Origin of the sequence: Cystobacter fuscus (assembly GCF_002305875.1) — a bacterium.
Taxonomy (GTDB): Bacteria; Myxococcota; Myxococcia; order Myxococcales; family Myxococcaceae; genus Cystobacter; species Cystobacter fuscus_A.
This window is the reverse complement of record NZ_CP022098.1, coordinates 4016675-4132017: the sequence shown is the minus strand read 5'-3', so window position 1 is coordinate 4132017 and position 115343 is coordinate 4016675. Positions and strand designations below refer to the sequence as shown.

Genomic DNA, 115343 nt, shown 5'->3' with positions numbered 1-115343 from the left:
GTGACGGCTCCCTCGACAACACGCTCGTGGCCCACGAGTGGGGACACTACCTGCACCTGCGCCTGATGGTCCCGTGCACCACGGCCCAGTGCCTCGCCATGAGCGAAGGCTGGGCGGACTTCATCGCCCTGCACATGCTGCTGCGAGAAGGTGATTCGCTCGAGGGGAGCTACGCCCTCGCCCCCTACGCGAGCGTGGCGCTCGGCAGCAGCACCTATTTCGGAATCCGCCGGGCGCCCTATTCGGTCAACAAGGGCATCAATGACTTGAGCCTCCGGCACATCTCCGAAGGCGAGCCATTGCCCACCCACCCCATGGTCACCCGGAAGCCCGGGAACTCGGAGATCCACAACGCGGGGGAGATTTTCGCGAGCCTGCTGTTCGAGGGGTACATCGCCCTGCTCCGGGATACGCGGATTCCCACCCCCCGGTACGACTTCAAGACGATCAGGCGCCGCATGGCCGACTACATCGTCGCCGCGATGAAGCTCGCGCCCGCCAACGCGACGTATACCGAGCAGCTCCAAGCACTCCTGGCGGTCGCGGCGGCCCAGGATTTGACGGACCATGCGCTCCTGGCCGAGGCGTTTGCCCGCCGGGGCGCGGGGCCCAAAGCCATCTCCCCATCGCGAGACTCGGTGGACCTGACCGGTGTCGTCGAGGACTTCTCCGTGAACAGCCCTGGTTCCGACCATCCGGTGGCGAAGGCGGGTCCGGACCAGAGCGTCCAGGGCGGCCGACGCGTACGCCTGGATGCCTCCGGAAGCCAGGCTCCGAAGGGCGGCACCCTGAGGTTCCAATGGCACCAGGTGTCGGGTTCCCCCGTGGTGCTCGAGGACAGTGGGAAGAGCGCCGCCACGTTCACCGCGCCCGTGGTGTCCAAGGACACGGTGCTGGCCTTCCGCGTCACCGTGGGGCTGGGGAACCGTGCGACCGTCGATACCGTGGAGATCCGCGTGCTCGCCGGGGATTCGGTCCCCGTGGACGCGGGCACGGACGCGGGCACGGGCGATGCCGGCACTCCAGCTGACGACGCGGGCACGGATGCGGGAGTCGAGCCGTCGCCGGTCGATGGAGGGACGCAGCCAGATGCTGGCACGGGGGACCCGGACCCAGGAAACAGCGGGTGTGGCTGCGGAGCGGGTTCGAGTGCGCCGCGCTCCACGTTCCTCTTCACGCTCCTGGCCCTCCTCGGGGCCTACCAGGCGCAGCGAAGGCGTACCTCCCGGAACCCGACTCGAGCGATTCCGACGTCCCACCAGGAGGTGACATGAAGACAATCACTCTCGAGCTTCGTCTGCTCGCGGCATTCGCGTTCAGCCTGCTCATTTCATTCAACGAGGCCGCGGCTCAATCCCCGCCCACCGAGCAGCATACCCTCATCCTCATCGCGAGCGGCGGCTCCATGTCGACCGTTGGCTCCGATGGCACCACGCGCTTCGACAAAGCGATCCTCCGAGCGAAATCCCTGGTGAATCTCCCGTTGTCCCTCCCTCAGTACTTCGCCGTCTGGACATTCGAGGGCTCGTCCTACGTCAAGAGGCAAGGCTTTTCGGGCGCCGCCACCACGATCTTCACCCTGAACAGCCTTCAGGTCGGCTCCGGTGCCTATCCTCTCGCCTATGCGGTTTGTGATGCCGCGGACGAACTCCTCGCATACAAGTCGGGCACGATCACCGCGCGCAAGATGCTGTACCTGATGACTGACGGCGAGGAGAACAGCACCCCGGCGGGAACCCAGTGCCACGGCCCCAGCAGCTCGTTGAACTACCCGATCTTCACCGCTGGATCCTGGCAATGGAAGGTCAACAACAAGCTCGCGACGGGCAACGCCAACACCCCGCCCATGAGCGGCTACCCTCCCGTGATCACTTCGAATGTCTGGAGCAGCGTGTACATCCCGTGAGGGTGCGATAGCTCCGGGTCCACGGGTTGAGTGGGCCTCCGCACCTGGTGCTCACCCGCCCACTCCCGAGGAAAACCTATTCGCCGGACGAGGTGAGTCGTTACCTGACCCAATCCGCGAGTGGTTCGAGCACACGCTCCCAGAAGTCGGTGCCACTCCACGCGGGGCCGGCGCCGACGGGCGGCTCGGAGCAGTACGGTATCGCGCAGGAGACGAATGTGTGCGGGAGCTGCTCAAGGATGGCGTGCGAGCGGAGGATATCGTGATCCTCTCCCAACGAAAGCTGAGCAGTTCCGGCCTCGAAGGGTCCTCTCCAGGGGGTCTCACGATTCGCGACCTATGCTCCGACGAGGCACCTGCGCACGGCGATCGACAGATCGACTTCTGCACGATGCACGCATTCAAGGGACTGGAGCGCCGCGCGGTCATCGCCTGGAACATGGCCGAACTCGAGACGCCGGACCTTGAGCGGCTACACTACTGCGGCCTCAGCCGCGCGCGCAGCCTGCTGATGATTCTCCTGCCGGAACGCGAGCGGAACGCAGTCAAGCGGCAGTTCGAGCGAAACTCAGCAGTCGTGGTGCGCGCGCTCGCGCAGCAGCCCACGCGCGCCTGAGTTCGTGGACAGGCTTGAGGCCCCTCCCGGCGGGCCCACGAATTCGACCCTTCAGAAGCACTGGGCGGGGGGACAGTTGGGTTATGCCGCCAACTTCAGAAGCAAGGCCGCAAGCTCAAAATCCACGGGGCTGACGTAGCCGAGTATCGAGTGCCTCCGCTGCCGGTTCATGAGACGAACCACTCGCTTGTGGCCCACCTGCTGTCCGCAGGCACGCAGCTCCGCATGCACGCGAGGGCTGCCGTGCGGCGACTGTCCTGGTGCCACGACGCGTTGGCGGCACACCAACAGAAACCGGAAAACAAAAAAGCCCCCGAGTCTTTCGACTCGGAGGCTCTTTCGGAGTGCCCAGGGCGGGATTCGAACCCGCACACCTTTCGGCGCCACCCCCTCAAGATGGTGTGTCTACCAGTTCCACCACCTGGGCTTGCTGCGAACCGCGAACCGCGTTGCGACGCGGCCTCTAGTACCACGAACCGCGCCGCCGACAACAAATTTTAGCGAGCCCCTCCTGCACTTTTCCAGGGCTCGCTGGCTGCCCGCCTACTGAGCCGGGGCGGGAGCAGGAGCCGGGGCCGGCGTCTCGGCCGGGCGCGGCTGCTCCACGGTGCTCGGCGTGCCCGGAGCCTCCTGCGCGGGCGCCGTGCCCGTGGGGGCCGCCGCGTCCTGCGGAGTGGCCGCGGGAATCTGCCCCGCCGGAGGCGCACCCGTCGACGAGGGGCCCGGCTCGGGGGTCCCGGCCGGAGCCGGAGCCGCCGCGGGGGCCACCGCGCCCGCCGCCACCGAGGAGCGCATGCCCACGAAGGACAGGCCCAGCGACGTGAGGAAGAACAGCGCCGCGCACACGCCCGTCACCTTCGTGAGGAACGTCGTCGCGCCCCGGCCGCCGAAGGCACTCGTCGCGGCTCCGCCGCCCAGGGCCGAGCCCATGCCCGCGTCCTTACCGGGCTGCAGCAAGATGACGAAGATCATGAACACGCACAGCAGGACGTGCACGATCGTCACGAAGGTCAGCATGTTTGGCTCTTCTTTCCAGTCCTGAATAAAAGGTCGCGCAGCCTAACCGAACGGCGCGCTCGGTGACAATCTTCCTGACTTACGCCCCCACCGCGCCCTTGAGGATGCCCGCGAAGTCGCCCGCCTTCAGGCTCGCGCCCCCCACCAGCGCCCCGTCCACGTCCGGCTGGCCCAGCAATTCCGCCGCGTTGTCCGGCTTCACGCTCCCGCCGTACTGGATACGCACCCGCTCCGCCGTCCCCACGTCGTACAGCCGCCCGAGCTGCTCGCGCAGCGCCCGGTGCACCTCCTGCGCCTGGGCGCTCGTCGCCGTGCGGCCCGTGCCAATGGCCCACACCGGCTCGTAGGCGAGCACGAAGTTGGCCACCTCGGCCGCCTGGTAGCCCTTCAGCGCACCCAACACCTGCTGCTCCACCACGTCCTTCGTGCGGCCCGCCTCGCGCTCCGCCAGCGTCTCGCCCACGCACACGATGGGCGTCATCCCCGCCGCCAGCACCGCCCGGATGCGCTTGTTCACCGTCTCGTCCGTCTCGCCGAAGTACTGCCGGCGCTCGGAGTGGCCCAGGATGACGTAGGCGCACCCCACGTCCTTGAGCATCGGCGCGGACACCTCGCCGGTGAACGCCCCGCTCGCCTCCCAGTGGCAGTTCTGGCCGGCCAGCTTCAGCGCCGAGCCCTCCAGTTCCTTGGCCACCGCGGCGAGCGACACGAAGGGCGGCGCCACCGCCACCTCCACCCGATCCGCCGGCAGCGCGGCCGCCGGTCCCTTCAACTCCCGCACCAGCGCGAGCGCCTCGGAGAGCGTCTTGTTCATCTTCCAGTTGCCAGCGATGAGCTTGCGTCGCGTCGGTGCGGCCATGGGGACTGACTCCTCAGGAGGGAGGGTGGATGGAGCGGTGGTGAGGTGGACTACTTCGTCTCGAGCGCCTTGACGCCCGGCAGCTCACGGCCCTCGAGGAACTCGAGCGAGGCGCCGCCGCCAGTGGACACGTGGCTGAGCTTGACGCCCAGGCCCATCTCGTTGACGGCCGCGGCGCTGTCACCGCCGCCCACGATCGTCACCGCGTTCTTGTTGGCCACCATGGCCTCGGCCACCGCGCGCGTGCCCGCGGCGTAGCGCTCCACCTCGAACATGCCCATGGGGCCGTTCCACACCACCGTCTTGGCGTTGCGGATGTGCTCGGCGTACATGGCGCGCGTCTTGGGGCCGATGTCCAGGCCGATGAGGTCCGCGGGGATGGCCCGGTCGGGCACCTCGCGCAGCGGGCCCTTGTCGCCCAGCTCCGTGCTGCAGATGTGATCGATGGGCAGCACGAGCGACGTCTTGAGCCGCTGCGCCGCCTCGAGCAGACGCGTGGCCATGGACAGCTTGTCCTCCTCCACGCGGCTCTTGCCCACCTCAATCCCCTGCGACTTGAGGAAGGTGTAGGCCATGGCGCCGCCGATCAGCAGCGCGTCCACCTTGGGCAGCAGGCTCTCGATGACCTTGATCTTGTCGCTCACCTTCGAGCCACCCAGGATGGCCACGAAGGGCTTGGCCGGGTTCTTGATGGCCCCGCCCAGGTACTCCAGCTCCTTGCGCATGAGCAGGCCGGCGCCCTTCTCCTTCACGTGGGGCACCATGCCGGCGGTGGAGGCGTGCGCGCGGTGCGCGGTGCCGAAGGCGTCGTTGATGTAGACGTCGGCGAAGGAGGCCAGCTCTCGCGCGAAGGCCTCGTCGTTGGCCTCCTCCTCCTTGTGGAAGCGCAGGTTCTCGAGCATGAGCACCTGCCCTTCCTTCTGATCCTTCACCAGCTTGCGCACGCCGTCGCCCACACAGTCATCGGCGAGGATGACCTCGTGCTTGCCGCCGAGCAGCTCGGACAGGCGCGAGGCGGCCGGCTCCAGGGACAGCTTGGGCTCCACGCCCTTGGGGCGTCCCAGGTGCGAGGCGAGGATCACCTTGCCGCCCAGGTCCAGGGCCTTCTGGATGGTGGGCAGGGCCTCGCGGATGCGGGTGTCGTCGGTGATGCGGCGGCCTTCCAGGGGAACGTTGAAGTCCACCCGGATGAAGACGCGCTTGCCGGTGAGCTGCATGTCGTCGATGTAGCGGATCGTCATCGTTCCCTCTGGTTCGTCCGTGTTGACGGGCTCGGGGATTACAGGCCCTTGGAGGACAGGAACTTGGCCACGTCCACCATGCGGTTGGAGAAGCCCCACTCGTTGTCGTACCAGGCCATCACCTTGGCGAGGTTGTCGCCCATGACCATGGTGTTGGTGGAGTCGAAGATGGAGGAGTGCGGGTTGCCGTTGTAGTCGACGGACACGGTCTGCTCGTCGTTGTACTGGAGGATGCCCTTGAGCGGACCCTCGGCGGCCTTCTTGAAGGCGTCGTTGATGGCCTCGACGGTGGCGTTCTTGGAGAGCACCACGCTCAGGTCCACCAGGGACACGTTCGGGGTGGGCACGCGCACCGCCATGCCGTGCATCTTGCCCTTGAGGCTCGGCAGCACCTCACCGATGGCCTTGGCGGCACCCGTGGACGAGGGAATCATCGACAGGGCGGCGGCGCGGGCGCGGCGCAGGTCCTTGTGCGGCAGGTCCAGGATGCGCTGGTCGTTGGTGTAGCTGTGGATGGTGGTCATCACGCCCTTCTCGATGCCGAAGGAGTCGGTGAGGACCTTGGCCACGGGCGCCAGACAGTTGGTGGTGCACGAGGCGTTGGAGAGGATCTGGTGCTTGGCCGGATCGTACTGATCGTGGTTGATGCCGTAGGCGATCGTGAAGTCCGGGTTCTTCGACGGCGCGGAGACGATGACCTTCTTGGCGCCCGCGTTCACGTGCTTGATCGCACCCTCGCGCTCGGTGAAGTGGCCCGTGCACTCCAGGATGATGTCCGCGCCCAGCGACTTCCAGGGCAGCACGGAGGGATCCTTCTGGGCCGTGACGGCGATCTCCTTGCCGTCGATGACGATGGCCTTGTCGGTGGCCTTCACGGTGCCCGGGAAGATGCCGTGCACGGAGTCGTACTTGAAGAGGTGCGCCAGGGTGGCCGGCGAGTCGAGATCGTTGATGGCGACGAACTCGAGGTTCTCCTTGCGGGCGAGCGCGGCGCGCAGCACGCAGCGGCCGATACGACCGAATCCGTTGATGGCAATCTTGGTGGCCATGTTCAAGCTCCTTGAGCGGGGAATGGGGCTGGGACGAAAAGGCGGGCGACCGTAGGCATGGGCGGCACGCGAGTCAACGCTCTCCGCGAGGCAAATGACGTGTCCGCCGTCGTTGCACAAGACGCAACAGCAACAGTCCCGCCAGGGAGGCCGTTCCCCCCCCCGCCCCGCAGCCGCAGCCGCCCCGCTCCTCGCCGTAGGAGCCGGGAACCTGCTCGAGGGTGCACGGGAATGCGCCCCCCAGGGAGCTCAAGCCGCTCGAGTCCAGGTCCAGCGGCAGGGCCTCCTCCGCCCCGGGCGCCGGGGGCGGCGACGCCAACACCCCCGCCCGGGCCAGGAAGGCGCCCATCAGGTAGGCGCGGCGCTCGGGCGTGACGACGCCCTCGAAGGGCACACCCAGGAAGAGGACCTGTCCCCCCGGCGCGGAGAGGATGCCCGCCGCCGTGTCCGCCCCGGAGTAGCCCAGCACCGGCTGGCCCCCCTCCCCCGGCCGGAGCACGTCCGTCGCGCCCACCGGGAAGGAGCCCCGCCGCCCGTCATCCAGCAGCGAGCCCGCCAGACCCGGGAAGAGGCCATCCGTGAGCCCTCCCACCCGAGGCGCCGACAGACCACACACTGGCCGGGCGTGCAGGATGTCCGTCAGGAAGGCGACGTCCTCGGCGCTTCCCACCGCGAGCGCGGAGGCGATCTGACTGCCCGACAGCAACAGGTGCCCGCCCCCGAGCACGAAAGCGCGCAGCAGGGCCTGTTCCGTGGCATCGGGACCCCGGCTCCGGGCCTGTCCCCGCCCGGAGAACCAGTCCAACACCGGGTAGCCCACGGGGGTGAGCAGGCCCGCGGCGATCGCCTCGCTCGTCGCGCTGTCGAAGGCCACGGCGTTGCGCGCGAGCGCGTCCCCATGGCGGCGCAGGGCCGTCCCGTCGTTCATCGCCTCCAGGAAGGCGCGCCGGGGCGAGCCCAGGTCGTACGCCGAGAGCTCCTCGACGCGCGCCATCGTCGCGTCCAGGGCCCGGAAGGCATTGACCACGAGCACCCGCGGCGCCCCGTCCGTCGCGCCCACGCCCACCACGTCCGAGGGGAAGGACTCGCCGCCCTCATTGAGGGCCGCAACCCGGAAGTAGCGCGTCGTGCCCGCCGCGAGCGGCAGGGAGATGGACGTGGCGGTGGTGTCCATGCCCTCGTCCCAGGCCAGCCCGTCCGTGCTCTGGTAGACGCGATAGCCCGTGGCCGGATGTTGAGGAGGCACGGCCCCGTCCGGGTCCGCGGGGGGCGCCCACTTCACCTCGACCTGGCCACCTCCCGCGTTGCGGGCCGCCACCGCCGAGGGCGGTTCGGGGGGCAGGTGGATGACGGGAGCTTGACCCTCCGGGGCATCCCGGGTGGCGAAGTACTTGATGAGGCCATGGAGGAAGGCCCGCGCGGCGACGCGCCGGAAGTGCGGCTCCTTGAGCCACGCGGCGTCCTGGGCGTTGTCATGGTAGGCCACCTCCACCAGCACGGAGGGGATCTCCGGATTGTGTCTCGGGTTCACCTCGCCCAGGTTCGCCGAGCGCAGGCCGCGCACCCGCCAGTTCGGTTCGATCTCCCGCTTCAGGTCCACCGAGAGTTCATCCAGCAGGCTCTGCGCGAGCTCCGGACTGCCAACCACCGCCTCACCCGGGATGTATTTGCCATCCACGGGATTGGGCCCGTAGACGTAGGCCTCCGTGCCCCGCACGGTTCCATTCGCCGAGGCATTGGTGTGCCAGGCGACGTACACGGCGTCCTCGCCATCCTCGTGCAGCCAGGCCGCGAAGCGCGGGCGGGCGGAGACGTCGTCGTTGCGCTCGTTGGAGAGCGCGTTGGTCCCCGAGGGAGCGAACACCTCGGGCGGCGCGCCGCTGAACTGGGTGTGGTAGCGCGCGCACTCCTCGGAGCGCGAACGCGCGAGTGGGCCCAGCTTCTCATCCCCGATATCGCCCGAGCCTCCGCCCAGGCGCACGGCGTCCAGTGACACGGTGCCCGCCTCGGCCGAGTCGTTGAACGCCATCACCGACGCCGACTCCGCCGGAGCGCCCGCCCGGAAGTAGAAGCGGCCGAGCAACACCCACGTGCCCCCGTGGCGGCGCTGGTTCACGCGGAAGTGGCTCTCGCCGCCCGCGTGCCGCACCACGTAGTGCGCGTCGGTGACCCGGCTCGGGTCCGAGCCATAGGAGACATACACGTGGTAGGCGCCGTCCGCGGGCACCCGGGGCGCCCAGGTGGCATGGGCCGTGGCCGTGGCTGCGGCCGTCATGAGCCGGGTGTCTCCCAGCTTGAAGGGCTGCACCGCGTTGCCCATGGGCACCGGCGGCACGCCCCATCCAGAGGCAGCGCCCGTGCTGGAGAAGAGGTCCGCGGGACCCGCCTCCGAGTACCCCACCCCGCCGTTGTCGAGTGCCACCCCCTGGGGGTTCAGATCCGGCTCGCGCACCGGCACCACCGTGGCGCCCGCCCCCATCAGCATCGGCAGCAGGAACTGGTCCATCGTCTCGAGGGACACCAGATCCTCGACGACGTCGTTCGTGTTGCCGCGCTGGGTGGCCCACCGGCCCAGGGGCGAGCTGCGGTAGAAGCCATGCCCCGGGCTCAGGTAGATGGTCTTCCCCGACAGCGCCCCGGTGCGCAGGCGCGTCTGGGGCACCCCCGACAACGCGGAGATACCGGAGCCGCGCTGCTCGCGGCGCACCAGGGCGGGCTCGGCGGGCGACCAGCGGGTTTCGTGGGGCCGGGGGCCGGGCAAGGGCACGTACTCCGCGTCCGGGGGTTCCAGCCCACAGGCGTGAGCAGTGTCTTCTTCCTGCGCCTGGCTGGTTCCAGGCCAACAGAAGATCGTGAGCAACACCCAGACAGTGGTACGGAGGGATGCAGGAAGTGCCATGAGGCGCCGGACGTTAGGACCCGGCGCGAGGCCTGCCAATCGAACTCGTGGGTGCCCACCCACTCTCTCGCTAACCTGTCCCCGATGAGTTCCCCCGCCCCCTACTCCCCACCACCTCCCCCGGAGACGCACCGGCCTCCCGCCTACGCCTCGCGAGGCGGCACGGGCGTGCTCGCCTCCTTCCGCCATGCCTGGAACGGGCTCATCCACACCGCCGTGCACCAGCGCAACATGCGCGTGCACCTGGTCTCCGCCGTGCTCGTGGGACTCGTGGGCAGTGGCATCCCCCTGGGCGTCGCCGAGAAGGTCATCCTCATCTTCTGCGTCCTGCTCATCTTCTTCGCGGAGATCCTCAACAGCGCGCTCGAGCACCTGGTGGACCTGGCCACCCGGCACTTCGACGAGAAGGCCCGGCTCACCAAGGACGCCGCCGCGGCGGGCGTGCTCGTGCTCGCCATCGGCACGGTCGTCATCTTCGTCGCCATCCTCGTGAACAACTGGGAGACGGTCGCCGACAGCGGCCCTCAAATCGCCCGGCAGGTAGCGCTCGGCCTGCCGCTCGCCGTGTGCGTCACCCTGCTGGTGCTTCCCCACCAGCGCGCCCGCTGGGTGGATGTGTCCGCCGTCGTGGTGGGCGCCCTGCTGCTCGGTGCACTCGCCGCGTACTCGGTCAGCTCCGTCTTCACCGCCATGAACGCGGGCCTGTTCATCCTCGCCGCGTCCGCCGCGCGCCAGCGGCGCCGGGAGCAGGCCGCCGCCCGTCCGCCCGGGTGACGAGCCCCCCGGAAACGAAAAAACCGGCTCGAGGCCGGTTTCGTGTACCGCATTCGCCGTGCCGCCTGGGGGCGCTCGAGCCCCGGGACCCGCCCGGAACCCGGCTCACCCGCCAGGGACAGTCCGCATTCTAGGCGGTCAGGCCTCCTGGCGGAAGTCCGGCCGGCTCTCGGGGCTCCCCTGCGCGACGTTGGCGTGCACCCCCTTGAGGTCCTCCGACACCAGATCCAACAACTCGGTGGCCATGCCGATGATCTGCATGGGGGTGTAACCGTCCGCGCGGAGCTGATTGAAGAAGGTCTGGGCGAGGAGACGGGTCTTCTGCTTGTTCGCGTTCAAGGTCGTTTCCTCCAGAAACAGTGGGACCGCGTAGTCACGGGAGAATCATTCTTCAACCCCCGTGCCAGACGTCGACCCGTGGACGGATTTCCCATGCACTCCAAGGAGTTAGGAAGAGCCCGGGGGTGGCATACGGTCCCTCGGCTGCGAACGGGTCTTCGCACTTGCCCGGCGCGCGTGGGGATGGACCTCGGCGGAGTGCGTCATCCGGTTCGCACCTGGGGGAATCTCCACTGTTGGCTTGCTTGCATTCCAGGCACTGGGTGGCGCACATACGCGCTCGTCGTCGGCTGAGGAGAAGAGCGTCGCATGGCTTATCGGGTGAACAACATTGGGTTGTGGTTGGACGAGCCGGAGGAGCTGCTGGGCCAGCGTGCGGCCGAGAAGCTCGGGGTGACGCGAGGCGATCTCCAGTCCGTGCGCGTGGTGCGCGCGGTGCTCGATGCGCGCAAGAAAGGCAGCCCTCGCTATATCTATACGCTGGAGGTGGAACTCGCTCCGGGCCGGGTGCCACCGCGGCTGCCGCCGGACGTGGGGGAGACGCCGCCTCCGCCCGAGCAGCCCGCGCGCGTGAAGGAGCCCGAGCGCCTGCCGCTCATCATCGGCACCGGCCCCGCGGGCCTCTTCTGCGCCCTGGCGCTGCTGGAGCGCGGCGTGCGCACCATCCTCGTCGAGCGGGGCCGGGAGGTCGTGGCGCGGCGCAAGGACGTGGCGAAGCTCATGCGCGACGGCACGCTGGACCCGGAGAGCAACATGAACTTCGGCGAGGGCGGCGCGGGCGCGTACACGGACGGCAAGCTGTCCACGCGCATCAACCACCCCCACGTGCGCAAGGTCATCGAGACGTTCGCCCGCTGCGGCGCGCCGGACCACATCCTCATCGAGGGCAAGCCGCACATCGGCTCGGACCTGTTGCCCGGCGCGGTGGCGCGCATCCGCGAGGAGCTCATCGCCGGCGGCAGCCAGGTGCTCTTCGAGCACAAGGTGGAGGAGGTGCTCGACCGCGACGGGCGGGTGACGGGCGTACGGCTGGCGGACGGACGCGTGCTGGAGAGCGACCGGGTGGTGCTCGCCCCGGGCAACTCGGCGCGTGAGCTCTACGAGCGCTTCGCCGCCGACGGGCGCGTGGTCATCGAGCCCAAGCCCTTCGCGCTCGGCTTCCGGGCGGAGCACCCCCAGGGGCTCATCAACTCCATCCAGTACGGCAGCGCGGCGAAGAACCCGAAGCTGCCCCCGGCCGACTACAAGCTCGCGGAGAACCTGGACGTGAACGGAGAGGTGCGCGGCATCTACTCCTTCTGCATGTGCCCGGGCGGCATCGTGGTGCCCACGCCCACGCAGGACGGGCTGCAGTGCACCAACGGCATGAGCAACTCGCGCCGCAACGCGAAGTACGCCAACGCGGGCATCGTCGTGACGGTGTCCGTGGAGGACTTCGAGCGCGAGGGCTTCCGCGGTCCGCTCGCGGGCCTGGAGTTCCAGCGGCACTGGGAGTCCAAGGCGTACGAGCTGGGCGGAGGGAAGTTCTTCGCCCCCGCGCAGACCATCCCCGACTACCTCGCGGGCCGCGTGAAGAAGGATCCGGGCGGCACCAGCTACCGGCCGGGCCTGGCGCACACGGACCTCAACCGCCTCTTCCCCGAGCGTCTCACCCAGTCGCTCAAGCAGGCGCTCAAGGCGTTCGACCGCAAGATGCGCGGCTTCGTGAGCGACGAGGGCAAGCTCATCGGCATCGAGAGCCGCACCAGCTCGCCCGTGCGCATCACCCGCGGCGAGGACATGCAGTCCGTCTCCATGCGCGGCCTCTACCCCGCGGGCGAGGGCTGCGGCTACGCTGGAGGCATCGTTTCCTCGGCCATTGATGGACTGCGCGTGGCTGAGCAGATTGCGGCCGAACTGGCCTGACTCGACCCGGGAGGGCACGATGCGCTACCACGTACGTACGCCGGACGGAGAGCTGGACTACCTCTCTTTCAGGGAGGTGGAGTTGGCGTACATGCAGGGCCTCGTGGGCCCCGATGACGAGGTGCGCGAGGAGGGACAGACCCTCTGGCGCAAGGCCTCGACCATCCCCGTGCTCGCCCGCGCGAAACCTCCCGCCCGGGGCTGGAAGGCCCGGACCCAGGGGATGACCGTGGTGGGCTCGGTGCTGCTGGCCTTCTGGGCGCTCATGCTCATCGCCAGCGACTCCTGGCCCCGGCGCGCCCTGGGCATCGTGCTCGCCCTGGCCACGAGCGCGCTGCTCACCCGCGTCACCTACAAGGCATTCAAGCGGCCGGGCGCTCCCCGGAGCTGAGCGGCCATCCAGCCGAGCGTTCCGCCCCGCCTGCTCCCCTTCCCTCCAGCGCGGCGTTTGGCGCCCGAGACCGAAATCGTCCTCCCGTCAACGACTGTTCCTTTCAGTGCGGAACATTCGGAGCGCGTCATTCGGCCGACGCCGAGGGGAGGACGAACTTGGTCAACACCTATCTGTCCCGAGAAGCGGCACGAAGGCTGAAGCACGGAGCCCCCTGGGTTCGCCGGGAGGACATCGTCTCCATCGAGGGGACGCCCGCGCTGGGCGAAGCCGTCCAGCTGAGGGACGAGCAGGGCCAGCTGCTCGGCCTGGCGGACGTGGACCTCGAGGCCTCCTACGCGGTGCGCCGCCTGGGCTATGCCGACGAGACCGCCGAGGGCCTCATTCCCCGTCACGTGCGCCACGCCTTCGAGCGCCGCGCGCTCACCGTGGACGATCCGCGCTTCTGCCGCGTCATCAACGACGATGGGGACGCGCTGCCCGGGCTCATCGTGGACAGGTATGACCGGCACCTCGTCGTCCAGACGCTCACGCGCGCCATGGACGCCCGGCTGCAGGAAATCACCCGCGCCCTCGTCGAGGTGAGCGGCGCGGAGTCCGTGCTGCTGCGCAACGACACGCCCCGGCGCCGCCAACTGGGCCTGCCCTCGCAGCGCCCCCACGTGCTGCACGGCACCCCTCCCCGCTGGACGCGCGTGCTGGAGCTGGGCGCCCGCTTCACGGTGGACCTGCAATACGGCTCGGGCGTGGGCTACCCGTACGATCAGCGTGAGCTGCGCCGCTTCCTGGCCCGGCTCTCCCAGGGCGCGCGGGTGTTGGATCCGAGCTGCCACGTGGGTGGGCTCTTCGTCCACGCCGGACGCCATGGCGCCCGCTCCATCCTCGCCTTCGACAGCGACGCGGACACGGCGGACCTGGCGCGCGAGAACGGCGAGGCCAATGGCCTGCTGGGCCGGCTCCAGGTGGAGCGCGGCAACGCACTCGACGTGCTCCACGGCGTTCAGGACACCTTCGATCTGGTGCTGCTGGACACCCCCGATGCGACCTCCTCGGAGACCTTCGTCGAGCTGGTGCGCCTGGGCCTGCGCGCCACCCGCCACGGCGGCGTCATCCTCATCGTCGGCTACCACCCGCCCCTGCCCATGGGCGGCTTCGACAACCTGGTGGCCGAGGCGTGCGAGCAGGAGGAGCGCCGCAGCTTCCGCATCGCCCGCTTCGGCCTGCCGCCGGATCACCCCACCCTGGTGGGCTTCTCCGCCACCGACTACCTGTCGGGCATCGCGCTCGAGGCGAGCTGACGCACTGACGCGCCGTGACGTCCCCACGCACGGCGCGCGGCACGTCCGGCGAGGTAGGGTCGGCGAGGGCAACGCGATCCCCCGGGAAGAAAGGACACGGAGCGCATCCACTCCGCCCCGGTGGTGGTAGTGTGCCGCGCCGAGATCATGACGACCGACAACAATCAGGCAACTTCCTCCTCCGCCTCCGAGGCCTCCGTGGAAACGGTGCGCAAGGTGTACGCGAAGGATCTCCGCGAGAAGGACCCCGTCCACACCGTCTTCCGCGTGGCGCAGAAGAACCGCGTCACCGCGCGCAGTGGCAAGGTGTTCCTCTCGCTCGTGCTCACCGACAAGAGCGGTGAGATCGACGCGCGCGTCTTCGACAAGGTCGACGCCCTCGAGCCCACCTTCTCCACGGGCGACTACGCGCTCGTGCACGGCCACGTCATCGCCTTCCATGGCAAGACGCAGGTCGTCATCGAGGCGCTCGAGAAGCTGGATCCCGAGCCGCTCGACCCCAAGGAGTTCGAGCCCCCACCGGCACCCCCGCCCCGGCCGCCGCCGCCCCCGAGGAGTCCGCCGCGCCCAAGCGCGACGAGGCCCGCAAGGACGAGCCGGCCGCCCGGCGCGAGGAGTCCGCTCCCGCCAAGGGTGGCGAGGGCCCCGGAGGCGCTCGTGCCGTGGGGCAGATCCGCGAGCTGGTCACCGAGCGCGTGAACGATCCCAACGTGAAGGCGCTGCTGCTGGCCTTCCTGGATGACGCCCAGGTCGCCGCGGCCCTGCCGCACGCGCCCGCCGCCAAGGGCGTCCACCACTCCTACCGCGGGGGGCTGGCCGATCACCTCCTGTCGGTGCTGCGGCTCGTCCTGCGCGTGGCCGACCACTACCCCATGGCGGATCGCGACCTGCTGCTCGCCGGCGCCCTGCTCCATGACGTGATGCGGGTGGCGGAGACCTCCGCGGGCGGCGAGCCCACCGACGAGGGCCGGCTCGTGGGCCACCTGGTGCTCACGGCGCAGAAGATCCGTGAGAAGGCGCTCGGCATCCCCCACTTCCCGCCCCTGCTCGAGCAGCACCTCACCCACCTCGTCATCGCCCAGTTCGGCCAGGTGGAGAGCGGCTCGCCCCGGGTGCCCGTGACGCTCGAGGCGCAGATCATCCACTCGCTCACCTCGCTCGACGCGCGCATCGCCGCCTGGACGGACGCCATGCAGCGCGACCCCCACGATCGGTGGACCGAGAACCTCCGGTCCTACAACCGCTCGCTCTGGAAGGGTCCGGCGCCCACCTCGCGGGGCCGGGCGCCCGTGGAGGGCGGTGGCCGCCGCAAGAACAAGGACAAGGAGAAGAAGAACCGGGAGCGGCCGGAGAAGTCCGCGGGCGCGCCCTCGGGCGACGGCACCCCGGCCGAGGCCCGTCCCGAGCGCGCCGAGCGTCCGCCCAAGCCGCCGCGCGAGCCCCGTCCGCCGCGCGAGCCGCGGGAGGCCAAGGAGCCGCGTGAGCCTCGGGAGGCGCGCGAGCCTCGAGAGGCGCGCGAGCCCAAGCCGCCGCGCGAGCCGGTGAACGTGCCCAAGGAGCTGACGTTCAAGCCCTTCAGCGTGTTGACGGCGACGAAGGCGGAGCCCACCAAGCCCGAGGAGGGCTCGGACACGGAAGGTTGAGATATGCCGAAGCGGCTGGGTGAACGGCTCGTCGAAGCGGGCCTGGTCACGAGCGAGTCCATCCAGAAGGCGCTGGAGCACCAGAAGATCACCGGCCACCGGCTGGGGGATTGTCTGGTGGAGATCGGCCTGCTCCAGGAATCGGGGTTGCTGCGATTCCTGGCGGCCGAGTTCCAGACCCGCTTCGTCTCGGCGGAGAAGCTGGCCAAGGCGCGCATCGCCACCGAGGTGCTGGACAAGGTGCCCGTGCGGCTGGCGGAGGCGCAGAACGTGCTTCCGCTGGCGATCGATCCGGAGCGCAAGCTCCTGTCGGTGGTGGCGGCCGAGCCGCAGAACAAGAAGTTGATGGACGAGATCGCCCTGGTGACGGGCATGGCCGAGGTCTACGCGTACGTGGGCCTGCGCAGCTCCATCGCCGCGGCCATCCGCAAGCACTACTACGGGGACCCCACGGCCTTCGCGTCGCTGGAGCTGGGCGGCCACATGCGCGCGGACGTCAACGCGATGGCCTCCGCCTTCGAGGGCACCACCGGGACGGCGCCCAAGGCGAGCCTCCAGCTCCGGCTGGACTCGGAGACCCGCAACCGGCTGCAACGTCCGGGCACGCAGACGCGCGCGGGCACGCGGGGGGATGCGCTCCTCACCTCGCGCGGCACCGTGTCGGACGGCGACTACATCGAGACCTTGAACATCCTGGTGTCGATGATGGAGCGCGATCACAAGCACCACCGGGGACACTCGGCGCAGCTCGCGCGCCAGGCGGCGGTGGTGGCGCGGCGGCTGGGCATGGCGCCCAAGGACGTGACGGCGGTGAGCATCGCCGGCCTGCTGCACGACCTGGGCAAGCCCGCCGAGCGCCATTTCTGCCTGGCGAGCAACGCGGTGAACCCCGAGTGGATGGCCGAGGCGAAGCGCTACTGCCGCGTGCCCACCAAGCTCTTCGAGACGGTGAACCTGCCGGTGCAGGTGAACACCATGCTGGCGCAGCTCTACGAGGCCTATGACGGCTCGGGCACGCCCCAGGGAGCCAAGGGCGACGACATCACCCTGGGCGCGCGCATCCTCGCGGCGGTGGACAGCTACCTGGAGCTGACGAAGAACCCGGCCAACGCGCTCGGCAAGCTGCACAGCAAGGCCAGGGCGATCGAGCACCTGAAGGAGAACGCCGGGAAGCTGTACGATCCGCTGGTGGCGAGCATCGTCACGCAGGTGCAGAGCGGCGAGTTGCTGCGGCAACGGCTGGTCAACGACGGCCGGCAGATCTTCATCGTGGAGCCCGAGCAGGGCACGCGGACCGGGCTGCTGGAGGCCGTGCAGAAGCAGGGGCTGGTGGCGTATGCGCTGTCGCTGCTGGACGGGGCGTACGACGCGCTGGCACATCAGGAGTGCGACGTGCTGGTGGTGGGGCTGAAGTTCGGCATCGACGAGGTGGTGGCCCTGCTGCAGGCGGTGCGCGCCTCGGCGGAACACGCGGGCCTGCCCCTGGTGGTGCTCGGAGATCCGGACCCGGGCCTGCGCGAGCGGTTGATGATGTGCGGGGCGACGGCGGTGCTCCCCCCCACGGCGCTGGCCGAGGCGGCCCGGACGCTGAAGACCCTGTACGAGGATCGCATCCGGCACAACGGGCCCGCGCGGGTGGTGCGCGGAGGCATGGACGAGCTGCCCGGGCCGGAGCTGTTCAAGTGCCTGGGCGGGGGCAAGAAGTCGGGGCGGCTCCACCTCAAGTACCACGCCCATGAGGGCTTCCTGCACCTGGAGAAGGGCCGGGTCGTCTTCGCCTCCGCGGCGGGACAGAGCGGCGAGCAGGCCCTGCAGACGCTGCTGGGCTTCACCCAGGCCGACTTCCGCTACGATCCGGACTCGCTGCTGTTGGACGTGCCCCAGTTGGATCTGGAACTCGAGTCCCTGGCCCAGCGGATCGCCCCCCGCCGCTCCTCGGTGTACGTGCCCACGGTGTGAACAATAAACGCGAATCGCGAAGCACAGACAATTCGAACAGGGCCGCCGCGTGGGCTCTCGTCGTTCTCCTCCCGGCGTGTGCGATGTCACCGGGCAGGAGCGATTCCTTAAAGTAGCGCTCGATGTTCCGACGAGAAACGACATCGAGCGCACGTTGTCAGAATGCGCGGACATCGCCCGTTCGGAAGTCCTTCTCCGGCACGAGGGGGACTTCGCCGGTTTGACCCCCACTGCTGACGAATGCACAAGCAATGGGCGAAGAACGCGAGAAGCAAGGGGATGACGTGGGCCATGCAGTTGGGAACGGAGCTGCATGAAGAGGCGCTCGAGTGCGTGGAGGAGCGACTGAGCAAACTGCGTCCGGGACATGCCGCGCTTGGGAGTCATTCATGAATAGTGAGCCCTGGCCCCATATTCGCATCTATTCAGAGAAGGGACTTCTGGTCCTTCGAGATGGATTCAGCATTACAATCTATACACGGCACCCTCACGCGCAGATAGCGGAAGGGGCCCTGCGCTCGCTCGAACTTTATCTGAACGCGGTGGAGCCCGGTGCGCTTGGCTTGTACGCAGACCTGGATGGGTACTGGCAAAATCTCGATTCCACCGCCTGGAAGCTCATCCGAGATGAGCTTCGACACCCCACCCAAGCCCATATTGAGCTGGCAGATACCTCGGCCGTCCAAGCTCGCTATCGCTTCACCTACCATGGCAGCTCGTTTACTCCCCTCCCCTTCATCAGAGACACTTCGACATGGGTCTCGGCGATGTCTTGCTGGCTGCCCACGGAGTACCTGAAAGAGCGCGGTTTCGCGCAAGTGCGTGAACTCGTGATGGGAATGGCGTCGTGCTTTCCTTTCTGCTCTGGCCATGCAGGCCTCTCCCTTCATGCCCAGAACGACCTCCTGTCTCTGGAGAAGGTGTCTCGCGCGAGAGCGAACCGGTATCCAGGCATGGACATCGCGCTTTCTGCCCTTCCCACCCTGGATATTGGAACGAGGGTCAACGGTGTGCATTGGCTGAACTTCCTGGGCCCTCCCGTGCTGGACGCATTGGGGGGCATCGCGGGCCTCCGAGTCCGCTTGCACTCGCCAGACATCTCCGTTCAGGAAATGGAGGAGGGGCGGGCCGTCGTCACCCTCGGCGCCCATCCTGACGCCGGTGACATCGAGGAGGGACGCACGCTCCCCGCCTACCGGGAACTGGCGCGCGTCCTGGAGCCCTTCCTCTATCAACGACGCTATCTGCCGAACGAAGAGGTCCCCGAAGAGCTTCGCCGCTGGGAGCGCCGCTTCCTGGATTGAGCCGGGCTCACACGCGGAAGCCGAACAGCGCCGCCGCATTGGCCGTCGTCACCTCGGCCACCTGCTCGACGGAGACACCCTTGAGCTCGGCCACCTTCTTCGCCGTCTCGACCACGTACGAGGGCTCGTTCTTCTTGCCCCGGTAGGGCACCGGCGCCAGGTACGGGCTGTCCGTCTCCACCATCAGCCGCTCCAGCGGCGCGAAGCGCACGGCATCCTGGAGCGCCTCGGTCTTCTTGTAGGTGACGACACCCGATAGCGACAGCAGGAAGCCCAGCTCCAGGTAGCGCCGCGCCGCGTCCGTGTCCCCGGTGAAGCAGTGGATGACGCCCTGCCGCACGCCCTCCTCCTTGAGGATGGCCTCGCAGTCCTCGTGCGCGTCGCGCACATGCACCACGAGTGGTTTGCCCAGCTCGCGCGCCAGGGCGCACTGCCGACGGAACACCTGCGCCTGAACCTCCCGGGGCGAGTGGTCGTAGTAGTAGTCCAGCCCCGCCTCCCCCACCGCCTTGATCTCCGGCCGGGCGCAGGTGCTCGCCAGGTGCTCGAAGTCCGCCTCGGTGGCCTTCGCCGCGTCGTGCGGGTGGATGCCGAGCGTGGGCGTGAAGAAGTCCGGGTGGGCGGCGGCGATCTCCAGTGCCGCGCCCCAGTCTCCCGGCCCCTGGAACTGGCCGACGATGACGGCATGCACCAGACCCACGGCCCGGGCGCGCTCGAGCGCGACGTTCACCCGCTCGGCGTCGGAACGATCGAAGTGGCAGTGCGAATCCACGAGCTTCATGGCATCTCCTGGATGAGCTCGGTGAGCTCGGAACGGGCCTCGGCGGAGAACGCGGGCAGAGCCGCGCGCACCCGCGCCCGGCCCTCGGGAACGGCGAGCAACCACAAGCCCTCGGCGGCATCGAGCCGGAAGTCCTCGGGCACTCCGGGTTCATCGAGCAGCGCGAGCAGCCACGGCAGGGCACGCGCATCGCCCAGCCGCCCGAGGCCCCGCGCCGCCGCGCCCCGGCACTTGTCGCGGGGATCCACGACGATGGAGTGCAGCCGCTCCAGGGCGCCCGGGGCCTTCACCTCGCCACACAGCTCCACGGCGAGGGCCCGGTCCTGGGCCCAGTTCCACCGCCGCCGCTCGCTGCGCTTGAGCAGCCACGCCGCGCCCTCGGCGTCGCCCAGCCGCGCGAGCACCCCCGCCGCCTGGGTACGATCGAACGCGGGCAACAGCAGCCGGTGGAACAGCGATTTCACCGCGGACACAGCGCGCGCATCTCCCAGCTCGGCGAGCGCCCCGAGCGCGCGAAAGCGCAACAAGTCCTTGTCCAGGGCCTGGAGCAGCACCTCGAGCCCCGCGGGGTGCTGGAGCGAGGCCATGCCACGCGCGGCCTCGAAGCGGACCTCGAAGGAGGAATCCTCCAGGAAGCGGGCCAGGGAGCCGCGGCAGTCCGCCCGGACGAGGTCGGCCATCCGCCCGGCGGCCTCCAGGCGCACGAGGCTTTCCTCGTCGGAGGCCCGGGCGGCGAGAAAGCCCGGCAGCTCGTCGGCGGGAAGCACCGCGGTGGCCAGGCCCACGCCGGTGCGGCGCACCGCCACCTGCTTGTCCGCGAGCAGGCGGGGAAGGACGGGAGCCAGCTCGGGCGCGCGTGAGGCATCCTCGGCCGCGAGGTGGAAGAGCAGCTCCGCCGCCTCGGCACGCAGGCGCGGATCCCTGTCGTGCTCGAGGGAGAAGAGGGCCCGGTCCCGTTCGGCCCGCCAGTCCATCACGCTCACTTCACCTCGGAGCCCGGCGGCATGTCGCCCGGGTCCAGCAACGACAGGTTCTTGCCCCCGGAGCCCGCGGTGAGAATCATCCCGCGCGACTCGATGCCCCGCAGCATGCGCGGCTTGAGGTTGGCCACCACCACCACCTTGCGGCCCTGCACCTGCTCGGGTTGGAAGGCCTCGGCGATGCCGGAACAAATGGTGCGCGGCTGTCCTTCCCCGAGGTCCACTGTCAGCTTGAGCAGCTTGTCCGCCTTGGGCACGCGCTCGGCGGACAGGATGTGGCCCACCTTGAGCACCACCTTGGCGAAGTCGGTGATTTCAATCTCCCCGGGCTCGGCCTCGGCGGGCTTCGCCTCGGGAGCCTTGGCCTCGGCCGGCTTGGGCTCGGCGGCCTTCTTCTCGGCCTTGCCGCCCTTCTTCGTCTCCGGGGCGGGCTCGGCGGCGGGGGCCGCGCCGCCGAGGATGGCGTTGACGCGCTCCTCCTCCAGACGCGGCATGAGCGGCTCGGGGGTGCCCACGGGGCGGGCGCGGTCGAGCAGCGGGTAGCGCGCGGTGGCGAGCGCCTCGAAGGTGAGCGGCGGCGCGTTGAGCTGGGCGAAGAGCTTCTCCGTCACGCGAGGAATCACCGGCGTGAGCAGCGCACCCAACAGGTAGGCCACCTCGGCGGCGTCGCTCAGGTCGGCGCGAGCGGCCTCGGGGTCCGTCTTCACCTTGACCCAGGGGGCAGCGGTCTGGAGGAAGCCGTTGGCGGACTGGGAGATCTCGGTGATGACGCGGATGGCGTTGCGGTACTCGAGCTTCTCGTAGGCCTCGCGCACCTCGGGGACGCGGGCGAGCGCGGCCTCGACCAGGGCGCGGCCGGGGCCTTCCTTCGTCGCGGGAGCCAGCCGCTTGTCCAGCGCGGCGCCCGCGAGCATGGACAGGCTGCGGTTGGCGAGGTTGCCGATGTTGTTGACCAGCTCGCCGTTCACCCGGAGGCGGAAGTCCTTGAGGCTCAGGTCGAGGTCCTCGACGCCCGGGCCGAGGTTGGCCGCGTAGAAGTAGCGCAGGTAGCTCGGGTCCAGGTGCTCCAGGTAGGAGCGCGCGGGGATGAGCGTGCCGCGGCTCTTGGACATCTTCTCGCCGTTCACCGTGAGGTGGCCGTGGGCCTTGATGGCATCGGGCTGCTTGAGCCCGGCCACCTTGAGCACCGCGGGCCAGAAGAGCGCGTGGAAGTAGACGATGTCCTTGCCAATGAAGTGGATGATGCGCGCGTCACTGCCCTCGGACCAGAAGTCCAGGGCGCTCTTCGCCTTGCCCGTGGTCTGGGCCCACTTCTCCGTGGTGGCGATGTAGCCGATGGGCGCGTCCAGCCAGACGTAGAAGTACTTGTCCGTCTCGCCCGGGATGCTGAAGCCGAAGTAGGGCCCGTCGCGGCTGATGTCCCAGTCGGCCAGACCCTTCTCGAAGAAGCCCTGGAGCTGGGTGGCGAGGCCGGGGTTGATGAAGCCCTCGCGGCGCAGCGTCTGCTGGAGGAAGTCCGCGTGGCGCGACAGCTTGAAGAACAGGTGCGAGGAGTTGCGGCGCACGGGCGGCGTGCCACACAGCGCGCACTTCGGCTCGATGAGGTCCGTGGGCGCGTAGGCCTTGCCACACTTCTCGCAGGCGTCACCGTACTGCTCGGTGGCCTTGCAGTTGGGGCAGGTGCCCTTGATGAAGCGGTCGGGCAGGAAGCGCTTGTCGGTCTCGCAGTAGGCCTGCTCGATCTCGCGCTTCTCGATGTCACCGTGCTCCTTGAGCTTGCCGTAGATGAGCTCGGCGTAGTGCTTGTTCTCGGGCGAGTTCGTGGAGTGGAAGTAGTCGACGCTCACGCCGAAGTCGCGGAAGTCCGCCTGGTGCGCGTCGTACCACCGGCCGATGAACTCCTCGGGCTTGAGCCCCTGCTTGGCGGCGTTGATCTCGATGGGGGTGCCGTGGGTGTCGTCCGCGCAGAAGTAGACGACGTCCTTGCCGCTGGAGCGCAAGAAGCGGACATAGATGTCGGTCTGGACGTACTCGACGAGGTGGCCGATGTGGATGGGGCCATTGGCGTACGGCAGCGCGCTGGTGACGAGGATTCTCTGCGCCATGGGTTCTCCTGAAGGGCGGCGGACATTAGCCGCTCGCAGGGTCCGGGTCATCGGGAAGAAGCAGGCGGGCGTCCGGAGTGCATGGGAGCCCACGAGCTGTTATCGGATCCAGGATGTGTACCCTCCTCGCCTTCCGCCACGTCCACCCCGAGTGGCCACTCCTGCTGGCCGCCAACCGGGACGAGCGCCATGACCGCCCCGCCGAGGGGCCCCAGGTGCTCGTCCCCTCCCCCCGCATCATCGGAGGCCGGGACCTGGAGCGGCAGGGGACGTGGATGGGGGTGACGGAGCACGGCTTTTTCGTGGGTCTGACGAACCAGCGGGGCTCGGCCAACCTCATGCGCTCGCCCTACACCCGAGGGGAGGTCGTCCTGAACGCCCTGCGGGCCGGGAGCCAGGAGGGCGTCGAGGACTATCTGGCGGGGCTGGATGCCCGGCGGTTCCGTCCCTTCAACCTCCTCTATGGGGACGCGCTGCGGCTCCGGGTGGCCTATGCCCGTCCCGACGCGGAGCGGGTCCGCCTGGAAGACGTGCCCCCGGGCGTCCACGTGCTGTCCAACGACGTGCTCGATTCCCCGGCGCTCCCCAAGGTGCCGCGCGCCCGGGCCCTGGCCGAGCGCCTCGCCCACCAGTCCTGGCCGGAGCTGGCGCGGTCGCTCCAGACGCTGCTGGCGGACCACGTGCTCCCGGAGCACGGGCCGGACCCACTGCCGGAGGAGGACGGCCATCCGGAGCTGAAGGAATTCTTCCGCCAATGCCAGGCGCTGTGCATCCACACGCCGCACTATGGCACCCGCTCCTCGGCCATCGTCGCGCTGACGCCCGGCCGGGTGGCCCATTACCTCGCGTCCGACGTGGCCCCGTGCCAGGGGGCCTTCCGCGACGTCACCGCCCTGGTCTCCAGCCCCCCGGAGCACTGACGCACGGGGAAGGAAAATCGGCGGTCAGGAAGAATCGCGCCCCCGCGTCCCTGGAGAAGCTGCCCGGCCGGAGAGGCCCTACACGCTCTGGTATCGCCGAAAGGCGAGTGGTTCGACTCCACCCTGGGCCCGGATGGGTCCGCCAAAAAGCGGCTTCTCCACTCGGGCAGCGACTTTTCTATCCATCCACCATCATGAACCCGACCGTGGCGCTTTGCGCGGCGGCGGGGAATCCCCTCGCGACCGCCGAGTCGAGATAGTCCTTGATGTTGGGGAACACGTAGTCGCGCTCCGCGGTGGTCGACAAACCCATCCACTGCGCGACGGAGTGGGCGTACTGGTCCATGGACAACGTGGGAATCCAGCGGCCCTTCTCGTCGACGGTGTCGAGGTTGTTCGCCGCGTTGTTCGACAGGTCCAGGTTGGGGAAGGTGCCGTAGAGTCGGCGTCCGGCGACGCGATCCCCGAGGACGATGGCGTGGCTGCCCCAGCCATGGTCCGTTCCCCGGTTGGAGTTCTCCACGAGGGTGCGGCTGAAGTCGCTCATCGTGAAGAGCGTGGCCTGTGGCGCACTGGTGCCGAACGCCCCCTGGACCAGCACGAGCGCCTGGTAGAAGGCATCGAGCGCGAAGTCGAGCTGCCGGAACAGCGAGGCCTGGGTCGCGTCCTGCCCGATGTGGGTGTCGAAGCCGCCGAGTATCACCGAGAAGAGCTGGCGCTTGAGGCCCAGACCGCCACTGGCCACCGGGGTCGCCGCCGCCACGAGATCCCGGAGAACCTGGTAGAGCTGGGTGTGCAGCGACCAACCCCCACTGTCCTTGGGGGGGACGAACAGGGCCTCGATCGCGGCACGCGTCGCCTGGGGGAGCCGATTCCAGGCGACCTCCCGCGCGGCGGTGCGCGAGCTGGCGAAGGCCTGTGCCATGGCGAACGACCCGCCATAGGACGCCTCCAGGGTGACGCCGTTGTCGATGGCCAGCACCTGGGCGAGCGACTCCCGCTGAAGGGCATTGAAGGCGGCGTCGGTCGTCTCCTTGACACTCAGGACGCCGTTGGAGGCCACCATCAGCGGACGCCGTGTGGCGCCCTCGGTGAAGAGCACCTGGCCACTGCTGAACGAGGTCACCTCCGGATACTCTCCGGGATTCAGGCCGTGGATCTTGTCCGCGGTCCGGCCACCCCATCCGGTCGACTTTCCGATGAGCGCCAGGGGGAGGACGACGTTGGAGGGGTTCGCGATGCCGCTCGCCCAGGCCTCCTGCTGGTCCTCGTGGGAGAACAGGTTGTCCGGCCGCACCACCGTGCTCGAGGTGTAGTCCGACTTGATCATCGGCAGCACGAGCGGTCCCACGTTGCACACCACGGCGGCCCGCCCCTGCTCGAAGAGCGCCTGGAGCTTCGTGAGCGAGGGATGCAGCCCATAGGCACCGGCGGCGAGGCCCAGCGGGTTGATGGGCAACAGGTCCGTCTGCTTGAGACCAATGTTCGGCCGTGCCGCCATGTATTGGGCGTAGGGCGTCTCCAGCTTGGGCACGAGGAGGTTGTTGGAGTCGTTGCCGCCCAGAAGGCTGACACAGATGGCGGCGCGGTAACCGGAGTAGCCCGTGGCCGAGGCGGCGTTCGCCTCACCCGACCAGCGGGGAAGAGTGGCGGCGGCGGAGAGCAGGCCCGTGGCGCGAAGGAGTTGGCGGCGCGAGATCTTCATGGGATTACCTCTGGATCTGGAACTCGGGAGAGAGCGACGTGAGATAGATGGCCAATTGCTGCTTGCGGGTGTTGCCGCCGGCGCGAGGATCGTTCATGGCCTGGAGGAGCGCGGTGCTCAGCTCCGAGGACATCTCGCCATGAATCCAATACCGGCCGAGCCAGGCCACCAGGCCGTCTGGATTGACGGGCAGCGAGGTGAAATCAATCACGATCCCAGCACTCGACAAGTTGTTGTAGATGAGGTCGTACACGAAGTTGGCGCGAGCGGTGGCCGTCGCGGAGTCCAGGATGCCGAACTCGGGGCCGAGGAGCCCATTGCCGCCAGGAGCGGGCGTGTGGGGCGAGTAGTAGCTGAAGACCGAGGGCGGCCTGGGCACGTCCTGTCCGAGCGTGCGGCTATAGGTGTTGAGCCTGCCTCCCGGGTTCTTGGACGCCGTCGTATCGAGCGTGCCGTTCAACCCCCGGATCAGTGAGGTGATGAACAGCACGGGCGGACGAAGCCGACCGTAGGTGGCCTCGAGCTGCGCCGGAGCCTTGTCACCGCGGGCCTCGGGGTCCTCGAGGATCGCGCGGACCACCGCGCCCAGGTCGCCGCGCACACCACTTCCATTGTCCTTGAAGACCGCCGCCACCCGGCGGACGTACTCGGGGCTGGGATTGCTGGTGACGAGGTGCTGGATGAGCTGCTTGCTGATGAACGGAGGCAGGTTCAGGTCGGCGAAGACGTTGTCGAGCGCCTCCTGGAGATGCACCGTGGCGCTCGCTCCCGCGGTCGTCACCGCGCCCCGAAGGAGGGTCTGCGCGGAGGAGTCGTGATTCAGATCACAGGCAATCAGCGGCTGGGCGTAGCTGATGGTGTTGTTGTGACCCTTGGTCGGACAGCCCGCGGTGCTGGCATAGGTCCACCCGGAGAGGACTCGCGCGAACGCCTGGACCTGGGCCTCGCTGTACGCGGGGATGGGCACGCCATTGGCGTCGAGCACGGGGGTGCCGTCCTCGTTCAACTTGTCCAGCCCGAGCGTGAAGAGCTGGAGCATCTCCCGGGAGAAGTTCTCGTTCAGCGGCAGGGGCCGACCTGCCCAGTCGAACGCCAGGTTGTTCGCCATGTTGAGATAGGTTCCCATGGCGGGGTTGCGGGTGACCGCGTCGAGCAAGGTGCGGTAGTTACCAAAAGCGTTCGCGGAGAGCAGGTTGAGATAATCCGCCAGCGCCACCTTGGGCTCCAACTCGGGGGTGGTTGAATTATCGCGGATGGCGCTTTCCGAGACGACGAGGATCTGGCTGAGCGCGAAGGTCACGCGCTGCCGGAGCTGATCCCTGCCCATGACGGCGTTGTAGAAGAATTGAGAGCCGAGATCCACGGTCGAGGTCGTTCCGTCGAACACGGTACGGGGAGCGGCGAGCTGCTCGGTGATGGCCTGGGAGACGCCAACACTCATCACCCCCTCCACGCTGTCGATGGGCAGCGGGCTCACCCCATGGGCGAGCCGCGGGCCGAAGGTTGCCTGCTCGAGGAAACGGATGGCGTCGGGCTCGGTCGCGGTCGTGGAGAGCCCCTGCGCCTGTGCATGACCAAACACACACAGGGAAAGAGCCAGGGCAGTGTGGCGTATCATACGATGTTCTCCTGGTACGTTGAGGCCCTGAGACCAGGGAATGAGAAATCCCGGCTCAGGTATTCACGAAAGAGAGCGAATAAAGACAGCGATACTCGTGTTTGTCTTTAAAGACGGCTCAATCCAGGAAGTCAGGACTGCCCATACCTGACGCTGTAATCCCATATGACCAGGGCAGGCAAGCAGGCTCCGCCAGGCCAGGGATGGGGCGCTTCTAGAAACGGTGGATTGTAGGTCTGTAAAAAGAAGAGTCTTTTGGACACATGAACGAACGCAGCAGGAAATATGGACGGATTGTCACGGGCGCAATTGGCCTGGGGACCATCCCTGCCGTCGTTGGTCTGTTGTGGCGCACGAGACATCGGGCGACTGGAGTCCGCGTCTCACCACACGCTGAGAGTCGTTGAAGGGCCCGCGGTCCGCCGAAATATTTTCAGACGACAGGAGTCATCCCGGGAGGATGCGGACCACCTCGATGCCCTTGTCCGTCGCCACGGCGAGGCGACGACCGGCGGGGTCCAGCGCGAACGGCGGCGCGGGCGGTAGGTGGTGGATGATGCTGCTGCCCTGACGGCCCGTATGGAGTTCAGGCCATTGCTCCAGGATGCGTCCGGTCGTCAGCTCGAAAAGCCTGGGATGCTCGTAGAAGCCGACCGCGTACCCGCCCGCCACCATCAGGGTCCCCGTGGGCTTCTCCAGGGGAGCCACGGACAGGACGCGACGCTCGGTGAGCGAGTACACCACGAGTCCTCCCGAGCCCTCCGGCTGTCCATCCGGTAAGGAAACCGCTTCACCTTCCAGGCCCGAGCACTCGAAGACCAGCGTGTCCCGCTCGCCGAAAGTCGCCGAGTGGATCTCCACGAACGAGTCACCCAGCTCCAGGTCCTTGGGCTCGTCCAACGACCGGGGCTGCTCGAGCGCGAGCGCCACGTCGAAGACATACGCCGTGTCCACGGGATGCCAGATCCACCCCGCGCTGAGCAGGAAACGTCCATCGCGGCTGAACTGGAGCCGGGAGTGGAAGATGTCTGACGATTCACCCTCCCGCCGGGTGAGCCGCTCCCCGGTCTCGGCATCCTCGAGTTCCAGACGGCAATACTCGTCGGGGCAGTGGGCCAGGAGCGTGCGGCCACCCGGCGAGGTCATCAGGGCGACGGGGTACTCGTAGGTGTCCGCGTGGTAGAAGCTGCGGTTCAGCTCGCGCAGCACCCGGCCCTGGTGGAGCAGGAGCCCCTTCGTCCCGAGTTTCTCGTAGAGGACGGCGTACCGGCCATCCTGGGACATCACCGCGCTGTCGAAGCGGTAGCGATAGCTGATGTCGGACTCGGTGATGCTTCCGTCCAGGGCGTAGGAGCGGCCGCCGGAGACCCAGTCGACGAGTTCGTCACCACGCCAGCAGAGGGAGTCGGGGGCGAAGTCGGTGGGGATGAAGATGCGTTCGGTTCTCATGGGCGCCGGGACGCCTGGTTCCCGAGGAAACTGACGTCCACCCTCCCCCGCCAGCAGCCGGAGGCCGCCCCGCCTGTAGAGCGTCTCCGGAATCGACCGGACCCAGGCCTGGAAGCAAGGCATCCATCATCGCGATGGACGTCGATTTAAGTCGGTTGACTTCATCAGTCGAGTGACTTAAAACCCCACGCATGGATTCAGGGACGGGCCTTTCCCCCTCCGGAGGTCATGATGAGTGCCGACGGCAGCAAACAGGTCATGGCGCGGGTGGGCCCGGGCAAATCCGACCGGGGCAGCGAGACGCGCGAGTTGCTCCTCGTCACCGCGGAGCGGCTGTTCGCCGAGCACGGCGTGGAGGCGGTCTCCAACCGCCAGGTGAGTGAGGCGGCCGGCCAGTCGAACAACTTCGCCGTCGGCTACCACTTCGGCTCCAAGGAGGACCTCGTGGTGGCGATCATGCGCCGGCACTCCGAGTCCATCGAGCGGCGGCGTACCGAGATGCTCGCTCAGGTCACCGGCTCGCCCGACCTGCGCGACTGGGTGTCCTGCCTCGTGCGGCCAACCACCGAGCACCTCGCCTCGCTGGGCAGCCCCTCCTGGTACGCGCGGTTCGTCGCCCAGGTGATGACCCATCCCTCCTATCGAAAGCGCGTGGTCGATGAGGCGTACACCTCGCGGTCGCTGCAGCAAGGCCACGAAGGCATGTTCCGGCTGGTGCCCCGTCTCCCCGAGGAAGTGCGGCAGGAGCGCAACGACCTGGGCCGGTTGATGCTCGTGCACATGTGCGCCGAGCGGGAACGGGCGCTGCAAGAGGGCACCGCGCTGCCCCACTCGACATGGGAGTCCACCGCGGCCGGACTGGTCGACGCGATCGTCGGCTTGTGGCTGGCCCCCGTCACCGCCCGGCGGTGATCTCGCTGGCGGGAAAAGACGTCAGAAGCAACCGAAGTGAATAGTGATTGAGGAATGCTCATGCGCGTGCTCGTGGAATCGGAGACGCCGCACGAGTGCCTATCGAGTCGAAAGGATATGTGCGAATGAATACGACGAAGAAGGGTGAGGCTTCCTTTTCCCCGGAGGCCTTGAAGGAGAAGTACCGGATCGAGCGCGAGAAGCGGCTGCGCCCCGACGGCAACACCCAATATGTCGACCTCAGCGGCGTCTACAAGGACTTCGACCGGGATCCCTATGTCGAGCCCGGCTTCACCCGTCCGGCGGTGACCGAGACGATCGACGTCTTGATTGTCGGGGGTGGCTTTGGCGGCATGCTGGCGGGGGTGCGGCTGCGCCAGGCGGGGGTCGAGTCCCTCCGCATCATCGAGAAGGGAGGCGACTTCGGCGGCACCTGGTACTGGAACCGCTATCCGGGCGCCGCCTGCGACGTGGAGTCCTATATCTACCTGCCGCTGCTCGAGGAAACCGGTTACATGCCGAAGGAGAAGTACGCCAAGGCGCCGGAGATCTTCGTCCACTGCCAGCGCATTGGCCGCAAGTTCGATCTCTACAAGGCGGCGCTGTTCCAGACCTTGATCCAGACGATGGACTGGGATGAGGACACCCAGCGCTGGAACATCACGACGGATCGGGGCGACAAGCTCGCGGCGCGGTTCGTCATCACCGCCGGTGGCATCCTCCACAAGGCGAAGCTGCCCGGCATCCCGGGCATCGAGACCTTCAAGGGCCACAGCTTCCACACCAGCCGCTGGGACTATGCCTATACCGGCGGCGGCCCCTATGGCGGCCTGAGCAAGCTGGCCGACAAGCGCGTGGGCATCATCGGGACGGGTGCGACCTCGGTCCAGGCCATCCCCCACCTCGGTGCGTCGGCCAAACAGTTGTACGTCTTCCAGCGCACGCCCTCGGGCGTCGGCGTGCGAGGCAACCAGCCGACGGATCCGGAATGGGTGAAGACGCTCGAGCCCGGCTGGCAGCAGGAGCGCATCCGCAACTTCACCGCGATCGTCTCCGGTCAACAACAGGATGTCGACATGGTCCGGGACGGTTGGACCTACATCTTCCAGGACAACGAGAGCTGCCGCGCGAAGACCCCCGAGGAGGCCGCCGAAATCCGCCAGCTGGCGGACTTCCGCAAGATGGAGGAGATCCGCGCGCGGGTGGACTCCATCGTCAAGGATCCGGTGACGGCCGAGGCGCTCAAGCCCTACTACTACCAACTGTGCAAGCGGCCCTGCTTCCACGACGAGTACCTGGACACGTTCAACCGCCCCAACGTCAAACTCGTGGACACCGAGGGCAAGGGTGTGGAGCGGCTCACCCCCACCGGCGTGGTGGTCAAGGGCAAGGAATACGAGGTCGACTGCCTCATCTACGCCTCGGGCTTCGAGGTCACGGGCGATTATACCCGCCGGCTGGGCTTCGACATCCACGGACGCGGCGGCAAGTCCCTGCACGACAGCTGGGCCGAGGGCACGGCGACGCTGCACGGCATGCAAAGCCGCGGCTTTCCGAACTTCCTGATGCTCAGCGGCCCCCAGAGCGGTTGGGCGATCAACTTCGTTCACGTCCTCGACGAGCAGTCGCAACACGCCGCCTACATCATCGAGCGGTGCCTGAAGCGTGGCATCGAGACGATCGAACCCACGGAGCAGGCCCAGCAGCAGTGGTGGGAAGTGATCCTCGGCAGCCTCAGGCAGCAGGGCGTCTCCTTCGGTGGCCCCGAGTGCACGCCCGGCTACTACAACAACGAGGGAGTCCAGGCCGGCCCGAACGCTATCCGCAACGCCGGTTTCGGGGGCGGCACGCTCGCGTTCATCGACATCCTGCGCGACTGGCGCAAGGGCGATGACCTCGCGGGCCTGGAAGTCAAACGGTCACAGACGTCTCCCAATCCCTGATGCGCGGCGCGGCTCATCTCCAACCAGATGAGCCGCTTGTTGCAGAAGTAGGAACCCCTCCCCTGGACCCCATCATGCAAGCCACTCCCGCGATTGACCCCAAGACCCTGATCCTCCCCGAAAACGCCTCCCTGTTCACCCGTCTGCGTATCGCGACCAAGATCCTGAAGGTGATCAAGGGCAATGAGGGCAACCCCGTCTATGGCCAGACGATCAACGCCTGCCTGGACTACAACGTCTACGCCTCGCTCATCCAGCGGATCCAGCGCAGCGAGGATGGGCGCCGCCTGCTGTCCAAGCGCCCTTCGCTGGAGGCCAGGGATCTGGATCTGGCCGCGCTCGAGCGCCTGCCGGAGGGAACGCTCGGCCATGGGTTCGCGCGCTACTTCCGCGACAACAAGATCTCGCCCTTCGAGACGACGCTCGAGATCAAGAACGACCTCGACTTCATCGCCAAGCGCTACCGCGAGACGCATGACCTGTTGCACCTGGTGACGGGCTACGGCACGGACGTGATCGGCGAGATCGAGCTGCAGGCGTACGCCCTGGGCAACCTGGGGATCCGGACCGCGATGCTCATCGTGCTGTTCGGCTCGTTCCAACAAATCAAGGACCGGCAGTCCGGCGTCGATCACTCCGAATACGTGAAGCGGATCTGGGCCGCGTACCGTCGTGGCCGTGCCTCCCCGCTGTTCCTCGACTTCTGGTTCGAGAACCACTGGGAATCCCCCGTGTCCAAGGTGAGCGCGCGGCTGTGCGCTCCCAATGAGCGGATGAACTGACCCATGGAAGAGCGCATCGTCATCGTGGGTGCCGGCCAGGCGGGTGGCGAGCTGGCGGCCGGCTTGCGAAAGCAGGGCTACCAGGGGCGTGTCCTCCTGCTGGGAGACGAGGCGCATCCGCCCTACCAGCGGCCTCCGCTCTCGAAGGGCTTCCTTCTGGGAAAGGTGGCGCTGAAGGACCTCTACCTCAAGCCGCTGGAGACCTATGAGCGCTTCGGCATCGAGTTCAAGCCCGGCACCCGCGTCGAGGCCATCGACCGCTCCACGCGGGAGATCTCCCTGAGGGATGGGAGCCGGCTGGCCTACGACAAGCTCGTCCTGGCCACGGGAGGCCGGGCACGTCCCTTGAGTCTTCCCGGGCTGGAGGGTGCCCGGCTCGAGAACCTGTTCTCCATCCGCTCGCTCGCCGACGTCGAGGCGATGCGCGGCGGGTTCCTCCCGGGCAACCACCTGGTCATCATCGGTGGCGGCTACGTGGGGCTCGAGGTCGCGGCCGTGGCCGTGCAGTCCGGGCTGCGGGTGACGCTGCTGGAGGCGGCGCCTCGCCTGCTCTCCCGGGTGACGGGTCCGGAGGTGTCCTCGTTCATCGAGCGCATCCACCGTGAGCGGGGCGTGGAGTTCCGGCTCTCCTGCGAGGTGCGCGGCCTGGAGCTCGACGAGGCGCGGCGTCAGGTGCGCGGGGTGAGCCTCGCGTGTCACGGCGTGCCCGAGCGGCTCGAGGCCGACCTGGTGCTGGTGGGAATCGGCCTCATCCCCAACACGGAGCTGGCCTCCGCGGCGGGCCTGGCCGTCCAGAATGGCATCGTCGTGGACGAGTATGCCTGTACGGCCGATCCGGCGATCCTCGCCATCGGGGACTGCGCGAATCAGCCCAGCGCCTACACGGGCGGACGCATCCGTCTCGAATCCGTCCCCAACGCCATCGAGCATGCGCGGGTCGCGGCCGCTACCCTGATGGGCAAGCGGGAGCCCTCCGCCGCCATTCCCTGGTTCTGGTCGGACCAGTACGGCTTGAAGTTGCAGATGGTGGGTCTCTCCACCGGCTACGAGCAGTGCGTCACGCGGGGCTCCGTCGAGCACAAGGAATTCTCGGCCTTCTACCTCAAGGACAGACGGGTCATCGCCGCGGATGTCATTGGCCGCCCCGCGGAGTTCATGGCCGCGAAGCGGCTGGTCTCGAGCCGGGCGGAGGTGGACGCCACCCGCCTGGGCGACGTGGCCGTCCCACTCACCAGCATCGCCGCTTGAAGACAGTCAAAACCCAAAAGAAATCCAAGAGGAACCATGACGAAGATCAAGTTCATCGAGGCGGATGGCAAGGAGCATGAGGTCGAGGCGCAGGAGGGACAGTCCGTCATGCAGACGGCGCTGAACAACCTCGTGCCAGGAATCGTCGGCGAGTGTGGAGGCTTCGCCAGCTGCGCGACCTGCCACGGCTATGTCGATGAGGGCTGGCAGTCGAAGCTCCCCCCGCCCGATGCGGCGGAAGAGGGAATGATCGCGTGCGCCTTCCACGTGAAGCCCAACAGCCGGCTGACCTGTCAGATCAAGGTGACGCCCGCGCTGGATGGGATGGTGGTCCGTCTTCCCGTCTCGCAGACCAGCGAGTGAGGACCGGACAGGTCCCCACGTCTCTTCCTCCAACACCCAGAGAGTTCGAACATGAGCGCCTTTAGCGGAAAGAAGTTGGACAAGATTCCCGCGCACGTCCCGCCGGAGCTGGTCTACGAATACGACAACGCCAGGGATCCGCGGCTGCTCGAGGATCCGCACGCCCGGATGCGTTCCCTCATCCTCGAGGCCCCGCCCATCTTCTTCACCCCCTATAACGGGGGCAACTGGGTGGTCACCCGGAAGAAGGCCATCGTGGACATCACGATGAACCCGGAGGTCTACAGCAACGCCTTCCTCGTCTCGGGACACCAATCGGAGGAACACGCGGGGGAACACAAGGAAGCGCAGCAGGGCTTGATGCTGCTGCCCGTCGCGGCGGATCCGCCGCGGCACACCGCGTACCGGGCACCGCTCAACCAGCCGCTGTCGGCCAAATCCGTTGCCGGACTGGAGACGGCGATCCGGGACATGACGAACGAGCTCATCGACAAGGTGCTCGCCGCGGGACGCTGCGACTTCCTCTCGGACATCGCCGAGCCGCTGCCCGTCACGTTGTTCATGAAGCTGGCTGGCATGCCGACCGACCGCCTGGCGGAGTTCCGTCATCTGGCGACGCAGGCGACGTCCGCCACGGTGACTCCCGCGGACCGCGAGGTGACCTTCAAGCGCATCGCGGGGATCCTCGCGGAAACCATCAAGGCCCGGCAGGAGAAGCGCGAGGAGGATCTGATCAGCCATCTGCTCGACGCGAACATCAACGGCCGCAACCCCACGTTCCAGGAGATGTTGGGCTACAGCATCGCCTTGTTCCTCGGCGGGCTGGAGACCGTGGTGAATGCCCTGAGCTTTGGCGTCCGGCACCTGGCGCGCGATCAGGAGTTGCAGGCGAAGCTCCGGGCCGATCCCAGCCTCCTGCCCGGAGCCATCGAGGAGTTGCTCCGGCTCTATGGCATCGCGTCCACGGTCCGGCAGGTGATGCGCGACGAGGTCTGCCATGGCGTCCAATTCAAGAAGGGCGACACGGTGTCGTTGCTCCTGCCCGCGGCCAACTACGATGACGCGGCGTTCCCGGACCCCGAGCAGTTCATCCTGGGCCGGAAGGAGCAGCACCAGACGTTCAACACGGGTCCGCACCGGTGCGTCGGTCTGAATCTGGCCCGCCTGGAGATGAAGGTGTTCTACCAGGAGTGGTTGAAGCGCGTACCGCCGTTCCGGCTGGATCCCGAGAAGAAGCCGCGGTTCGTGGGTGGCTTCAACCTGGCGATCGCGAGCCTGCCGCTGGTCTGGTAATAGCCCGCCCCATGCACCCATCAGAAGAGCCACGAGCCATCCGATTCTGGCCGTTCATGTTCGCCCTCTTCGCCGGGTCGTTCATGTCCGTGCTGAGTTCCAGTACGATCACGATCGCCATTCCCGAGCTGCAGAGGTATTTCGGTGCCGACCTCTCCCTGCTGCAATGGACCCTGACGGGCTTCATGCTCGCCATGGGCACCAGCGCGCCGCTCACCGGCTACCTCGGCGGACGCTTCAGTTTCAAATGGGTGTACGTGGCCAACCTGGTGGGCTTCACCCTGGCGTCCGTGCTGTGCGGGTTGGCCTGGGATGCGGGCTCGCTCGTGGCCTTCCGGTTCCTGCAGGGCGCGTTCTGCGGCGCCATCATGCCCGTGACCATGACGCTCATCTATCAGGTCCTTCCCCGGGAACGGCAGGCGCTGGCCGCCAGTCTTTGGAGCCTGTCAGCCAGCCTCGCTCCCGCGTTCGGGCCGACCTTCGCGGGCTGGTTGATCACCCTGGGCAACTGGCGGTGGTTGTTCTTCATCAACGTTCCGCTCGGCCTCGTCGCCGTGGGCCTGGCCATGCGGACCATTCCCTTCTACCGCCTGCAAGCCCCGAAGGCGTTCGATCTCCCCGGACTGCTCACCGTCATCACCGGCACCCTGTCGCTCCTGGTCGCCCTGAGCCAGGGGAGGGGCTGGGGCTGGACGCATGCGAAGACCGTGTCCCTGTTCGTGCTCGGGACGGTGTCATTGGTCGTCTTCGTCGTGAGGGAGTTGAAGACGAGTGCTCCGCTGCTCGATCTGCGTGTGCTCGCGAACAGCCGCTATCTGGTGACGCTGCTCATCTCGAGCATCATCACGATCAGCCTGTACTCGGGCGCGTTCCTCGTGCCGGTGTTCCTGCAGAAGATCCAGGGAGTGACGCCGCTTCAGACCGGGTTGATCCTCCTTCCGGCCTCCCTGGCCATGGCGCTCCTGATGCCCTTCGTCGGGCGCATGTATGGCCCGCTCGGGCCGAGCACGCTCATGACGACTGGCGTCCTGCTGATCGCGGGAGGCACGTATGCCCTGAGCCGTTTGACGCCGGAGGTTTCACAATCCTACATGTTGGTGTGGATGGTGGTGCGGAACGTGGGTATCTCGCTCTCCATGATGCCGGCCAGCAACGCGGGCATGGAGCAGATTCCACGCGAGCTGAGCGGCCACGCCTCCTCCATCAGCAACTGGTTGCGAAACGTGTTCGGGGCGTTCTCGATCGCCATCTTCACGTCGCTCCTGTCCACCTTCACGGCCCGGGAGGCCGAGGTGCTCGTGAGACAGGGGATGACGGAACGCCGTCACATCGAGTTGTTCTCGTTCGTGGAGGGCATCAACGACGTCTACCTGGTGGCCACGCTCGTCGCGCTGGCGGCCGTGCCGCTCAGCCTGGGAATCCGCAAGCGGCCGGAAGTGATCAAGACCGTCGTGGAAGCGTGATCGCTGTCATCGGGACTGCCCGCCGTCACGTCACCCGCCGGGCGTCGGGCACCAGGAGGCGCTGGACCACGGGTAGCTCCGCCGGGCTGCCGCAGGGCGTCATCTCCCACCTCGAGAGCGCCTCGAATCCTGTCAATACCTGCTCGGGCAGGTTCTCAAGAATCACCTGATTCCCAATCGGCCTGTCGATGCGGACATCGCGTGAACCCGCCGCGCCTCCGTCCCGCGGAGCTGACCGGCTTCAGCAGCACCGGCGCATCTCTGGGAATCGGCCAGGCCTCACGTGTTTGCCGCGATGTGTCGTAACGGGCTGTCGCACTCGAATTCCCTGACACCTTCGAGCGACACCTTCGAGCCTGCGCGGAGCGATGCTTTGCCACCTCCTGGCGTGTGGCCTTCAGGATGGACATTCTGGGCAGTTCCTGCCCAAACTATTCTGGCGCCTCCACCCCAACGACAGTTCAAGCAAGTTCAAGAAGGGACGCCATGTTACGGCCCAAGTTCAGATCGCTCGCCCTGATCCTGTTGTCTCTCGCCTCCGTGCAGCTACCGCTGATTGGCTGCACGCCACCGCCCCCGGGCCCGTCGACTCCGGATGCATCGACCCCGGACGCGTCGACTCCAGACGCATCGACTCCAGATGCATCGACTCCGGATGCATCCACTCCTATCGTCGTGCACGGGCTCAAGGGCGAGTACTTCCGTGCGTCGGCGCCCAACGCCCATGACTTCGCGGAACTTGGCGCGGTCGCGCTGGACCCGAACATCAACCTCCCTGGCCTGGATGCCACCTTCCAGACGTTGACCGGCCGTACCGAGCACACCACGGCCCGGTGGACCGGCCAGCTCACCGCGCCGGAGACCGGCGACTACACGTTCTCCGCGATCGGCGACAATGGCTTCCGGCTGTTCCTCGACGGAAAGCCGGTGATCGACCACTGGGTCGGCGATTGGGACGTCGAGCAGAACAGCGCGCCGGTGCACCTCGTCGCGGGCGAGGCACACGACTTCCGGTTGGAGATGTTCCAGGACGTCGGCGGCGCGAACATGTTCCTGCGGTGGTCGAGCGCCACCATCAGCAAGCAGATCGTGCCGACCACGGCGTTCACCCCGCCGGCCGACTTCGAGGTCTACCCGGTCCTCCTCTCCGTCGGCGAGGATGGCCTCCGGCTGACGTTCGACTTCGCCGAGCCGGTCGACGCGCTCGGCGACCTGGTGCCGCACCTGGAGGTGGCGGCAGACACCGTCCCGATGCCGCTGGCCTCGGCCGCCATCGCCGCCAATGACCCGTCCCTCGTGGAGGTCACTCTCTCCGCGCCCATCCAGCGTGGTCAGCGCGTCCGCGTCTCCTACGACGGCGCCGGTGGCCTGCGCGTGGACGGTGAGGAGGTGCCGCAGCTCATCCGCGACGCCACCAACGGCTCGACGCACCGGCTGCGCACCGAGTGGGCCGACCAGGTCGACCCGGCCCAACCTCTGCCCGAGTACCCGCGGCCGCAGCAGGTCCGTGCTCAATGGCTCAACCTCAACGGTCCGTGGGAGTTCTCCGGCGCGGCAGCGGGCCAGCAGCCGGTGTTCGGCCAGGCGCTGCCGGAAAGCATCATCGTGCCGTTCCCGGTGGAGTCCCAGCTCTCCGGGCTGGAGCGCCACGAGGACCACATGTTCTACCGCAAGCTCGTCACCGTGCCCGCGTCCTGGCAGATCGGCGCCGGGCAGCGGCTCCTGCTGAACTTCGGCGCGGTGGACTACCACGCGCGGGTGTGGGTCAACGGCAAGCAGGTCGCCGAGCACAAGGGCGGCTACACGGCATTCACCGCCGACATCACCGACGCCCTGAGCGGCACGGGTGAGCAGGAGATCTTCGTCGCGGTCACGGACACCACGGGAGCCAATCAGCCGCGAGGCAAGCAGTCCTCCAGGCCGAGCGGCATCTTCTACACGCCCTCCTCGGGCATCTGGCAGACCGTCTGGCTCGAGCCGGTGCCCAACGCGGCGATCGACAGCCTCGTCACCACGCCGAACCTCCAGACGAACTCGCTCTCCGTGGAGGTGCGTTCCGCGTCGGCCTCGTCCAACGCCAGTGTCACCGCCGTGGCCCGCGACGCCGACGGAAACGAGGTTGGCACCATCACCGGTCAGGCCAACACCCCGCTCACGCTGAAGGTGTCGCAGCCGCACCTGTGGACGCCGGATGACCCGTACCTCTACAAGCTCGACGTCACCCTCACCGATGGACAGAGCACCGACACCGTCGGCAGCTACTTCGGAATGCGCTCGGTGGGGATCCAGAACGTGGGCGGCTTCCCGAAGCTGGTGCTCAACGGCAAGCCGATCTTCTCCCTCGCCATGCTGGACCAGGGCTTCTGGCCCGACGGGCTCAACACCGCGCCCACCGACGAGGCCCTGCGCTGGGACCTCCAGGTGCAGAAGGACCTCGGGTTCAACTCCGTCCGCAAGCACATCAAGGTGGAGCCGGCGCGCTGGTACTACCACGCGGACCAGATCGGCCTGCTGGTGTGGCAGGACTTCGTCTCCGGGACCATCACGAACACGCAGGGACAGGAGGCGTTCGTCTCCGAGGGCCTCCGCATGATGGAGCAGTTGCACAACTCGCCGTCCATCGCGATCTGGGTGATCTTCAACGAGGGCTGGGGCGAGTGGAACCGGCAGGAGACCGGCCGGATCGCCGATCAGGTCAAGGCCACCGACCCGTCGCGGGTGATCAACGCGCACAGCGGAGTGAACTGCTGCGACTCCAAGGGCGACTCCGGCAGGGGTGACATCATCGACCACCACGACTACGGCAACAACAGCCCGGCCTACCCGGATGCCACGCGCGCGGCCATGGACGGCGAGCACGGCGGGTTCACCCTGCGCACGCCGGGCCACATGTGGCCGGGTGCGCCGACGGTCATCTACAGCGGGGTGGTGGACAAGGCGGCACTGACCAAGAAGTACGTCGAGAACACCCAGACCTATTACCTGGCCGCCGCCGGGGCGGAGCTGTCCGGCTCGATCTACACCCAGGTCACCGACCTGGAGAACGAGCTCAACGGCTTCTACACCTACGACCGGCGGGTGCTGAAGGTCGACCCGGGGCCGGTGCGTGAGATCAACCGGCGGGTGATCGAAGCGGGTGCCAAGGCGGGCGAGGACGCGACGTTCCCCGGCCTCGGGAACTGGCCGCTCGACGAGGGCAGCGGCACGGTGGGCCATGATTCCACCAGCGGGAAAAGCGACGTGGCACTGCGCGGCAACGCCGCCTGGACGGCCGGGGTCCGCGGACAGGCGCTGCGCTTCGACGGGAACGGCGACTTCGCCGAAACCGTCGCCCCGGTGCTGGACACGCGCGGCGACTACACGATCTCCGCGTGGGTGACACTCGACAAGCTGCCGGGCAACTTCGCCACCGCGGTCAGCCAGGACGGCCGCCGCACGGAGAACCCGTTCTACCTGCAGTATGGGCAGGGCGCGTTCGCCTTCAGCACGCCTGGAGGAAAACGCGCCAGGTACGTCGTGACGCCGCAACTCAACCGCTGGTACCACATCGTCGGCGTCCGGGCCGGCAGCGAGCAGCGGCTGTACGTCGACGGAACCCTGCGGGCGACCGTCGCGGCTGGCACCGCGGACGTGAGCACCGGACCGCTGGCGATCGGGCGCGCGAAGTACGCTGGCGGCGACACCGACTTCTGGTCGGGGTCGATCGACGAGGTACAGGCCTTCGGCCGCGCGCTCAGCGACAGTGAGGTGAGCGCCCTGTACTCCGAGGTGCCGCGCTAGCAGTCCCACCGGGCGGCAGGTGCACACGCCTGCCGCCCGGCCAGTACCTCGCCTGCTCGACCCTGAAGAGGCGAGTGTCGCCTGGATCCTTCACCCGGCGGATGAGCGCCGTGCCTACAGCGCGCCGCCGCGGCGCAGCTCGCGCACCACGGCCACCACGTACAACGTGATGGACACCAGGAGCAGAAGGCTGCCCAGCATGTAGAAGCCCACGAAGCTGGCGCGGATGGAGGAGAGGATGGGCAGCAGCAACAGCAGACCCACCACGCAGAGCACGACGGCGGCGCGGGTGAGCGTGTCGGACGAGGGCATGGAGAGGCTCACTGGCTGGCGGTGACGCGGGTGGAGGCGCGGGTCGGCCGGGCCGGGTGCGGCAACCCGTGACAGGTGAAGCAGCTCATCTCGTCATTCGCGAGCTGCGTCCCCAGCGCCTTGTGACTGTCCACCCGGGTGAAGATGGGCGCGGTGGCGTGACAGGCCAGACAGTTGGCGTTGGGATAGGTGCCCTTGTACGTGATGGGCTCCTTCCACGTGTCCGTCACGTACAGCAGCCAGTGGCGGAGGCCGTCGCGCTTGGCCTCCACGGTGCCGAAGATGCCGTAGCCCGTATGGCACGCGTAGCACTGCTTGTCGGGGATGGCGCCCGAGCGGTAGTGCCGCGCCGCCAGCGTGGCGCTCCGAGGGTCGTGCATGTCCCCCACGAAGGGGTTCATCACATGGCAGGACTGACAGGCCTCCACGGTCTTCATCGACTCGAACATGTGCCCCGTGGTGCCCAGCAGCGCCACGCCCGGTAGCACGAAGAGGCCCAGCAACAGCGTCCACCGGTACGTGGAGCGCGCCATGCGCGACTTGAAGACGAACTCCACCAGCAGCAATCCCAGCACCGCCACACCAATGCACCCCAGCGCGACCACCTCCAGCGCGCCGCCCAGGGTGGCACCGTGAGGTGGCTCGGGAGTGGCCATCGCCCACACGGACCAGGCGCTCATCACGTGCCCTCCTTCACGCGCTCCACCCGCACCGCGGCCAGCTTGTACTCGGGCTGGGCGGAGGTGGGATCCAGGTAATCGCTCGTCGCCGCGTTCACCAGGTGCTCCATCGAGTGCATGAGCGCGAACACCACGCCGGGCCTCACCCGCATGCTGGGCAGCGCCTTGAGCCGCACCGTGCCGCGCGCGCTCGTCACCTGCACCAGCTCCCCCTCCTTCACGCCCATCACCGCCGCGTCGCCGGGGTGGATTTCGAGGTAGTCGATGTCGATGCCCTTCAGTTGGGCAATCCGCCCCGTGAGGGTGGCGGTGTGCCAGTGCTCCAACCGGCGCCCGGTGGTCAGCGTCATCGGGTAGTCGCTCGTGAGGCTCTCCCGGAAGGGGCCCTGCTCGGAGAGATAGACGACGGCGCGCCCGTCCGGCCGGGCATAGAAGTCGATGCGCCCCTCCTTCTTCGCCAGCGGATCCTCCCCCGGCACATAGCGGCGGCAGGTGCCCGGGTGTTGCTCGGTGGGACAGGGCCAGGTGAGGCCCGGCAGCGCCTTCAGCCGCGCGTAGGTCATGCCGCTGAAGTCGTAGGTGGTGCCGGCCGACACCCTCCGCCACTCGTCCCAGACGGCCTCGGGCGTGCGGGCCTTCAACAGCGCGCCATGGCCGAGCCGCTCGCCGAGCGCCACGAGGATGTCCAGGTCCGAGCGCGCCTCGCCCGGGGGCTCCACCAGCTTCTCCACCAGGTGGTAGCGGCGCTCGGACTGCGAGAGGACCCCCTCCTTCTCCGCCCACATGGCCGCGGGGAGGAAGACGTCGGCGTAGCGCGCGGTGTCGGTGGGGAAGATGGAGTCGCTGACGACGAGGAAGGCCTTCTCCATGCCCACGCGGTAGCGATCCGCGTTGGGCAGCGAGCGCGCCGGGTTGGTGGCCATCACCAGTGCCGCGCGCACCCTGCCCTCGCGCATGGCCTCGAAGAGCGGCACGGCGGACAGGCCCGGGTTGGGCGAGATGCGGCCCTCGGGCAGGCCCCACAGCCGTTCCATGTCCTGGCGGTCATGCGCCTTGGTGACGACCCGTCCGGCGGGCAGCGCGTGCGCCAGCGAGCCCGTGTCGCGCACGCCACCTCCCGCGTTGGTCTGGCCCGTCAGCGAGAAGGGCCCGGTCCCGGGGCGTCCGATCTGCCCGGTGAGCAGATGCAGCGCCATCATCATCCGGTTGGCCGCCACTCCGTGCGTCTGCTGATTGAGCCCCATGGTCCAGAAGCTCAACGCCGCCTGGGAGATGCCGAAGAGGCGCGCGGCCTCGCGGATCTCCGCCGAGGACAGGCCGCACAGGTTGGCCACCTTCTCCGGCGCGTAGTCCTCGAGGAACGCGCGGAAGTCCTCCAGGGTGAGCGGCGGCGAGTCCGCCGTGCCCCGGCGGAAGGTGACGAAGTCGTTGATGAAGGCCGGGTCCACGAGCCCGGTGCGCAGCAGCTCGTACGCCATGGCGTTGAGCAGGGCCACGTCCGTGCCGGGACGGATCTGCAGGTGCAGCGTGGCGTCGCGAGCGGTGGGCGTGCGCCTCGGGTCCACCACGATGACGCGCGCCTGGGGCTCGGTGCGGAGGCGGTCGCGCACGCGCTCCCAGACGACCGGGTGGCACTCGGCCATGTTGGCGCCGATGACGAAGAAGAGCGTGGCGTGCTCGATGTCGTCGTAGCAGCCCGAGGGCTCGTCCGCGCCGAACACGGACTTGTAGCCAAACGCCGCCGAGGCCATGCACAGGCGCGGGTTGCCATCGACGTTGTTCGTCCCGAGGCCTCCCTTGAAGAGCTTGTTGGCGGTGTAGCTCTCCTGGGTGAAGAGCTGCCCCGAGCCGTAGAAGGCCACCGCGTCCGGTCCACCCTGGGCCATGGCCTCGCGGAAGCCGGCGGCCGCCGCGTCGAGCGCCTCGTCCCAGGAGACGCGCTCGAGCTGCCCGTTCTTGCGCACCATGGGGTAGTGCGCCCGGTCCGAGACGTAGAGGATCTCCCGGTTGAGCAGGCCCTTGATGCACAGCCGACCCCGGTTCCACCCTTCCTGGAGTCCCTCGACCTTCACCACCTTCCCGGCGCGCAGGCCCACCCGCGTCTCGCAGCCCGAGCCGCAGAAGCGGCACACGCTCTTGTGCCAGGAATCGACCGGGATGGCCTCCTCGCGCGTCCAGCCGATGCATCCGGGACCGAGCAGTCCCGTGGCCGCCGTCGCGCCGAAATAGTGGAGGAGTTCTCGCCTCGTCAGATGCATGGTGTCCCTCGGAAGGCCCGGCATATCACCCCAGGCCCGGGGATCACCGCGCGCGCGTGTGGGGTGCTGGCGGGTGAACGGAACCGCCAGCGGCGAGGAGTTCAGTAGCCCACGCCAAGACGAGAGTCCTGGCTCCCCTCGGGGCCAGGAGCCCTCATCACGGCTCGGTCCCCCAGACGAGCTGGCCGTTCCGGTAGAGCGTCACGCCCGCCCAAGGGGTGTACGAGGTCTTGGATGGATCGAAGGAGTAGTCATTGGATTCGTCGAAGTTCGACCAATCGACCTTGTGGCTGCGGGTTTCGATGACCCCCGAGTCGCCACCCGCCGGAATACCGCCAGCAGCGGAGTCGAAGGTGATCTCCAGATAATGGTCCGCCCTCGCCTTCCCCGCGCTCATCTTCACATGCCTGCCGATGACGTTCGCCTGACCGATGCGCGCATAATCACAGTAGAAGGCAAGCGGCTTCTCTCCATCCACCGTGAACCAATAGCGGATGGTCAGCTCGCTCAGCGTCACGGACTCTCCGCCGTTGTTCTTGATCTTGAAGTGCGGCCTCAAGCCGTTATCGCCCGACTGGGTGTCCGCCGTGCGGTATTGCAGCTCGAGGTTGCCCGTGGGTGGAACGGGCGTGTTCACGATGGCCCAGTAGGCCGGTTTGGACTGCAGACGCTCATCGAACAGGAGGGGCCAATCATTGCGGGCCACCGGGAAGGTTCGCAGCCAGGTGTTGCCATCATCCTTGCCCCACACCGTGACGCTGGTGATCAGGTTCTTGTGTCTCCTGAAAACGTCGAACAGTTGCTTGTAGAGAGCAGCCTGCTTCTGCTTCAGCTCCTCCGGGAACGTGTCATACCGCTGCGAAGAGGAGGAGTACACGCTCACGTCCAGCTCGGTGATATGCGTTTCGACCCCCAGGTCGGCGAACTTGACGATGGAGCTTTCGATCTCCTGAACCGTCGGATAGTAGAGGCTGACGTGCGTCTGGTGTCCAACGCCGTCAATCGGAATGCCCTTGGCCTTCAACCGCTTGACCAGGTTGTACATGGCCTGGCTCTTGCCTGACTCGTGTGTGTTGTAGTCGTTGATGAACAACACCGCATTCGGGTCCGCCTCGCGGGCGAACAGGAACGCCTTCTCGATGAACTCCTCCCCCGCGATCTGGTACCACGGGCTGCGACGCAAGCCGTCGGGCTGCGCGGCATCGAAGACCTCGTTGACCACGTCCCAGGCGTAGATCTTGCCCTTGTAGCGGCCCATGACCGCGTTGATGTGCGTCTTCATCCGCTGGAACAAGAGCTCCTTGCTCGCCAGGTTCCCGCTCGCATCACGGAACACCCAGTCCGGCGTTTGTGAATGCCAGACCAGCGTATGCCCCCGGATCCGCAGCCCGTTGTCGACCGCGAACTGAACGGCGGCATCCGAGCCGCTGAAGTTGAACACTCCCTCCTGCGGCTCCGTGCTGTCCCACTTCAGGACGTTGCCCGGTGTCGTGCTGTTGAAGTGCTTGGCGAGGAGCTTCCTGTCCGCTTCCGTCAGGAGCTCACTGTTGGAGAACGCGGATCCGACCAGGAAGTCCTCGGCGAAGACGTCCTTGAGCGAGGGGATGCCTTCCTCGATGACCACGGGCCCGAGATCAGGCAGCTTCTCCAGGCGGAAATCGTCGATGTAGAACACCAGTGCGAGATTGTCTGGCGCTTCGAAGTAGACGGACAGATTGTCCGCCGCCTCGAGGAGCTTGTACTGGGCCTGAAACCTCACCCAGCCGCTGGACGTGGCCGTATCGAAGTACATCCTCTCGTAATAGGTGGTGCTCGGCGTCCTGCGCTGCATCGTCATGGAGACGGTGGTGTTCGGGGCCGCCTGAGGAAGCTTGATCCACCCCGTGAACACGTAGGTCTGGCCCGGCTCCATGAGCGCCGTGACATCCAACGTCGGGCCGTGCCACGATTGCTTGCGATCCCCTACCCTCAAGCCGTACGAGCCGCCACGGGCCGCTTCCGGCACCACCGCCAACGTTTCCACCCCCCCGCGCCCCGTCCAGCCTTGCGCTGTTCCATCTTCGAAATCAGTCTGGAGAAGCAGGCTGTTTTGCGCGTGAGCGGCAGGCGACGAGAAGAGCAGCAGAATCAAGCATGACGCCAGGAACGTCTGAAGCACTTTCAGCGCGGACTTGTTCCTCATGGGTCTTGGTCTCCATCCGAACGAAGCATTCCTCGGTGGCAATAGTCAGTCACAAAAACTGTTTCGCGGCAAAAGTCGAAATAACGACAATCTCCGCGTCTATTGCCTGCCAAACACTACAAGGACAGGGAAATTTTCCGTTCGTCACGTCAGCCGTGCATCACTCCCCAGCATCGAGCGCGGCGAGCACCCCATCTGGCGTGCTCGCGAACCACGAGTTCCCGATCAGGTGGGCAGCGCCTTCAGGAAGGCCAGCAGCGCCGCGTTGACCTCGGCCGCGCGCTCTTGCTGGATCCAATGACCCGCACCGGGAATGACGAGCACCTCCTCGAGGTTGGGCACCAGCGGTTTCATCCGATCAATCGGGGACACCGCGCGCACCGGGTCCTTTTCTCCGATGATGAAGAGCGCGGGTTGCTCGATCTTGACCGTCGCGAGTTCCGGCAATTCCTCCCAGTCGCGGTCCATGTTGCGATAGCGGTTGAGCCCTCCACGGAAGCCGCTGCCCGCGAACTCCTTGGCGAAATACGCCACATCCTCTTCAGTGAGCCAGGCCGGGAGCGTGCCGGGGGTGTCGAGGCCCGTGAGGAACTTGTCGCCCTTCTTCTTGGCCCGCACGACCTCGGCCTTCGAATCGAAACCGGGGATGCCGGCGAGGATCGTGCGCATCGTCCTCGGGATGTCCGCTTCGAACTCCGCCTCCGCGACGCCAGGCTCCTGGAAGTAGAGGATGTAGAACCAATTCTCTCCGAACATGCTCTTGAAGAGCTTCGTTGGAGGCATGGGTGAGCGGCCGAGGTACGGCACGCTCATGCCGACGACGGCCCGGTAGCGGTCGGGGTAGAGCGCGGCGCTGGTCCACGCCATCGCCGAGCCCCAGTCGTGGCCGACGACGACGGCGGTCTTCTCCCCGAGGGCATCGAGCAGGCCGACATGATCGGCGAGCAGGTTCTTCATGCTGTACGCCTCGAGCTCCCGCGGCTTGTCGCTGCGACCGTAGCCGCGGACATCGGGCGCGACCGCGTGGTAGCCGGCGGCCGCGAGCATCGGGAGCTGGTGGCGCCAGGAGTACCAGGACTCTGGCCAGCCGTGGAGCAGCAGCACGAGGGGGCCTTCACCCGCCTCGGCGATGTGGAGGTGGATGCCGTTCGTCTTGACCGTGCGGTGTCTGATGTCAGTCATGGAACTCACTTTCGGGGTGAAGTGGGCGGTCACCCAGCCGCGGGAAATGGCCGCTTCCTCTTAACCGACAACCTTGTAGCGCAACCAGGCGAGATCTCCCTTGCGCTGCTCGACGGACAACAGCTTGAGCTTGCGCGCGGGGCCCCGGCCTTCCCGTGCATCGAACAGCGAGGGAAGACCGACCCCTCCATCCGCGACCGGGGCGACCAGCACGCTGAGCTCGTCGATGAGTCCCGCCGCGAGGAAGGAGCCGTTGATCTTCCCTCCGCCCTCGAGAAGCAGCGTCTTGATGCCGAACTCCTTGCGGAGCTTCTGGAGGACCCGCTTGAGGTTCAGCCGCGTCTTGCCTCCGAAGAGGTACGAGACTCCTCGCTCCCGCAGGAAGGCCAGGTAATCGTCCGAAACCCCCTCGCCGAGGATGGTGACGACGTGCTCCCCATCGATGTCGCTGGTCTTCCAGGTGAGCTTGCCGGACGGGTCCAGGGCAATCGCGTACGAGTCCGCATCGCGCCGGGCAACGAAGTCCTTGCGTGGGATGGGGTCGGATTGCTTGCGAGCGGGCACCTTCGACTTGCCCGCGTAGGGCTCCATCGAGACGCGACCGATGATCCACGCGTCCGCTTCGAAGGTCTCCGCGGTGCGCTCGTACTCCGCCAGGCTTCCTGGCGGGAGCTTCCAGCCCGAGGTCACGATCCGGCCATCCACGGAAGGCACCATGTGGCAGATGACGTGGGGCCGCTTGCTCTTGTCCATGCCGTGCGTCTCCTGAATCGACTGAGTCGGGCCACCTTCCGGACGGCCCTCACGAGCACCCTACGCGCAGACGACGGCGCGAGGGTTCCCGCCCGCGCGGCCAGCCAGGCTCCAACGTCACTTCTCGAACTTCTGGCCCGAGCGGCCCCCATCCACTCAGGCGGGAACCGGCGCGTGCTCCGCGATCAGCTTCTCCTTCTTCAGCTCGGCCCAGAAATCGGCCGGAATCTTCACCTGCATGGACGCGATGTCCTCCTGGATCTGCCGCGCCGTGCGCGCCCCCACCAACACCGCCGACACGGTTTGCGGCGCCGAGGCGAACTGCAATGCGGCGGTGCGCAGATCGATGCGGTAGCGGCGGGCGATCGCGTCCAGCCGTGCGCGCCGGTTGCGCAGCTCGTCGGTGATCGTCCCCAGGTAGTCGATGCGCTCCACGCCGGCCAGGAAGCCGACATTGAGCGGAGAACCCACGACGATCGACACGCCACGCTCGGCGCAGGCCGGCTGCAAGCGGTTCAGCGAGTCCTCGTGGCGCACCAGCGTGTACTGGGTGGCCGACAGGAAGATGTCCGGGTCGCTTTCCCTCAAGGTGCGCAGCGCCGGCTCGATCGCGTTGACGCCGAGGCCCCAGGCCTTGATCAGCCCCTCCTCTCGCATGCGGATCAACTCCGGCATCGCGCCCTTGAGCGCGATGTCGAAGTACTCGGTCCAGCGCTCGCCCATGTCGCGGTTGTCCGGCGACAGATCGTGGATGAACACCATGTCGATCCGCTCCACGCCCAGCCGCTGCAGGCTGTCTTCGATCGATCGCCGCACCCCATCCGCGGTGTAGTCGTAGACCCGGTGGAACGGCGGCGGCTCGGGCCAGACCTTGCTGTCGGGAGGATTGCCCGCCTTGAGCAGGCGGCCGACCTTGGTCGAGAGGATGAATTCGTCACGCTTCTGCTCGGATAGGAACTGCCCCATGCGCCGCTCGCTACGGCCGATGCCGTACCAGGGCGAGGTATCGAAGTAGCGCACGCCGCCTGCCCACGCCGCCGCCAGTGCGCCCTGCGCATCGGTGTTCGGGGTGGGCTTGAACGCACCGGCGAGCGGCACGCCACCCAGCCCGAAGCGGTAGCGCGGGCGGTAGTGACGGCCGGTGGTCTCCGACGGATTCCGAGGCAGGGTTCCCGCCCGCGCGGCTGGTGCGGCGGCCTGCGCCGCGTGCGTGAACGCGGGGGCGGTCGCCAGAACACCAGCGCTGCTGGCGAGGGTCGAAAGAAACTGACGGCGTGTGGTCATGGCGTCTCCTGGGCGTGAGCCAAGGTACGCACCGACTCGATGCCAATCCAAACCAAAGAGGGCATGTACTCATGCCCGAAATGGATGGATGACACGTCGCATCATCCTCTGGAGACAGAAAGGATTTTGAGAGACATTGGGCCAGGTAATGGCCAACCCACAACGCCAGACCGGGCCGGCGGCTCAGGCCGCGGCGAGGGCGTTGATGTCCTGGTTCTCGAGCAGACGCTGGGGCGCCCCCTGCTTCGCCACCCGGAGCATCGCGCGTCCGACCCGCTCGGTCGTCGTGATGGCCCCGGGAAGGACTGCCTTCAAGAGGGGCGAGAGGGGTTCCACCACCCGGTAGATGGCCCGGTACAGCGGCGTCTTCGACGTCACACCGTGCATCGGCTGGATGAACCCCGGACGGAACATGTACGCGGCCTTGAAGGGCAGTTGGAACAACGCGTTCTCGGTCTCGCCCTTGACGCGCGCCCACATGGAGCGGCCCTTCGCGGAGCTGTCGGTGCCGGCGCCCGACACGTAGATGAACGTCATGCCCGGGCTCAGCCGCGCCAACGTGCGCGCCGCCGCGAGCGTGAAGTCATACGTCACGCGCCGGTAGTCCGGCTCCTTCATCCCCGCCGAGGACACACCCAGGCAGAAGAAGCACGCGTCGTAGCCCGAAAGCTCCGCCTCCACCGTGGAGAAGTCGGTGAAGTCGCGGTGCACGAGCTCGGTGAGCTTCTCGTGCCGCTGCCCCGTCTGGCCGCGCCCGACCACGAGCACCCGCTCCACCTCGGGGTCGAGCAGGCACTCGCGCAGCACGCCCTGTCCGACCATCCCCGTCGCGCCAAAGAGAAGAACCTTCATGTCATCGAACCCCTGGGTGGATGTCAGTCGAGCTTCGTGGAAACGATGGGGTGCCGCGCCGCGGTGTCCCAGGGCAGGCTCGGCCACCAGCGCTCGAGCGGCGACGGAGCGCCCGGCTCGATGCTCTGGCCCGGTCTGGGCACGACGACCGTGTCGTTGCCCTGCGAGGCCGCCGCGAGCACGCGCTCGATGGGCTCGGTCCAGCCGTGGGCGGCGAGCGTGAACAGCCCCCAGTGCACCGGCAGGAGGACCCGGCCCTGGAGCATCCGGTGGGCGAGCACCGCCTGTTCGGGTCCGATGTGCCAGTCGGGCCAGGCGCTGTGGTACTGGCCCACCTCGATCATCGTCACGTCGAAGGGCCCCAGGCGCGCGCCAATGTCCTTCATGGCCGGGAACAGCCCGGTGTCCCCCGAGTAGTACGCGCGGTGCTCGGGGCCGTGGAGCGCGAAGCCGGCCCACAGCGTCGCGTCCTTGTCGATTCCGGTCCTCCCCGAAGCGTGGCGCGCCGGGGTGGCGGTGATGTCGAGCCCGCGCACCCGCGTGTGCTCCCACCAGTCGAGCTCGACGATGCGCGTCTCGGGCACGCCCCACGCGGCCAGGTGCGCGCCCACGCCGAGCGGCACCACGAAGGTGGTGTCCCAGTCCTTCATGGCCGAGACGGTGGGCTGGTCCAGGTGATCATAGTGGTCGTGCGAGATGACGACCGCGTCGAGGGGTGGCAGCTCCGAGAGCGCGACGGGCGGGGCGTACCACCGTCTGGGGCCCACCCAGCTCAGCGGCGAGGCGCGCTCGCTCCAGATGGGATCGGTGAGGACGCGGTGGCCATCGAGCTCGATGAGCGTCGTGGAGTGCCCGAGCCACGTGACGCGCAGGCCCGTGGCCGGCGGTGTCTCGAACCGGCGGCGGTCGCCGGGCATGAAGGGCAGCGGCTCGGCGGGGCCCACGTCGGGACTCGCCTTGAACATGGCCGACAACGAGCCCCACCAGTCATTCCAGAGCGGCTGCGGGTTCTCGAAGTGCCCGTCCTTCCATTGCGGCGAGCGCTCCATCCGCGCGCGTCGCTCACCGCTGGCACGAGAACCCAGGGCGGTCCATGCATCGGCGGCGATGGCGGCCAGGACGACGGCCAGCATCCCCCCTGTCCCGAGCGCCGCGCGCGCCAGTCTGCTGCGGATCTTCATGGGCTTCACCGGCTCCTCGGAGGGACACATGCCAGGATGGCCCGCCCTCCTGATACAAATTGACGAACGACACATAATTTGTCAACTTGATCGCATGTCGGATGAAATGAGCCAGGAGCGCGACGCACAACGCCGGGCGGCAATCCTCCAGGCCGCGCTGGAATGCTTCCTCCAGTTCGGCCACGCGAAGACCTCGCTCGACGACATCGCCAAGAGGGCGAACATCTCGCGGCCGCTCATCTACCGGAAGTTCAAGAACAAGGACGACATCTTCACCGCGGTCATCGAGGATCTCTTCGAGAAGCGCTATCCCCGGGCCGAGCAGGTGCTGACCTCGCCCGGCTCTCCGCGGGACAAGCTCCTGCGTGTCTACGAGATCCTCCTGCTCGAGCCGTGGGACGAGCTGATGGGCGCGCCCATGGCGGCCGACTTGTACGAGGTCTGCTCGCGGCTCTTCCCCCAGGTGGAGGCGAAACACGTCCGGATGCAGCTCAAGCTCACGCAGGCCATCCTGGAGAACAAGGAGCTCTCCGAGGTCTTCATGCTCGCGGTGGAGGGACTCCAGTCCGACCTGCCGGCGACGCGTGTGCTGCGCCGCCGCCTGCAACTGCTCGTCGAGCGCTTCGTGGCGTGACGAGGCGGGTCAGCGCGCGGCGCGGCGGGCGGTGTTCTTCTCTCGGATCAGCTCCACCAGCGCCTTCAATCCCGCCGGCACGTACCGGTGCCTGGGGTAATACAGGCGAATACCCGGAAAGGGGGGGCACCACTCCTCCAGCACGGTCACCAGGCTGCCATTGGCCAGGTCATCGGTGAGGTGCCACTCGGACAGGAACGCCAGACCAATCCCCGCGCGGACGGCCTGGACCGCGGTGCGCGGATCGCTGAGGACCAATCGCGGCGGCAGGTCGATCTCCAGTGCCTCGCCGCGGCGCTCCAATTCCCAGCGATACAAACCTCCGTGCGACAGCCGCATGCGGATGGCGGCGTGGCCGGCCAGGTCGTCTGGTGTCCGTGGCTTGCCGTGTTGCGCGAAATAAGCGGGTGAACCGACGATGACCATGCGCAGGTCGTCGCTGAGCGGCACGGAGACCATGTCCCGAGGCACCGCCTCGGCCAGGCGGATGCCGGCGTCGAACCCGTCGGCGACGATGTCGATCATCCGGGCCTCACTGACGATGTCCAGATTCATCCGTGGATGACGGAGCAGGTACTCGAGCAACAAGGGCTCGAAGATCATCCGCACCGCATCCCCCGGCGCGTTGATTCGCAGCGTGCCGGCTGGAGCCTCGGGCTGGCTGTTGATTTCCTCACCGGCGCCGCGGATCTCCGCCATCGCCGGGGCGATGCGCTGCACGTAACGCTGGCCGGCCTCGGTCAACGCCACGCTGCGGGTGGTGCGGTGGAACAGGCGCGCCTTCAGCCGAGCCTCCAGCCCAGCGACCGCGCTGCTGACGGCCGAGGTGGACATGCCCAGTTGTCTGGCGGCGGCGCGGAAGCTGCCGTGACGGGCCACGGCGAGCACGGTCTCCAGTTCGATCAGTCCTGAGCGGTGCATGGGGATTGTCCTGATTTTCAGAACGGCCCTTGCAGGATACACCCGATTGTCGGGACGGTCCGCCACGCGCAGATTGGATTTCGACGGGGAGCACCCCGGCCTTCACCGGAGCCCCTTCTTCACCGGAGTCCCATCATGGAACGCATCGACCAGATCTACATCGACGGCGCCTTCGTCACCCCCCACGGCGACGAGTGGTTCAACCTGTTCAACCCCGCGACCGAGGAGGTGATCGGCCAGGTGCGGCTGGCCGATGCCGAGGACGCGCGTCGCGCCATCGCCGCGGCGAAACGTGCCTTCCCGGCGTTCTCACGCACGACCCGGGCCGATCGCCTCGCGATGCTCGAGCGCATGCGGGCGGCGGTGGCCGCGCGCGAGGACGAGCTGCTCGAGGCCGTCATCAAGGAGTACGGCGCTCCGTCGTCGCGCTCTCGCTGGATGGCGAGACATGCCCACCAGGTGATCGGCGAAGTGGCCGAGGTGCTGGCGCGGTACGACTTCGAGCGCCAGGCGGGCACCGCTCGGGTGGTGATGCAGCCGATGGGCGTGGCCGGCCTGATCACTCCCTGGAACAACGACGCCGGCTTCATCTGCGGCAAGCTGGCCACCGCGTTGGCCGCCGGATGCACCGCGGTGATCAAACCCAGTGAGATGAGCGCGCTCCAGACGCGCATCATCACCCAGGCGCTGCACGAGGCCGGCCTGCCGCCCGGTGTGTTCAACATCGTCACCGGACGCGGTGAGGTGGTGGGCGCGGAGCTCAGCACCTCGCCGGACGTGGCCAAGATCTCGTTCACCGGTTCGACCGTGGTAGGCAAGACCATCCTTCGCACCGGCGCGGAAACCCTGAAGCGGGTGACGCTGGAACTGGGCGGCAAGTCACCCATGGTGGTGTTGGACGATGCCGACTTCGCCACCGCGGTGCCTCTGGCGGTGAACGCCGGGTTCATGAACAGCGGTCAGGCCTGCATCGCCGGCACCCGCATCCTGGTCCCGGCATCCCGACAGGCCGAGTTCGAGTCGTTGCTCGCCCGTGAGGTGCGCGCGACGAAGTCCGGAGACCCCCGCGACGCCGACACCGCCATCGGCCCCATGGTGAGCGCGAAGCAGTGGGAGCGCGTGCAGCGCTACATCCGCCTCGGTATCAACGAAGGCGCGCGCCTGCTGGTCGGTGGTGAAGGCCGGCCCGAGGGAATGAAGCGTGGCTGGTGCGTGAAGCCCACCGTGTTCACCGACGTGCGCAACGACATGACCATCGCGCGCGAGGAGATCTTCGGGCCGGTGTTGTCGCTCATCACCTACCGCGACGAGGACGAGGCGGTCGCCATCGCCAACGACACGCTCTACGGCCTGCACGGCTACGTGGTCTCTGGCGATCCCCAGCGCGGCGCGCGTGTGGCCGCGAGGCTCGAGGCCGGCCGCGTCCTGGTCAATACCCTCGCCCACGAACCCAAGGCCCCGTTCGGCGGCTTCAAGCAGTCTGGCATCGGCCGCGAGAACGGCCCCTATGGACTGGAGGCCTACCTGGAACCGAAGGCCGTGGTGGTGGCGGCGTAGTCCCTCCGCCCATCGAGCGGTCGAACTGGCTTCGACTCGAGGGCCTCCTCATTGTCAGCCAGCCAGGTACTGGCCCCCCTGCCCAGCGGCTCGGCGAACAGGACGGATCAACTGGAGGAACTCGCCCTTTGGCGAAAAAATGGATTGTCGGCAGCCTGTCAGGAGAAGGCCTTGCAACGAAATCCATTCGAGTTGACGCTGGAACTCTCTCGCGGGGAGGACGCGGAGGATCCGTTCCGCTTCCGCTATGAGCCGCAGGAGTACCGGCGGCACGACGGTGGGAAGGTCTGGAGCGAGCAGTTCCCCTGGAACGCGCAACTGCTCGCGGACCTCGGGGCACTCGGGGCGCCCAGTCCGGATCCAGCCCGCGTGCAGCGCCTGGGGGACGCGTTGCGTACCTTCCTGGGGGGATTGGGATGGGAGGCCGAGGAGGTCCGACTCCGGGAGGCGCTGGCGGAGGGACGACCCGTGCACCTCACCTGCCGGTTCGCCGCCGCCGAGCTGTACTCCCTGCCATGGGAGTTGGTGACGCTCGAGCCGGACCGCCGGCACCTGGGGGAGCTGCCCGGCTGCCTCATCCGCTACGAGTGGCCCAAGACGCAGAGCGCTCGCTCGCAACCTTCCCCTCCACCGCCCTTGGGGCGTCTCCTCCTCGCCTGGTCCACCGCGGGCGGTGAAGCCGGGGTCAACGCACACCTGCGAGCCTTGCGCGAGGTGTGTGCACGGTACGAGTACCCCTTCAGCCCCGAGCGCGACGTGGTCGCCCACGTCTCCCTGGAGGGGCTTTCCCGGACCCTGGCCACCTCGGGGCCCATCGCCGCCCTCCACATCCTCTGCCACGGTTCGCGCGGGGACACGACGTACGGGTTGCTCTGGGGCACGTCGGACGAGCGCCAGTTCGTCGATGCAGCGGCCCTGCGGCGGGTGCTCGCCCCCCACGCGGGCAAGGTCCGGATGGTGGTGCTGTCGGCTTGTCATGGAGGCGACCCGGGGGAACCAGGCAATCACCTGGGCAGTGTGGCCCAGGCGCTCCACGCGGTGGGCATCCCCGCGGTGGTGGCGTCCCGACTGCCGTTGTCGGTGAAGGGCTCGGTCCAACTCACCGAAACGCTCTATCGAGAGCTGCTGGAGTGCGAGCCCCTGGACAAGGCCCTGGGCGCCGTGCGGATGCGGCTCGCGCTCAGCCCGCCCGGTCTGGACTGGGCCTCGCTCCAGCTCTATGCCCGGGCGGAAGAGGCCGCGAGCCTCCGGCCCATCATCTTCCAGCCCTACCGCGGCCTGCTGACGTTCGAGGCCCGGCACCGGCGCTTCTTCCACGGACGCAAGGCGCAACAGCGGGCACTGGTACGCCGGGTGCGCGAGGCACTGCGAGGCAAGCGCCCCCGCTTCCAGGTGGTGGCGGGGGCGTCGGGCTCGGGCAAGTCCTCCCTGGTGAAGGCGGGTCTCGTCGCGCTGCTGAAGCCCCCCACCTGGGAGGTGCATGTCACCCGCCCGGGGGAGTTGTCGAGCGAGGCGGTGGCACGGCTGCGGCGGCCCCGGGAGAAGCAGCGGCTGCTGCTCATGGTGGATCAGTTCGAGGAGGTGTTCACCCTCATGCCCGAGGCGAGGGAGCGCCAGGCCTTCGTCCAGGCCCTGTGGGACCTGGCGCGCTCGCCGGAGTCGAACGCGGTCGTCCTGGCCACCCTGCGCTTCGACTACTTCGAGCGCTGCCGTGAGATCGTCCTCGATGGAGGCCAGGCGCGGCTGGATGGGGTGGTGGTGGACGCGGCGCATTGCCTCTCCGTGCCGCCGCTCCAGGGCAGGCAGTTGGAGGCCGCCATCGAGGGCCCCGCGAGGCGGGTGGGCCTGCGGTTCGAGGGCGCTCTGAGCGAGGTGCTCCGCAAGGACGTGGAGCGGGAGCCCGGAGGACTGCCGCTGTTGGAGTATGCGCTGGATCAGCTCTGGGAGAAGCGGGACGGGGACACGCTGACGGAGCGCACCTACAAGGAACTGGGCGGGGTCACGGGAGCCCTGACCCGGACGGCGAGCGAGATGTATGCGCAGTTGAGCCCGTTCGAGCAGCTCCAGGCCCGCCGGCTGCTGTTGGCCTTGATCAACTTCCGGGACGATGCGTCCCCGGATACCCGGCGGCGCGTGCGGCGCGAGCAGCTTCGGGTGACGGACGGCGAGACCCAGAAAGCACTGGATGCCGTCATCGAGAAGTTCGTCGGCAAACGCCTGCTCGTCGTGGGTGGCGGGCCCGAGTCCGAGGGAGGCGGCAGTGAGGCCTGGATCGAACTCGCGCATGAGGAGTTGTTGAGGAGCTGGCTTCTGCTCTCGACCTGGGTGAAGGAGAACCAGGAGCGAGGGCGGGCACTGCAAAGACTGGAGGAGTGGGCGGAGGAGTGGCGGAGCCATCAAAAGGGCAAGGAGGGAGGTGCCTCGTACCTGCTCTCAGGGGAGCGCCTCACCTTCGCTCGCGAGGTCCAGACGAGATACCCAGGAGATCTGTCACCTGATCTCGAACGCTTCATCCAGGCGAGCTGGGAGCGGAGTGAAGCAGAGAGGCTGCGCGAGCTGAAGAGACAGCGGAACCTGCGACGTCTGAGCGTGGCGCTGGCGATAGGCTTCGCACTCGCCGTTTGCCTTGGAGGAGTTGCATTCCTCCAGAAAAAAGCAGCCAACAAGGCACAGAACATGGCCATGGCGCGAGAGTTGATGGCCAATGCGCGTCTCCAGATGAGAGACGATCCCCAGCTTGGCATGAAGCTCATGCTTCACGCACATGATATACTGGAGAATGAGGAAGAACCAGTCGACCTGGCATCAGAAAGTGATGCATTGTCGGAATGGGGGCTGCGCAGGTTGCTCATTGCGTGGCGAACTCTCTCACATCAAGAACGGTTCGGGGAAATCTTGTTCATGGACGTCGCGCTCAGCCCCGACAGCCAACACGTGGTTACCGCCAGCAATGACAACACCGCCCGGGTATGGGATGTGAAAACCGGAGTTCCTGTCGGCAAGCCCCTCCAGCACTCAGGCTCGGTGAGGACGGCCGCGTTCAGCCTCGACAACCGCTGGGTGGTCACCGCCAGCAGCGACAACACGGCCCGGGTGTGGGATGTGAAAACCGGAGAGCCTGTCGGCGAGCCCCTCCAGCACTCAGGCTCGGTGAATACGGCTGCGTTCAGCTCAGACAACCGCTGGGTGGTCACTGCCAGTAATGACACAACCGCCCGGGTGTGGGATGTGAAAACCGGAGAGGCTGTCGGCAAGCCCCTCCAGCACTCAGGCTCGGTGAGGACGGCCGCGTTCAGCCTCGACAATCGCTGGGCGGTTACCGCCAGCAGTGACAATACCGCCCGGGTGTGGGATGTGAAAACCGGAGAGGCTGTCGGCAAGCCCCTCCAGCACTCAGGCTCGGTGAATACGGCCGCGTTCAGCTCAGACAACCGCTGGGTGGTCACCGCCAGCGATGACAACACCGCCCGGATGTGGGATGTGAAAACCGGAGAGGCTGTCGGCAAGCCCCTCCAGCACTCAGGCTCGGTGAATACGGCCGCGTTCAGCTCAGACAACCGCTGGGTGGTCACCGCCAGCGATGATAACACCGCCCGGGTGTGGGATGCGCGAACTGGAAATCCTGTCGGCAAGCCCCTCCAGCACTCAGGCTCGGTAAGGACAGCCGCGTTCAGTCCAGACAACCGCTGGGTGGCTACCGCCAGCGATGACAACACCGCCCAGGTATGGGATGCACAAACCGGGGAGCCTGTCGGCAAAACCCTTCAGCACTCAATCCCCGTGATGACGGCCACGTTCAGTTCCGACGCCCAGTGGGTATTTACCTTTAGTATTGATGGAACCTTCCGGATGTGGAATGCGCAAACCAGTCAGCCTATAGGCAAGCCGTTTCAGCACTCGCAAAGAGTGTATGAGGCCGTGTTCAGCCCCGACAGGCAGCACGTGGTCGCCGCCAGCGATGACAACACCGCCCAGGTGTGGGATGCGCGAACCGGGGAGCCTGTCGGCAAGCCCCTCCAGCACACGGACCTAGTGAGCAAGGTCGCATTCAGCCCTAACGACCGATGGGTGGCTACCGCCAGCAATGACAACACCGCCCGGGTGTGGGATGCACAAACCGGGAAACCTGTCGGCAAGCCCCTCCAGCACACGGACTCGGTGAATGATGTCACGTTCAGCCCAGACAGCCGCTGGGTGGTTACCGCCAGCGCAGACAACACTGCCCGGGTGTGGGATGCACAAACCGGGGAGCCTGTCGGCAAGCCTCTCCAGCACACGGACTCGGTGAGGACGGCCGCCTTCAGCCCCGACGGTCGATGGGTAGTCACCACCACCATGGTAGGACCTGCCCAGGTATGGGATACGAAAACCGGAGAGCCTGTCAGCAAGCCTCTCCAACGCATCAATCGCGTAATTATGGTGTCCATGGCCGCGTTCAGTCCCGACGGCCGACGGATGGTCACCACCACCCTGGCAAGGTCTGCCCAGGTGTGGGATATGAAAACCGGAGAGCCTGTCGGCAAGCCTCTCCAGCACAACGACGCAGTGAGTATGGCCGTGTTCAGCCCTGACGGCCAACGGGTAATCACCGTCAGCCAGGACAAGAGCGTCCAGGTATGGGATACGGAAACTGGGAATCGTCTTGGTGATCCATTCCAACACCCGGGCGAAGTGTTGACAGCCGCGTTCAGCCCCGACGGACGACACGTGGTCACCATTGGTGATGACGGGATTGCCCGTGTCTGGGGCTGTGAGCAGTGCGCTCCCGCCGTGGAGGTGTTCAAGCAATGGGCTCGCGAACTCACCTGCCAGGAGCGCAACACCTATCTCCACGAGAAAAATGACTGCTCACCAGAAGAGCCCATCACCAACTCCGGCCGTTGACCCGGCGACCAGGAGGCACCGCTGCTCGCGTGGGCGGCGGCAACTCCTGGAAGCCAAGGCGTCATAGCTCGGGTAGCTCGCCCGCCTACCCTCTTCGAAGAACGCCTCCTCGCGGCGCACCGCGTCAACTCGGACTCACTTTGTCCTCGTTTTTTGCTTGCCGCCTTAAACACGGACCCATATAGTCCGTGTTATGGCGCACCTCACAACGAGCGTTGAGTACGGCATCCACTGCCTCCTCTGGCTGGTCAGCGCGGGCGACACGCCGCTGAGCAGCCGTGACCTGGCCGAGCTCCAAGGCGTATCGCCCACCTTCCTCGCCAAGATATTCCCCAAGCTCGAAAAGGCGGGGATCGTCGTCGCGAGCGAGGGAGTGCGCGGCGGGTATCAGCTCGCCAAGGCCCCGGAAGACATCAGCTTCCTGGAAGTCATCGATGCGCTCGAAGGGGACAAGCCGCTCTTCGACTGTCAGCAGATCCGCGGCCGTTGCGCCGTGTTCGAGGGAAACCCTCCCTCCTGGGCGATGGCGGGCGTCTGTGCGGTCCATGCCGTGATGCTGCGCGCGGAGAAGGCAATGCGCGACACCTTGGCGAAGGAATCACTCGCCGATGTCGCGAAGACTTTCGGCCGCAAAGCGCCGCCTGAGTTTTCAAACGACGTCCAGAAATGGATTGAGGATCGGCTCAAGACCCGTGCATCCACGCGGAAATCGCGCACGCACGAAGAGCCTCCCTGAAGCGCAAGCGCGGCGGTAACGCCGTGAGCCACTCGAATCACTGAACTTTTTCTCGGTTTTCGCCGGACGACCGAGAAAGCGGCCGTCGTGTATCCGCACGACGGAACCGGAGAGCTGCGTCCGGCTCCCAAAAGAAAGCAAGACAATGAACCAGAAGATCGTCATCGCAGGCTCGGGTTTCGCTGGCATGTGGGCGGCCATTTCCGCCGCACGCGCCGTGTCGCTGGCGGGCAAGCAGAACCAGGTGGAAGTCCTGGTCGTGTCGCCAACCCCCCAGCTCCACATCCGCCCGCGCCTCTATGAACCGGTGATCGAGAACATGGCACCGGACCTCGCCCCGCTGTTCGAGGCGGTCGGCGTTCGCCACCTCGCCGGCACCATCGAGGCGATCCATGCCGACCGGCATGAAGTCGAAGTGCTCGGCACCGACGGCGAACGCGTGACGCTGCCCTATGACCGCTTCGTGTTGGCGGCCGGCAGCCGTCTGTTCATGCCGAACGTGCCCGGACTCAAGGAGCACGCCTTCAACGTCGACCAACTGTCGAGCGCGAACGCTCTCGACAAGCACCTGAAGGCGCTCGCCCACAAGCCGGAGACGGCCGCCCGGAACACGGTGGTGGTCGCGGGTGGTGGCTTCACCGGCATCGAGACGGTGGCCGAGATGCCCCAGCGGCTGCGCGGCATCCTCGGCCAGGACGCGAAGATCCGGGTCGTGGTGCTGGAACAAGCGCCCGCCATCGGCCCCGACCTCGGGCCGGTTCCACGCCCGGTGATCGAGGAGGCCCTGGCCGAGTGCGGCGTGGAGGTGCGCACCTCCACCGGAGCCGTGGCGATCGACGCGGAGGGTGTCACCACGTCCACCGGCGAGCGGATCGAGACCCACACGGTGATCTGGACGGCCGGCGCGAGAGCCAACCCGCTCGCCGCGCAGATCAACGGCGAACACGACCGCTTCGGCCGTGTCCATGCCGACCAGTATCTGCGCGCCAAGGGCGCCGCGGGCATCTTCGTCACCGGGGATGTGGCGATGGTCGCGACCGACGATGAAGGCCACATCGCGGCGATGTCCTGCCAGCATGCGGTGATCCTCGGCCGTGTCGCCGGCCACAACGCCGCCGCCGAGCTGGTCGGTCTGCCAACCCACCCGTACAGTCAGCCGAAGTACGTCACCTGCCTCGATCTCGGACCCTGGGGCGCGCTCTATACCGAGGGATGGGACCGCCAGGTGAAGCTGACGCGGGACGCGGGCAAGGCGCTCAAGCGCGAGATCAACACCCAGTGGATCTACCCGCCCAAGGCGGATCGGAACACCGCCTTCGCGGTCGCCCATCCGGACTTCCAGATCGCCGCCTGAAGCCCGAGAGGGCGTCGAGGGAGCAGCTTCAGACGCCCCCCCGCGCGGTGCCTCACGCGCTCGCGCACACGGTCCACAACAGCCGCTCGATGACGAGCTTGCCGCTCGCCGAGGACTTGAGCGACAGGTCCGACTCGGCGCACGCCACCAGTGCGTCCAACAGCTCGCGCCGCTTGTAGCGGGCCGCTCCCTGCATCGCGAGGAAGGCCGCATACGGATGCGGCGCCTTGCCCTTGGCCGCCTTCGCCTCCTCCTCCACCCGGGGGAACACCCGCGCCTTGAAGTCGTTGAACGAGCGCGGCACCGAGCCCCCGGCGTACTTCTCCAACCGCTCGTGGTTCTCCAGCATGCCCCGCACGATGGAGGCCACCGCGCCCAGCAGTTGCAACCCGTGCACCCCCTGCCCCATCGCGTCCACCGTGTAGTCCAGCGCCGCCTTCAGGTTGCGATTCTGCAGGGCCTCGGACAGCTCGAAGAACTCCTCCTCGCGCGTGTGCGCCACCAGCAGCGCCACGTCCGCCGCCTCGATGGTGGAGCCCTCCGCGTACGTCGCCAGCTTCTCCAGCTCGGATTGCAGCAGCCGCACGTTGCCGCCAATGCGCTCCTTGAGCAGGTCCGCCGCGGCCTTGCTCAGCTTCTTCTTGAACGGCCAGAGGAACTCCTCGGCGAGCGGGCCAATCTCCAGGTCCTTGTGCCGCGCCGCCACCTTGCGCTCGACGAGCCGGCCCTTGTCCGCCGCGAGCTTCACCAGCGGGTTCTTCGCGTCCACGTCCGAGGCCGCCATCACCAGCGTGTGCCCCGGCGGCAGGCCCTTCTCGAAGAGGGTCAGGAGCGCGCTCGCGTCACCCTCGGGGGCGCTGATGCGCTCCTCCCGGCAGAACGTGGCCACCTCCTTGAGGAAGAGCAGATCCGCCTCCGCCAGTTCGACGTTCAGCTCCTCCTTCCACTCCTCCGCCGTGGGCGCTCCCGGGGCGTCCGGATCCAACTGCGCCACGCCCCACCCCGCCCGGGCCGCCAGCGCGAGCAGCCGCCGCGCGCCCTCCTTGCGCTTGCCCGCCGTCCACGCCTCGCGCGCCTTGCCCAGCGCGTTGCCCCGCCCCTTCTTCGGTGCGAGGAACTCCGGGTCGCGCACCAGCACCACCTTGCGTCCGGGGAACAGCGGCAGCGTGGCCAGCTCCTGCGCCACCTCGCGCGGCGAGCCCGCGTCCAGCACCGCGAAGTTCAGCCCCGCGGACGCATCCGGCAACAGCGCCTTCACCAGCTCGTCCGCCCCCTTGCGCACGAGGTACTCCTCGCCCCACAGCAGGTAGAGCGGGTGCACCACCTTGCCCGCCCGGGCCTCGTCCAGCACGTCCTCGATGTCCGCCGCGCTCATCGCCCCTCCAGCAATTCAATGAGCATCCGCTCCAGCTGCAGCCGGGGCGAGCCGTTGCGCTCCACGATGGTCGCCCGCGCCTTGTCCAGCAGCGCGTGCCGCCGGTGGAGCATCGACTCGTGCGTGCGCGCCGCCACCTCGTGCGCGAGCGCGTCCAGGTCCCGGTTGGCCAGGCGTTCCCCTCCCACCTTCGCCATCGCCACGTCGCGCGTCCACAGCGAAAGGATGGAGAGCGCCTGCTCCGCGTCCTCGCGCGACTCGCCGAACGTGGCGGCCCAGCGAAGCATCGCGCTCGGCTCTCCGGGCTTGAGCGCCTCGAACGAGGCGATGACGTCCTTACGGGCCGCGAGCGCCTTCAAGTCCAACGCCATGGCCCGGCCGAGGCTGCCCCCGGCCATCACCGCCGCGAGCATGGCCGTCGGCGCGTCCAGCTTCCGCTCCTTCTGGAGGCGCTCGGCCACGAGTTCCACGGGCAGCGGGCCGAAGGACACCTTGGAGCAGCGGCTGCGGATGGTGGGCAACATCTTGTCCGGAGCCGAGGCCAGCAGGATGAGCGTGGTCTCCGCGGGGGGCTCCTCGAGCGTCTTGAGGAAGGCGTTCTGCGCCTGGGCATTCATCTGGTGCGCGTCCACCACGATGGCCACCTTGCGCTTGGACTCGAGACCCCGCAGGCAGATGCGCTCGAGCAGGGCGCGGATCTGATCCACGCGGATGTCGCGGCTGGGCGTGGTGGCGAAGTCCGAGCGGCCCGCGAAACCACGCTCCACGCGCTCGGCGTCGGGCATGAGCCAGGAGACGTCCGGGTGGGCGCCCTTGGCGATGCGGGTGCAGCTCGAGCACGTGCCACAGCCCACGTCGGGCTGCTCGGGACAGGTGAGTGCCTGGGCGAGCCCCACGGCGGTGAGTTCCTTGCCCACACCCTCGGGCCCGGCGAAGAGGTAGGCGTGATGAACCGAGCCACCCCGAAGCGCCGACTGGAGCGCGTCGATGGCGCGTGGCTGTCCGACGACCGATGCCAACGTCATGAGGGCGTGTATCCCCGCTCGCGTCCCACCCGTCAACCACTCAGGGGGTAGCGCGCGCCCGGGGAGAGGCTCCCAACCCGAGCGTGCGCGCGGCCGACGCTGCCTCGGGCGGTAGGCTCGCCTGCTCGGCGGCCCCCGTCAGCGGCTCTCCTCGGCCCCTCCGCCAGCGGTTGCCGGCTTGTCCTGCCGGGTCAACGCCAGCAGCATGAAAAGCGGGAGGAACGCCAGGAACAACGCTTGGGGCGCAACCCAATGCTCGAGCAGGCCGCCAAGCAGCCCGCCGAACACGCCGCCACTCGGGCCAGCCAACGCATTGATCGATGCCGCCTGGCTGAAACCGATCGTCTCGCCCAGCGCGGCAAACGCCGTGAGGTTGATGATCTGCAGCAGACCCAGGCCACACCCCAGCACCGACGCGAAAGCGCAGACCTCGGTGGCCGCATGTGACGTCGCCAGTCCGATCAGGGCACCCACGACCACGAGCCCGCCGAGGCCGCGGCTTGCCCGTGGATGCCGGACCACAAGCGATCCGGCCGTCACCAGCGTGAAGACAAATGCCAGGCCCTGCGCGGCGACGGCAAAGCCGGCGGTGCGCTCGGGCAGATGCAGGTAGCGCACGACGATGATCACGATGTAGAACGCGAAGTAGGCATTCAGTGACTGGATCAAAAACTCCCAGCCCGCGACACGCCGCGCTGGCATCGACTTGAACAGTTGCGGGAGAGAGGTCCGGCCCCCGGCCTGGCCTCGCCTGGCTTCCGGTTGGCCCTTGCGGCCGATGCCCAGCAGGAACACCACGATGTTCGACGCGAAGATGACCGCGGCGCCCCAGAAGGCAAACACCGGTCCTTGCCTGGGAAACAGGGCCGTGGCCAGAACTGCCCCGAGAAAGGTCATGCCGATCACGTGAGCGGCGCGAAACCAGCCCGCCCGTTGCCTGCCGAGCTCATGCAGGCGGCTCATGAAGATCGTATTGATTGACACGAAGCGCGGCGGCATGGCCAGGCTCGCCGCCGCGGTGAACAACAGCAAGGCCGGGAAGGTCGGCACCAGCGGCGTCAGCAAGCAGATGGCCATGCCCCAGGCCGACCCCAGGACGAAGACGACTCGCACACCGTAGATGTCGACCCATCGGCCAGCCGACGTTGCCAGCACCAGCATCCCGACGCTTTGGGATACGGCCACTGCGGCAAGCATCCAGCCGCTCGCATCCAGCTTTACCGCATACAGCGTCGTGATGACCCTGGAGTAGCCGATGCTCAAGCCCATCAGCAGCGACAGGCAAACAAGCCCGTACAGGAAGCTGCTGCTGGCAGGGGTCGGCGGTGCGACCTGGACACTTCGAGCGGACACGTTGATCATTGGCGGCTGGACCTTCACTGCACGTGCGGCCGGCTCGGGGAGCCGTCGACCGACACCGGCACGTCGCCCACGATCGTCACCCGTCTCATCACCCGCGTCTGATCGCCGTAGTCATTGATCGCGTAGTGCTGTGTGGAACGGTTGTCCCACATGGCCACATCGCCGGGGGCCCAATGCCATCGAATGGTGTTTTCCAGCCGTGTGACATGGGCCTGGAAGATCTCGTAGAGCCGGTCGGAGTCGTAGGTGTTGCAGTTGACGAAGCGCTGCGCGTAGTGGCCGAGGAGCAGGCTTTTCTCGCCCGTGTCGGGATGCACACGCACAACGGGGTGCTCGCTCTTGATCACCTGCGCGGCGTACTGCCGACGGTACCTTTTGGCGGTGTCGTCATGGAGCAGCTCCACCCGGCTGGCTGCGTAGTCGAAATCGTTGCCATGGACGGCCCAAAGTTTTTCAGCCAGCGCCTTGAGGTTGTCGGGCAGGTGCTCGTAGGCTGCGACCGTGTTCGCCCAGACGGTGTCACCCCCCAGCTCGGGCAGCGTGACCGCGCGAAGAATGGAAAGCTTGGGTGGACGCAGATCGAACGTGACGTCGGTGTGCCACGAGTTGGCGCGCCCGCCATTGTGGGAGTGGAGCTCCAGAATGGCCGGATCCCCCTGGGCGGCGACGGTCGGATGGCTCACGATTTCGCCAAAATTCCGGGCGAAATCCTGATGCGATTGATCGGTAATCTGGTGTTGATTCCTGAAAAACACCACGCGATATTTCAGCAGCATCCGTTGAATGAAGGCGGCATCCTCTTCGGGTGTCTCGCCATGAATGAAGACACCGCGCAGCTCCGCACCAAGGCTGCCGGAAAGTGGCACGACCTGCACGGGCCGTTCTTTCTGAAGCGTCGTAGATTCTGTCATTCCCTCTCCCTCCCTAATTGATGAATTATTTGTAGTGAAGCATCGGGGTCAATGCTTCATCGCATTTGGATTTGCCCACGGGCGTTGGCGAGGCCGGGCTTGCCGATGCGATTCCCAAAAACTTGCAAATAAAATTGCCGTGCTTTTTTAATTCCCGCTGACCTTTTATCGACTCATTGATTTTGGCCTGCATGTATCATATTTGAGGGTGTTGGGTCGAAACAAGAACAATGTTCTTATGTCGCTCATAACGACTCGTGATCAAACGTTGCAAATCGCGGGATGCCTTGAACGCCTTCAATTTCCAGGGGGCAAGTCTGGCTGCATGAAATTACCGGGTTTGCTCTCGGGAGCATGAGCATAGGAGAAACAGGGGAGCTGTTGAGGGGAGCTGGTGCAGAGGGGCCGAGGAGAGCCGCAAACGGGGGCCGCCCGTGCTGTGTGCCGGACAACGTGTCCGCTTCCAGCCCCCCCCTCCCGCTCGCGCGGCACTCCGTGATGAGGAAGTTCGTGGTGGCGTCGTTGTAGACAGCCGAGGCGTTGTCGAGGAGCGCGAGCTTGTGGAGCCGCACGTTCAACAGGTAGGTGCCGCAGACACGGCGAAGCTTCTTCTGAAGAAGCTCCGCGTAGGTGACAGGCACCGCCGCCGGATGGCGCAAAAAAGATGGGACGAACCTGGGCGGAGTGTTGGTGGCCCTGCCCCGCTCGGCACATGCCTACCCCGTGCTGCTGTGGACGGAACTCTCCACCCAGGAAGGGACCAGCATCGTCTTCCCGTTCCTCTTCGCCTCGGGGGATGCCAGAAATTTCAGTCCGTCCCTGTAGGGTCTGGCTTACTACGACCGCGCGGGAGTATGTTCTTTCTTCACGCGGAGATTAATCCGTTAATTCCATGGAGGTTCTGGTGATCAACCGCAGGGCGCTTTCGCTGTTCGCGGCATCCATGTGCAGCGCGTTCATGATTCTAGGCTGCAATGCGCCGATAGATGAGGAGGCTCAGGCAGGAGCAGCAGAGGGGACTCTGGAGCAGGGCGAGACGCAGGCTTCTCTCGCCTGCGATCCGAGGGCAGGGTTACACAGTTCGATGTGGGTGACCGTCGACGCTTACGGGCAATTCATGTACAGTACACACTGGTGTATTGTCGGCAGGGGCCTGCCCGCAGCATGCTATAGTGGTCAATTCCACTATGAGCAGCAGCTCGCGCGCATGACCTGCATAGGGCCCGTCAACGGCTCGTGCTTCGACCCGCAAGCCTGGTGGCTCGTCACGTGTGATGCGCGCATTGACTGCACGTTTGATTGCGCGGGGACTTGTCAGCCGACGAGTTGCTGAGCGAGGCATGCGTCCACTGGCCCTGGGGCTGATCAGCGCCCCAGGGCCTCACTCCTCGGAGTTGGCCATCTGCGTCTCTCGCTCCTGTACCCCGGCGGGCTGGGGACGGCGCAGGAGGATCCATCCGAGCAGCCCCAGGCCCGCGGTGAGCACCGGCAGGGAGAAGAGCTGGCCCTGGGCGAGGCCCAGCACCATCGGATCCCCACTCAAGGGCTCGCGCCAGAAGCCCGTGCCGATGTGAAACACGGCGTGCAGCAGCAGGAACAGCGCGCACAAGAGTCCCTCGGGCGGCTGCCGGGCCCGGGTGCGCACGGTGTAGAGGATCACGAAGAGCAGCAGTCCCTCGAGCGCGGCCTCGTAGAGCTGCGAGGGGTGGCGCGGGTTGAGGATGAGCAGCAGCTCGTCCATGACCCGGGGCGCGGCATGGGCCACCTGCATGATGTCGAAGCTGCTGGCGGGCAGCCGCTCCACGGCGAGCCGGGTGGCCTGGGCGGGTTGAAAGGCCGCGAGGTGGATTTCGGCGGGAAAGCGCACGGCCCAGGGCACCCGGGTGATCCGCCCGAACAACTCCCCGTCCATGAAGCTGGCGAGACGGCCCAACATCAGGCCCAGGGGCGCCACCGTCACCAGATTGTCGCCGAGCGAGAGGAAGGACACCTGACGCTCACGCGCCTGGAACCAGGTCACCACCGCCACGCCGACGAGCCCGCCGTGGAACGACGTGCCGCCCTGGCCGAACTGGAAGAGCAGCCCCAGGTTGCCCGAGAAGCGCTCCCACTCATACAACACCAGATAACCCAGACGTCCGCCGAGCAGTACGCCCAGCAGCGCCACCATGCTGGTGAAGTCGAACACCTCCGGGCGCGCCAGTGGCAGATAGCCCCGGGCGGAGAAGCGCCGAAGCAGGAGCAGCGCGAGGGCGAAGCCCGCCAGACAGGCGAGCCCATCCCACCGGGCCGTGTAGACACTTCCCTGCCCTCCATCGTAGCGGAACAGGAAGGGAGCGAGGTCGTGAAGATAGGGCGCGGACACGGTCCGGAGCACTCCTGCTGAAGGCGGGCCGCGCGTGCACACGCGGCCCGCAGGCGGAACGGCTACTTGAAGAAGTCCTCGCCGTTGATGGTCGTGGGCTCCTTGCCCACGACCTTGCGGAACGTCAGCGAGTAGCCGTTGTCGGACTTGTCGAACTTCTGGTAGCGGAGTCCATCCAGCTTGCCCTCGCTTATCAGCTTGTTCCAGTCGTTGCCATTGACACGGATGGCCACGCTGGGGCCGCAGCAGTTGTACTTCACATCCTTGGTGATGATTCCCGAGCTGAAGCTCAGGGTCGCGCACTGCTGCTCATACAGGCCCAGGGCCACGGTGCCGGCCCCCTGGTTGATGGTCTGGATGCACTCATCGGCGCCATTCGCAGTCCCCTGGAGCATGCACAGCCCGACGAAAACCAATCCCGCGTATTTCTTCATGTGTGTGTCCTCTATTCGTTGGAGGTAAGATCAATTCACGGCACAGTGCTTCAGAACGAGTCCTTCTTCACCTCGCCCTTCGCCTTGACATCCGTCTCCTTGTTCTTCGGATCCTTCTGGTCCGGCTCCTCGACCTTCAGGTCCTTGCCGTCCGCGGGCATGGTCCCCGTGTCGGCCTTCGGCTCCGTCTTCGGCGCGGTCTTGGGGGCGGTTTTGGGAGCAGTCTTGTCCGCGGCGAGCACGGCGACCGGGGCGCAGACGAGGGCGAGCATCAGCAAACGCTTCATGAGGGCATCCTTCTTCCGTTGGGGCTCTCGGAGGGAGCGCCGGGATGAGGTCCGGCGGGCCAGAGACATCGTCCACCCTGGACTATGGATCAATGGACCTCTTCCAGACGGAGGAAGGGATGTTCTTTTGGTGAACACATTTTGAACGGAGGAAAACGGGGAGGCGCCCGCTTCACGCCTCGCCGAGGAGCGTCGCGAGGGCCCACTGCTCGGGCGACAGGGCGCGCTCGGCGGCGCTGCCGGCGGTCAAGTTCCGCGAGGATGTGAGGCTGAGACCGCGGGTGGTCAGATTGAGGAGCCGCACTCCCAGCCGCTCCTAGTGAGGCTCAGCTTCTCCGCAGCCCGCGTGAAGACCGCGATCTCGGAGAAGGCATCCATGAGGAAAACACTCGTGCGAGTCATGACGTGCCCTCAACAGCGTGATGACTTTCATGCCGTTTATTTCATTGAGCGTGTCGTGCGTCTTGCGGTAACCAGCCTGCAGCGACTCTTTGCTTGCCGCTGCCTGGGGCGCCTCGTTCGCCTCCTCCTCACCTGCTTGGGAGAGCCCCATTCCGCCTTTGCTCGACGTGCCGATTGAGGATGTGTGGGACACGGCGCTGCTGTGCCGGGCGCTGAAAGGCTGTGAGGACCTGGCGCCGACGATGTTCGCGCGTGCCGACTCCTTCCTCCTGCGTGCCCAGAACGAGGACGGGGGCTGGCCCTACCGGGGCGGAGTCGAATCGGACACCGACACCACCGCGATGGTGCTCCTGGCCCTGCCCCACACGGACGCGATGCGGGCCGCGTTGGAGGCGGGGCGAGACTACCTGGAGCGGATGCGAACCGGCGCGTGCGCGACGGGAAGGCGGCTGCCGGGCCCACTGGTTCGACATCCACGCCTATGCGGCGCACGAGGTAGCCCTGGCGCTCGAGCCCGGCCACGAAGCGGCCCGGCACCTCGCGCCCCAGCTCCTCGATGCACAGAATCCGGACGGAGGATGGTCCCCCCGCCCTGGGCCAGGAGAGCGCGGCAGCGGCCACCGGAATGGCTCTGGGGTTGCTCACGCACTACCTGCCCGTGGAGCACCCGCGTCTGAAGGGCGCCCTCCGCGCGCTCGCGGACATGCAGGAGCCCGGAGGCGCCTGGACTGGACCGCTGCGGATGTATGCGCCCCGGCCCTTCGCCATCGACTACCCCATGCAGGTCCACGCGCTCGCCGCGCAGGGAATGGCCGCCGTGCTCCAGACCACGCGGGCGCCCTGGCCTTCCCTCGCGGCGCTCTGATAGGCCCCCCGGGTCGCCCATCACGCATACACTGGAGGGCCGGACACCGTGCGGCGAATCGCCGGGGTCTTTCACACGGTGACGGCGCGGGTGCTCACCTACTTGCTCGAGGATGCGCCGAGTTCCTCCAGCATCCTCGCGGCGTTGTCGTTCTTCGGGTTCAGCTCGAGCGACTTCTTGTAGCGGGTGATGGCCTCGTCCTTCCGGCCCACCTCGAGGTAGGCCTCCCCGAGGCTGTCGTGCGTGTTGGCGTCCTCGGGGTAGAGCTCGACGTTGGCCTCGAACACCTTCACGGCGTCGGCGACCTTGCCTCCCCTGAGCAACGAGTAACCGATGTCGTTGAGGATGCCGGAGGACAGCGTCTCTTCTGGAGCCGTGCGCCGCCGCTCCTTCAACCAGGCGATGGCGGCGTCCGTACCCTCGAGGCGCGCCAGCAGGTCCGCCGTCATGGAGGGGCTGTCGGGCTCGGCGGTGAAGCCCTTCCAGCCGTACTCGGTGGCCACGCTGGCGGTGAGTCGCTCGAAGATTCGCCAGCCATCATCCGAGTTGGTCATGATGGCCACGCCGCTGCCCGAGTCGGCGAACGCCATGAGGGAGCACTTGAAGCCCTCGTTGCCTCCTCCATGACCGAACCACTCCTTGCCCGGGCGGAGCTGGAAGCCGAGCCCGAAGGACTCGGACTGCCGGGTGAGCATCTGCTTCGCCATCGACTGGGACAGCACGCGCTGGGACTCGCCGTTCCATGCCTTGGAGACCTCGAGGGCGATGCGCGCGAGGTCGGTGGGCGTCGTCCACAGGCCCGCGGCCGCCAGCTCCGGGTAGGTGTGCCAGCGGCCCTCGACGCTCGCGCCTCCCGAGCGCGTGCCGGTGGCGGCGAGGGGCTGCAGCTTCTTGGGCAGTGGCTGCTCGTAGGTGCTGTGCTTCAGGCCCAGGGGGGCGAGGACGCCCTCCCGCATGATTCGCGGAAACGGCTGGTGGAGCTGGTCCATCAGCATCTGCTGGACGATGAGCGTGCCGCCACCGCTGTAGCGCGTCAGCGTGCCGGGCACGGTGTCGACGCGCACGGGAGAGGAGTTCGCGGGCTTCTCGCCGTCGAGAACCTGCCGGAGCGTGGGCACGGGCTCGTTGGCCGCGTAGCCCTTGAAGCCCTGGACCGTCGTCCCCGCGCTGTGGGAGAGCAGCCGGCGCAGGGTGACCTTCTGTTCCTTCGTGTACTCGTTGTCGGGCACCTTCCACGAGACGAGCTGGTCGTTGATGTTCCCGTCGAGCGACCACCCGCGCTTCTCGGCGTGGTGCAGCACCGCCAGGGTCGTCACGGGCTTGCTGATGGAGGCAGCCTGGAAGAGGGTGTCGGGGGTGACGGGGTCAGTGCCGCCGGACTGCTTCACGCCATAACCCCTGGCCCAGACGAGCGATCCCTTGTCGAACACAGCGATGCTCAGTCCGGGAATCTTGTACAGCGCCATCCACTCCTGGAGGGAGAGGCGGCGGGTCTGCTCGCCGGGAAGGGCCACGGGGGAGAGTCCTGCCTCCACACGGGCGATGCGCGCGGCCTCGGAGGGGCGAGCGAGCCATTGGGTGGTGGGCTTTCGCGTGTCGGCGGCCGTGAGGAGCGAGACGGCGGCGAGGGCGCAGAGGGTCGCGGAGGCGAGACGGGTCAGGGATGTATGGCGCATGGCGAGCTTCCAAGAGGATGGCTCGCGTGGAGCCCTTGGGGCGGAGAGCCTACGTCACTTCGTGTGAGTCAGTACATGGCGCAGACGATGCCCACGCAGTCGCCCGCGGTGTTGCCGCGCGCGACGTTTCCGCCGCCGTCGGAGGCCGTGGGCGCGTAGATGCCGAAGCCCGCGTTGCCCAGGGCGAGGTTGTTGAGCACCGTGGGTGTGCTGGGCGGCTGCACCCGGAGTCCATCGCCGTCGTTGGCCAGGAACTGATTGCCGCGGACGATGCCCGTGAGCGAGGTGTAAGGGAACCCCGCGCGGTCGGACAGGGTCAGGCCGCTCGCGTTGTCATAGAAGGTGTTGCCGTCGATGTAGACCATCCCGGCCGCTGCCTCCAGCCCCGTACCGTTGCGGACGACCAGGGTGTCGAGCATCGAGAGATTGAGCGGATTCCAGACCGGATCGGTGGCCGGCGCGAACGCGGCGTTGTTCGCGATGAGCGTGTTCTCGAACCGTATCTGCCTGCAGAGGCGGAAGCCTGGGTCATTGGGGATGTTGCCCACTGCGTCGTTCCACGCGATCGTGCTCGACCTGATGCGGATGTTGCTCTCCCAGCAGAGGAAGACGCGCCCATTGGACGTGAACGTGGAGTCGAGCACGTCGATGGAGTGGAAGTCCCCGAGCATCGCGAGCTCGTTGTGGGTGAACACCGACGACCTCACGTCGAAACCACCGAAGCCCGCATCCAGCTCCCGGTTCAGCCCGACGCCGTTCCCGCTCACACGGCACTCCGTGATGAGGAAGTTCGTGGTGGCGTAGTTGTAGACAGCCGAGGTGTTGTCGAGGAGCGCGAGCTTGTGGAGCCGCACGTTCAACGTGCCCGAGCCGGGAGGGATCATGACGGCCCGGCCGAATCCCTTGACCGTGCCATTGCGCACCATCCAGCCCCTGGCGATCACGATGCCTTGTGAGTTCTTGTTCTCCGGGCCAGTGCGGCGGATGGTGTATCCGCCCAGGTCCAGGACGATGCCGTCGCCGTCGAGCTGGAGCGCGAAGGGCGCCGAGCTGGGGCAGTGGAGGTCGTGCGTCAGGCGCGTATGGGTGGTGAGGGTGTCACCGCAATGGACCGTGAGACCGGCGGTGAACGTCACCTCGCCATCCGCATCGGAAGGAGTCGTGCCACGGGCCTGGACGTCCGGCGCTCCCGTGAACAAAGTGGTCACAGCCAAGGCCACGGTAAATCCAAGCGTCTGCTTCATGCTGCCTCCTCGGGCCGGAGACGTCCAGCCACCGGCGTAGGAGGCTATACTCACGGTGCCTCTCCCTGCTCCCCGTCCGCAGGTGTCGGCGCGCAGTCCGGAGCGCGACAGCGTGGAGGCGCCCAAGGGTGAGGGGAGCGGGCCTCAATGTCAGCGTCGACGTACTCCTCAATTATCGAAGCGCGGGTCGAGCAACCCCGCGTCCCTGATGTTCTCGAGCCCCTTCAACCAGACCGACTCGTCCGTGTCGACGTCGTACACGCTGACCCCGCCTCCTCGCGCGTGCAGGAGGAGCGTCCGCCCATCTCCGCTGATGTCGTGCGCTCCCTCGAAGCCCTGGGCATTCAGCGCACGGACCTCGTCCCGGTCGAGCGAGTACTCGTACATCTGGGAGACGCCCGTGGAGTAGTAGTTGCTCTCGATGAAGTACACCGTCCTTCGTCGCGCGCTCGCCGCCGCGAGCCCAAAGCCACTGCAGTAGGTGTCATGAGTCCGCCAGACCCGCTCCTGCCCCGTGCGCAGGTCGAGGCGACGATAGGTGCCGGAATTCGACTCGTCGCAGCCCCCTTCATCGAACACTCCTTCGCGATAGAAGACCATCGTGTCCCCCAGCAACATGGGCGACAGCATTCCTTTTCGCTTCTGCTTCATGGGAGGCCCCAGCGTCCAGGGCTTCGTGCCCGTGGGGTCCAGCGTGGCGATCCGGACTCCACTCCGCTCATGCCGCATCACCGTGCGCGACTCCCCCAGGACCAGGTCGTTGCCCGCCGTGTCCGTCACATGCGCCGGCAACACACGAATGCCCTCGGGCCGAGGCTCGAAGCTCCAGCTCCACCACTCCGAGGTGGTCACCGTCCCGTTGGCCACGAGCACGCGAGCGCCGTCGGCCGTGAACAGCTCGGGACGCTGCGAGTGGTGGACGTGGTTGCTGGTCCACTGCGCCGGCGCTCCGGGGGTGACGGCCACGACCCCCTCCAGGTCCCCCATCACGAGCAGGTTGCCCTCCTTGACGCGCCCCGCCTTGTCGGTGGGCACCTCAAGCTTCCGGCCCGACAGCGTCATGCTCACCAGACGGGTCGACGAGGTATCGCCCGTGACCGAGGCGGCCATCGCCCAGCGTCCCGTGGGTGGGTGCACGGCGAGGGACCAGAGCGAGCACGGCTCCGTCTCCCGGAACAGCTTGCCCTTCTCGGGTCCGCCCAGCATCCGGCGCTCCTCCACCTGCTGGCACTCCGCGAGGGTTCGCGAGCCCCCCGAGTCGACGTAGACGACCTTGCCAGGGACGAGGGCAATCAACGGCACCGGGGACGCCGTTGCGTCTGGAGATGCGGAGGGGCCGGCCCACGCCGTCGCGGACGTGGCCAGCAGTGCGGTGAGCACCGTGCTGCGTAAAATGTCGTGCATGCACCTGATACGGACGCAGCTGCCTTGTATTCACCCCGAGTGCGATGGCTCCACGGAGCCCTGCGGCGCTCGCGTGAGCTGAACGGAGCCACGCCCGGCGTGATACTTCTCTGGTAGATGGCAATCGGAGGGAATGAGGAACGCCTATGAGCGACGAGCGTACGCCTGCCGAGCCCGAAGTCATGGAGCCCACGTTCTGGCGGAAGAACGGCTGGACGGCCAGGGTCATCAAGAACGAGGAGGACGACGGCTGGGCCGTGGAAATCCGCAAGCAGGGGCTCGCCGAGCCCGTCCTCGTCAGTCCGTGGGTGATGGGCCGCGACAAGAAGAACCCCAAGCCCTTCGATGCGACGGCGTTCGCGACCTTCGTGAAAACAGCCTCGGAGGTCCTGGACCGCTCCGCGCGACAGCGCGAACAGGCCATGACCAAGAAGCTCTCCATCGCCTGGGAGGGCCGCTGGTACGAGGTTCGGCTCGAGATCGTGGCCGATGAGTATGAGCCCCACGCGCTGCTCTCAGCCGTCGACGACGCTGGCGCGACCGTCGCGAAGCATCGCGTGCCCGTGACCTTCAAGTTCAACAGAGACGTCGCCAACGAGTGGGTGCGTGGCGGCTTCTGCGAGCCCTGAGATAAGTGATTGGCTCCACGACGAAACACCGGGCAGCGCCTCCGGAATCTCGAGATCCAGCGGGGGAACGACCTGGAGGGTGGACCGCCAGAGCAATGGTTCGCCTGAGGGACCCAGTGCGCGGCAAGTGAACGGACCACGCCTCCGCGCCGCTCACGCTTCGTCGAAGCGCTCCATCTTCACCTCCCGAAGGTCGTGAAACGACCGGCCCACGAACGCCTCCAACGCGGCCATCTGATGCTCGAACGGGTGGGTTGCTTTCGCCGGTTCGCCCGGGAGCGGCTCGACCTCGTCGTCGGACATGCATTCCCCCCAGTTGCGAAGGCGGACCCGCTCACCGTTCCGAAAGAGCGAGAACATGTAGGTGCCGCTCGGGTCGTCGAACCAGAACACGAACACCGGGCCGTGCTTGCGAGAGCACGCCTCGAAACCACCGATGTAGCTGAAGATGTACGACACCACCACCAGGAAGAACCAGAAGTCCATCTGGAATTGAGAAAGGTTGTAGGGCCGCTTCAGAGTCGGCACTCCTCGTGACGCGAAGCGGATGAGCCCCCGGTTGCGGCAGAGCCACACGAAGACCAGCAGTCCCACGAACGTCACGCCGAAGAAGATGAACAGCTTGCCTCGCGGGATGACCTCGAGACCGAAGGACGTGACGGTGGTGGGGATCGAGAACTGATCGTTCGAGCCGACGCTGATGGAGACCGGACGCACATACCCGGAGGGGCCGCCGAGGAGCATCTTCCAGACGTCATGCGACTGGGGCGTGCGCAGCAGCAGGTAGCGCACATGACCCGTCTGCATGTCGCAGGAGTGCGGCGCGAGCCCCTTGATCGCCATGCCGTCGATGAACAAGATGATCGCACTGCAGAGCTGGTTGGTGTCCTTGAGCAGGCTGCTGAAGTTCTGCACGTGCACGGAGATCATGTCGTCGAGCCCCGCCAGGTTCACGCGCGTCTCACCCTGCTCATGATATGAATGAATGTAATAGACGCGTGCAGGGCCTCCGTTGTCCACGACCGTGGCGCGTCTTTCGGCTCCCACTGCGCGAGAGCGGGCATGGATACGAGCAGGCCGACGATCAGCGACAGCAAACGCATGTTTCCCTCCACTTCGACATTCCCATGGCGCCTGGGATCTTGTTTCATCTCTTGCCATGGAGGCGGAAGGGGGAAGCGCTTCGCTCCATCCCCTCCCTAGCCTCCTCGCTCAACACCCTACGCGCTGATCACTTTTTCTGCGCGAGGAACGTCTTGCTCATCAGCACGGTGCTCGCCGCGTCCGCGCCCGGAGAGGCATCGGCCTTACGGACGTCGAAGGTGCACTGCACGCCCTTGACCCCCGTGAAGGTGCCGCTCGCGCTGAAGTGCAACTGTCCCTGCGCGTCGAGGTAATACCCGGCGGGAACCGACTGCGGGTAGGTCCGGAAGATGTAGTCGGGCGTCGGGAAGAACAGCCAGTGCGTGCCATCGCCCAGGGCCGGAATGGAGATCTGGCCATCGAACCAGACGGCCGCGCGACCGCCAATGGCGACGTCGGCTGTCCAGGAGGTGGTCACCTTCTGCTCGTTGACGGCCGCGGAGGCGGTGACGTGGGTCCGGGGTGGCACGGCGATGTTCTCCTGGATGGACCAGGTCTGATCCTCCTCGCTGGTCGTCCCCTGGGTCGACGACATGGAGAGGGTGTTGGAGACGGACACCTTGGCCGAGAAGAGGTCGGGCACCGTCACTCCGATCTCCGCGGACGTCGTGACCTGGATGCCAGAGGTCACCTGCCAGGAATACGTGTCCTTGGTGGCCTTCGAATAGGTGAAGTTGTAGTTCTGCGCCGAATCCAGCTGGTTGTTGAAGTCGGAGCTCTGAACGAAGCTGGGAGCCGTGGTCGGCTGCGCTTTCATGTCATAGGTGGCCGTTCCCCAGGTCTGGGAGATCTGCTTGTCCTGGTACTGAGCCAGTTCGCTCTTGCTGGCATCGAGGCAGATCCATTTCACGAAAGTGCCGTTCTTCGCCGCGAGGTTGTTGGCCCATACCTGCACGAAATCCGAGAAGTTGATGATCGCCATGTTGTGTCTCCGTGTGAAGTGTTCCGCGGCCCTTCCATGTCCGGTCCGGTGATTGGCTGGAAGGTGAAGGGAACACTGCCAAAGGAGGCTCCGCGAGGATGTGACGCGGCTCACACCGCGGACGTGCGGTGCGTCACACCTCGAGATCTGACGTCATGCTCCTCCTCTCCTCACCGTCAACCGAGGTGCTCGGCCATCCACTGGACACCGAAGGAGAGGACGTCGGCGCCGTCGAGCAATTCGCTCACCGCGTGGCCCACCCGTCCCGTCCGCGCCGTGCCCCGGGCGAGGTAATCGCGCAGGAGCAGCCCGAAGTAGTCCTCCCCCTGCGTGTCGACGATGCCGAACTCGTCGTCGAGGCAGTCGACGGTTCGCTCCTCGGGGCCGTGGGGGCCGAGCACCCGAACGTACCGGCGCACGCGCCGCTTGCTGGGCAGCTCCACGAGATATTCGGCCAGGTGCAGCAGGGTCACGGTGTTGAGGTCCGCGCCCAGCCGCAAGACCCGGACCCCGCTCCGCCACGCATGCTCGAGCGGCGAGCCCGGCCCGTAGTAGTCGTTCCAGGGGATCAGCGTGCCGTCCGGACCCACCGCCGCGTCGAGGCTGTCCAGCACCCCGCCGACACCTCCCTCGACGGGTCCGATCGCGCGCAGCGATGCGTGCACCATTACGAGGTCGCCTGCGTTCACGCCGAGCTGGCGCAGATCGTTCACCAGTTGTTCACGGGTCCGCATGGAGTTCCTCGGCCCAATCGTTCGGGGTGAGCGTACCCGCTTTGACGTTCCTGCTCATCCGCTGTTGTCCTGGGGGACGCAACCGCTTCCCAAGGAGGTCCATACGATGATGCTGTCACCGCAACGCAAGGGGTGGGGTAGGGGACTGGGTGTCGCGAGCCTGCTATTGTCCTCGCTGGTGGGGATGTCCGCACACGCGGCCTATGTTCCCCCCGCGGATCAGGGCGCCGGTGTTCCACCCCCCTCGCTGGCCAGCCAGGCCAGGGGCTCGACGGCCGATGGAAGCAACAACGACGTCGGCTACTGCCATGCCGGCTACTGCATCTCCTCGGTCTCGGCCGCCTACTACAATGCCAGGAAGATCAAGTTCAACGTGGACCTGATCGCCAAACGCGACGATCCCAACCTGCATCAGGTGTCGGCCCGGGCGTTTCATCCGTACTACGTCACCCGGGACGAGAACTTCAGCTCGAATGACTGTATCGGTGGCTGGAGGTTGTGCAATCCGAAGGCCGTCTACGACATGGAGGTGCGGAAGATCAGCTCCTGCTCGGGAATGCCCGCCGACTGCATCCAATGCCTGGACCTTCCAGATGTTGCACTCGTATCTGTGGGGCAACCAGGTCGCCGGCTCGTCCGCTCACTGCGGGGACGCGGAGGGAAACATCGTCGTGATCCGGGTGGATCCGGCCGAGTCGACCGTGGCCTATGTCTGGTATGTGAAGGGCCGGGATGACGGCTACACCGTGCAGTCCGGCAGTCTGGACTTCACCGGTGCCCATCCGCAGTTCGCGAACAACCGGGACGGCTGTGGAATCGGTGGCTGCATGGGCTCGCACCACAAGCAATATGCCCGGCGGACCAATGACAATGACGCGCACAGCTGGACGGTGGACAACACCGGCGTCTTCTTCCACCCGGGCTTCGAATACGACTACAAGCGTGACGTGAACCCGTCGCTCACCTGTGAGATGCCCTACCATGGTTATCGCTGCAACGTGACCGTGGACGAGAAACACGACAACGACGACGCGCGCTGCAACCGGAGCGTATACACCCAGACCCTCTCCCAGAGCACGAGCACGGCGGGCGGCAGCGGCCCCTGGGGCGCGAACAAGTCGGGCGCGGGGGCGTTCTACGGCGGCTACCTGAACAAGTGCCCGCTCACCAGCGACAGCGCCTCCGGGTGGGGAATCGGGCTGAACGCCAGCTGGACCTACGGGGATGCGGACGTCAAGGCCGGCCACCCCAAGGGCGCGAGCCAGTAACCCCGGCCTCGAGACAGACGCACCGTGTCATCGCCCCTCATGACACGGTCGTCCATGTTTCTTATGATATTCTCGACTTTCAACGATTAATGCCTTTCCGTGTTGTATGGCAAACACGCGGCCGGTCACCCGGACAGACGCATGTCTTGCTCGAGGAGTTGCGCGATGGAAGTCAACGAGAGTTCGTATCAGGGAGTGGAGGGGACGTCCGGCCGGAGCGCGTTCGCGGGAGCGGCGCTCGGGCTGGCGGTGCTCTGTGGCTTCTCGCCGACGTCGGCGCACGCGCTGAACATGCTGAAGACGAGCGGGCGCAACATCATGGACTCCACGACGGGCGCCACCGTGCGCCTGCGCGGCGTCAACCTGGGCGGCTGGCTGGTGCACAACGGCAGCGCGGCGCAGGTGCAGCAGGGCGCGACCAACCAGGGTCGGTACGTGGTTCCGATCCTCAAACACGGTCGTTGCGCCTTCGAATTCTACGCGGCGGACGCATCGACTCCCGCGAGCATTGCCCTGGGCCGCCATTCCGACGCCGAGGAGCTCTCGTGGTACGCGGAGCTCGAGCGAGTGCGCGGGCGGTGGAAGGTGCTCCGGCTCGTGTTCGACGATCTCGAAAGGCCGTAGGCCCGCCCGCGGGAGTTCACCCAGAGAGAATATCCGTTCGCCTTGAGGGTCGGTTTTCGTCGTCACATCGCCCTCATCGCCTCAAGGGCAGACTGACTCAGAAGATGCCCTGACCTGGCGTGAGGATACGGACCGGGTCGAAGCGACGCTTCGCGTACTCGAAGCGCTCCCAGTAGGGGTGCAGGTGGCGGCGCCAGTCGGCACGGCTCAGAGGAACGGCGTCCACGGGGTACAGCTTTCCGCCCATGGCGGTGAGCCGCTCGAAGATGGCGCGGTTCTTCTGCACGAGGGCCGCCACGTTCTCCGGCGTCGGCGGAATGGCGGTACGCAGCAGCGAGAAGAGAAAGACGTGCGGGTCCGTGGGGACTCGGAGGAAGGGGGCGGTGAGCGCTGCTGAGCGGAAGGGGTAGAGCAGAATGGGCCCCTGCCCCATGTCTGCCTCGGTGGTCTGCGATAGCACCTCCTCCACGAACGCGGCCGTGGACCGGGCGGGAACGAACATGTCCATCCACGGGTGCGGAAACTCCCAGATACCGAGCTGTTGGAGCATCGCCACCAACGGCGCGAGTCGGTTGGCGAAGTCGAAGTAGCTGCTGTCCGTCACCTGGAGCGTCCCGGGTTGGAAGCCGAGGCCCGCGAGCAGCCTGTCGTCCCGCGGCTCGGCGCCAGGGGTGAAGTACTTCACCGCCTCGAGCTGGAAGGCCCATCCGCCAGCGGAGGAGACAACGGCACCCTCGACATAGTCGAAACGGCCGTCCTCGATAAGCCACCGCTGGTCGTCCAGGAAGCGGTGGAGGTCGCCGTACAGCGCGGTGTAGGTCCGCGCACGGGGTGGCACCTCGACGAGCCGTACCCGGGCACGCACGATGATGCCGAACTGGCCCAGCCCCGATCGCACGGCGTCGAACAGGTGCCGCTCGCATGAGGGCGAGCACCGCACGAGCTCGCCCTCCCCCGTGACGACATCCAGCTCCAGGACGTTGTCCACCTGGAGACCCCAGCGAAACGCCTGCCCGCCAATGCCGCCCACCGACAGCGTCCCACCGATGCTCAACTCGATGTAGTCGGTGAGTGTCGGAGGGCTCCTGCCGGAAGGAAGCGTGGCCTCCAACAACTGGCGCCACCGGACACCCGCATCCACCCAAGCGCTCGACTCGCCAATCTCGTGGATGGTCGAAAGCGCGGACATGTCGATGACGATGCCCGCCGGCACCTGGGACTGGCCGTAAGTGCTGTGGCTCTCGCCGAGCCCTCGCGCGGCGGCGATGTGCAGGCCCTGGCGACGCGCGAAACGGACCATGGCCACGATGTCCCCCACCGAGCCTGGGACGAGCACGGCCCAGGGCGTGCGGTGGACGATGTGGCCAAAGTCCTCCGCAGCCGCGGTGAGCGACGCCGCGTCCATCAGCAGCGCCCCTTCCAGCGGAGGAAGGGGGACGGAGCCGGGCTCCAGCGTGGCGGCCCAGCTCCGGCTAGCGGGGTTGAATGCCATGGCCACCAACGCTCCCTGGAGCAACGTCCTCCGGGAGAGAGTTCGACCCGTCATGAATCTCTCACTCCTTCGCGGCGCGCCGCACCCGCTCGCCGCACGTCAGAAAGGCACTCATTCTGTTGTCAGGAGGGCGTGTATCCCCGCTCGCGTCCCACCCGTCAACCACTCAGGGGGTAGCGCGCGCCCGCCCCGCCCTCACCGTCTCCTGGCCGATGGAACAGGCGGGCCGCAGCAGACACCGGGCACAGTTCTCCCGCACGGGCTTCGTGGGACACACCCCGCTCATGCCGTAGTGACACAGGGCGAAGTCGAAACGCACCGGGTCCTCGGCGTCGAGCACGCGCAGCGAGGCCGTCACCTCCTCGGCGGTGCGCCAGCTCAGGTCGTTGCGGCGGGTGAGCCCCAGGTGCTTGGAGATGCGGCCGATGTGCGTATCCAGGGGAATGAGCAACGCCGAGGGCCGCACCCGCTTCCAGATGCCCAGGTCCACCCCATCCGGCCCGCGCACCATCCAGCGCAGGTAGAGGTTGAGGCGCTTGGCCGCGCCCGCCCCGAGCGGCGAGGGCAACAGGTGCTGCAAGCCGCGCTCGGGACCCATCGCTCGGCGCAGGGGCGCCATGGGCACGTCCCGCAGGGCCGTGGTGAACGCGTCCAGCGCGCCGTGCCAGGAGCCGCGGGTCTCCAGACCCCGGACGAACAGGGCCTCCAGGCTCCCATGCTCCCGCAGGGCCCGGCCCATCCCCAGCAGCAGCACCGCCACGTCCGTGCCCACGTTGAAGCGGTAGACGAAGCCGCCGAGCAGCTCGCGCGCGCCCGCCACGTCCAGTTCGCGCACGAACGCCGCCGGAGAGGGCCCCATCCGCTGGAGCAGCGCATCCACCTTGGGCCGGAACAGGTCCGCGCGCCCATAGGCCAGAGCCGCCGCCAGCAGCCCGGCCACCTCGATGTCACGCGGATCCTGGTAGCGGCGCGGAAACTCCAGCGGATCGAACGCGATGCGCGCCCGGCTGTCCGTGGAGGCCATGAAGGCCGTCAGGCACGGCAGCAGACGCCGCGCGTCACTGGGGCTCAGGCCGGTGGAAGGGGAGGAGCGCGGGGACATGGACGACCCGATCAGCGAGTCAGCTCGCGCACCGCGTGACCCAGCTCGGGGAGGATGAGCTTGTGCATCCCCAGCCGCACCGCCTGGGGCGAGCCCGGCAGCGCGAAGAGGATCATCCCCTGCCAGGTGCCCGCCGTGGCGCGCGACATCATCGCCGGGCTGCCGATCTCCTGGTACGACAGCATCCGGAACAGCTCGCCGAAGCCCGGCAACGTCTTCTCGAACAGCGCCTGCAGCGTCTCCACCGTGCTGTCGCGGCGTCCAATCCCCGTGCCTCCCGTGAAGAGCACGGCCCGAGCACCCGCCTCGCGCGCCTCGGCCAACGTGGCGCGGATCGCCTCGGGCTCGTCCAGGATGACCTTGTAGCCACTCACCGCGTGGCCCTCGGCCTCCAGCGCCTCGCGCAGCACCCGGCCACTCTCGTCCCGCGCCGCGTTCCGGCTGTCCGAGCACGTCACCACGAACGCGCTCACGTGCACCGGCGCGTGCGCCTTGTGCTCCTTCGCCGCCTTCGAGCCGTGCCCGGAGTCATGGGCGTGCTCGTGCCCGTGCTCATGGCCGGAGTGGTCATGATGATGGTCATGGTGGTGATCATGGCCATGGTGGTGATGCTTGGGGTCGTGCTCGTGTCCCTCGTGTGCCATCTGTTCTCCTAGAGATCCTTCTCGGACAGCTCGACGAGCAGCTCACCGTTCTCGACCGCGATCGACATGGTGGGCTGGTCGTCACACACGCCCGGCGAGGTCTCGTTCTTGCCCGTGTCCATGTCGAAGCCCACCTCGTGGCAGGGACAGATGACCCTGTTGCCCTCGATGCGTCCGCCGGACAACAGGCAGCCGGCATGGTTGCACCAGTCGTCCAGCCCCTTGTAGCGCCCGTCGATGCGGGCCACGCACAGGTTGCGCTTGCCCACCTCGTAGCCCCGCATCTCCTGCTCGGCGAAATCCGCCGGTCCGAGCTTGATCTTCATCGGCTCCATTCCTCGTGACTTCCTGGAAACAGCATCGAAGGTTCTTTACCCTGGTTCGGCGCGGACGCGGGAGGGTCTTGCGCGAGTCCTCGAGGAGCAGGGAGCGGAGCGAGCTCCGAGTAGGACCCGGAGTCCTGGACCCCTCCTCGAGTTTCCGCTCGCCTGCACCCTCATTCCATGGGCATTACCTTTTCCCCCGTGAAGCCGCCCGATAAAGCCACCGTCATCCAGGTCCTCCGGGACATCTCGCTGCTCCTCCAGATGAAGGGGGAGAATCCCTTTCGCAGCCGCGCCTATGACATCGCCGCCGATCGCCTCGCGGGCCTCTCCGAGGACCTGGGTGCCCTGCTGCGCGACGGCCGGCTCCAGGAGCTGCCGGGAATCGGTCAGGCCATCGCCGACAAGGTGTCCGAGCTGCTGACCACGGGCCGGCTCGCCTACCACGAGGCGCTGCGCGCCGAGCTGCCCGCGGGAGTGCTGGAGCTCGTGCGGGTGCCGGAGCTGGGACCGAAGAAGGCGGTGCTCCTCGCCCGGCAGCTCGGGGTGGACGGCGTGGACGCGCTGGAGAAGGCCTGCCGCGAGGGCCGTGTGCGTCAGGTGGCCGGCTTCGGGGAGAAGAGCGAGGCCAACCTGCTCGCGGGCATCGAGCTGTACCGGCGCTCGAACTCCCCCCGGCGCCTGCTGGGCGAGGTGCTGCCCGTGGCCGAGCGCCTGCTCGCCTCCGTGCAGACCCTGCCGGGTGTCATCCGCGCGAGCGTCGGAGGCAGTCTGCGTCGGCGGGCGGAGACCGTGGGGGACGTGGACCTCATCGCCTCGGCGGCCGGGGCCAGCGCCGTGTTCGACGCCTTCTGCGCCGCGCCCGAGGTGGCCCACGTCATCGGCCGGGGCGAGAGCAAGTGCTCGGTGCGGCTGCACGAGAAGGATCTCCAGGTGGACCTGCGCGTCCTGCCCGACGAGGACTTCGCCACCGCCCTGCACCACTTCACCGGCTCGCGCGCCCACCACGTGCGCCTGCGGGGGCTCGCCCAGGAGCGGGGGTTGAAGATCTCCGAGTGGGGGGTGCACCGCGCCGATGGCACCAAGCTGCACGTGCCCGACGAGGCCGCGCTCTACCGGTTGCTCGGCATGCAGTACATCCCTCCCGAGCTGCGCGAGGACACGGGAGAGATCGAGGCGGCGCTCGCGGGGAAGCTGCCCGAGGACCTGGTCACCTGGGAGGATCTCCAGGGCGCGGTGCATGCCCACAGCACCTGGTCGGACGGGAAGAACACCCTGGAGGAGATGGCGCGCGCGGCCGGGGCCCTGGGGCTCAAGTTCCTCACGGTGACCGAGCACAGCCAGGCGTCCATCTACGCCGGCGGGCTCAAGGAGGACGACCTGCGCCGGCAGTGGGAGGAGATCGACCGCGTCAACGACGCCGTGAAGGGTGTGCGGCTGCTCAAGGGCATCGAGGTGGACATCCTGGAGAGCGGCGCGCTCGACTACACCGACGCCGTGCTCGAGCAGTTGGAGGTGGTCATCGGCTCCATCCACGTGCGCCACGGCATGGACGAGGATCAGATGACGCGCCGGGTGCTCAAGGCGTTCGACAACCCGCACCTGCACATCCTCGGACACCCCACCGGGCGGATGCTCCCGAACCGCGATCCCTACCCCCTGCGCATGGAAGAGGTGCTCGACAAGGCGGCCGAGCGGGGCGTGGTGGTGGAGGTCAACGGCAAGCCGGAGCGGTTGGATCTGAAGACCGAGCACGTGCGGATGGCGCTCGAGCGCGGGGTGAAGCTGGTGGTGAGCTGTGACGCGCACCGGGCGGAGGACCTGGGCAACCTGGCCTTCTCCCTGGGCACCGCGCGCCGGGGGTGGGCCCGCCGGGGGGATGTCCTCAACACCCTCTCCGCCGAGAAGTTCATCGCCACCCTGCGCCAGCAGCGCACCGCGTGATGGGGTGCTAGGCTCCGAGCGTCGTGACGCGCCTCCTGCCCCTCGTCCTCGCCCTCGTCTCCACCAGCGTCCTCGCCGCGGACAAACCGACCCGTGCCGATCTCCAGAAGACCCTGGCGCTGTATGAGCGCTCGGTGGTGAAGGTGCGGGGCGGGCGCGGCGCGGGATTGGGCATCATCGTGGGCTCCGAGGGCCAGGTGCTCACCTCCGTGCGCCACGTCGACCTGGAGGCCGCGCGGGTGGAGTTCGCGGGCCAGAGCCTGCCGGCCACGGTGCTGCTCGCCAACGCGATGCTCAAGGTGGCCGTCGTCGCCGCGCCCACGGGCAACTACCCCGCCGTGCCCGTGCAGGTGTCCGCCGCGAGCCCCGCGGGCCAGTGGCTCATCGGCGTGGTGCCGGGCCGGGGCCAGAAGCGCGACACCCCCACCGCGGGACTGGCGCGCGAGGCCCCCGAGCCCTTCATCGACGTGGACGTCGCGCTGCCTCCGGGCAGCCCCCTCTTCGACACCCGGGGCCGGCTGGTGGCGGTGTCCGTGCAGCGCAAGGGGCGCGGCTGCCGGGCCCTGCCCCTGGACGCCGTCAAGCAGCAGCTCGTCACCCGGGTCGCCACGCCGTGAGTGCCTCCATGACGGCTCGCTGGCGCCCCACCGCCGTCCAGGAGGTGCTCGGCCTGTGGATCCTGGGCTTCCTGGGCATCATCGTCTCCTTCCTGCTGTTCGGCGGCACGGGCGTGCCCAAGCTGGTGGCCACGGTGGGCTTTCTCTACCTGCCGCTCATCCCCATGCGCTGGCGCGGCGAGGACTACCGCGACTACGGGCTGTCCACGCGCACCTGGCGCCAGGACGTGCGCCTCTTCCTGGGAATGAGCCTGGTGGTGTTCCCGCTCTTCTCCGGGCTCTTCTGGCTGTGGACGGAGGTGCTCCCGCTGCTGCCCACGGAGCTCGCGCGGCTGCTCGCGCCCTTCCGGGGCCCGGCGCACTTCACTCCCCGGCTGCCCCCGCGCTTCGGGGAGTGGGTGGTGGATCAGCTCTTCGTCGTGGCCCTACCCGAGGAGTTCTTCTACCGGGGCTACATGCAGGCGCGCCTGCGCGATGCCTGGCCCCAGGGGCGGCGCGTGTTCGGCGTCCGGCTGGGGCCCGCCTTCTGGCTCACCGCGCTGCTCTTCGCGCTCGGGCACCTGGCCATCTTCCAGGTGTGGCGCCTGTCCGTCTTCTTCCCCGCCCTGCTCTTCGGGTGGATGCGCGAGCGCACCGGCAGTGTCGTGGGCGCGGCCCTCTTCCACGCCTCCGCCAACCTCTTCGTGCGCTGCCTCGAGGTGTCCTTCTTCGGCGGCTAGCAGACCCTCCAACCCCTTGAAACCACTGGGTTTTAACCAGAATGAACGTTTGACACGCCCGCTTCAAGGTGTCTAACATCCGGGCGTTTTTCCGAGCGTGGGGGCACCAACGGCCCGCCAGGCGACAGCGGAGACGGAATGTCGGAAGAGATCGCGATCGGCATCGACCTGGGCACCTCGACCTCGTGTGTGTCCGTGGTCCGGGACGGTCAGCCGTTCGTCATTCCCAACGAGTGGGGCGAGACGACACACGCCTCCTGCGTGTCCTTTCTCGAGGACGGCTCGGTGCTGGTGGGCAACGCGGCCAAGCGCAACATCATCACCAACGCCGAGTCGACGGTGTACTCGGCCAAGCGCCTCATCGGGCGCTACTTCTTCTCCGACGAGGTGAAGAAGGCGCAGGCGGTGATGCCGTACCAGATCGTCGAGGGAGAGAACAACACGGTGCGCATCGCCGTGAGGGGCGAGACGTACTCGCTGCCGGAGATCTCCGCGCTGGTGCTCAAGGAGATGAAGGCCATCGCCGAGGGCTACCTGGGCACGCCGGTGACCAAGGCGGTGGTGACCGTGCCGGCCTACTTCAACGACAACCAGCGGCAGGCGACCAAGGACGCGGGGCGCATCGCCGGGCTGGAGGTGCTGCGCATCCTCAACGAGCCCACCTCGGCGGCGCTCGCCTACGGCTTCGGCCGGGACGTGAGCCAGCGCGTGGTGGTGTACGACCTGGGCGGTGGCACCTTCGACGTCTCCATCCTGGAGATCGGCAAGGACGTCTTCGAGGTGCTGTCCACCGCGGGTGACACGTACCTGGGCGGCGACGACTTCGACGACCGCATCATGACGTGGCTGGCGGACGACTTCCTCAAGCGCACGCGGTTGGACTTGAGGCAGAACAAGTACTGCCTGCAGATGCTCAAGGACGCGGCCGAGCGGGCGAAGATCGACGTGGGCGGCCAGGGCGTGGCGGACGTGCGGTGCGAGGGCATCTGCCAGGACTCCCAGGGCAAGGTGTTGGATCTGACGGCCCGGCTCACCCAGGATCAGTTCAACCGGATGGTGATGGACCTGGTGCAGCGCACCTTCAAGGTGTGTGACGAGGCGCTGCAATCCGCGCGCATGACGGCGGCGGACATCGACGCGGTCATCCTCGTGGGTGGCCCCACGCGCCTGCCCATCATCCGCAACTCGGTGCGCCACTACTTCCAGAAGGAGCCCAAGGAAGGCATCAACCCGGACCAGGTGGTGGCCATGGGCGCGGCGCTCCAGGCCAACGCGCTGCTGGACACCGCCACCGAGACCTTCCTCGTGGACGTGACGCCGCTGTCGCTGCGCATCGGCACGGTGGGTGGATACACCGAGAAGATCATCGAGAAGAACACGCCGGTGCCCATCGACCGCTCGAAGACCTTCACCACCAGCCGTGACGGCCAGGAGAAGGTGAAGATCCGCGTCTACCAGGGCGAGAGCAACCGCGCCGACGAGTGCGAGATGCTCGGCGAGTTCGAGTTCTCGGGCTTTCGCGTGGGCTACCGGGGCGAGGTGAAGATCGACGTGACGTTCGAGATCAACACCGACGGCATGGTGAACGTCTCCGCGGCGGATCAGGAGACGGGACAGAAGACGTCCACCACGCTCACCATGTCCTCGGGCCTGTCGGAGGCGGACATCCAGCGCTCCATCCAGGCCAACCAGCAACTCCAACTCGCGGGCCATGGAGGGGCGGACCTGCCCGCCGTGGCCGCTCCCCGCCGAGGCAGATAGAGCCGCGCGATGTCACAGCCTCCACACAACGGCGCGGGCAAGCCTCCCCCGCCTCCACCGCCCGACATCCCCTCGGAGCCCGGCCAGCGCCCCACGGTCAAGGTGTCGACCGTGTCGCTCGGGTCGCGTCCGGAATCTCCCCCATCAGGGGTACGACCCTCCTCGACCGGGCTCCCCACGGCCCCCTCCACCGGGGCACCCTTGGGCACGCGGCCCGCTGTCGGCGTGCCTCCGAACGATCCCTCCTTTCGGCCCACCGCCCGGGTGCCGACCCTCTCCGCCGCCCCGGCGAGTCCTCCTCCCGCGCCCGCCGGGAGCGTGCCCGCCGCCCCGCGTCCTGGCGCCACCCCGCTGTCCAGCGCCGCCATCCCGGCCGTGCCCATCACCCGGCGTCCCGGCGGAACCCCGCTGTCCAGCGCCGCCGTCCCGGTCGTGCCCCCGCCCGCCCCCGGCTCCGGGCGGCCCGTCTCGAGCGCGGGGGGAGGCCGGCCCCCGCCCCCTCCTCCCGCCGCGCTCCAGCCGCCGCCTCCTCCCGCGATGCCCTCCATCGCGCCGCTCGTGCCCTCCATCGCGCCCGTGGTGCCCGCCGTCGCGCCCCCGCCTCCCGCCGCCGCGCCGCCCCCGCCGCCGCGTCCGACCCCATGGCCGAGCTCGCGGAGCGCTGCGCCCGGCTCGACCAGATGGACTACTTCGAGATCCTCCAGGTGGAGCGCACCGCGTCCCCCTCGGACATCAAGAAGGCCTTCTACCGCGAGAGCCGCGCCTACCACCCGGACCGCTTCTTCCAGCTCCAGGACAAGGAAGTGAAGGAGCGCGTCAACGAGCTCTACAAGCGCGTCACCGAGGCCTACTACGTGCTGCGCGACGACGCGAAGCGCCGGCAGTACACGGCGGACGTGTCGGGGCCCGAGCGCGCCCACAAGCTGCGCTTCACCGAGTCCTCCGAGTCCGAGACGCGCGCCGCCTCCAAGCGGCAGGTGGAGGAGCAGATCGGCTCCAATCCCAAGGGCCGCCAGTTCTACCAGACGGGCGCGGCCGACGCCGACGCGGGGCGCTGGGCCTCGGCCGAGCGCAACCTGAAGATGGCCCTCACCTATGAACCCGCGAACACTCGCTACAAGGAGAAGCTCGCCGAGGTGCAGAAGGTGCTACTAGAGGAGTCGCGCAAGCAGGGGGGCGACAGCTTCAAGATCCGTTGACGAGCCCCCCGTCAGGCCGAGGAACGTCCCCGTGACCATCGATCTCATCCTCCTGGGGCTCGTGCTGCTGTTCGCCGTGGCGGGCGCCATCACCGGCGGGGCCCGGCAGATCGCCGGCCTGGTGGCGGTCGCGGTGGCGTGGTTCGTCTCGCGCAAGCTCGGCCCGTACGTGGGCCCGCGGATGGCCGAGGCGCTCGGCGGCGCCCCGCTGCTCTTCGGGACACTCGCGGGCTCCCTGCTGCTCTTCATCGTCGTGCTGGTGGCGGTGCGCTACGCCCTGACCACCCTGCTGCGGCGGATGATGGGCGCGAAGAATCCGGAGCAGCGCAGCGCGGACAACGTCGTGGGCTTCGTGCTCGGCGGCCTCAAGGTGGTGATCATCGCCTACGTGATGATCAGCGCGCTCGTCTTCGTGGACAAGTACGTGGTGGTGGCCGGGCGCAACCTCGGCGTGTCCCCCAAGGACTCGGTGTCCTTCGAGCTGGCGCGGCGCTACAACCTCTTCGAGATGACGCAGTTCGCCGCCGTGCGGGACATGGTCGTGGTGGCCCAGGTGTCCACCGATCCCGAGCGGGCCCGCCGCCTGGCGGACGATCCCGCCTACAAGGCCCTGAAGAAGGACCCGCGCTTCCAGAAGGCCATGGCGAACAAGAACCTGCGCGCCGCCCTCGAGCGGGGAGACACCCAGGAAGTCCTGCGCAACAACCTCGCCCTCCAGTTGTTGCAGGACCCGCAGTTCGTGGCCCGGCTGGGCGCCGCGGCGAGGGCCAGTCAGCGCGACTGACCCTCCGCGCGTCAGGCCCCGAGCCCCGCCCCGGCCTCCAGTCCCTCCAGGCGGGCGCGCACGAAGGCCCTGTCCACGGTGACCCGGCGGTGGCGGCGCTCGGGCGCCTCGAACATCACGTCCGCCATCACGTGCTCGAGGATGGAGCGCAGGCCGCGCGCGCCCAGCCCCTTGTCCACGGAGAAGCGCACCACCTCGCGCAGCGCCTCCTCGTTCAAGTCCAGCTCGATGCCGTCCAGGCCCAGCAGCTCGCCATACTCGCGCACGATGGAGTCCGGCGGCTCGGTGAGCACGCGCAACAGCTCCGGCTCGCCCAGCAGCTCCAACTGCACCACCACCGGCAGCCGCCCGAGGAACTCCGACAGCATCCCGAACTCCACGAGCTGCCGGGTGGTGATGCGCCGGCGCAGCGTCTTCACGTCCGGAGCGCCGAAGCCCAGGGGCCGCGACTCGCCCTGGCTGCCGTACTCCTGCAGGTCGGAGAACGTCCCCGCGCAGATGAACAGGATGTCCCGGGTGTCGATGGGCACCATGTCACCCCGGTTGAACGATTGGGTGACATTCATGGGAACGAAGACCTCGCGCCCCTCCAGCAGCTTGAGCAGCGCCTGCTGCACGCCCTCGCCACCGATGTCCCGGCTACCCGCCCCGTTGCGCGCGCCCTGCGAGCGCCGGGCGATCTTGTCCACCTCGTCGATGAAGATGATGCCCCGCTGGGTGTCCTCCACCGAGTGGTTGCTCTTGAAGAGCAGGTCCGCCACCATCACCTCCACGTCCTTGCCGTAGTAGCCGGCCTCCGTGTACTCGGTGGCGTCCACGGTGGTGAAGGGCACCGAGAGGATGTCCGCCAGGTTGCGGGCGATGTGCGTCTTGCCGCTGCCCGTGGGCCCGATGAGCAGGATGTTGGACTTCTTGATGAGCGAGCCACGCCTCATCCGCCGCGCCTGGATGCGCTTGAGGTGGTTGTGGGCGGCGATGGCCACGGCGCGCTTGGCTGCTTCCTGGCCGATGACGTAGCGGTCCAACCGCTCGTAGATCTCTCTCGGCGTCAGTATCGGTGAGTCCCTGCGTGCGGACGACTCCATGTCTCCTCCCCTCGGCGCCAGACCGGCTGACGGACTTGGTCCCAACAGGAGAGTAGGAATCCACCAGTCAACGGCCCATCCGCACCAGGGCAGGCGGGCGTGGGGGGGTGCCTGGCCGGCTGCCCCGCAGGCGGGGGTTGAACCCCGAGGGGATTCTCGATACTTCCCGCGCCATCCACTGTTGGTGGAACTCAACCCCAGACCGGGAGATCAGGAACGCCGATGCCTCCAATCACTCCTCAGCACCGTTGGACCCTCGCCGATGCCCAGGACACCTACGGCATCCGCAACTGGGGCTCGCCCTATTTCGGCGTCAACGACAAGGGTCATGTGTGCGTCCATCCCGACGGGCCCGCCGCCCCGAACATGGACCTGAAGGAGCTGGTGGACGAGGTGCGGCGCCGGGGTATCGGCCTGCCCTTGCTCCTGCGCTTCACGGACGTGCTGCGCCACCGCGTGGTGCACCTCAACCAGGCGTTCCGCAAGGCCATCGCCGAGCACAACTACAAGGGCGTGTACCAGGGGGTGTACCCCATCAAGGTGAACCAGCACCGCTACGTCGCCGAGACGATCGTCGAGACGGGCAAGCAGTTCGGCTACGGCCTGGAGGCCGGCAGCAAGCCGGAGCTGCTCGCGGTGATGGCGCTCCTGGATCGCGAGGACGCGCTCGTCATCTGCAACGGCTACAAGGACGAGGAGTACGTGGAGACGGCGCTGCGCTTCTCGCGCCTGGGCCGCAAGGTCATCCTGGTGGTGGAGAAGCCCTCGGAGCTGCCGCTCATCGCCGAGGTGGCGCGCAAGACGGGCATCGCCCCGCGCATCGGCATGCGCGTGAAGCTGTCCAGCCGGGGCGCGGGCCGCTGGGAGGCCTCGGGCGGAGACCGCTCCAAGTTCGGCCTGTCCTCCTCGGAGCTGATGAGCGCCCTGGGCTTCCTCAAGGAGTCCGGGCTGCTGCCCTGTTTCGAGCTGTTGCACTTCCACCTGGGCAGTCAGATTTCCAACATCCGCAACGTGAAGAACGCGCTGCGCGAGGTGGGCCGCTTCTTCGTGGAGGTGGCCCGGCTGGGCGCGCCGCTCAAGTACCTGGACGTGGGCGGCGGCCTGGGCGTGGACTACGACGGCTCGCAGACGAACTTCACCTCCTCCATGAACTACACGACGGAGGAGTACGCCAACGACGTGGTGTTCTCGGTGATGGAGGCCTGTGACGCCGCGGGGGTGCAGCACCCCACGCTGGTGTCCGAGTCGGGCCGCGCCGTGGTGGCGCACCACGCGGTGCTCATCGTGGACGTGCTGGGAACGAGCGAGTTCGATCCCGTGCAGGTGCCGGACAAGGTGGACGACAAGGCGCCCAGCGTCGTGCGCAACCTCCTGTCCACCTTCCGCGAGGTGACGAACAAGAACCTGCTCGAGGCCTACCACGACGCCCAGGAGTACAAGGAGGAGAGCCTCACCCTCTTCTCGCTCGGCCACCTGTCGCTGGAGCAGCGGGTGATGGCGGAGAACATCTTCTGGGCGCTGTGCCACAAGATCATGCGCATCGCGCGCGAGTCGGGGGACATCCCCGAGGAGCTCGAGGCGCTGGAGAAGCAGCTGTCGGACACCTACTTCTGCAACTTCTCGGTGTTCCAGTCGCTGCCGGACTCGTGGGCCATCGATCAGCTCTTCCCCATCATGCCCATCCACCGGCTCAACGAGCGGCCCACGCGCCAGGCGGTGCTGGCGGACATCACCTGCGACTCGGACGGGAAGATCGACCACTTCATCGACAAGCGCGAGGTGAAGGACGCGCTGGAGCTGCACTCGCTCAACAACGATGACTACTACCTGGGCATCTTCCTGGTGGGGGCCTACCAGGAGATTCTGGGCGACCTGCACAACCTCTTCGGTGACACGCACGCGGTGCAGGTGTCGCTGGCGCCCAACGGCGGCTACCTGATCGATCACGTGGTGGAGGGCGACACGGTGACCGAGGTGCTCAACTACGTGAGCTACAACAAGGACGACCTCGTGGCGAAGCTGCGCAAGTCCACCGAGGTGGCGCTGCGCAACGGCCGGCTGTCCCTGGACGAGTCGCGCCAGCTCTTGCGCATGTACGAGGAGGGCCTGTCCGGCTACACGTACCTGGAGCGCGAGGTGGACGCCTCGTTCGTGGCGAACCCCGGGCAGCTGCGCCTGGTGGTGCAGGACGGCAAGTCGCCCGTTCCGCCCACCGGCACGGGCACCTGAGCCGACGGCGGTTCCTCCACCCCGCTCTTCCCACCGCGCCCTCGCACTCCGGGGGCGCGGTTTTTCTTTTCCCGGCCTCCGGACTAGACAGGCGTGTATGGCCCGCACGACCCACGAGTCCACGACCCGACCCGCGAAGAAGAGCGCCGCGAAGAAGGCCGCTCCCCGCCGCGCCACGAGCACCCCGCGACAGGCGGTGAAGCGCCCGGCCACCCCGTTGAAGAGCCCCGCGCGGCCCGCGCCGAGCACCAAACCCCTGGGGCAGAAGATGCTCCTGAAGCCCGGCATGGAGGCCGTGGTGCTGGGCGCTCCGGGGGACGTGGCCACGCTGTTGGGCGAGTTGCCCGCAGGCGCCAGCGTGCGGACGAAGCTCGGCAAGGGAGCGCCCTTCCTCCTCGTCTTCGTGCGAGACCAGGCCGAGCTCGCGCAGCGCATGTCTCAACTGGCCCCGGTGCTCACGCCCACGACGCTGTTGTGGGTGGCCTACCCGAAGCAGTCCTCGAAGGTGGAGACGGACCTCAACCGGGACCGGGGCTGGGAGTCGGCCGAGCGGCTCGGTCTGCGGGGCATCGCCCAGGTGGCCGTGGACGCCACGTGGGCGGCGACGCGTCTGCGCCCTTCCGAGTGAGCGGCCCGCCCCCAGGCTCCAGCCCACCTCGCCCAGGGGACCGATCCTGACGGGCCCTCGCCTCCTCGAAGGGCACCCCCTCCTGCCTTCGCTCCGGGGTTGGCAATGTTCCTCCAAGCACCCACGGAGGCATCCATGGAGAGCCTCGCGGACATGATGGAGACCGGGCAGGAGCAGCTCTTCCACGAATGGCGGGAGCGGGTCCAACGTCGCCATGCGCCCGGCCCCCTCTCCGAGCCCGAGCTGGCCAACCAGATCCCGGACTTCCTGCGGCAGGTGATCGCCGCCCTCCGCCGGGAGGAGGAGGGGATGGAGCCGAAGACGCACCGGGTGGGCCCCCTGGGATGGGAGCACGGGGAGCAGCGCTTCCTCATCGGCTTCACCCTGTCCAACATCGTGCGCGAGTACGGGGTGCTGCACGACTGCATCTTCGAGCTGGTGGAGAACCGGGGGCACGGCCTCGTCCGGCTGGAGGAGGCGAGGATCCTCGCGCAGTGCTTCACCCGGGCGATCGCCGAGGCCGTCGCGCACTACCTGCGGATGCGCGAGCGGGAACTCCAGGGCGGCGAGACGGCGCCTGCCGTGAGCTAGCGGAAACTCCAGCACCGCACCGTTCGAGAATCATGAGCGGTCATCTAGAGTCCCGCGCTCCATCCTTCACCGAGGAGTGCCCGTCCCATGTCTCAGCCTGACCCCCGAATCTCGCTCTCGCTGCGCGGCCACGTCGCGCTCATCGGCATCCACCGAGCCGCCAAGCGCAACGCGTTCGACATGGCGATGCTGCACGGCCTCGCCCATGCGCTGACGGAGGCAGACCAGAACGAGCAGGTGCGCTGCACCGTGGTGTACGCGGAGGGAGCGCACTTCACGGCGGGCCTGGACCTGGCGGACGTGGGGCCGAGAGTGGGCACTGGCGAGACCATGGTTCCCCAGGGGGCGGTGGACCCCTTCCACCTGTTCGGAGAGCGGCGCAAGAAGCCCCTGCTGATCGCGGTGCAGGGCATCTGCTTCACGCTCGGCGTGGAGCTGATACTGGCCGCGGACATGGCGGTGGCGGCCAGTGACACGCGGTTCGCCCAGCTGGAGGTCAAGCGCGGCATCTTCCCCTTCGGGGGCGCCACGCTGCGCTTCCCACAGGTGGCGGGCTGGGGCAACGCCATGCGCTGGCTGCTCACCGGGGACGAGTTCGGCGCGGCCGAGGCGTACCGCATGGGCATCGTCCAGGAGGTGGTGGAGCCCGGCCAGCAGCTCGATCGCGCGCTCGCGCTCGCCGAGGCGGTGGCGCGCCAGGCGCCGCTCGCGGTGCAGGCCACCCTCGCCTCGGCGCGGCTGGCGCGCGAGCAGGGGCCGGACGCGGCCGCCCAGGACTTGATGCCGCGGTTGCGGCAGCTCTACGCGAGCGAGGACGTGCAGGAGGGACTGCGCTCCTTCATCGAGCGGCGCGAGGCGCGCTTCCAGGGGAAGTGAGCGCGGGCATGGTCGTTGGCACCTTTTTTTCGGTTATACTGGAACGGCCTGAGTCTTGCTGGTCCAAGCCCATGAACTGAGTTCGCCAAGCTGGCGGTCACACCCTTCTGGAGACCCACATGCCCATCAGCCCGATCAACAACAGGCCCGCGCAAGCGACGCACACCGCGACGCGAACGAGCCAGGCGGCCAACCCCAGCTCGACGAATGGGACCGCGAAGAGCGGCGCCACGAATGAGGCCGCGGCGACAGGGAGCACGGGCGCGCCCGCGGGGCCACAGGTCCAGCAGCAGAAACCAGCCTCGGCTCCCCCCGGCTGGCACCAGGACCAGCTCGGCAAGCAGAAGGCACCGACCCAGGATCCCTCCGCCGGCAATGCCGTGTTCAAGTCGAAGCAGGATGTCGCCGTGATGAACGCGCGGCGCGGCTCCGTCTTCACGACCCGCCCTGCCGGAACTTCGAACAACGCCGCGACGACGGCACAGATCAGCCACCTCGCGGCCCCCTCGCCTCAGCTCGGCAAGAGCGCGTCGGGTTCGAGCGTCCAGGCCGACTGCCAGGCGCTGAGCCAGAAGTACGGTGCGAACATGCTGGCGAATTCCTTCCAGTCCGACAGGTTGGAAGGACAAACCTTCAAGGAGTTCTCCAAGGCCAACGAAGGCGTATGTGCCGCGATGGCGACGGAGTGGATCCGCCTCAACCTCACCGATCAGCAAAGGGGCGGTGACGTCAACAAGCAAGTCTTCCGGCAAATGGTGGGACATGGCCAGAACATGAGCGCGCACTTCGCCGCGATCCAGCATCAGAATCAGGAGACGATCGCGGACCTCAACAAGATGGGCGCCGCGGCGGACAAGCTGCACGACGAGGCGTTGGATGCCCAGAAGCGCCACACCAACCCCGGTATTATGGACAAAATGAGAGGTACGATTCCGACCGTGGCGGACGTCAACGGGAAGATCCGGGCCGCCAACAACGCACTCAACGCACACAGTGCCGCCCAGCAAGCCCATCTGAATGGCCTCGTGGACGGCCTGAGCGCGGCACAACGCCATCCCCAGCGAAGACCCATCAACGATCTGGCGAACAACTTCGCGGCTCAGCTCCCGAACGGCGGCTTCAGTGTGATTCACCTCCACCACCCGAGCGAGCCAACCGGGCACGACATCGCCGTGCACAACACGAACCCTCCGCGCTTGCTCGACGCGAACACCGGTGAATGGCAATTCCAGTCGACAAACGACATGAATGCCTTCATGAATGAGTACGTCCAGAAATTCTATTCGCAGCAGGACTTCGCGGGAGGGTCGTTCTCGCTCACGCACTATCCATAGTGGAGGAAGGTTTGTGAGGACACCGCCTGATCCTCGCGCACCGATGACTCCTGGGGAGGAAGAGGCCTTCGACAGACGGGACACCGATGTGGGGTGTATCGTCAATCTCTATTGTGCGAAGGCCTGGGCGGAGCGCCGAGATTACAACGACCTTTCCGCTGAACTCATCCGCCTTGGCTCTCCATCCCCTGACTCTGGCCACGAATTCTGGCGAGTCAAATGGTCGTCGGGCGGTGACCCAGAAGGACAGGCTGCCGAGGAACTCTTCAACTCGCCGCTCTTCATCCACAGCGTGTACCTGTCCGTCATGCTGTACTTCTCCGCATGGCTCATGCCCGAGCCCTTCTTCTCAAAGGCATTCGCGGCGACGTTGACGGTAAGGTTGGCGATGGTGGTGGGGCTGGTGGAATTGACGCGAGTAGCACAAGCGTGTCTGCGGCTTTACCTGGAGGCGCAGGCGGCGAGGACGCCAGCGCGGCCTCGGCGCGCTTCGGAGCGGCAATGGGGGTCGTGGGCTTCCGGGTGGTAGTGTTGGTGGCCACCCTGGGATTGGGGCGGCTACTGCCGGAGCGAGCAACTACAGTGGCAGCAGCCCGGCCCTCTCAACCCGCCATGGGCCTCCGCACTCTCGGAGCAACCCGCCCCACAATGGGGCCCTTGAGGACGAACTCGCTGCCAGGGAGGGAGCCGGACATACCAGACTCGACAAGAACAAGGCCCAGAGGGATTCCGCAGGTGATTCTCCAATGCGAAGGATCTGCAGCGTGAGCTGGATGCGTTTGAAGCCATGCGCCGGGCGGACCCGGATGCCATCCACGAACTCTACATGCTCAATGGAGCGCTCGTCCGGCGGTACGTGCCTCCCGGAGTTCAGTATCCATAGCCTGGATTCTGGAGCGACGCATGTCATGGGAAATCGATTTGGAGCAGTGGCGGTCAGAGCTGGTTGATGCCTTCCACTGGGGAGGTCAGGAGAGGGCACGCACCCTGGTGGCGGCATTGCGCGAGGCGCAGCCCAGAAGAGTCCAGAGTGTTCTGGAACAAATGCTCCAGTCTCCTGACGGGAAGGTGCGCCAGGCAGCCGCCTTTGGCCTGGGTGAGCTGGGTGGTCCTGCGAACGCCAGACGCTTGGAGCAGCAACTCCTCCTGGAGGGGTCTCGAGGGGGCTACGACGCCTCGTCTGTCGTGCAGGTCATCACCCAGGCACTTGGTCAGCTCAAGAGCGCCAGCTCGAGGGCAACCCTCGTACGCAGGCTGAATCGATTGGCCGCTGGCGCGCCAGAGGGGTCCGATGTGGATGACCTGACCTATGCACTTTGGCGCAAGCGTCATCCAGAGTTGCTCCCCGCTGTTCGCGGGGCCCTGGAGCGGATCGCTCCACCTGCTTCCGAGGGCCTGCTGGCCCTCCTTCGCTTGCTGGAGAACTCTTCGGAAGAACTGCGAGTGTGGATTGAGGACGAGTCGGTGCCTGTCGAGCAGAAGACCAAGGTCCTGACCGTGCTGGATGAGGAGGTACCAGATGAACTGGTCCCTTTGCTCCCCTCATTCATCTTCCTGGCCCGTTCCATCATTGGAGTGGCATCCACACGCAAGGGGCAGGAAAGACGTTTCTGTGATCGCCTGTTCACCCTGCTGCTCCTACACCGCGAGCGTCTTCTTCCCGCGCTCCCACCCAAGGCCCGCGCCGGATTGCGCGAGGTGGCCCGGAGAATGGTTGCGGCCCCGGAGACTGTACGCATCATCAAAGCCGCGACCATCCTTGAGTACGTGGGACATCGGGAGGACGCCGACCTGCTGGCGGAATACAAGTCCCAAGACGACGTGCTTGGCAGGGTGTACGAGGAGGCTATCGAGGTACTGCGCAAGCTCCCCCATACTTGAAGTCAGGAGCCGGTGTTCCTTCGCCACCGCATCCGGCCGGAGCACCGACGCGGCGGAGGCCCTTCTGGCCCCCAGCAGCGACACTCCACTGCTATCCCCCCAGCCGCCACACGCAAGTGGCTACGTATTCGTCCATGCGTCGCTCTGTAGCCGCGGCCGAGGGATTTGTTTTGGAGGAGGCGGCGGGAATCGAACCCGCGCCGGGCGGTGCGAAACCTCTAGCGGATTCGCGCCCTTACCTCGTAACCGCCCGGAATGCCTGGGAGTCGTCATCCCGCCGCGTCCCACCCTGTCCCGCCCCATTCCAGGCCATTCCGCAGGCTCGTGCGACATATGCGCGACATGACGGGGAGCTGTCTGCGCACTCGTTCGTCGCTGTCGGGGAGCGTTGTCATACTCCGACCGGACCCACCAGAACCCGCCAGGTCCTAGCTCCAAGGGAGGACCGGCCATGCGTCTCCGAGCGTGCATCGCACTTCTGCTCTACGTCTCCGCCTGCGCGACGTCAGCGCCAAGCCCGGAAGAGCCCGTGGACTGGGACCCGAGGTATGCCAACCTCCAGCGAGCGGCGGCGCTGCCCTGGACGGATGGGGGGCGGTGCGCCGTCCGCGAAGCTTCCGAGCCCTGGCCCGTGCTGGCGGAGCGGTGCTATCAGGCCCTCGACCATGACCGGATCGAGTTCCACGACATCACCGGACGATGCGCGGTGGCCTCAGCGGGCGCTGCGGCAATGGGGCTCGGGGTCTGCGTCCTCGCGGCGCCGGAGCTTGTGGTGGGCGCGGTAGTCGTGGCGGGCGTGGTGGTGGTGGGATTCGCCATCAAAGAGGCCCTGGAGGCTTACGAGAAGAGGGGCCGTCCCCAGGTTCGGCCGCCTACGCAGCCGGTGCCGGAGACGCAGCCGGTGCCGGAGACGCAGCCGGTGCCGGAAGCGCGGCCCGTGCCTGAAGTGAAGCCCGTGCCTGTAACGAAGCCCGTGCCTGTAACGAAGCCCGCCCCGCAGAAACCCTCGCCGACAAAAAGACCCAAGCCGGAGCCAAAGGGGCCAGATTTTCCCCCTGGGGAGCCACCCGAAACCTCGGAGCGAGATCGCAACAGGTGCGAGCCCATACCGAAAAATTATCACCGTGGCGGCAATAAATTGCACAACAAGTGCGCCGACAGAATTCCGAATAACATTAACCCAGGTGGGGATGTGTTCGTGAATGGGAAGGACTTCGACGCGCTGCAACTGGCCACGCGCACGCTCTGGGAAGTCAAGACCGACAACTTCGACACGTACCCGCCCGAACTTCGGAGAATTGTGATTGAGGAACAACTGCCGAAGTTGCAGTACGAGCGCGCCCTTGCTCTGGCCTGCGGATTTGACTTCAAGGTCGGCGTGCGCAGCGCCGCGCACAAAGCTGCACTGGAGTTAGCAGATGAGACCCTCGAAATTGTCGTGATGAACTGGTGCTGAAATGCCCGCAACGCAAGAAACTGACATTGGCATTATCGTATACGCGCCTGCGCTCGTGGGCGCCGACAGCCGCCCCTTGGCTGTTGTTCATGGAATGGAACGCGCATTCCCTGGCTTGCACCTGGGGTGGACGATTTCTGACGAGGGCAAGCTGATCCGGCTACCGCAGCGCGAGGCATGGCTCGCCCAAGGAAGGCCGACCGGAAGGGGGTTTCGGCTCATTTGCAATGGCGACGAGAGCTTCCGGGTAACGGTGTCTGGATGGAACAGCCCGGCAGGGATCTCCCCAGGAGGGCAGGCACAGTTTGAAATTCATGCAGCCCTGCCGCTCGACGCAACCGGCATCGCGGCGGCAGTAGAAGTGCTGGAGGCCATAGCGGAGGGTGCTCGCGCATTCTGGGGGCACGCGACGCCATTTAACGCGGGCGTGGAGATTTCGCGGCAGACACGCCATCCAGTGCGCAAGCCGGGAGTACCCCCACGGGGGCTGCCAGCGCTCAAACTCCGGGAGGACATCCGCGCGCCTGTGATTCCGGCTCGCCTCGGGTGGCTGAACTACTGGTCGCCCGCTGCCGCAGAAGCCATAGGGTTTCCGGACCCGGTCCGCGACGCGGAGCTGCTGTCACGCTCACGGCGTACCGCGACGGGTGGGTGGGTCGTGCAGCTCACTGATGCGCCGCTCGACCTGGACAACCCCGCCCACCTGGACGCGCTCAAACGGGCCTACGAGCGCTTCCCGGAGATTGGCGGGCGCGCAGCCCCTTGAGACTCGGCACGGCTCGCGCTGGCCGTGCTCAGGGCCCCTTCGCTTTCCCCTCGGGGAAGGTGACGTTCTCAAGGGTGAAGGTGCGCGGCCCCTGTGCTTCCCATAGCTTGAGGGTGCAGGGGCAGCCGAGCTGCGCGCGCGCCCCCTCGATGCCCACCACGACGGCACCGGCCCCATTCGCGGGGATGGACGCCAGTGGCCAACGGGCAAGCCCCACCTGTTCCCCCGCCGAGTCCACCAACGCCGCCCCCGCCAGCGTCCAGGGCTCGGTGCCGGGGTTATTGAAGAGCAGCCGCACAGCCACGCTTGCCGGGTGGGTCTCGCCCGTGGGCTCCCACGATTGCCCTTTCGGGGCCTGCTCGGGCTTCACTCACGTTGCGGCCTGCAAGCTCGCTCGACCTCCTTTCGAGGCCTTCTGTCTCTGGGCTTCGAGTCCGAGGGTCACCCCTCGTCCCCGCCAGATAGCTACCGAGGGGGTCGACCTCCTCCTCGGGCGGGACTTCCACCCGCTGGTCAAGTGCACCTTCACGGCGCACGCACACTGAGGGCACATGCGGAAACGAGGGCAAAGAAAAAGCCCAGCAACCCCTCGGGATTGCTGAGCTTCTGAGTGTGGACGCGGCGGGAATCGAACCCGCCGCCCGACCCGCGCCGAGCGGGCCCCACCCGACTTACGGCGCGAAGCTCGGCGGACGATCCCCCTCGCCGCTGCCCCACGACTCGTTGGCCGTGGCGCCCATGACGTACTTCAGCGTGGCACCCGGGGCGATGTCGGCGAAGCGGACGAAGGTCTTCGTGCTCGCCTTGCCGTCGATGGCCAGGCCCTGGATGTACTTCGAGGCCGGGCCAGCACCCTCTCCCTCGATGGTCACGACGTGGCCGTTGGCGAGGTGCACCTTGGCGCTGGGGAACAGCGGGCCGTTGATCACGAGCACGTCGGTGCCAGGAATGGCCGGGTACATGCCGAGGTAGCTCCAGACGAGCCAGGCCGAGGTCGAGCCCAGGTCATCGTTGCCGGGCAGGCCGCCCGGGCCGCCATAGAACGTCTCGTCGATGATGCGACGCACGATCGCCTGCGTCTTCCAGGGCTTCTGGGCGAAGTTGTAGATCCAGGGCGTGCCGTGCTCGGGCTCGTTGCCGATGTAGAAGTGGGGCCGTTTGGTGCCCGCGTTGAGCTCGGTGAAGAGGTCGTCGAGGCGCTTGTCGGCCTCGGCGTGGCCGCCCATGTGCGTGAACAGGCCCTCCAGGTCGTGCGGGATCATCCAGACGTACTGCACCGCGTTCCCCTCGATGTAGCCGCAATCCTTCGTCACATCGACAGGCTGGCAGGCCCACGCACCGAGAGGATCGGCCTTGATGGCCGTCTGGATGGAGAGCTTCACGTAGCGGGCCTCGCGCGCGGTGAAGTTGTGCGTGGTGACGTTCGCGGTGTTTCCGGTGACCGTGGCGACGGTCTCGAAGGTCACGTTGTCGGTGCTCACGCTGAGCGTGAAGTCCTGGGTGTTCCAGTCGGTCGACTCACCGCCCGCGCCCGAGTGGGAGATGATGATCTTGTCGATCGACTGCACACTGCCCAGGTCGACCTGCCACCACTTGTCCTGGCTGGTGTTGTCGCACCACTTGTCGCTGTAGCCTCCGTTGGTCGTGCCGTTCACCGCCTTGGACGGGTTCTCGTCATCGCCACAGGAAGCGCTCGCGGTGGCGGTACGGTTGAGCGCCAGGTTGGTGGCCGGCACGGCGGTGCCATGGACCTGCACCTCGTAGATGCGCGCGGCGGCCGCACCCGGCTGCAGCTCGCCCGCGCGCGGCTCGATCAGCTTGCTGGCGGGGTTCCAGCTCTCGGTCCAATAGTGCGAGCGCGTGAGGTACTCGTCACGCACCGCGGTGTTGCCGAGCGCACCGGCGTACCGCGAGATGGCGAAGTCGGCCATGGCGTACTCGAGCGAGATGGCCGCGTTGCCTCCCACGTAGTGGTGCGTGAGCCAGTCGGAGAGACCCAAGCGCTGCGTGTCTTCCGGGTTGCTCGCCGACTTGAGCATGAGCTGCAGCGCCGAGTCGGTGTCGAAGCCGCGCACGCCCATGGCGTAGGCGTTGGCGACGTTCACCGAGCCAGGGTCGCCGACCATGACGTTGACCTCGACGTTCTGGTGCGACCAGAAGGGCAGCAGACCCCCCTTCTCTCCGTCGTCGACCATCGAGCGGATGATGTCCGGCGCCTCCGGCGCGATGGCGCTGATGAGGTGCGTCCACGAGCGGATGATGTCCCAGCCGGAGTAGTTCTGGTACACGGTCCAGCCGTCGGCCATGTGCACCGAGCCGTCGAAGCCCATGTACTGGCCGTTCACGTCGCTGGCGACATTGGGGTTCTGGAAGACGTGGTAGAGCGCGGTGTAGAACTGCTCGAGGTCCGCGTCGCCGCCGCCAGTGATCTCGACGCGGTTGAGCACCTGGTTCCACCGGTCACGCGCGGCCGTGCGCACGGCGTCGAAGTCCCAGCCGGCGTTCTCGGCGGCCAGGTTGGCCTCGGCGTTGGCCATGCTGACGAAGGAGACGCCGATCTTCATCTGCACGACCGGCTCCTGGGTCGTGTCGAAGGTCACGAAGGCGCCCGATCTGGTGCCACTCGCGGTGAGCTTGCCCGGCGACAGCGCATTGCCCAGCCAGGTGCCCGAGGCCGTGAACGGGCGGTCGAACTGCGCCGCGAAGTAGATCTGATAGGTCTTGCTCGAGCCACAGAAGCCGCCCGCGGTGGCACTGCCGCGGATCTTGTCCTTGCCGACGATCTGCACGTTGCCGCTGCGCGTATTGCCGTTGGTCGCGTTGCGGCCCGTGTGGAGGAGCAACTGGGCGACCGTGGAGGCCGGGTAGTGCAGGCGCACCATGCCGGTGCGCGTGGTCGTGGTCAGCTCCACCTTGAGGTCGCCGTCGAGCGTGACCTGGTAGTAGCCGGGCGAGGCCGCCTCGGTCTCCTTCTTGTAGCCGGTGCGGAAGAGTTTCCAGTCAGTCGCGGGCGACGTGGTGAGCGCGCCAACGTGCGGCAGGAACGGCAGATCCTCGTTGTTGGGGCAGCCCGCGCCGTTGAAGTGGGTCAGGCTGAAGTGCTCGATGAGCGAGTCGCTGTAGCGGTAGCCCGAGGGCGAGGCGGTCGGCGTATCGGGACTGAGTTGCAACATGCCAAAGGGCACGGTCGCGCCCGGGAAGGTGCTGCCGCCAGCGCCGCCCGGCACCGGGAAGGGCGAGTTGCTGTCGTCGGTGCCGATGAACGGGTCGACGTGCTTCGCGAGATCCGCTGCGGGAGGCGGCGAACCGGCGTCGGGCTCGCCCACGCCTCCGTCCGTCTCGACGCCGGAATCGGGGGTGTCGCCTCCGGCGTCAGGAGCCGCCAGGCCGTCGTCGCGGCAGCCGGCCGCCGAGAGCGCCAGCAGAAGACATGATCCATAGGTGAGTACAGCGCGCTGCAAGAACTTCGTCATGAATCTCTCCACCGGCGCGAGCCTCATGACGAGATGATCACGATGCGGTCGCGCCTGACTGAATTTCGTGGAATCCATGTTTGGGGCAGGCATTGTCAAGACTTGACGCCAGGTGACGATCCGTCAGCATGAGCGCGACCATCCATGGAAGAATTTTCTTCAGGCCGGAATCGTGAACGCAACCGCTGACACCTCCTGGGCCTGGCCCGGACAGTTCCATTCGCTCGGGCCGTTCGATGTCCCGGGATTCCCCTCCCGTCGAGCGCACGTGTACGTACCGAGCGGAGACGACGTGCCGCTCCACGAGCGGCCCGTGCTCTACCTTTTCGACGGCCAGAACTGCTGGACGGACTGGGGGAGCTACTCGGGCGGCTGGTACGCACACGAGGCCGTCGAGCAACTCGTGGGCAGCCCCACCTTCCGCGCGCCCGTCGTCGTGGGGCTCGAGCACGGTGGAGACCGGCGCATCGACGAGCTGTCCCCGTGGGAGATGACGCCGGGCCGCGGCGGACACGCGGAGCACTTCTTCGACTGGGTGGTGCACCACTTCATGCCGCACGTGCAGCACACCTTCGGACTGACGGGCGGGGCCCTGCACACGGTGGTGGGTGGCTCGTCCATGGGGGGCCTGGCGGCACTCTGGGCCCACTACCGCTACCCGCACGCCATCGGCGGGGCCATTTCCATGTCGCCCGCCTTCTCCGTGGGGGACAAGGCGCTCTTCCCCTTCGTGGACAGCCGTCCCAAGCCGCTCATCAGCCGCGTGTACATCGACTGCGGCGGGCGCGAGGGCGGCGGCCGCATGCTCGCGGTCGCCGAGGAGATGCACCACGTCCTCGAGCGCAAGGGCTACCCGGAAGGTGGGCTCATGTGGCGCCCGGATCAGAACGCCGGACACAACGAAAAGGCATGGAGGCGCCGGCTGCCCAAGGCACTGCGCTTCATGTTCCGGCGCTGAAGGCGCCCCCTCGGGCTACCAGGCAACCAGGTGCTGCCTCCCCTGGGAGCTCCAGTCCTTTCAGAGGGTTGGCGGTTCCGCGAAAAAAATCGTTCGCCGTGTCGATCTCGCGCCCCCACGTTCGACGTGAGAGTAGAGCCCGGGCCAGACCCGGCTTCCACTCCGGAGGAGACACGACGATGCGATTCATGATCCTGATCAAGGCCACCAAGGACTCGGAGACGGGCGTCCTGCCGAGCACGGAGCTGCTCACCGAGATGGGGAAGTACAACGAGGAGCTGGTGAAGGCGGGAATCCTGCTCGCGGGCGAGGGGCTCCACCCGAGCGCGAAGGGAGCACGCGTCAAATTCTCCGGAGGCAAGCGCACCGTGATCGACGGGCCCTTCGCCGAGACGAAGGAGCTGATCGCCGGCTTCTGGTTGTGGCAGGTGAAGTCGAAGGAAGAGGCGATCGAGTGGGTCAAGCGTTGCCCCGATCCCATGCCCGGCACGGAGTCCGAGATCGAGATCCGCCAGGTATTCGAGTCGGAGGACTTCGCTCCCAGCGACCCCACGGGCGAACTCATGGAGAAGGAGCGGCAGCTCCGTGAGCGCACCGAGTCGAAGGGCCGTTAGTCCTGGCGCGGGCCCGGCCTTGCGCTGGCGGATGAAGCTGCTCTAGTCGGTGGCCGTGACGGCTTCCGCTACGCAGCGCGCCATCGACGCGATCTGGAGGATCGAGTCCGCCAGACTCATCGCCGGTCTCGCGCGACTCGTGCGCGACGTGGGTCTCGCCGAGGAGCTCGCGCAGGACGCGCTCGTCGCCGCGCTCGAGCGGTGGCCGGAGTCGGGCATCCCAGACAACCCGGGCGCCTGGCTCATGGCCACCGCGAAGCATCGCGCGGTCGACCTCTTTCGCCGGAACAAGAGGCTCGAGCGCAAGCACGAGGAGCTCGGTCTCGAACTCGAGGCACAGCAAGCGCGCACGGTGCCGGAACTCGACGCCGCGCTCGACGATGACGTCGGCGATGACCTCCTGCGCCTCATGTTCACGGCCTGTCATCCGGTTCTCTCGACCGAGGCCCGTGTCGCGCTCACGCTGCGCTTGCTCGGAGGTCTGACGACCGGGGAGATCGCGCGCGCGTTCCTCGTCCCGGAGCCGACCGTCGCCCAAAGAATCGTCCGAGCCAAGCGGACCCTCTCCGAGGCGCATGTCCCCTTCGAGGTTCCCCGCGGGGCCGAGCTCGAGGCCCGTCTCTCGTCGGTGCTCCAGGTCATCTACCTCGTCTTCAACGAGGGCTACTCGGCCACCGCCGGCGACGACTGGGTGCGACCCGCGCTCTGCGAGGATGCGCTCCGGCTCGGACGGATCCTGGCCGGGCTCGTTCCAAAAGAGCCGGAAGTCCACGGCCTCGTCGCGCTCATGGAACTCCAGGCATCGCGGCTGAGGGCACGGGTCGGCCCGTCGGGAGAGCCCGTCCTGTTGCTCGATCAAAACCGGGGACGGTGGGATCAACTCCTCATCCGCCGGGGTCTCGCGGCACTCGAACGGGCCGAGGCACTCGGCGGCGCACGGGGTCCGTACACCTCGCAGGCCGCGATCGCCGCCTGTCACGCACGAGCCCGTACGCCGGCCGAGACGGACTGGATGCGCATCGCGGCGCTCTACGAGGCGCTCGTCCAGTTGGTGCCATCACCCGTCGTGGAGCTGAACCGTGCGGTCGCCGTCTCGATGGCGTTCGGCCCAGCAGCGGGGCTCGAGATCGTCGATGCGCTGCTCTCGGAGCGCTCGCTCGAGGACTACCACCTCCTGCCGAGCGTGCGCGGAGACCTCCTGGTGAAGCTCGGCCGCCTCGACGAGGCCCGTGCGGAGTTCGAGCGCGCGGCATCGCTCACGCACAACGAACGCGAGCGCAAGTTGCTCCTCGATCGCGCCCGTGCCTCTTCTCGGACGTCGACCTGAAATGAGCGTGGGCGAGTGCCGGACTACTCGCGGACCGGACCGGGTTCCGGACGTTCGATGAGGCCCGCCCGGTCGAGCAGTTCGCGAATGCGGTCGGTGAAGGCCACGTGCTCGGGGTTGCTCGCCGTCATGGGCTCGGGAGAGAGGATGAGCAGCCATCCCAGGGTGCCCACCGGCTCGATGCGCACGGGGGCGGGCAGCGGAGGAACCGTGCCCAGACGGCGTGACAGGTAGGTCAGCCAGCCCACCCTCACCTCCCGCTTGCGCTTCTTGATGAGTTCCAGCATGGCCGATGAGGTGGCCATCGCGAAGTCGGGGTCCCATGTGGTGGCAATGCTGGTGAGCACTCCGCTCAGCACGGAGGCGCTCAGTATCCGCTCCCGAGACGGGCCCTCGTGAGGTGGATAGAACAGGCAGGTGTTTCCCGGCCCAAAGGGCGAGTACTCACCGCAGTGCAGCTCGATGCGGGTCCGTTCGCTGGTCTTCGCATTCCACACATCTGCGCTAAACCCCAGGTCCTCGATGACTCTCCTGGTGGCATCCGTGCGGTTCATGCCACGAAGGAACAACTGCTCCCACTCTTCCACGTCCTGGCGGACGGGGTGGCCCGGCAATTCGCGAGGGGCTCCGCGTCCCCTTCGGTACCATTGGACGAACGTTGGGTCGTACCGTGCCAACATGTGGAAGAAGAGTTCCGCGCGCCGGGCGCACTCCAGCGCCGTCTCCTTGCGCGGTCCCCAGTAGGCTCCGACGTAGAACTTCCCCTGCATGCATGCTCCTCATCGCGTCGGCGGCGTATAGCGAACGGTGATATTGGTCCATTCATTTTCTTCGAAGAAAGCACGAAGGAAATTCGCGAATTCCAACTCGGCCACGTGCCAGACCACCGGCACATTCAACGTCCTGGCAAGCTCTGATTGTCGTCTCGCCTGCTCCCTCAAAGCCCAGAATCCCTTTCCATTTTCAAACCAGGGTTGAATTGCACCGTCTTTCTTGAGAAATTTTTTGTAGCTAGCGCCCTTGGCTTCGAGCAATTCCTTGCCATTGAAGCCGTCGAACTCCACCTCATCCACCATGTACACATACCAGGCGGGCCGCTGTGTTACCTGCTCCTGATAGTCCAAGGCTTGCGTGGACTCGGTCGTGGGCGTCTTGTGTGTCCACTTGCCGGGCCCCTTCGCCGCGGCCGTCTGGGTGGACTTCCCCGCCTTGGCGCCCGCACCGCTGGTACGTCCCGGGCTCCTTGCCGCCATGTGCAGGACGGAGAACGCTCCCAGGTCCATCCCCACCGTGGTGCTCATCGTGCCTCCCACCACGACTCCACCCACCACCATCTCCCCCCTCGCCGTGAGTGACAGCTCCGGCAGTGCGGCCCCCAGTCCACTCACACGTCCCACCGTGGCCTCCGCGCCCCCGAGCATCATGAGCACGTGCGTGGACAGGCGCGCCGCCTCCCGTATCTGGTCCTCCCGGGACATGGCCCCATAACGCGCGAAGTACTCCGGCGAGGAGGCAATGAGCAACGCCACCGTCGTGGGCAATTGGGCCAGGTCCTCCACGGTCCGGATGGGATGGAGGAGGGACGAGGCCAGCGCCACCGCCATCTCCCCCAGGGCGTCCTGCGCTCCATCGAGCGCCGCGTTGAGTGGATCCCTACCCAGGCCCAGTTCGGTCAGGGGCAGACTGTCCGCGCGCCGCAAGGCGGCGTTCACCGGATAGAAGACTCCCCCACTCGAGAAGTAGAAGTCGCCCACCACGAGGCGCCCCACCCTCCACTCGCCCTCCACGAGTTGGAGTGGGCCCATGCGCTGAAGGGGCGTGCCGGTGAGCACGGCCACCAGATAGCCGTCCGGGCGCACCAGCACCAGGGGCCAGAAGCGCTCGACACGCCACTTCAAGTCGGCGTACTCCACGCGCTCGCCGCCCTCGAGCACCTCGCGCAGCAGCCAGCACAGCACCCGGCGCGGGGCGATGCTCTTGTAGGTCACGGGCCGCTTCGCCAACTCGCTCAGCAACTGGCGCGCCTGTCCCAGGTAGAGCGCGGCGCCCGCCGGGTGCCAGTCCTCTTCTTCCAGGCCACTGGCCGCCTGTACCAGTTGGAATGGGTCCACCACCTCCTGCTCGAAGAAGCCGCCGGAGCCGCCTACCGCCGCCTCGTTCGCGGGAGTGGCAACGGGCTGTCGCGGCCCGGCGTCGTGGCGGACCGTGGCGCATCCTTGGATGAGCAAGGCCACGGATGCAGCCAGGAGGACCGCGCGGAAGTGGAGGCTCGGGAGGCAAGACGTCGCCGTGGTGAGCGGCTGCGAATCCAGGTGCATGGTGTCCCTCGTGTCACTCGCGAGTCTACCCGGGTTCCGGACGTTCGATGAGGCCCGCCCGGTCGAGCAACTCGCGATGCTGTTTTCGGCTCTGACCGGACCGAATTGGCATAGCTTCCTCCAGAGCCCTTGCCCGGAGAGGCAAAGTCGATGCTTGAGTCGATGCACCTGAAAAATGTCGGACCCGCGCCCGAGATGGAGCTGAGGCTCGCGCAACGGCTCAACCTCATCACGGGCGACAACGGGCTGGGCAAGAGCTTCCTGCTGGACATCGCCTGGTGGGCCCTGACCAGGACCTGGGCACGCTATCTGGTCCTTCCCTCTCCCTCGCAGGGCAAGCCCAGGATCGCGTACAGCTACACGAAGTCCACGCCTCGTAGCTACTCGTACGAGAGCAGGTATGACCGCAAGGCCGAGCGCTGGTCCGTCAACAATGGTCGGCCCGCGATTCCGGGGCTCGTGCTTTACGCGCAGGTCGACGGTGGCTTCTCCGTGTGGGATCCGGCGCGCAACTACTGGAAGACCGATACGCCGGACCGTCCCAGCTCCTATCTCTTCGCGCCTCACGAAGTGTGGGAGGGGAACGCGCACTGTGAAGGGCTCATTCGCGACTGGGCGTCGTGGCAGCGCGAGAACGGTGAGGCCTTCAACATGCTGACCAAGGTTCTCCAGGTGCTGTCCCCGCCCGGGGGAAAGCCGCTGGTCCCAGGGGAGCTGCGGAAGCTCACCGTGGAAGATCCGAAGCGCTACCCGACACTGCGGATGCCCTACGGCCAGGATGTCGCCGTGACCCACTCGTCGGCGGGCATGCGGCGCATCATCGCCCTGACCTACCTGCTGATCTGGGCCTGGCAGGAACACCTCGCGGCGGCCGAGGTTCGTGGCGACGATCCCGCCCGGGAGATCATCTTCCTCATCGATGAGATCGAAGCGCACCTCCATCCCCAGTGGCAGCGCCGCATCGTACCGGCCGTGCTCAACGTGATGGACGCGCTCACCGGGAGCCACCGCTCCCGCGTCCAGCTCATCACGGCGACGCACTCCCCCCTGGTGCTGGCCTCCGTGGAGCCACTCTTCGACGTCAAGAAGGACGCATGGTTCGACCTGGACCTCGAAGAGGCCCGGGTCGTCCTGCGCAAGCGCGAGTTCGTGCGCCGGGGAGAGGTCTCCAACTGGCTCACCAGCGAGGCCTTCGATTTGAGGAAGGCCCGGTCGCTCGAAGCCGAGTCCGCCATCGAGACCGCGCTGGCGCTGCTCCGTCAGAAGGACCCGAAATGGCAGGACGTGGAGTCCGCGGACCAGAAACTGCGCGCCGCGGGGCTTCCGGACATTGATCCGTTCTGGGTCCGGTGGGGACAGTTCGTCGAGGAGCGCAAGCCAGCGAAGCGAGGCAAGCGGTGATACCGGTCACGCCCGCGAAGGAGCCGCCCCACTTCGACAAGAAGGTTCGCAAGAAGGGGCTGTCCGCCATTGATGAGCTGGTCGGCCGAAAGCCGCGTCTCGAGCGCCGGGGCCCTCGCCGCAAGAAGCTCGCGGCCCGCGAGGCCGACATTCCCGCCGACGCCTTCCCCCCGTTCTGGCGTGACGCCCTCCCGGACATGCTGGAGGCCTATGAGCGCCGCTGTGCCTACCTGGCGCTCTATTTCGAGCATGCAACGGGCAACCCGACCATCGACCACGTCCTTCCGAAGTCACGCGCGTGGGACCAGGTCTATGAGTGGTCGAACTACCGGCTCTGCGCCGCGCTCATCAACGCGAAGAAGAACGACCTGACCTCTCTGGTGGACCCCTTCGAGGTGGCCAAGGGTTGGTTCGCCTTGGAACTCGTGGCATTCCAGGTCATTCGCGGCCCCAAGGCTCCCACGCGCAAGGCGAAGGAGATCGAGGAAACCCTCCTCGTGCTCAACATGCCCGAGTGCCTCAAGGCGCGTGAAGAGTACGTCACCTGCTACGAGCGGGGAGACATCGAGCTCTCCTATCTCGAGCGGCGGGCTCCGTTCGTGGCATCCGAACTCCGGCGCCAAGGTCGCCTGCGCCAAGAGGACCTCTGAGGGACATGCACACGAGAGGCGCCGCGGCTGCCCCCTGTCTTTGATTCGTCGAACCCAACAAGACCCGTCATTCCACTTGACTTGAAAAGTCGAATCCGTTTCCGTGAGGAGTGGCTTCCACGAAGGGAAGGCTCATGGCGAACGAGAAGAGCGACAAAGACGGCGGGCTGGGACCGTTCCAGCTCGGCAGGCGGTGCGAGGAGGTGGAGCCCAACCTGGGACGCCTCTATGAATCGAGGGACACGGGCACGGGGCAGCCGGCCCTGACGCTGATGCCCGGCGAGCACGTGGAGTGGCAACCCTCGGGCTCCTGGGAGGTCCGGATCCTCTGCCGGCCCACGCCGCCATCCGTCACCATTCGACCGGAGCAGGCCCCCGCGGGCGTCCCCCTGACGGAGCTGGCGGACATCCTCGCGCTGACGAGCGCCTCGGTCCAAGCCGTCGAGGACAGTCCCCAGGTCCAGAGCCACCTCTCGGCACCACCGGGACCCCCCGCCCCCGTCTCCCCCTCACCTTCCAGGGGAATGCTCGCCGCCGCGGGTCTCGCCCTGCTCGCACTGGGCATGGGCGCCGGGCTGTTGCTGGCTGGCTGGCCCGGACACCCGCCGTCCCCCTCTCCAGTCGAGCTGTCCGACATCCGCTCCAAGGTGGATGCGCCGCTCTTGACCGGCTCGGCCCCACCGGCCCCCACCTCCCTCGCTTATCCACTGCCCAAGAAGCCCTTCCGGAATCAAGCCATCACCCCCTGCAAACCCGAACTGTGGGAGGAGGAGATCAACAAGGGGTGTTGGATGGCCCTGGACCAGCGTCCCCCCTGCCTGGACGTCCAGGCCGAGTACCAGGGCAAGTGCTACCTGCCCGTCGCCAAGGACCGGGGCCGCCCGCCGCAATCCGCCCAGCCCTAGAGCCACGGACCGTCGGAAAAGATCGCCCGGGAGCCTCCCACCGCCTTCGTGCTACGACGCACCCCCATGCCTCCTCCCTCTGCCCTGTTCACCGCCGTTCCCGCGGAGCTGGACTTCCCCGCGGACGAACGCCGCGTCCTCTCCTTCTGGAAGGAGCGCCGCATCTTCGAGCGGACGCTCCAGGGACGGGACAACGCTCCCGGCTTCGTCTTCTACGAGGGCCCGCCCACCGCCAACGGCCTGCCCCACAACGGCCACGTCCTCACGCGCGTCATCAAGGACCTGTTCCCCCGATACAAGACCATGCGCGGCTACCGCGTCCCCCGCAAGGCGGGCTGGGACACGCACGGCCTGCCCGTCGAGGTGGAGGTCGAGAAGGAGCTGCGTATCCACGGCAAGGCGGAGATCGAGCGCTACGGCGTGGAGCCCTTCACCGAGCGCTGCATCGAGTCCGTCTTCCGCTACACCTCCGAGTGGGAGCGGCTCACCGAGCGCATCGGCTTCTGGGTGGACCTGAAGGACGCCTACGTCACCTACCACCGGGGCTACGTGGAGAGCGTCTGGTGGGCGCTCGCCGAGCTGTACCGCAAGGGCCTGCTCTACCGCGGCCATAAAATCGTCTGGTGGTGGCCCCAGGGCGGCACGGCGCTCAGCTCGGGCGAGGTCGGCATGGGCTACCGCACCGTGGACGATCCCAGCGCCTACGTGGCCTTCCCGCTGCGCGACACGCCCGACACCGCGCTGCTCATCTGGACCACCACGCCCTGGACGCTGCCCTCCAACATGTACGCCGCGGTCAACCCCACCGTGGACTACGTCACCGTGGACGCGGGCGAGCGCAAGCTCATCGTCGCCGCGGCCCTGCGCGAGGAGCTGGCCAAGAAGCTCAAGAAGGACCTGCCCGTGCTCGCCACCCTCAAGGGCAGCGAGCTGGTGGGCCGGCGCTACCTGCCGCCCTACGACGTCTACGTCCAGCGCGTGGGCGACACCCAACTGCCGCTCGCCCAGGGTGGCACCGAGGCGCCCGCCTGGCGCGTCATCGGCGCGGACTTCGTCACCCTCACCAGCGGCACGGGCATCGTGCACGTCGCGCCGGCCTTCGGCGAGGACGACTACGAGGCCTTCCGCCGCGAGCGCACCCGCTTCACCCAGCCCCTGGAGATGTTCTGCGCCATCCGTCCGGACGGCACCTTCGGCGAGGACTTCCCCTCGCTCACCGGGCGCTTCGTCAAGGACGCGGACAAGGAGATCCAGCGCGAGCTCAAGGAGCGCGGCCGGCTCGTGCTCATGGAGCAGTACCGCCACGAGTACCCCTTCTGCTGGCGCGCGGATGACGACCCGCTCATCCAGTTCGCCCGGCCCGCCTGGTACATCCGCACCACGTCCGTGAAGGACAAGGCCATCGCCAACAACCGCCAGGTCAACTGGGTCCCCGACCACATCAAGGAGGGCCGCTTCGGCGACTTCCTCGCCAACAACGTGGACTGGGCCCTCTCGCGCGAGCGCTACTGGGGCACACCCCTGCCCCTCTGGGTCCACTCGGAGACGGGCGAAGTGGAGGCCCACGCGTCGCTCGAGTCCCTGCGCGGCAAGCCCGGCAGCACGCTTGGCGCCGTGGAGGCCGAGCTCAAGGCCTTCCTCGCGAGCAAGCCCGAGTCCGCCGGCGCCGAGCACCTCATCGTCCACAAGCCGTGGATCGACAAGGTCACCTACGAGAAGCCCGGCACCCCCGGTCGCTTCGTGCGCGTGCCCGAGGTGGTGGACGTGTGGTTCGACTCCGGGTGCATGCCCTTCGCCCAGTGGGGCTACCCCCACGCGCCCGGCTCGCACGAGAAGTTCACCCGCGCCTTCCCCGCGGACTTCATCTCCGAGGCGATCGATCAGACGCGCGGCTGGTTCTACTCGCTGCTGATGATCAGCACGCTCGTCTTCGACGAGGAGACGCAGGCACGCCAGGGGATTGCGCCCGCGCGCGACTACCCCCTGCCCTACAAGAACTGCATCGTGCTCGGCCACGTCTCCGACAAGGAGGGCAAGAAGGAGTCCAAGTCCAAGGGCAACTACACCCCGCCGGAGATCATCCTCGATGAAGTGCGCATGGACTTCGCCGTGCTCGACGACGCGCGCGCGGGCGTGCCCGGCGTGCCCGGCGAGGCGCTCATCGCCCGCGAGGACCTCGAGGGGTTGGATCTCCAGGAGGGCGCCAAGCTCCAGGTGTTCCGTCCGGACGCGCCCGACAAGGCGCTGACGCTCACCGTCAAGGTGCACAAGAAGCTCAAGCGCC

The 115343-nt window shown here is 67.2% G+C and carries 97 protein-coding genes, 1 tRNA gene and 1 pseudogene (2 of these 99 running past the window's edge); 51 read left to right on the top strand and 48 right to left on the bottom strand.

Annotated elements, in window-relative coordinates:
* The 3 genes from CYFUS_RS17045 to CYFUS_RS17035 all read left to right on the top strand — a co-directional run.
* A protein-coding gene (locus CYFUS_RS17045; RefSeq protein WP_198316602.1) for a M36 family metallopeptidase crosses the window boundary here: on the top strand, positions 1-1274 show its 3' end. It extends 1651 nt beyond the left edge of the window; the window shows 1274 of its 2925 coding nt (coding positions 1652-2925); the start codon falls outside the window, past its left edge; its stop codon occupies positions 1272-1274.
* Positions 1271-1906: a hypothetical protein gene (locus tag CYFUS_RS17040; protein WP_095986185.1), complete on the top strand. Its 636-nt coding sequence runs from the start codon at positions 1271-1273 to the stop codon at positions 1904-1906. Before CYFUS_RS17045 ends, CYFUS_RS17040 begins: the two co-directional genes overlap by 4 nt.
* A 220-nt stretch (positions 1907-2126) precedes the next feature.
* Entirely contained in the window at positions 2127-2522 is a 396-nt protein-coding gene (locus tag CYFUS_RS17035; RefSeq protein WP_095986184.1) for an ATP-binding domain-containing protein, read from the top strand.
* A 171-nt stretch (positions 2523-2693) separates the two neighbouring features.
* Here the strand turns inward: CYFUS_RS17035 and CYFUS_RS54540 are convergent.
* From CYFUS_RS54540 to CYFUS_RS17005, 7 genes and pseudogenes are all read right to left on the bottom strand, one after another.
* Positions 2694-2753, bottom strand: a pseudogene (locus CYFUS_RS54540) (hypothetical protein); the annotation flags it as partial.
* A 114-nt stretch (positions 2754-2867) separates the two neighbouring features.
* Positions 2868-2949: transfer RNA gene (locus CYFUS_RS17030), tRNA-Leu, on the bottom strand.
* A 116-nt stretch (positions 2950-3065) separates the two neighbouring features.
* Positions 3066-3539, bottom strand: coding sequence for a preprotein translocase subunit SecG (gene secG / locus CYFUS_RS17025; RefSeq protein ID WP_095986183.1), 474 nt, complete (start codon positions 3537-3539; stop codon positions 3066-3068).
* Between the two features lie 79 nt (positions 3540-3618).
* Complete coding sequence (gene tpiA / locus CYFUS_RS17020; protein ID WP_095986182.1) at positions 3619-4398, bottom strand: triose-phosphate isomerase; 780 nt, start codon at positions 4396-4398, stop codon at positions 3619-3621.
* Between the two features lie 50 nt (positions 4399-4448).
* A complete protein-coding gene (locus CYFUS_RS17015) occupies positions 4449-5639 on the bottom strand; it encodes a phosphoglycerate kinase (protein WP_071898533.1) in 1191 nt (396 codons plus the stop codon).
* 38 nt (positions 5640-5677) lie between these two features.
* Complete coding sequence (gene gap, locus CYFUS_RS17010; protein ID WP_095986181.1) at positions 5678-6688, bottom strand: type I glyceraldehyde-3-phosphate dehydrogenase; 1011 nt, start codon at positions 6686-6688, stop codon at positions 5678-5680.
* 73 nt (positions 6689-6761) lie between these two features.
* On the bottom strand, positions 6762-9587 hold the full coding sequence (locus CYFUS_RS17005) for an N-acetylmuramoyl-L-alanine amidase (protein ID WP_232537612.1): 2826 nt from the start codon (positions 9585-9587) through the stop codon (positions 6762-6764).
* An 84-nt stretch (positions 9588-9671) separates the two neighbouring features.
* Here CYFUS_RS17005 and CYFUS_RS17000 point away from each other — a divergent pair, with 84 nt between their 5' ends.
* Entirely contained in the window at positions 9672-10361 is a 690-nt protein-coding gene (locus CYFUS_RS17000; protein WP_232537611.1) for a diacylglycerol kinase family protein, read from the top strand.
* Positions 10362-10499: 138 nt separating this feature from the next.
* Here the strand turns inward: CYFUS_RS17000 and CYFUS_RS16995 are convergent, their stop codons facing one another.
* A complete protein-coding gene (locus tag CYFUS_RS16995) occupies positions 10500-10700 on the bottom strand; it encodes a hypothetical protein (RefSeq protein WP_095986178.1) in 201 nt (66 codons plus the stop codon).
* A gap of 309 nt (positions 10701-11009) precedes the next feature.
* On the opposite strand from CYFUS_RS16995, the gene CYFUS_RS16990 reads away from it, so the two are divergent.
* From CYFUS_RS16990 to CYFUS_RS16965, 7 genes are all read left to right on the top strand, one after another.
* Positions 11010-12605: an NAD(P)/FAD-dependent oxidoreductase gene (locus CYFUS_RS16990; RefSeq protein ID WP_095986177.1), complete on the top strand. Its 1596-nt coding sequence runs from the start codon at positions 11010-11012 to the stop codon at positions 12603-12605.
* A 19-nt stretch (positions 12606-12624) separates the two neighbouring features.
* Entirely contained in the window at positions 12625-12996 is a 372-nt protein-coding gene (locus CYFUS_RS16985; RefSeq protein WP_095986176.1) for a hypothetical protein, read from the top strand.
* A 158-nt stretch (positions 12997-13154) separates the two neighbouring features.
* The gene (locus CYFUS_RS16980) at positions 13155-14294 is read left to right on the top strand and encodes a class I SAM-dependent rRNA methyltransferase (RefSeq protein WP_095986175.1); all 1140 of its coding nucleotides are present in this window, start codon (positions 13155-13157) and stop codon (positions 14292-14294) included.
* Between the two features lie 147 nt (positions 14295-14441).
* Entirely contained in the window at positions 14442-14993 is a 552-nt protein-coding gene (locus CYFUS_RS54535) for an OB-fold nucleic acid binding domain-containing protein (RefSeq protein ID WP_420042693.1), read from the top strand.
* A complete protein-coding gene (locus CYFUS_RS16975; RefSeq protein WP_420042692.1) occupies positions 14957-15937 on the top strand; it encodes an HD domain-containing protein in 981 nt (326 codons plus the stop codon). The genes CYFUS_RS54535 and CYFUS_RS16975 overlap by 37 nt, the downstream gene beginning before the upstream one ends.
* 3 nt (positions 15938-15940) lie before the next feature.
* Positions 15941-17896: an HD domain-containing phosphohydrolase gene (locus tag CYFUS_RS16970; RefSeq protein WP_095986174.1), complete on the top strand. Its 1956-nt coding sequence runs from the start codon at positions 15941-15943 to the stop codon at positions 17894-17896.
* 389 nt (positions 17897-18285) lie between these two features.
* A complete protein-coding gene (locus CYFUS_RS16965; protein WP_232537610.1) occupies positions 18286-19200 on the top strand; it encodes a type VI immunity family protein in 915 nt (304 codons plus the stop codon).
* Between the two features lie 7 nt (positions 19201-19207).
* On the opposite strand, the gene CYFUS_RS16960 is transcribed toward CYFUS_RS16965, so the two are convergent.
* The 3 genes from CYFUS_RS16960 to metG are packed head-to-tail and all read right to left on the bottom strand — an operon-like array spanning position 19208 to position 23066.
* A complete protein-coding gene (locus tag CYFUS_RS16960; protein WP_095986173.1) occupies positions 19208-19981 on the bottom strand; it encodes a TatD family hydrolase in 774 nt (257 codons plus the stop codon).
* Positions 19978-20958: a HEAT repeat domain-containing protein gene (locus CYFUS_RS16955; RefSeq protein WP_198316600.1), complete on the bottom strand. Its 981-nt coding sequence runs from the start codon at positions 20956-20958 to the stop codon at positions 19978-19980. Before CYFUS_RS16955 ends, CYFUS_RS16960 begins: the two co-directional genes overlap by 4 nt.
* Positions 20959-20960: 2 nt before the next feature.
* Positions 20961-23066 (bottom strand): methionine--tRNA ligase, encoded by a 2106-nt coding sequence (metG, locus tag CYFUS_RS16950; protein ID WP_095986171.1) that lies wholly within the window; start codon positions 23064-23066, stop codon positions 20961-20963.
* A 113-nt stretch (positions 23067-23179) separates the two neighbouring features.
* On the opposite strand from metG, the gene CYFUS_RS16945 reads away from it, so the two are divergent.
* Positions 23180-23986, top strand: coding sequence for an NRDE family protein (locus tag CYFUS_RS16945; RefSeq protein WP_095986170.1), 807 nt, complete (start codon positions 23180-23182; stop codon positions 23984-23986).
* A gap of 178 nt (positions 23987-24164) precedes the next feature.
* Here the strand turns inward: CYFUS_RS16945 and CYFUS_RS16940 are convergent, their stop codons facing one another.
* The 3 genes from CYFUS_RS16940 to CYFUS_RS16930 all read right to left on the bottom strand — a co-directional run bounded on the left by CYFUS_RS16940 (position 24165) and on the right by CYFUS_RS16930 (position 28758).
* Positions 24165-25691 carry a DUF1501 domain-containing protein gene (locus tag CYFUS_RS16940; protein WP_095986169.1) on the bottom strand — a complete coding sequence of 509 codons (1527 nt, stop codon included), beginning with the start codon at positions 25689-25691 and terminating at the stop codon, positions 24165-24167.
* Between the two features lie 4 nt (positions 25692-25695).
* Positions 25696-27309 carry a DUF1800 domain-containing protein gene (locus tag CYFUS_RS16935; RefSeq protein WP_095986168.1) on the bottom strand — a complete coding sequence of 538 codons (1614 nt, stop codon included), beginning with the start codon at positions 27307-27309 and terminating at the stop codon, positions 25696-25698.
* Positions 27310-27756: 447 nt separating this feature from the next.
* The gene (locus CYFUS_RS16930) at positions 27757-28758 is read right to left on the bottom strand and encodes a hypothetical protein (protein WP_095986167.1); all 1002 of its coding nucleotides are present in this window, start codon (positions 28756-28758) and stop codon (positions 27757-27759) included.
* A gap of 228 nt (positions 28759-28986) precedes the next feature.
* On the opposite strand from CYFUS_RS16930, the gene CYFUS_RS16925 reads away from it, so the two are divergent.
* The 7 genes from CYFUS_RS16925 (at position 28987) to CYFUS_RS16895 (ending at position 36762) form a co-directional block, all read left to right on the top strand.
* Positions 28987-29670 (top strand): TetR/AcrR family transcriptional regulator, encoded by a 684-nt coding sequence (locus tag CYFUS_RS16925; protein WP_232537609.1) that lies wholly within the window; start codon positions 28987-28989, stop codon positions 29668-29670.
* Between the two features lie 125 nt (positions 29671-29795).
* The gene (locus tag CYFUS_RS16920) at positions 29796-31613 is read left to right on the top strand and encodes a flavin-containing monooxygenase (protein ID WP_198316599.1); all 1818 of its coding nucleotides are present in this window, start codon (positions 29796-29798) and stop codon (positions 31611-31613) included.
* A gap of 74 nt (positions 31614-31687) precedes the next feature.
* The gene (locus CYFUS_RS16915) at positions 31688-32395 is read left to right on the top strand and encodes a Coq4 family protein (protein ID WP_095986166.1); all 708 of its coding nucleotides are present in this window, start codon (positions 31688-31690) and stop codon (positions 32393-32395) included.
* 3 nt (positions 32396-32398) lie between these two features.
* A complete protein-coding gene (locus CYFUS_RS16910) occupies positions 32399-33643 on the top strand; it encodes an NAD(P)/FAD-dependent oxidoreductase (RefSeq protein ID WP_095986165.1) in 1245 nt (414 codons plus the stop codon).
* A gap of 36 nt (positions 33644-33679) precedes the next feature.
* Positions 33680-34006 (top strand): 2Fe-2S iron-sulfur cluster-binding protein, encoded by a 327-nt coding sequence (locus tag CYFUS_RS16905; RefSeq protein WP_095986164.1) that lies wholly within the window; start codon positions 33680-33682, stop codon positions 34004-34006.
* A 51-nt stretch (positions 34007-34057) separates the two neighbouring features.
* Entirely contained in the window at positions 34058-35299 is a 1242-nt protein-coding gene (locus CYFUS_RS16900; RefSeq protein ID WP_095986163.1) for a cytochrome P450, read from the top strand.
* Positions 35300-35310: 11 nt separating this feature from the next.
* On the top strand, positions 35311-36762 hold the full coding sequence (locus CYFUS_RS16895; RefSeq protein WP_095986162.1) for a DHA2 family efflux MFS transporter permease subunit: 1452 nt from the start codon (positions 35311-35313) through the stop codon (positions 36760-36762).
* 25 nt (positions 36763-36787) lie between these two features.
* Here CYFUS_RS16895 and CYFUS_RS50625 read toward each other — a convergent pair whose 3' ends face one another.
* A complete protein-coding gene (locus CYFUS_RS50625; RefSeq protein ID WP_157758486.1) occupies positions 36788-36928 on the bottom strand; it encodes a hypothetical protein in 141 nt (46 codons plus the stop codon).
* 320 nt (positions 36929-37248) lie between these two features.
* Between CYFUS_RS50625 and CYFUS_RS16890 the strand changes: the two genes are divergently transcribed.
* A complete protein-coding gene (locus tag CYFUS_RS16890; RefSeq protein ID WP_095986161.1) occupies positions 37249-40542 on the top strand; it encodes a LamG-like jellyroll fold domain-containing protein in 3294 nt (1097 codons plus the stop codon).
* 114 nt (positions 40543-40656) lie between these two features.
* Here the strand turns inward: CYFUS_RS16890 and CYFUS_RS16885 are convergent, their stop codons facing one another.
* The 9 genes from CYFUS_RS16885 to CYFUS_RS16845 all read right to left on the bottom strand — a co-directional run bounded on the left by CYFUS_RS16885 (position 40657) and on the right by CYFUS_RS16845 (position 51226).
* Positions 40657-40854, bottom strand: coding sequence for a hypothetical protein (locus tag CYFUS_RS16885; protein WP_095986160.1), 198 nt, complete (start codon positions 40852-40854; stop codon positions 40657-40659).
* A gap of 8 nt (positions 40855-40862) precedes the next feature.
* Positions 40863-41534 carry a NapC/NirT family cytochrome c gene (locus CYFUS_RS16880; RefSeq protein ID WP_095986159.1) on the bottom strand — a complete coding sequence of 224 codons (672 nt, stop codon included), beginning with the start codon at positions 41532-41534 and terminating at the stop codon, positions 40863-40865.
* The gene (locus CYFUS_RS16875) at positions 41534-43792 is read right to left on the bottom strand and encodes a molybdopterin oxidoreductase family protein (protein WP_095986158.1); all 2259 of its coding nucleotides are present in this window, start codon (positions 43790-43792) and stop codon (positions 41534-41536) included. The genes CYFUS_RS16880 and CYFUS_RS16875 overlap by 1 nt, the downstream gene beginning before the upstream one ends.
* A gap of 157 nt (positions 43793-43949) precedes the next feature.
* The gene (locus CYFUS_RS16870) at positions 43950-45974 is read right to left on the bottom strand and encodes an endo-1,4-beta-xylanase (RefSeq protein ID WP_157758485.1); all 2025 of its coding nucleotides are present in this window, start codon (positions 45972-45974) and stop codon (positions 43950-43952) included.
* 225 nt (positions 45975-46199) lie between these two features.
* Positions 46200-47156 (bottom strand): alpha/beta fold hydrolase, encoded by a 957-nt coding sequence (locus tag CYFUS_RS16865; protein ID WP_095992062.1) that lies wholly within the window; start codon positions 47154-47156, stop codon positions 46200-46202.
* 60 nt (positions 47157-47216) lie between these two features.
* Positions 47217-47909, bottom strand: a complete 693-nt coding sequence (locus tag CYFUS_RS16860; RefSeq protein WP_095986157.1) for a RibD family protein — start codon at positions 47907-47909, stop codon at positions 47217-47219.
* Between the two features lie 156 nt (positions 47910-48065).
* Positions 48066-49193, bottom strand: a complete 1128-nt coding sequence (locus CYFUS_RS16855; RefSeq protein ID WP_095986156.1) for an aldo/keto reductase — start codon at positions 49191-49193, stop codon at positions 48066-48068.
* Positions 49194-49376: 183 nt separating this feature from the next.
* Positions 49377-50045, bottom strand: a complete 669-nt coding sequence (locus CYFUS_RS16850) for an NAD(P)H-binding protein (RefSeq protein ID WP_095986155.1) — start codon at positions 50043-50045, stop codon at positions 49377-49379.
* A 23-nt stretch (positions 50046-50068) separates the two neighbouring features.
* Positions 50069-51226 carry an MBL fold metallo-hydrolase gene (locus tag CYFUS_RS16845; RefSeq protein ID WP_095992061.1) on the bottom strand — a complete coding sequence of 386 codons (1158 nt, stop codon included), beginning with the start codon at positions 51224-51226 and terminating at the stop codon, positions 50069-50071.
* Positions 51227-51320: 94 nt separating this feature from the next.
* Between CYFUS_RS16845 and CYFUS_RS16840 the strand changes: the two genes are divergently transcribed.
* Positions 51321-51860: a TetR/AcrR family transcriptional regulator gene (locus CYFUS_RS16840; protein ID WP_198316598.1), complete on the top strand. Its 540-nt coding sequence runs from the start codon at positions 51321-51323 to the stop codon at positions 51858-51860.
* 9 nt (positions 51861-51869) lie between these two features.
* On the opposite strand, the gene CYFUS_RS16835 is transcribed toward CYFUS_RS16840, so the two are convergent.
* The gene (locus CYFUS_RS16835; RefSeq protein ID WP_095986153.1) at positions 51870-52781 is read right to left on the bottom strand and encodes a LysR family transcriptional regulator; all 912 of its coding nucleotides are present in this window, start codon (positions 52779-52781) and stop codon (positions 51870-51872) included.
* A gap of 135 nt (positions 52782-52916) precedes the next feature.
* Between CYFUS_RS16835 and CYFUS_RS16830 the strand changes: the two genes are divergently transcribed.
* From CYFUS_RS16830 to CYFUS_RS16815, 4 genes are all read left to right on the top strand, one after another.
* Entirely contained in the window at positions 52917-54338 is a 1422-nt protein-coding gene (locus tag CYFUS_RS16830) for an aldehyde dehydrogenase family protein (protein WP_095986152.1), read from the top strand.
* Positions 54339-54509: 171 nt separating this feature from the next.
* The gene (locus CYFUS_RS16825; protein WP_198316597.1) at positions 54510-59222 is read left to right on the top strand and encodes a CHAT domain-containing protein; all 4713 of its coding nucleotides are present in this window, start codon (positions 54510-54512) and stop codon (positions 59220-59222) included.
* Between the two features lie 193 nt (positions 59223-59415).
* Entirely contained in the window at positions 59416-59958 is a 543-nt protein-coding gene (locus tag CYFUS_RS16820; protein ID WP_095986150.1) for an RrF2 family transcriptional regulator, read from the top strand.
* A gap of 145 nt (positions 59959-60103) precedes the next feature.
* The gene (locus CYFUS_RS16815) at positions 60104-61312 is read left to right on the top strand and encodes an NAD(P)/FAD-dependent oxidoreductase (protein WP_095986149.1); all 1209 of its coding nucleotides are present in this window, start codon (positions 60104-60106) and stop codon (positions 61310-61312) included.
* 52 nt (positions 61313-61364) lie between these two features.
* Here the strand turns inward: CYFUS_RS16815 and holA are convergent, their stop codons facing one another.
* The 8 genes from holA to CYFUS_RS53930 form a co-directional block, all read right to left on the bottom strand.
* On the bottom strand, positions 61365-62687 hold the full coding sequence (gene holA / locus CYFUS_RS16810) for a DNA polymerase III subunit delta (RefSeq protein ID WP_095986148.1): 1323 nt from the start codon (positions 62685-62687) through the stop codon (positions 61365-61367).
* Positions 62684-63712 (bottom strand): DNA polymerase III subunit delta', encoded by a 1029-nt coding sequence (holB, locus tag CYFUS_RS16805; protein WP_095986147.1) that lies wholly within the window; start codon positions 63710-63712, stop codon positions 62684-62686. The genes holA and holB overlap by 4 nt, the downstream gene beginning before the upstream one ends.
* A 138-nt stretch (positions 63713-63850) precedes the next feature.
* Entirely contained in the window at positions 63851-65074 is a 1224-nt protein-coding gene (locus CYFUS_RS16800) for an MFS transporter (protein WP_095986146.1), read from the bottom strand.
* A 14-nt stretch (positions 65075-65088) separates the two neighbouring features.
* The gene (locus CYFUS_RS16795; RefSeq protein WP_095986145.1) at positions 65089-65985 is read right to left on the bottom strand and encodes a TauD/TfdA dioxygenase family protein; all 897 of its coding nucleotides are present in this window, start codon (positions 65983-65985) and stop codon (positions 65089-65091) included.
* A gap of 1381 nt (positions 65986-67366) precedes the next feature.
* Positions 67367-68350 (bottom strand): prolipoprotein diacylglyceryl transferase, encoded by a 984-nt coding sequence (gene lgt / locus CYFUS_RS16785; protein ID WP_157758484.1) that lies wholly within the window; start codon positions 68348-68350, stop codon positions 67367-67369.
* Positions 68351-68412: 62 nt separating this feature from the next.
* Positions 68413-68784 (bottom strand): hypothetical protein, encoded by a 372-nt coding sequence (locus tag CYFUS_RS16780; RefSeq protein ID WP_095986142.1) that lies wholly within the window; start codon positions 68782-68784, stop codon positions 68413-68415.
* Between the two features lie 50 nt (positions 68785-68834).
* On the bottom strand, positions 68835-69071 hold the full coding sequence (locus CYFUS_RS16775; RefSeq protein WP_095992060.1) for a hypothetical protein: 237 nt from the start codon (positions 69069-69071) through the stop codon (positions 68835-68837).
* 172 nt (positions 69072-69243) lie between these two features.
* Entirely contained in the window at positions 69244-69375 is a 132-nt protein-coding gene (locus tag CYFUS_RS53930) for a hypothetical protein (RefSeq protein WP_269770244.1), read from the bottom strand.
* A gap of 654 nt (positions 69376-70029) precedes the next feature.
* Between CYFUS_RS53930 and CYFUS_RS16770 the strand changes: the two genes are divergently transcribed.
* Positions 70030-70338, top strand: a complete 309-nt coding sequence (locus tag CYFUS_RS16770; RefSeq protein ID WP_095986141.1) for a hypothetical protein — start codon at positions 70030-70032, stop codon at positions 70336-70338.
* A gap of 98 nt (positions 70339-70436) precedes the next feature.
* On the opposite strand, the gene CYFUS_RS16765 is transcribed toward CYFUS_RS16770, so the two are convergent.
* From CYFUS_RS16765 to CYFUS_RS16755, 3 genes are all read right to left on the bottom strand, one after another.
* Positions 70437-72014: a serine hydrolase gene (locus CYFUS_RS16765; RefSeq protein ID WP_095986140.1), complete on the bottom strand. Its 1578-nt coding sequence runs from the start codon at positions 72012-72014 to the stop codon at positions 70437-70439.
* A gap of 68 nt (positions 72015-72082) precedes the next feature.
* Positions 72083-73222 carry a right-handed parallel beta-helix repeat-containing protein gene (locus CYFUS_RS16760; RefSeq protein ID WP_332468431.1) on the bottom strand — a complete coding sequence of 380 codons (1140 nt, stop codon included), beginning with the start codon at positions 73220-73222 and terminating at the stop codon, positions 72083-72085.
* 204 nt (positions 73223-73426) lie between these two features.
* Entirely contained in the window at positions 73427-74662 is a 1236-nt protein-coding gene (locus tag CYFUS_RS16755) for a hypothetical protein (RefSeq protein ID WP_157758483.1), read from the bottom strand.
* Positions 74663-74808: 146 nt separating this feature from the next.
* On the opposite strand from CYFUS_RS16755, the gene CYFUS_RS16750 reads away from it, so the two are divergent.
* On the top strand, positions 74809-75291 hold the full coding sequence (locus CYFUS_RS16750; protein WP_095986137.1) for a hypothetical protein: 483 nt from the start codon (positions 74809-74811) through the stop codon (positions 75289-75291).
* Between the two features lie 153 nt (positions 75292-75444).
* Here the strand turns inward: CYFUS_RS16750 and CYFUS_RS16745 are convergent, their stop codons facing one another.
* The 3 genes from CYFUS_RS16745 to CYFUS_RS16735 all read right to left on the bottom strand — a co-directional run bounded on the left by CYFUS_RS16745 (position 75445) and on the right by CYFUS_RS16735 (position 78090).
* Complete coding sequence (locus CYFUS_RS16745; protein WP_095986136.1) at positions 75445-76245, bottom strand: hypothetical protein; 801 nt, start codon at positions 76243-76245, stop codon at positions 75445-75447.
* Between the two features lie 277 nt (positions 76246-76522).
* Entirely contained in the window at positions 76523-77356 is an 834-nt protein-coding gene (locus CYFUS_RS16740; RefSeq protein ID WP_095986135.1) for an ETX/MTX2 family pore-forming toxin, read from the bottom strand.
* Positions 77357-77532: 176 nt separating this feature from the next.
* Positions 77533-78090 carry an AAC(3) family N-acetyltransferase gene (locus tag CYFUS_RS16735; RefSeq protein ID WP_095986134.1) on the bottom strand — a complete coding sequence of 186 codons (558 nt, stop codon included), beginning with the start codon at positions 78088-78090 and terminating at the stop codon, positions 77533-77535.
* Between the two features lie 106 nt (positions 78091-78196).
* Between CYFUS_RS16735 and CYFUS_RS52720 the strand changes: the two genes are divergently transcribed.
* The 3 genes from CYFUS_RS52720 (at position 78197) to CYFUS_RS52715 (ending at position 79982) form a co-directional block, all read left to right on the top strand.
* A complete protein-coding gene (locus tag CYFUS_RS52720; protein ID WP_157758482.1) occupies positions 78197-78826 on the top strand; it encodes a hypothetical protein in 630 nt (209 codons plus the stop codon).
* Positions 78762-79358: a hypothetical protein gene (locus tag CYFUS_RS16730; RefSeq protein ID WP_157758481.1), complete on the top strand. Its 597-nt coding sequence runs from the start codon at positions 78762-78764 to the stop codon at positions 79356-79358. The genes CYFUS_RS52720 and CYFUS_RS16730 overlap by 65 nt, the downstream gene beginning before the upstream one ends.
* 165 nt (positions 79359-79523) lie before the next feature.
* Complete coding sequence (locus CYFUS_RS52715; protein WP_232537608.1) at positions 79524-79982, top strand: hypothetical protein; 459 nt, start codon at positions 79524-79526, stop codon at positions 79980-79982.
* A gap of 97 nt (positions 79983-80079) precedes the next feature.
* On the opposite strand, the gene CYFUS_RS16720 is transcribed toward CYFUS_RS52715, so the two are convergent.
* The 4 genes from CYFUS_RS16720 to CYFUS_RS16705 form a co-directional block, all read right to left on the bottom strand.
* The gene (locus CYFUS_RS16720) at positions 80080-81528 is read right to left on the bottom strand and encodes an FAD-binding protein (protein ID WP_095986132.1); all 1449 of its coding nucleotides are present in this window, start codon (positions 81526-81528) and stop codon (positions 80080-80082) included.
* A gap of 112 nt (positions 81529-81640) precedes the next feature.
* Complete coding sequence (locus tag CYFUS_RS16715; protein WP_198316596.1) at positions 81641-82576, bottom strand: TIGR02757 family protein; 936 nt, start codon at positions 82574-82576, stop codon at positions 81641-81643.
* Positions 82577-82587: 11 nt separating this feature from the next.
* Positions 82588-83055 carry a MogA/MoaB family molybdenum cofactor biosynthesis protein gene (locus CYFUS_RS16710; RefSeq protein ID WP_198316885.1) on the bottom strand — a complete coding sequence of 156 codons (468 nt, stop codon included), beginning with the start codon at positions 83053-83055 and terminating at the stop codon, positions 82588-82590.
* Between the two features lie 173 nt (positions 83056-83228).
* Complete coding sequence (locus CYFUS_RS16705; protein WP_095992058.1) at positions 83229-83546, bottom strand: Rieske (2Fe-2S) protein; 318 nt, start codon at positions 83544-83546, stop codon at positions 83229-83231.
* Between the two features lie 198 nt (positions 83547-83744).
* On the opposite strand from CYFUS_RS16705, the gene polX reads away from it, so the two are divergent.
* The 6 genes from polX to CYFUS_RS16675 all read left to right on the top strand — a co-directional run bounded on the left by polX (position 83745) and on the right by CYFUS_RS16675 (position 90567).
* Positions 83745-85487, top strand: a complete 1743-nt coding sequence (gene polX, locus CYFUS_RS16700) for a DNA polymerase/3'-5' exonuclease PolX (protein WP_420042691.1) — start codon at positions 83745-83747, stop codon at positions 85485-85487.
* 23 nt (positions 85488-85510) lie between these two features.
* Positions 85511-86104, top strand: coding sequence for a S1 family peptidase (locus tag CYFUS_RS16695; RefSeq protein WP_095986129.1), 594 nt, complete (start codon positions 85511-85513; stop codon positions 86102-86104).
* Between the two features lie 8 nt (positions 86105-86112).
* The gene (mrtX, locus tag CYFUS_RS16690) at positions 86113-86823 is read left to right on the top strand and encodes a myxosortase MrtX (RefSeq protein ID WP_420042690.1); all 711 of its coding nucleotides are present in this window, start codon (positions 86113-86115) and stop codon (positions 86821-86823) included.
* Between the two features lie 138 nt (positions 86824-86961).
* Entirely contained in the window at positions 86962-88584 is a 1623-nt protein-coding gene (gene dnaK / locus CYFUS_RS16685) for a molecular chaperone DnaK (RefSeq protein ID WP_095986127.1), read from the top strand.
* Between the two features lie 641 nt (positions 88585-89225).
* Positions 89226-89783, top strand: coding sequence for a J domain-containing protein (locus CYFUS_RS16680; RefSeq protein WP_095986126.1), 558 nt, complete (start codon positions 89226-89228; stop codon positions 89781-89783).
* A gap of 31 nt (positions 89784-89814) precedes the next feature.
* Complete coding sequence (locus CYFUS_RS16675; RefSeq protein WP_095986125.1) at positions 89815-90567, top strand: CvpA family protein; 753 nt, start codon at positions 89815-89817, stop codon at positions 90565-90567.
* A gap of 11 nt (positions 90568-90578) precedes the next feature.
* On the opposite strand, the gene clpX is transcribed toward CYFUS_RS16675, so the two are convergent.
* A complete protein-coding gene (clpX, locus tag CYFUS_RS16670) occupies positions 90579-91652 on the bottom strand; it encodes an ATP-dependent Clp protease ATP-binding subunit ClpX (protein ID WP_095986124.1) in 1074 nt (357 codons plus the stop codon).
* A 222-nt stretch (positions 91653-91874) separates the two neighbouring features.
* Between clpX and speA the strand changes: the two genes are divergently transcribed.
* From speA to CYFUS_RS16625, 8 genes are all read left to right on the top strand, one after another.
* Positions 91875-93881 (top strand): biosynthetic arginine decarboxylase, encoded by a 2007-nt coding sequence (speA, locus tag CYFUS_RS16665; RefSeq protein WP_095986123.1) that lies wholly within the window; start codon positions 91875-91877, stop codon positions 93879-93881.
* A gap of 97 nt (positions 93882-93978) precedes the next feature.
* On the top strand, positions 93979-94509 hold the full coding sequence (locus tag CYFUS_RS16660) for a hypothetical protein (protein WP_095986122.1): 531 nt from the start codon (positions 93979-93981) through the stop codon (positions 94507-94509).
* 135 nt (positions 94510-94644) lie between these two features.
* Complete coding sequence (locus tag CYFUS_RS16655; protein WP_157758480.1) at positions 94645-95100, top strand: RsbRD N-terminal domain-containing protein; 456 nt, start codon at positions 94645-94647, stop codon at positions 95098-95100.
* Between the two features lie 87 nt (positions 95101-95187).
* A complete protein-coding gene (locus tag CYFUS_RS16650) occupies positions 95188-95976 on the top strand; it encodes a crotonase/enoyl-CoA hydratase family protein (protein ID WP_095986120.1) in 789 nt (262 codons plus the stop codon).
* 119 nt (positions 95977-96095) lie between these two features.
* A complete protein-coding gene (locus CYFUS_RS16645) occupies positions 96096-97310 on the top strand; it encodes a hypothetical protein (protein ID WP_095986119.1) in 1215 nt (404 codons plus the stop codon).
* Between the two features lie 903 nt (positions 97311-98213).
* Positions 98214-99191: a HEAT repeat domain-containing protein gene (locus CYFUS_RS16635; RefSeq protein WP_095986117.1), complete on the top strand. Its 978-nt coding sequence runs from the start codon at positions 98214-98216 to the stop codon at positions 99189-99191.
* A gap of 631 nt (positions 99192-99822) precedes the next feature.
* Entirely contained in the window at positions 99823-100647 is an 825-nt protein-coding gene (locus CYFUS_RS16630; RefSeq protein WP_332468378.1) for a DUF6310 domain-containing protein, read from the top strand.
* 1 nt (position 100648) lies between these two features.
* The gene (locus CYFUS_RS16625; protein ID WP_095986115.1) at positions 100649-101413 is read left to right on the top strand and encodes a DUF5953 family protein; all 765 of its coding nucleotides are present in this window, start codon (positions 100649-100651) and stop codon (positions 101411-101413) included.
* Positions 101414-101441: 28 nt separating this feature from the next.
* On the opposite strand, the gene CYFUS_RS16620 is transcribed toward CYFUS_RS16625, so the two are convergent.
* Positions 101442-101717 carry a DUF2381 family protein gene (locus CYFUS_RS16620; protein WP_095992057.1) on the bottom strand — a complete coding sequence of 92 codons (276 nt, stop codon included), beginning with the start codon at positions 101715-101717 and terminating at the stop codon, positions 101442-101444.
* Positions 101718-102084: 367 nt separating this feature from the next.
* Positions 102085-104886: a GH92 family glycosyl hydrolase gene (locus CYFUS_RS16615; RefSeq protein WP_157758479.1), complete on the bottom strand. Its 2802-nt coding sequence runs from the start codon at positions 104884-104886 to the stop codon at positions 102085-102087.
* 268 nt (positions 104887-105154) lie between these two features.
* Here CYFUS_RS16615 and CYFUS_RS16610 point away from each other — a divergent pair, with 268 nt between their 5' ends.
* The 3 genes from CYFUS_RS16610 to CYFUS_RS16600 all read left to right on the top strand — a co-directional run bounded on the left by CYFUS_RS16610 (position 105155) and on the right by CYFUS_RS16600 (position 107785).
* A complete protein-coding gene (locus CYFUS_RS16610; RefSeq protein WP_157758478.1) occupies positions 105155-105844 on the top strand; it encodes an alpha/beta hydrolase in 690 nt (229 codons plus the stop codon).
* 179 nt (positions 105845-106023) lie between these two features.
* Positions 106024-106458, top strand: a complete 435-nt coding sequence (locus tag CYFUS_RS16605) for a YciI family protein (RefSeq protein WP_095986112.1) — start codon at positions 106024-106026, stop codon at positions 106456-106458.
* Between the two features lie 55 nt (positions 106459-106513).
* A complete protein-coding gene (locus tag CYFUS_RS16600) occupies positions 106514-107785 on the top strand; it encodes an RNA polymerase sigma factor (protein ID WP_095992056.1) in 1272 nt (423 codons plus the stop codon).
* Between the two features lie 23 nt (positions 107786-107808).
* Here the strand turns inward: CYFUS_RS16600 and CYFUS_RS16595 are convergent, their stop codons facing one another.
* Both CYFUS_RS16595 and CYFUS_RS16590 read right to left on the bottom strand, forming a co-directional pair.
* Positions 107809-108555 carry an Imm52 family immunity protein gene (locus CYFUS_RS16595; RefSeq protein ID WP_095986111.1) on the bottom strand — a complete coding sequence of 249 codons (747 nt, stop codon included), beginning with the start codon at positions 108553-108555 and terminating at the stop codon, positions 107809-107811.
* A 9-nt stretch (positions 108556-108564) separates the two neighbouring features.
* Entirely contained in the window at positions 108565-110103 is a 1539-nt protein-coding gene (locus CYFUS_RS16590; protein ID WP_095986110.1) for a Tox-REase-5 domain-containing protein, read from the bottom strand.
* Between the two features lie 150 nt (positions 110104-110253).
* Here CYFUS_RS16590 and CYFUS_RS16585 point away from each other — a divergent pair, with 150 nt between their 5' ends.
* From CYFUS_RS16585 to ileS, 4 genes are all read left to right on the top strand, one after another.
* Complete coding sequence (locus tag CYFUS_RS16585) at positions 110254-111504, top strand: AAA family ATPase (RefSeq protein WP_095986109.1); 1251 nt, start codon at positions 110254-110256, stop codon at positions 111502-111504.
* A complete protein-coding gene (locus tag CYFUS_RS16580; RefSeq protein ID WP_095986108.1) occupies positions 111501-112154 on the top strand; it encodes a hypothetical protein in 654 nt (217 codons plus the stop codon). The genes CYFUS_RS16585 and CYFUS_RS16580 overlap by 4 nt, the downstream gene beginning before the upstream one ends.
* A gap of 134 nt (positions 112155-112288) precedes the next feature.
* On the top strand, positions 112289-113059 hold the full coding sequence (locus CYFUS_RS16575; protein WP_095986107.1) for a hypothetical protein: 771 nt from the start codon (positions 112289-112291) through the stop codon (positions 113057-113059).
* A 66-nt stretch (positions 113060-113125) separates the two neighbouring features.
* Positions 113126-115343, top strand: the 5' portion of a protein-coding gene (gene ileS, locus CYFUS_RS16570; protein ID WP_095986106.1) for an isoleucine--tRNA ligase. Its footprint extends 1511 nt past the window's final position; the window shows 2218 of its 3729 coding nt (coding positions 1-2218); it begins with the start codon at positions 113126-113128; the stop codon falls past the right edge of the window.

Excerpts from the sequence above, each read along its gene's own strand:
- CYFUS_RS16935 (WP_095986168.1), bottom strand. The coding sequence starts at position 27,309 with ATGATACGCCACACTGCCCTGGCTCTTTCCCTGTGTGTGTTTGGTCAT.
- CYFUS_RS16930 (WP_095986167.1), bottom strand. The coding sequence starts at position 28,758 with ATGAGAACCGAACGCATCTTCATCCCCACCGACTTCGCCCCCGACTCC.
- CYFUS_RS16800 (WP_095986146.1), bottom strand. The coding sequence starts at position 65,074 with ATGATCAACGTGTCCGCTCGAAGTGTCCAGGTCGCACCGCCGACCCCT.
- CYFUS_RS17005 (WP_232537612.1), bottom strand. The coding sequence starts at position 9,587 with ATGGCACTTCCTGCATCCCTCCGTACCACTGTCTGGGTGTTGCTCACG.
- CYFUS_RS16920 (WP_198316599.1), top strand. The coding sequence starts at position 29,796 with ATGAATACGACGAAGAAGGGTGAGGCTTCCTTTTCCCCGGAGGCCTTG.
- CYFUS_RS16715 (WP_198316596.1), bottom strand. The coding sequence starts at position 82,576 with ATGTCCCCGCGCTCCTCCCCTTCCACCGGCCTGAGCCCCAGTGACGCG.
- CYFUS_RS16840 (WP_198316598.1), top strand. The coding sequence starts at position 51,321 with ATGTCGGATGAAATGAGCCAGGAGCGCGACGCACAACGCCGGGCGGCA.
- speA (WP_095986123.1), top strand. The coding sequence starts at position 91,875 with ATGCCTCCAATCACTCCTCAGCACCGTTGGACCCTCGCCGATGCCCAG.
- CYFUS_RS16645 (WP_095986119.1), top strand. The coding sequence starts at position 96,096 with ATGCCCATCAGCCCGATCAACAACAGGCCCGCGCAAGCGACGCACACC.
- CYFUS_RS16660 (WP_095986122.1), top strand. The coding sequence starts at position 93,979 with ATGGCCCGCACGACCCACGAGTCCACGACCCGACCCGCGAAGAAGAGC.
- CYFUS_RS16985 (WP_095986176.1), top strand. The coding sequence starts at position 12,625 with ATGCGCTACCACGTACGTACGCCGGACGGAGAGCTGGACTACCTCTCT.
- CYFUS_RS16855 (WP_095986156.1), bottom strand. The coding sequence starts at position 49,193 with ATGACCACACGCCGTCAGTTTCTTTCGACCCTCGCCAGCAGCGCTGGT.
- CYFUS_RS16885 (WP_095986160.1), bottom strand. The coding sequence starts at position 40,854 with ATGCCCTCGTCCGACACGCTCACCCGCGCCGCCGTCGTGCTCTGCGTG.
- clpX (WP_095986124.1), bottom strand. The coding sequence starts at position 91,652 with ATGGAGTCGTCCGCACGCAGGGACTCACCGATACTGACGCCGAGAGAG.
- CYFUS_RS16720 (WP_095986132.1), bottom strand. The coding sequence starts at position 81,528 with ATGACGGGTCGAACTCTCTCCCGGAGGACGTTGCTCCAGGGAGCGTTG.
- CYFUS_RS16775 (WP_095992060.1), bottom strand. The coding sequence starts at position 69,071 with ATGAAGCGTTTGCTGATGCTCGCCCTCGTCTGCGCCCCGGTCGCCGTG.
- CYFUS_RS16910 (WP_095986165.1), top strand. The coding sequence starts at position 32,399 with ATGGAAGAGCGCATCGTCATCGTGGGTGCCGGCCAGGCGGGTGGCGAG.
- CYFUS_RS52715 (WP_232537608.1), top strand. The coding sequence starts at position 79,524 with ATGGAAGTCAACGAGAGTTCGTATCAGGGAGTGGAGGGGACGTCCGGC.
- CYFUS_RS16925 (WP_232537609.1), top strand. The coding sequence starts at position 28,987 with ATGATGAGTGCCGACGGCAGCAAACAGGTCATGGCGCGGGTGGGCCCG.
- CYFUS_RS16850 (WP_095986155.1), bottom strand. The coding sequence starts at position 50,045 with ATGAAGGTTCTTCTCTTTGGCGCGACGGGGATGGTCGGACAGGGCGTG.
- gap (WP_095986181.1), bottom strand. The coding sequence starts at position 6,688 with ATGGCCACCAAGATTGCCATCAACGGATTCGGTCGTATCGGCCGCTGC.
- holA (WP_095986148.1), bottom strand. The coding sequence starts at position 62,687 with ATGAGCGCGGCGGACATCGAGGACGTGCTGGACGAGGCCCGGGCGGGC.
- CYFUS_RS16740 (WP_095986135.1), bottom strand. The coding sequence starts at position 77,356 with ATGGCGATCATCAACTTCTCGGATTTCGTGCAGGTATGGGCCAACAAC.
- CYFUS_RS54535 (WP_420042693.1), top strand. The coding sequence starts at position 14,442 with ATGACGACCGACAACAATCAGGCAACTTCCTCCTCCGCCTCCGAGGCC.
- CYFUS_RS52720 (WP_157758482.1), top strand. The coding sequence starts at position 78,197 with ATGATGCTGTCACCGCAACGCAAGGGGTGGGGTAGGGGACTGGGTGTC.
- tpiA (WP_095986182.1), bottom strand. The coding sequence starts at position 4,398 with ATGGCCGCACCGACGCGACGCAAGCTCATCGCTGGCAACTGGAAGATG.
- CYFUS_RS16835 (WP_095986153.1), bottom strand. The coding sequence starts at position 52,781 with ATGCACCGCTCAGGACTGATCGAACTGGAGACCGTGCTCGCCGTGGCC.
- CYFUS_RS16755 (WP_157758483.1), bottom strand. The coding sequence starts at position 74,662 with ATGCACGACATTTTACGCAGCACGGTGCTCACCGCACTGCTGGCCACG.
- CYFUS_RS16965 (WP_232537610.1), top strand. The coding sequence starts at position 18,286 with ATGAATAGTGAGCCCTGGCCCCATATTCGCATCTATTCAGAGAAGGGA.
- CYFUS_RS16865 (WP_095992062.1), bottom strand. The coding sequence starts at position 47,156 with ATGACTGACATCAGACACCGCACGGTCAAGACGAACGGCATCCACCTC.
- CYFUS_RS16595 (WP_095986111.1), bottom strand. The coding sequence starts at position 108,555 with ATGCAGGGGAAGTTCTACGTCGGAGCCTACTGGGGACCGCGCAAGGAG.
- CYFUS_RS16735 (WP_095986134.1), bottom strand. The coding sequence starts at position 78,090 with ATGCGGACCCGTGAACAACTGGTGAACGATCTGCGCCAGCTCGGCGTG.
- CYFUS_RS17015 (WP_071898533.1), bottom strand. The coding sequence starts at position 5,639 with ATGACGATCCGCTACATCGACGACATGCAGCTCACCGGCAAGCGCGTC.
- CYFUS_RS16900 (WP_095986163.1), top strand. The coding sequence starts at position 34,058 with ATGAGCGCCTTTAGCGGAAAGAAGTTGGACAAGATTCCCGCGCACGTC.
- CYFUS_RS16815 (WP_095986149.1), top strand. The coding sequence starts at position 60,104 with ATGAACCAGAAGATCGTCATCGCAGGCTCGGGTTTCGCTGGCATGTGG.
- CYFUS_RS16895 (WP_095986162.1), top strand. The coding sequence starts at position 35,311 with ATGCACCCATCAGAAGAGCCACGAGCCATCCGATTCTGGCCGTTCATG.
- CYFUS_RS16870 (WP_157758485.1), bottom strand. The coding sequence starts at position 45,974 with ATGAGGAACAAGTCCGCGCTGAAAGTGCTTCAGACGTTCCTGGCGTCA.
- CYFUS_RS16890 (WP_095986161.1), top strand. The coding sequence starts at position 37,249 with ATGTTACGGCCCAAGTTCAGATCGCTCGCCCTGATCCTGTTGTCTCTC.
- CYFUS_RS16575 (WP_095986107.1), top strand. The coding sequence starts at position 112,289 with ATGGCGAACGAGAAGAGCGACAAAGACGGCGGGCTGGGACCGTTCCAG.
- dnaK (WP_095986127.1), top strand. The coding sequence starts at position 86,962 with ATGTCGGAAGAGATCGCGATCGGCATCGACCTGGGCACCTCGACCTCG.
- CYFUS_RS16875 (WP_095986158.1), bottom strand. The coding sequence starts at position 43,792 with ATGCATCTGACGAGGCGAGAACTCCTCCACTATTTCGGCGCGACGGCG.
- CYFUS_RS16780 (WP_095986142.1), bottom strand. The coding sequence starts at position 68,784 with ATGAAGAAATACGCGGGATTGGTTTTCGTCGGGCTGTGCATGCTCCAG.
- CYFUS_RS16635 (WP_095986117.1), top strand. The coding sequence starts at position 98,214 with ATGTCATGGGAAATCGATTTGGAGCAGTGGCGGTCAGAGCTGGTTGAT.
- CYFUS_RS16650 (WP_095986120.1), top strand. The coding sequence starts at position 95,188 with ATGTCTCAGCCTGACCCCCGAATCTCGCTCTCGCTGCGCGGCCACGTC.
- CYFUS_RS16765 (WP_095986140.1), bottom strand. The coding sequence starts at position 72,014 with ATGCGCCATACATCCCTGACCCGTCTCGCCTCCGCGACCCTCTGCGCC.
- secG (WP_095986183.1), bottom strand. The coding sequence starts at position 3,539 with ATGCTGACCTTCGTGACGATCGTGCACGTCCTGCTGTGCGTGTTCATG.
- CYFUS_RS17000 (WP_232537611.1), top strand. The coding sequence starts at position 9,672 with ATGAGTTCCCCCGCCCCCTACTCCCCACCACCTCCCCCGGAGACGCAC.
- CYFUS_RS16750 (WP_095986137.1), top strand. The coding sequence starts at position 74,809 with ATGAGCGACGAGCGTACGCCTGCCGAGCCCGAAGTCATGGAGCCCACG.
- CYFUS_RS16605 (WP_095986112.1), top strand. The coding sequence starts at position 106,024 with ATGCGATTCATGATCCTGATCAAGGCCACCAAGGACTCGGAGACGGGC.
- CYFUS_RS16945 (WP_095986170.1), top strand. The coding sequence starts at position 23,180 with ATGTGTACCCTCCTCGCCTTCCGCCACGTCCACCCCGAGTGGCCACTC.
- CYFUS_RS16970 (WP_095986174.1), top strand. The coding sequence starts at position 15,941 with ATGCCGAAGCGGCTGGGTGAACGGCTCGTCGAAGCGGGCCTGGTCACG.
- CYFUS_RS16625 (WP_095986115.1), top strand. The coding sequence starts at position 100,649 with ATGCCCGCAACGCAAGAAACTGACATTGGCATTATCGTATACGCGCCT.
- CYFUS_RS16795 (WP_095986145.1), bottom strand. The coding sequence starts at position 65,985 with ATGACAGAATCTACGACGCTTCAGAAAGAACGGCCCGTGCAGGTCGTG.
- CYFUS_RS16820 (WP_095986150.1), top strand. The coding sequence starts at position 59,416 with ATGGCGCACCTCACAACGAGCGTTGAGTACGGCATCCACTGCCTCCTC.
- CYFUS_RS16905 (WP_095986164.1), top strand. The coding sequence starts at position 33,680 with ATGACGAAGATCAAGTTCATCGAGGCGGATGGCAAGGAGCATGAGGTC.
- CYFUS_RS16655 (WP_157758480.1), top strand. The coding sequence starts at position 94,645 with ATGGAGAGCCTCGCGGACATGATGGAGACCGGGCAGGAGCAGCTCTTC.
- CYFUS_RS16990 (WP_095986177.1), top strand. The coding sequence starts at position 11,010 with ATGGCTTATCGGGTGAACAACATTGGGTTGTGGTTGGACGAGCCGGAG.
- CYFUS_RS16680 (WP_095986126.1), top strand. The coding sequence starts at position 89,226 with ATGGCCGAGCTCGCGGAGCGCTGCGCCCGGCTCGACCAGATGGACTAC.
- CYFUS_RS16830 (WP_095986152.1), top strand. The coding sequence starts at position 52,917 with ATGGAACGCATCGACCAGATCTACATCGACGGCGCCTTCGTCACCCCC.
- metG (WP_095986171.1), bottom strand. The coding sequence starts at position 23,066 with ATGGCGCAGAGAATCCTCGTCACCAGCGCGCTGCCGTACGCCAATGGC.
- CYFUS_RS16770 (WP_095986141.1), top strand. The coding sequence starts at position 70,030 with ATGCACAGAATCCGGACGGAGGATGGTCCCCCCGCCCTGGGCCAGGAG.
- CYFUS_RS16880 (WP_095986159.1), bottom strand. The coding sequence starts at position 41,534 with ATGAGCGCCTGGTCCGTGTGGGCGATGGCCACTCCCGAGCCACCTCAC.
- CYFUS_RS16705 (WP_095992058.1), bottom strand. The coding sequence starts at position 83,546 with ATGAAGATCAAGCTCGGACCGGCGGATTTCGCCGAGCAGGAGATGCGG.
- CYFUS_RS16940 (WP_095986169.1), bottom strand. The coding sequence starts at position 25,691 with ATGAAGATCTCGCGCCGCCAACTCCTTCGCGCCACGGGCCTGCTCTCC.
- CYFUS_RS17040 (WP_095986185.1), top strand. The coding sequence starts at position 1,271 with ATGAAGACAATCACTCTCGAGCTTCGTCTGCTCGCGGCATTCGCGTTC.
- CYFUS_RS16615 (WP_157758479.1), bottom strand. The coding sequence starts at position 104,886 with ATGACGAAGTTCTTGCAGCGCGCTGTACTCACCTATGGATCATGTCTT.
- holB (WP_095986147.1), bottom strand. The coding sequence starts at position 63,712 with ATGACGTTGGCATCGGTCGTCGGACAGCCACGCGCCATCGACGCGCTC.
- CYFUS_RS16585 (WP_095986109.1), top strand. The coding sequence starts at position 110,254 with ATGCTTGAGTCGATGCACCTGAAAAATGTCGGACCCGCGCCCGAGATG.
- mrtX (WP_420042690.1), top strand. The coding sequence starts at position 86,113 with ATGACGGCTCGCTGGCGCCCCACCGCCGTCCAGGAGGTGCTCGGCCTG.
- CYFUS_RS16915 (WP_095986166.1), top strand. The coding sequence starts at position 31,688 with ATGCAAGCCACTCCCGCGATTGACCCCAAGACCCTGATCCTCCCCGAA.
- CYFUS_RS16590 (WP_095986110.1), bottom strand. The coding sequence starts at position 110,103 with ATGCACCTGGATTCGCAGCCGCTCACCACGGCGACGTCTTGCCTCCCG.
- CYFUS_RS16845 (WP_095992061.1), bottom strand. The coding sequence starts at position 51,226 with ATGAAGATCCGCAGCAGACTGGCGCGCGCGGCGCTCGGGACAGGGGGG.
- CYFUS_RS16860 (WP_095986157.1), bottom strand. The coding sequence starts at position 47,909 with ATGGACAAGAGCAAGCGGCCCCACGTCATCTGCCACATGGTGCCTTCC.
- CYFUS_RS16960 (WP_095986173.1), bottom strand. The coding sequence starts at position 19,981 with ATGAAGCTCGTGGATTCGCACTGCCACTTCGATCGTTCCGACGCCGAG.